This is a genomic window from Flavobacterium aquatile LMG 4008 = ATCC 11947 (genome assembly GCF_000757385.1).
GTDB lineage: Bacteria > Bacteroidota > Bacteroidia > Flavobacteriales > Flavobacteriaceae > Flavobacterium > Flavobacterium aquatile.
Window position 1 is genome coordinate 57,672 of sequence record NZ_JRHH01000001.1, and the last position, 115,343, is coordinate 173,014.

The 115,343-nt window shown below is 31.9% G+C and carries 99 protein-coding genes, 2 tRNA genes and 1 pseudogene (2 of these 102 cut by a window edge); 69 read left to right on the forward strand and 33 right to left on the reverse strand.

Annotated elements, in window-relative coordinates:
- From pruA to LG45_RS00300, 3 genes are all read right to left on the reverse strand, one after another.
- On the reverse strand, window positions 1–357 hold the 5' portion of the coding sequence (pruA, locus tag LG45_RS00290) for an L-glutamate gamma-semialdehyde dehydrogenase (RefSeq protein ID WP_035123296.1). Its footprint begins 1,272 nt before the window's first position; only the first 357 of its 1,629 coding nucleotides appear in the window; the start codon lies at window positions 355–357; the stop codon falls past the left edge of the window.
- A gap of 308 nt (window positions 358–665) precedes the next feature.
- Window positions 666–1,052 carry a Co2+/Mg2+ efflux protein ApaG gene (gene apaG, locus LG45_RS00295; RefSeq protein WP_035123297.1) on the reverse strand — a complete coding sequence of 129 codons (387 nt, stop codon included), beginning with the start codon at window positions 1,050–1,052 and terminating at the stop codon, window positions 666–668.
- Between the two features lie 68 nt (window positions 1,053–1,120).
- Complete coding sequence (locus tag LG45_RS00300; RefSeq protein ID WP_035123299.1) at window positions 1,121–2,368, reverse strand: type IX secretion system plug protein; 1,248 nt, start codon at window positions 2,366–2,368, stop codon at window positions 1,121–1,123.
- Between the two features lie 168 nt (window positions 2,369–2,536).
- Here LG45_RS00300 and LG45_RS00305 point away from each other — a divergent pair, with 168 nt between their 5' ends.
- The gene (locus tag LG45_RS00305) at window positions 2,537–5,350 is read left to right on the forward strand and encodes a M16 family metallopeptidase (protein WP_035123300.1); all 2,814 of its coding nucleotides are present in this window, start codon (window positions 2,537–2,539) and stop codon (window positions 5,348–5,350) included.
- A gap of 69 nt (window positions 5,351–5,419) precedes the next feature.
- Here LG45_RS00305 and LG45_RS00310 read toward each other — a convergent pair whose 3' ends face one another.
- The 3 genes from LG45_RS00310 to map all read right to left on the reverse strand — a co-directional run bounded on the left by LG45_RS00310 (window position 5,420) and on the right by map (window position 7,520).
- Window positions 5,420–6,190: a class I SAM-dependent methyltransferase gene (locus tag LG45_RS00310; RefSeq protein WP_035123302.1), complete on the reverse strand. Its 771-nt coding sequence runs from the start codon at window positions 6,188–6,190 to the stop codon at window positions 5,420–5,422.
- Window positions 6,191–6,229: 39 nt separating this feature from the next.
- Window positions 6,230–6,640 (reverse strand): GxxExxY protein, encoded by a 411-nt coding sequence (locus LG45_RS00315; protein WP_052087425.1) that lies wholly within the window; start codon window positions 6,638–6,640, stop codon window positions 6,230–6,232.
- Window positions 6,641–6,704: 64 nt separating this feature from the next.
- Complete coding sequence (map, locus tag LG45_RS00320) at window positions 6,705–7,520, reverse strand: type I methionyl aminopeptidase (protein ID WP_035123304.1); 816 nt, start codon at window positions 7,518–7,520, stop codon at window positions 6,705–6,707.
- Window positions 7,521–7,678: 158 nt separating this feature from the next.
- Here map and LG45_RS00325 point away from each other — a divergent pair, with 158 nt between their 5' ends.
- Window positions 7,679–8,953, forward strand: coding sequence for an acetyl-CoA hydrolase/transferase family protein (locus tag LG45_RS00325; RefSeq protein WP_035123306.1), 1,275 nt, complete (start codon window positions 7,679–7,681; stop codon window positions 8,951–8,953).
- 136 nt (window positions 8,954–9,089) lie between these two features.
- Here LG45_RS00325 and LG45_RS00330 read toward each other — a convergent pair whose 3' ends face one another.
- The 7 genes from LG45_RS00330 to LG45_RS00360 all read right to left on the reverse strand — a co-directional run bounded on the left by LG45_RS00330 (window position 9,090) and on the right by LG45_RS00360 (window position 19,201).
- Window positions 9,090–10,478, reverse strand: a complete 1,389-nt coding sequence (locus tag LG45_RS00330; protein ID WP_035123308.1) for a TolC family protein — start codon at window positions 10,476–10,478, stop codon at window positions 9,090–9,092.
- 113 nt (window positions 10,479–10,591) lie between these two features.
- Window positions 10,592–11,938 carry an HlyD family secretion protein gene (locus LG45_RS00335; protein WP_035123310.1) on the reverse strand — a complete coding sequence of 449 codons (1,347 nt, stop codon included), beginning with the start codon at window positions 11,936–11,938 and terminating at the stop codon, window positions 10,592–10,594.
- 5 nt (window positions 11,939–11,943) lie between these two features.
- The gene (locus LG45_RS00340; protein ID WP_035123311.1) at window positions 11,944–13,608 is read right to left on the reverse strand and encodes a peptidase domain-containing ABC transporter; all 1,665 of its coding nucleotides are present in this window, start codon (window positions 13,606–13,608) and stop codon (window positions 11,944–11,946) included.
- A gap of 2 nt (window positions 13,609–13,610) precedes the next feature.
- Window positions 13,611–14,282, reverse strand: coding sequence for a TetR/AcrR family transcriptional regulator (locus tag LG45_RS00345; RefSeq protein ID WP_035123312.1), 672 nt, complete (start codon window positions 14,280–14,282; stop codon window positions 13,611–13,613).
- Between the two features lie 10 nt (window positions 14,283–14,292).
- The gene (locus LG45_RS00350) at window positions 14,293–14,994 is read right to left on the reverse strand and encodes a TerC family protein (RefSeq protein WP_035123313.1); all 702 of its coding nucleotides are present in this window, start codon (window positions 14,992–14,994) and stop codon (window positions 14,293–14,295) included.
- Window positions 14,995–15,138: 144 nt separating this feature from the next.
- Window positions 15,139–16,656 (reverse strand): 2,3-bisphosphoglycerate-independent phosphoglycerate mutase, encoded by a 1,518-nt coding sequence (gene gpmI, locus LG45_RS00355; RefSeq protein ID WP_035123315.1) that lies wholly within the window; start codon window positions 16,654–16,656, stop codon window positions 15,139–15,141.
- Between the two features lie 103 nt (window positions 16,657–16,759).
- Window positions 16,760–19,201, reverse strand: coding sequence for a DUF5916 domain-containing protein (locus tag LG45_RS00360; RefSeq protein WP_035123316.1), 2,442 nt, complete (start codon window positions 19,199–19,201; stop codon window positions 16,760–16,762).
- 274 nt (window positions 19,202–19,475) lie between these two features.
- On the opposite strand from LG45_RS00360, the gene LG45_RS00365 reads away from it, so the two are divergent.
- Window positions 19,476–20,162 carry a murein L,D-transpeptidase catalytic domain family protein gene (locus tag LG45_RS00365; protein ID WP_035123318.1) on the forward strand — a complete coding sequence of 229 codons (687 nt, stop codon included), beginning with the start codon at window positions 19,476–19,478 and terminating at the stop codon, window positions 20,160–20,162.
- Here the strand turns inward: LG45_RS00365 and LG45_RS00370 are convergent.
- Both LG45_RS00370 and LG45_RS00375 read right to left on the reverse strand, forming a co-directional pair.
- Window positions 20,151–21,857: a L,D-transpeptidase family protein gene (locus LG45_RS00370; protein ID WP_081932008.1), complete on the reverse strand. Its 1,707-nt coding sequence runs from the start codon at window positions 21,855–21,857 to the stop codon at window positions 20,151–20,153. The two genes, LG45_RS00365 and LG45_RS00370, sit on opposite strands and share 12 nt — an antisense overlap.
- On the reverse strand, window positions 21,844–22,296 hold the full coding sequence (locus LG45_RS00375; protein WP_035123322.1) for a GNAT family N-acetyltransferase: 453 nt from the start codon (window positions 22,294–22,296) through the stop codon (window positions 21,844–21,846). Before LG45_RS00375 ends, LG45_RS00370 begins: the two co-directional genes overlap by 14 nt.
- A gap of 171 nt (window positions 22,297–22,467) precedes the next feature.
- Between LG45_RS00375 and LG45_RS00380 the strand changes: the two genes are divergently transcribed.
- A tRNA-Gly gene (locus LG45_RS00380) sits at window positions 22,468–22,540 on the forward strand.
- Window positions 22,541–22,674: 134 nt separating this feature from the next.
- On the opposite strand, the gene pepE is transcribed toward LG45_RS00380, so the two are convergent.
- Window positions 22,675–23,388, reverse strand: coding sequence for a dipeptidase PepE (gene pepE / locus LG45_RS00385; protein ID WP_081932021.1), 714 nt, complete (start codon window positions 23,386–23,388; stop codon window positions 22,675–22,677).
- Between the two features lie 127 nt (window positions 23,389–23,515).
- Here pepE and LG45_RS00390 point away from each other — a divergent pair, with 127 nt between their 5' ends.
- The 8 genes from LG45_RS00390 to LG45_RS00425 all read left to right on the forward strand — a co-directional run bounded on the left by LG45_RS00390 (window position 23,516) and on the right by LG45_RS00425 (window position 30,289).
- Window positions 23,516–24,247, forward strand: coding sequence for a hypothetical protein (locus tag LG45_RS00390; RefSeq protein ID WP_035123324.1), 732 nt, complete (start codon window positions 23,516–23,518; stop codon window positions 24,245–24,247).
- A gap of 7 nt (window positions 24,248–24,254) precedes the next feature.
- Window positions 24,255–25,052 carry a hypothetical protein gene (locus LG45_RS00395; protein WP_035123325.1) on the forward strand — a complete coding sequence of 266 codons (798 nt, stop codon included), beginning with the start codon at window positions 24,255–24,257 and terminating at the stop codon, window positions 25,050–25,052.
- 20 nt (window positions 25,053–25,072) lie between these two features.
- On the forward strand, window positions 25,073–25,573 hold the full coding sequence (locus LG45_RS00400; protein ID WP_035123326.1) for a DUF6702 family protein: 501 nt from the start codon (window positions 25,073–25,075) through the stop codon (window positions 25,571–25,573).
- A 62-nt stretch (window positions 25,574–25,635) separates the two neighbouring features.
- Complete coding sequence (locus LG45_RS00405; RefSeq protein ID WP_035123328.1) at window positions 25,636–27,873, forward strand: M1 family metallopeptidase; 2,238 nt, start codon at window positions 25,636–25,638, stop codon at window positions 27,871–27,873.
- 73 nt (window positions 27,874–27,946) lie between these two features.
- Entirely contained in the window at window positions 27,947–28,270 is a 324-nt protein-coding gene (locus tag LG45_RS00410; protein WP_035123329.1) for a Sec-independent protein translocase subunit TatA/TatB, read from the forward strand.
- Window positions 28,270–28,821: a phosphatase PAP2 family protein gene (locus LG45_RS00415; RefSeq protein WP_035123331.1), complete on the forward strand. Its 552-nt coding sequence runs from the start codon at window positions 28,270–28,272 to the stop codon at window positions 28,819–28,821. Before LG45_RS00410 ends, LG45_RS00415 begins: the two co-directional genes overlap by 1 nt.
- 97 nt (window positions 28,822–28,918) lie before the next feature.
- The gene (locus LG45_RS00420; protein ID WP_035123333.1) at window positions 28,919–29,353 is read left to right on the forward strand and encodes an META domain-containing protein; all 435 of its coding nucleotides are present in this window, start codon (window positions 28,919–28,921) and stop codon (window positions 29,351–29,353) included.
- A 30-nt stretch (window positions 29,354–29,383) separates the two neighbouring features.
- Window positions 29,384–30,289 carry a phospholipase A gene (locus tag LG45_RS00425; protein ID WP_081932009.1) on the forward strand — a complete coding sequence of 302 codons (906 nt, stop codon included), beginning with the start codon at window positions 29,384–29,386 and terminating at the stop codon, window positions 30,287–30,289.
- Between the two features lie 4 nt (window positions 30,290–30,293).
- On the opposite strand, the gene LG45_RS00430 is transcribed toward LG45_RS00425, so the two are convergent.
- Window positions 30,294–30,935 (reverse strand): O-methyltransferase, encoded by a 642-nt coding sequence (locus tag LG45_RS00430; protein ID WP_035123335.1) that lies wholly within the window; start codon window positions 30,933–30,935, stop codon window positions 30,294–30,296.
- Window positions 30,936–31,011: 76 nt separating this feature from the next.
- Between LG45_RS00430 and rlmN the strand changes: the two genes are divergently transcribed.
- The 7 genes from rlmN to dnaG all read left to right on the forward strand — a co-directional run bounded on the left by rlmN (window position 31,012) and on the right by dnaG (window position 38,590).
- Window positions 31,012–32,052, forward strand: coding sequence for a dual-specificity RNA methyltransferase RlmN (rlmN, locus tag LG45_RS00435; protein WP_035123337.1), 1,041 nt, complete (start codon window positions 31,012–31,014; stop codon window positions 32,050–32,052).
- Window positions 32,053–32,240: 188 nt separating this feature from the next.
- Window positions 32,241–33,218, forward strand: a complete 978-nt coding sequence (locus tag LG45_RS00440) for a polyprenyl synthetase family protein (RefSeq protein WP_035123339.1) — start codon at window positions 32,241–32,243, stop codon at window positions 33,216–33,218.
- Window positions 33,219–33,418: 200 nt separating this feature from the next.
- On the forward strand, window positions 33,419–33,973 hold the full coding sequence (locus tag LG45_RS00445; protein ID WP_035123341.1) for a hypothetical protein: 555 nt from the start codon (window positions 33,419–33,421) through the stop codon (window positions 33,971–33,973).
- A 132-nt stretch (window positions 33,974–34,105) separates the two neighbouring features.
- Complete coding sequence (locus LG45_RS00450) at window positions 34,106–34,666, forward strand: RNA polymerase sigma factor (protein ID WP_035123343.1); 561 nt, start codon at window positions 34,106–34,108, stop codon at window positions 34,664–34,666.
- The gene (locus tag LG45_RS00455) at window positions 34,653–35,399 is read left to right on the forward strand and encodes a hypothetical protein (RefSeq protein ID WP_035123345.1); all 747 of its coding nucleotides are present in this window, start codon (window positions 34,653–34,655) and stop codon (window positions 35,397–35,399) included. The genes LG45_RS00450 and LG45_RS00455 overlap by 14 nt, the downstream gene beginning before the upstream one ends.
- Window positions 35,400–35,427: 28 nt before the next feature.
- Complete coding sequence (locus LG45_RS00460) at window positions 35,428–36,486, forward strand: TolC family protein (protein ID WP_035123347.1); 1,059 nt, start codon at window positions 35,428–35,430, stop codon at window positions 36,484–36,486.
- A 124-nt stretch (window positions 36,487–36,610) separates the two neighbouring features.
- Complete coding sequence (gene dnaG / locus LG45_RS00465) at window positions 36,611–38,590, forward strand: DNA primase (protein WP_035123348.1); 1,980 nt, start codon at window positions 36,611–36,613, stop codon at window positions 38,588–38,590.
- Between the two features lie 63 nt (window positions 38,591–38,653).
- Here dnaG and LG45_RS00470 read toward each other — a convergent pair whose 3' ends face one another.
- Entirely contained in the window at window positions 38,654–39,283 is a 630-nt protein-coding gene (locus tag LG45_RS00470; protein ID WP_035123350.1) for a response regulator transcription factor, read from the reverse strand.
- Window positions 39,284–39,367: 84 nt separating this feature from the next.
- On the reverse strand, window positions 39,368–40,177 hold the full coding sequence (gene nadE / locus LG45_RS00475; protein WP_035123352.1) for an NAD(+) synthase: 810 nt from the start codon (window positions 40,175–40,177) through the stop codon (window positions 39,368–39,370).
- 226 nt (window positions 40,178–40,403) lie between these two features.
- Between nadE and gldB the strand changes: the two genes are divergently transcribed.
- Both gldB and gldC read left to right on the forward strand, forming a co-directional pair.
- Window positions 40,404–41,375, forward strand: coding sequence for a gliding motility lipoprotein GldB (gene gldB / locus LG45_RS00480; protein ID WP_035123354.1), 972 nt, complete (start codon window positions 40,404–40,406; stop codon window positions 41,373–41,375).
- Window positions 41,368–41,703: a gliding motility protein GldC gene (gene gldC / locus LG45_RS00485; protein WP_035123356.1), complete on the forward strand. Its 336-nt coding sequence runs from the start codon at window positions 41,368–41,370 to the stop codon at window positions 41,701–41,703. Before gldB ends, gldC begins: the two co-directional genes overlap by 8 nt.
- Before the next feature lie 37 nt (window positions 41,704–41,740).
- Here the strand turns inward: gldC and yihA are convergent, their stop codons facing one another.
- Together yihA and LG45_RS00495 are read right to left on the reverse strand one after the other, a co-directional pair.
- Window positions 41,741–42,361, reverse strand: coding sequence for a ribosome biogenesis GTP-binding protein YihA/YsxC (gene yihA / locus LG45_RS00490; protein ID WP_035123358.1), 621 nt, complete (start codon window positions 42,359–42,361; stop codon window positions 41,741–41,743).
- A gap of 65 nt (window positions 42,362–42,426) precedes the next feature.
- Window positions 42,427–43,191 (reverse strand): alpha/beta fold hydrolase, encoded by a 765-nt coding sequence (locus LG45_RS00495; RefSeq protein ID WP_035123360.1) that lies wholly within the window; start codon window positions 43,189–43,191, stop codon window positions 42,427–42,429.
- Between the two features lie 406 nt (window positions 43,192–43,597).
- Between LG45_RS00495 and mraZ the strand changes: the two genes are divergently transcribed.
- The 27 genes from mraZ to LG45_RS00630 all read left to right on the forward strand — a co-directional run bounded on the left by mraZ (window position 43,598) and on the right by LG45_RS00630 (window position 72,661).
- The gene (mraZ, locus tag LG45_RS00500) at window positions 43,598–44,071 is read left to right on the forward strand and encodes a division/cell wall cluster transcriptional repressor MraZ (protein WP_035124222.1); all 474 of its coding nucleotides are present in this window, start codon (window positions 43,598–43,600) and stop codon (window positions 44,069–44,071) included.
- Window positions 44,046–44,954 (forward strand): 16S rRNA (cytosine(1402)-N(4))-methyltransferase RsmH, encoded by a 909-nt coding sequence (rsmH, locus tag LG45_RS00505; protein WP_174799552.1) that lies wholly within the window; start codon window positions 44,046–44,048, stop codon window positions 44,952–44,954. Before mraZ ends, rsmH begins: the two co-directional genes overlap by 26 nt.
- A 108-nt stretch (window positions 44,955–45,062) precedes the next feature.
- Window positions 45,063–45,410, forward strand: coding sequence for an FtsL-like putative cell division protein (locus LG45_RS00510; RefSeq protein WP_035123372.1), 348 nt, complete (start codon window positions 45,063–45,065; stop codon window positions 45,408–45,410).
- On the forward strand, window positions 45,401–47,407 hold the full coding sequence (locus LG45_RS00515; protein WP_035123374.1) for a penicillin-binding protein: 2,007 nt from the start codon (window positions 45,401–45,403) through the stop codon (window positions 47,405–47,407). Before LG45_RS00510 ends, LG45_RS00515 begins: the two co-directional genes overlap by 10 nt.
- Entirely contained in the window at window positions 47,404–48,867 is a 1,464-nt protein-coding gene (locus LG45_RS00520; protein ID WP_035123376.1) for a UDP-N-acetylmuramoyl-L-alanyl-D-glutamate--2,6-diaminopimelate ligase, read from the forward strand. The genes LG45_RS00515 and LG45_RS00520 overlap by 4 nt, the downstream gene beginning before the upstream one ends.
- Before the next feature lie 98 nt (window positions 48,868–48,965).
- Entirely contained in the window at window positions 48,966–50,192 is a 1,227-nt protein-coding gene (gene mraY / locus LG45_RS00525) for a phospho-N-acetylmuramoyl-pentapeptide-transferase (RefSeq protein WP_035123378.1), read from the forward strand.
- On the forward strand, window positions 50,192–51,526 hold the full coding sequence (gene murD, locus LG45_RS00530; protein WP_035123380.1) for a UDP-N-acetylmuramoyl-L-alanine--D-glutamate ligase: 1,335 nt from the start codon (window positions 50,192–50,194) through the stop codon (window positions 51,524–51,526). The genes mraY and murD overlap by 1 nt, the downstream gene beginning before the upstream one ends.
- A gap of 164 nt (window positions 51,527–51,690) precedes the next feature.
- Complete coding sequence (locus tag LG45_RS00535; RefSeq protein WP_035123382.1) at window positions 51,691–53,046, forward strand: FtsW/RodA/SpoVE family cell cycle protein; 1,356 nt, start codon at window positions 51,691–51,693, stop codon at window positions 53,044–53,046.
- A gap of 33 nt (window positions 53,047–53,079) precedes the next feature.
- A complete protein-coding gene (murG, locus tag LG45_RS00540) occupies window positions 53,080–54,171 on the forward strand; it encodes an undecaprenyldiphospho-muramoylpentapeptide beta-N-acetylglucosaminyltransferase (protein ID WP_035123384.1) in 1,092 nt (363 codons plus the stop codon).
- An 85-nt stretch (window positions 54,172–54,256) separates the two neighbouring features.
- Complete coding sequence (gene murC, locus LG45_RS00545) at window positions 54,257–55,597, forward strand: UDP-N-acetylmuramate--L-alanine ligase (protein WP_035123386.1); 1,341 nt, start codon at window positions 54,257–54,259, stop codon at window positions 55,595–55,597.
- A complete protein-coding gene (locus LG45_RS00550; protein ID WP_035123388.1) occupies window positions 55,594–56,316 on the forward strand; it encodes a cell division protein FtsQ/DivIB in 723 nt (240 codons plus the stop codon). Before murC ends, LG45_RS00550 begins: the two co-directional genes overlap by 4 nt.
- 64 nt (window positions 56,317–56,380) lie before the next feature.
- The gene (gene ftsA / locus LG45_RS00555; protein ID WP_035123390.1) at window positions 56,381–57,760 is read left to right on the forward strand and encodes a cell division protein FtsA; all 1,380 of its coding nucleotides are present in this window, start codon (window positions 56,381–56,383) and stop codon (window positions 57,758–57,760) included.
- A gap of 142 nt (window positions 57,761–57,902) precedes the next feature.
- Entirely contained in the window at window positions 57,903–59,840 is a 1,938-nt protein-coding gene (gene ftsZ / locus LG45_RS00560) for a cell division protein FtsZ (protein WP_035123392.1), read from the forward strand.
- 280 nt (window positions 59,841–60,120) lie between these two features.
- Window positions 60,121–60,570, forward strand: a complete 450-nt coding sequence (locus LG45_RS00565) for a GatB/YqeY domain-containing protein (RefSeq protein ID WP_035123394.1) — start codon at window positions 60,121–60,123, stop codon at window positions 60,568–60,570.
- Between the two features lie 63 nt (window positions 60,571–60,633).
- A tRNA-Arg gene (locus tag LG45_RS00570) sits at window positions 60,634–60,707 on the forward strand.
- 150 nt (window positions 60,708–60,857) lie between these two features.
- On the forward strand, window positions 60,858–61,619 hold the full coding sequence (locus LG45_RS00575) for a hypothetical protein (RefSeq protein WP_035123396.1): 762 nt from the start codon (window positions 60,858–60,860) through the stop codon (window positions 61,617–61,619).
- Window positions 61,620–61,727: 108 nt separating this feature from the next.
- Window positions 61,728–61,934, forward strand: coding sequence for an excisionase family DNA-binding protein (locus LG45_RS16710; RefSeq protein WP_035123398.1), 207 nt, complete (start codon window positions 61,728–61,730; stop codon window positions 61,932–61,934).
- A 55-nt stretch (window positions 61,935–61,989) separates the two neighbouring features.
- Window positions 61,990–62,358, forward strand: coding sequence for a hypothetical protein (locus LG45_RS00585; protein ID WP_035123400.1), 369 nt, complete (start codon window positions 61,990–61,992; stop codon window positions 62,356–62,358).
- Window positions 62,355–62,549 carry a hypothetical protein gene (locus LG45_RS00590; protein ID WP_035123402.1) on the forward strand — a complete coding sequence of 65 codons (195 nt, stop codon included), beginning with the start codon at window positions 62,355–62,357 and terminating at the stop codon, window positions 62,547–62,549. The genes LG45_RS00585 and LG45_RS00590 overlap by 4 nt, the downstream gene beginning before the upstream one ends.
- A 4-nt stretch (window positions 62,550–62,553) precedes the next feature.
- On the forward strand, window positions 62,554–63,213 hold the full coding sequence (locus LG45_RS00595; protein WP_035123404.1) for a hypothetical protein: 660 nt from the start codon (window positions 62,554–62,556) through the stop codon (window positions 63,211–63,213).
- A 1-nt stretch (window position 63,214) separates the two neighbouring features.
- Entirely contained in the window at window positions 63,215–63,958 is a 744-nt protein-coding gene (locus tag LG45_RS00600; RefSeq protein ID WP_035123406.1) for a P-loop NTPase family protein, read from the forward strand.
- Window positions 63,959–65,020: 1,062 nt separating this feature from the next.
- Window positions 65,021–65,731, forward strand: coding sequence for a potassium channel family protein (locus tag LG45_RS00605; RefSeq protein ID WP_165570781.1), 711 nt, complete (start codon window positions 65,021–65,023; stop codon window positions 65,729–65,731).
- A 5-nt stretch (window positions 65,732–65,736) separates the two neighbouring features.
- Window positions 65,737–66,855 carry a hypothetical protein gene (locus LG45_RS00610; protein ID WP_035124224.1) on the forward strand — a complete coding sequence of 373 codons (1,119 nt, stop codon included), beginning with the start codon at window positions 65,737–65,739 and terminating at the stop codon, window positions 66,853–66,855.
- The gene (locus LG45_RS00615) at window positions 66,856–68,088 is read left to right on the forward strand and encodes an SIR2 family protein (RefSeq protein ID WP_052087426.1); all 1,233 of its coding nucleotides are present in this window, start codon (window positions 66,856–66,858) and stop codon (window positions 68,086–68,088) included.
- Complete coding sequence (locus LG45_RS00620; protein ID WP_035123410.1) at window positions 68,089–69,816, forward strand: ATP-binding protein; 1,728 nt, start codon at window positions 68,089–68,091, stop codon at window positions 69,814–69,816.
- 2 nt (window positions 69,817–69,818) lie between these two features.
- On the forward strand, window positions 69,819–70,973 hold the full coding sequence (locus LG45_RS00625) for a HEPN-associated N-terminal domain-containing protein (protein WP_035123412.1): 1,155 nt from the start codon (window positions 69,819–69,821) through the stop codon (window positions 70,971–70,973).
- Window positions 70,973–72,661: a hypothetical protein gene (locus LG45_RS00630; RefSeq protein ID WP_035123414.1), complete on the forward strand. Its 1,689-nt coding sequence runs from the start codon at window positions 70,973–70,975 to the stop codon at window positions 72,659–72,661. Before LG45_RS00625 ends, LG45_RS00630 begins: the two co-directional genes overlap by 1 nt.
- Before the next feature lie 20 nt (window positions 72,662–72,681).
- On the opposite strand, the gene LG45_RS00635 is transcribed toward LG45_RS00630, so the two are convergent.
- Genes LG45_RS00635 through dinB form a run of 3 tightly spaced genes read right to left on the reverse strand, consistent with a single transcriptional unit; the run spans window position 72,682 to window position 78,333 of the window.
- Window positions 72,682–74,082 carry an exonuclease domain-containing protein gene (locus tag LG45_RS00635; protein WP_035123416.1) on the reverse strand — a complete coding sequence of 467 codons (1,401 nt, stop codon included), beginning with the start codon at window positions 74,080–74,082 and terminating at the stop codon, window positions 72,682–72,684.
- 39 nt (window positions 74,083–74,121) lie between these two features.
- Window positions 74,122–77,181, reverse strand: a complete 3,060-nt coding sequence (locus tag LG45_RS00640) for a DNA polymerase III subunit alpha (protein WP_035123418.1) — start codon at window positions 77,179–77,181, stop codon at window positions 74,122–74,124.
- A complete protein-coding gene (gene dinB, locus LG45_RS00645; RefSeq protein WP_035123420.1) occupies window positions 77,182–78,333 on the reverse strand; it encodes a DNA polymerase IV in 1,152 nt (383 codons plus the stop codon).
- Window positions 78,334–78,430: 97 nt separating this feature from the next.
- Here dinB and LG45_RS00650 point away from each other — a divergent pair, with 97 nt between their 5' ends.
- A complete protein-coding gene (locus LG45_RS00650) occupies window positions 78,431–79,198 on the forward strand; it encodes an XRE family transcriptional regulator (protein WP_035123422.1) in 768 nt (255 codons plus the stop codon).
- On the opposite strand, the gene LG45_RS00655 is transcribed toward LG45_RS00650, so the two are convergent.
- Window positions 79,195–79,833: an SOS response-associated peptidase gene (locus tag LG45_RS00655; RefSeq protein ID WP_035123424.1), complete on the reverse strand. Its 639-nt coding sequence runs from the start codon at window positions 79,831–79,833 to the stop codon at window positions 79,195–79,197. The two genes, LG45_RS00650 and LG45_RS00655, sit on opposite strands and share 4 nt — an antisense overlap.
- Before the next feature lie 333 nt (window positions 79,834–80,166).
- Between LG45_RS00655 and LG45_RS00660 the strand changes: the two genes are divergently transcribed.
- The 5 genes from LG45_RS00660 (at window position 80,167) to LG45_RS00680 (ending at window position 90,992) form a co-directional block, all read left to right on the forward strand.
- Window positions 80,167–80,715: a hypothetical protein gene (locus tag LG45_RS00660; protein WP_035123426.1), complete on the forward strand. Its 549-nt coding sequence runs from the start codon at window positions 80,167–80,169 to the stop codon at window positions 80,713–80,715.
- Between the two features lie 346 nt (window positions 80,716–81,061).
- Entirely contained in the window at window positions 81,062–82,978 is a 1,917-nt protein-coding gene (locus tag LG45_RS00665; protein WP_052087427.1) for a T9SS type A sorting domain-containing protein, read from the forward strand.
- A 6-nt stretch (window positions 82,979–82,984) separates the two neighbouring features.
- The gene (locus tag LG45_RS00670) at window positions 82,985–86,002 is read left to right on the forward strand and encodes an RHS repeat domain-containing protein (RefSeq protein WP_035123428.1); all 3,018 of its coding nucleotides are present in this window, start codon (window positions 82,985–82,987) and stop codon (window positions 86,000–86,002) included.
- A 3-nt stretch (window positions 86,003–86,005) separates the two neighbouring features.
- Window positions 86,006–90,223 carry a DUF6443 domain-containing protein gene (locus LG45_RS00675; protein ID WP_052087428.1) on the forward strand — a complete coding sequence of 1,406 codons (4,218 nt, stop codon included), beginning with the start codon at window positions 86,006–86,008 and terminating at the stop codon, window positions 90,221–90,223.
- Entirely contained in the window at window positions 90,198–90,992 is a 795-nt protein-coding gene (locus LG45_RS00680; protein ID WP_035123429.1) for a toxin-antitoxin system YwqK family antitoxin, read from the forward strand. Before LG45_RS00675 ends, LG45_RS00680 begins: the two co-directional genes overlap by 26 nt.
- A gap of 414 nt (window positions 90,993–91,406) precedes the next feature.
- Here LG45_RS00680 and LG45_RS15940 read toward each other — a convergent pair whose 3' ends face one another.
- The 3 genes from LG45_RS15940 to LG45_RS00695 form a co-directional block, all read right to left on the reverse strand.
- Complete coding sequence (locus LG45_RS15940) at window positions 91,407–92,684, reverse strand: tyrosine-type recombinase/integrase (protein ID WP_052087429.1); 1,278 nt, start codon at window positions 92,682–92,684, stop codon at window positions 91,407–91,409.
- Window positions 92,685–92,872: 188 nt separating this feature from the next.
- Window positions 92,873–94,405: a recombinase family protein gene (locus LG45_RS00690; protein WP_035123431.1), complete on the reverse strand. Its 1,533-nt coding sequence runs from the start codon at window positions 94,403–94,405 to the stop codon at window positions 92,873–92,875.
- 204 nt (window positions 94,406–94,609) lie between these two features.
- Window positions 94,610–95,575 (reverse strand): hypothetical protein, encoded by a 966-nt coding sequence (locus LG45_RS00695; RefSeq protein ID WP_035123433.1) that lies wholly within the window; start codon window positions 95,573–95,575, stop codon window positions 94,610–94,612.
- A gap of 68 nt (window positions 95,576–95,643) precedes the next feature.
- Between LG45_RS00695 and LG45_RS00700 the strand changes: the two genes are divergently transcribed.
- The 5 genes from LG45_RS00700 to istB all read left to right on the forward strand — a co-directional run bounded on the left by LG45_RS00700 (window position 95,644) and on the right by istB (window position 99,126).
- Complete coding sequence (locus LG45_RS00700; protein WP_035123435.1) at window positions 95,644–96,021, forward strand: hypothetical protein; 378 nt, start codon at window positions 95,644–95,646, stop codon at window positions 96,019–96,021.
- 2 nt (window positions 96,022–96,023) lie between these two features.
- On the forward strand, window positions 96,024–96,233 hold the full coding sequence (locus LG45_RS00705) for a hypothetical protein (RefSeq protein WP_035123437.1): 210 nt from the start codon (window positions 96,024–96,026) through the stop codon (window positions 96,231–96,233).
- A gap of 610 nt (window positions 96,234–96,843) precedes the next feature.
- A complete protein-coding gene (locus tag LG45_RS16545) occupies window positions 96,844–97,437 on the forward strand; it encodes a transposase (protein WP_205620511.1) in 594 nt (197 codons plus the stop codon).
- Complete coding sequence (locus LG45_RS16550) at window positions 97,418–98,371, forward strand: Mu transposase domain-containing protein (RefSeq protein WP_205620512.1); 954 nt, start codon at window positions 97,418–97,420, stop codon at window positions 98,369–98,371. The genes LG45_RS16545 and LG45_RS16550 overlap by 20 nt, the downstream gene beginning before the upstream one ends.
- A gap of 17 nt (window positions 98,372–98,388) precedes the next feature.
- Window positions 98,389–99,126, forward strand: a complete 738-nt coding sequence (istB, locus tag LG45_RS00715) for an IS21-like element helper ATPase IstB (RefSeq protein ID WP_035123439.1) — start codon at window positions 98,389–98,391, stop codon at window positions 99,124–99,126.
- Between the two features lie 120 nt (window positions 99,127–99,246).
- Here istB and LG45_RS00720 read toward each other — a convergent pair whose 3' ends face one another.
- The 5 genes from LG45_RS00720 to LG45_RS00740 form a co-directional block, all read right to left on the reverse strand.
- A complete protein-coding gene (locus LG45_RS00720; protein ID WP_035123441.1) occupies window positions 99,247–99,825 on the reverse strand; it encodes a TOTE conflict system archaeo-eukaryotic primase domain-containing protein in 579 nt (192 codons plus the stop codon).
- A 4-nt stretch (window positions 99,826–99,829) separates the two neighbouring features.
- Entirely contained in the window at window positions 99,830–100,825 is a 996-nt protein-coding gene (locus LG45_RS00725) for a nucleotidyl transferase AbiEii/AbiGii toxin family protein (protein WP_035123443.1), read from the reverse strand.
- Window position 100,826: 1 nt separating this feature from the next.
- Window positions 100,827–101,435 (reverse strand): DUF6088 family protein, encoded by a 609-nt coding sequence (locus tag LG45_RS00730; protein ID WP_035123445.1) that lies wholly within the window; start codon window positions 101,433–101,435, stop codon window positions 100,827–100,829.
- Between the two features lie 138 nt (window positions 101,436–101,573).
- The gene (locus LG45_RS00735) at window positions 101,574–103,268 is read right to left on the reverse strand and encodes a hypothetical protein (RefSeq protein WP_035123447.1); all 1,695 of its coding nucleotides are present in this window, start codon (window positions 103,266–103,268) and stop codon (window positions 101,574–101,576) included.
- Window positions 103,255–105,270, reverse strand: a complete 2,016-nt coding sequence (locus tag LG45_RS00740) for a hypothetical protein (RefSeq protein ID WP_035123449.1) — start codon at window positions 105,268–105,270, stop codon at window positions 103,255–103,257. The genes LG45_RS00735 and LG45_RS00740 overlap by 14 nt, the downstream gene beginning before the upstream one ends.
- 1,026 nt (window positions 105,271–106,296) lie before the next feature.
- Between LG45_RS00740 and LG45_RS16390 the strand changes: the two genes are divergently transcribed.
- From LG45_RS16390 to LG45_RS16610, 10 genes and pseudogenes are all read left to right on the forward strand, one after another.
- The gene (locus LG45_RS16390) at window positions 106,297–106,674 is read left to right on the forward strand and encodes a hypothetical protein (protein WP_131494625.1); all 378 of its coding nucleotides are present in this window, start codon (window positions 106,297–106,299) and stop codon (window positions 106,672–106,674) included.
- Between the two features lie 183 nt (window positions 106,675–106,857).
- Entirely contained in the window at window positions 106,858–107,730 is an 873-nt protein-coding gene (locus LG45_RS00745; protein WP_035123451.1) for a DUF3347 domain-containing protein, read from the forward strand.
- Between the two features lie 16 nt (window positions 107,731–107,746).
- A complete protein-coding gene (locus tag LG45_RS00750; RefSeq protein ID WP_035123453.1) occupies window positions 107,747–108,802 on the forward strand; it encodes a YncE family protein in 1,056 nt (351 codons plus the stop codon).
- A 61-nt stretch (window positions 108,803–108,863) separates the two neighbouring features.
- Window positions 108,864–109,337 (forward strand): TlpA family protein disulfide reductase, encoded by a 474-nt coding sequence (locus LG45_RS00755; RefSeq protein WP_035124234.1) that lies wholly within the window; start codon window positions 108,864–108,866, stop codon window positions 109,335–109,337.
- Window positions 109,338–109,341: 4 nt separating this feature from the next.
- A complete protein-coding gene (locus tag LG45_RS00760) occupies window positions 109,342–109,830 on the forward strand; it encodes a heavy-metal-associated domain-containing protein (RefSeq protein WP_035123455.1) in 489 nt (162 codons plus the stop codon).
- Window positions 109,830–110,639 carry a hypothetical protein gene (locus tag LG45_RS00765; protein WP_035123457.1) on the forward strand — a complete coding sequence of 270 codons (810 nt, stop codon included), beginning with the start codon at window positions 109,830–109,832 and terminating at the stop codon, window positions 110,637–110,639. The genes LG45_RS00760 and LG45_RS00765 overlap by 1 nt, the downstream gene beginning before the upstream one ends.
- 7 nt (window positions 110,640–110,646) lie before the next feature.
- Window positions 110,647–111,294 (forward strand): class I SAM-dependent methyltransferase, encoded by a 648-nt coding sequence (locus LG45_RS00770; RefSeq protein WP_035123459.1) that lies wholly within the window; start codon window positions 110,647–110,649, stop codon window positions 111,292–111,294.
- A 23-nt stretch (window positions 111,295–111,317) separates the two neighbouring features.
- Entirely contained in the window at window positions 111,318–112,037 is a 720-nt protein-coding gene (locus LG45_RS00775) for a DUF3347 domain-containing protein (RefSeq protein ID WP_035123461.1), read from the forward strand.
- A 1-nt stretch (window position 112,038) separates the two neighbouring features.
- On the forward strand, window positions 112,039–112,512 hold the full coding sequence (locus tag LG45_RS00780; RefSeq protein WP_035123462.1) for a heme-binding domain-containing protein: 474 nt from the start codon (window positions 112,039–112,041) through the stop codon (window positions 112,510–112,512).
- A 2-nt stretch (window positions 112,513–112,514) separates the two neighbouring features.
- A pseudogene (locus LG45_RS16610) lies at window positions 112,515–115,343 on the forward strand (efflux RND transporter permease subunit); it runs 399 nt beyond the window's last position.

Consider the following 115,343-nt stretch of genomic DNA (forward strand, 5'->3'; position numbering starts at 1 on the left):
TCTGTATGGTCCAGCAATTAATTCGGCTGCTTTTAAAAAGATGGCTGCTCTGTGTTCCCACGGCATTTGTGACCATTTTTTTCTTGCTTCTAATGCTGATGCGATTGCTTTTTCAACATGTGCTTTTTCGGCAAGATGATAGGTTCCAACGATGTGCTTGTGATCGTGTGGCGCCGACATTGTTTTGGTATTTCCAGTTTTAATTTGTTCAGAACCGATGTACATTGGAACGTCAATTGTTTCGTCCCACATTTTTTTATAGGCCGCTAAAACTGCTGCTTTTTCTGGCGAATTTGGAGCATACGATTTTACCGGTTCGTTGACCGCTTTGGGTACGTTAAAGAAACCTTTTGGCATAATATGTTGTATTTGAATGTTAGAGTTTTAAATAATTGAAATTATAGTCATTACGAATTATTTAATAGAATACAAAAGTACAAAGGTTTTTTTAAATTTTTGATAACAAGAGTTACAAAATTTTCCCAAATCACTTATGATTATGATTGGTTTAGCCCTGATAGTAATGGAAAGCTTTGTGAAGGAAAAAACTATTTTTTCTTGACAAAAAACTGCGACCAAAGAAGCATGTTTTTTGGCTTAGAAAAAAAGTTTTTTACAAGCAAACTTGCAATGGATAGCAGGAAATAGCTTCTAAAAAATAACTATTAATTTAAAGCATAAGGTGCGCTCAAGCGAAATGTGGGCACAATTACTTTAAAGTTTTTAGTAGTAGTAAAATTAATCATGTTGAAAAATCCGCGCATAGCTCCGTGAGGAGATGAAAGAAGGCAACCCGAACTGTAAGTATGTGATTCTCCTGGTTTTAAAACTGGTTTTTTTCCAATTACACCTTCGCCATCAACTACTTCTATGTCGTTTAGTGAATCAAAAATTTCCCAGTGACGTGATGTTAATTGTACCGAATCTTTGCTGTGATTTTCAATAGTTATCTCGTAGGAAAAGGCAAAATGTATCTTGTAGTTTTTGAAGTAAGTGCCTTCAAAACTAGTATTTACAGATATTTTTATGCCTCTTGTGATTTGAGAAACCATAGTGAAACTTTTTGTAAAGTTACAAAAAATACTAAATAAACAAATGTGATTTTATTGTTAAAGATTTTTTAATTGATTATGTCTACGGAAGTTGCGATTCCTTTTCCGATAACACGATCGTATCTTTGGTTATTTTCACGGTAATAAATGATGGCGCTGTAGTTGTTTTCTGTTTGATAAAAATTACCATCGATTTCATTTTCTTCGTCTAATTCTCCTTTACTGTCGGCAATTACATATTTGTAGTTGGTGAATCCTTGTTTGATCATTATAGCTTTTTCGTAGACTTTTTTCTTTGGGTTGTATTCCATTTTGTTTTCGTCTATGAGCGCATAATTATTGAACATTCCAGAGATGTAAATACTTTTATTAGCGAAAAAAGCCGGTGCGGAAAGTGAGAAATAAACCCAAGCATAATCGGCTTCTATTTCGGGATTTTCTTTATTTAAAGAATTTACCAAGAAATTTCCATTGATGTCTGGCCAAAAAGTATATGGATTTTTGGCTCGAGATGCATTAGTATAAAGATAGGAATTGTATAATCCGCCAGTTGAATTTACATATTCAATGCTGTTGTTTGCACCTAGAATATTTTTGTTTTCGAAGAATAAATATTCGTTTCCAGCCCAAAACTGTGTTTCTTTATCGTATTTGTAAATTAAGTCGTTACCAATTGTGAACATCGGTTTTATGTTGGTAATAGCATTGTCAAATCGGCCGTTTTGCATCAACAACACTTTCACATTTTGAAGCGGACTTTGGAAATTAATTACAGTTGATTTCACTGAGAATTCGATGTTGTGTTTTTGTTCTACATCACGAACATCACGTGCGCGTTTTACTTGCATTGGAACGGAAACTAGGTCTTCATAAAGAATTATTTTGCGAGAAAAAACAACATCTCTGTTTTCATCTAAAATAGAAATTATGTAGTTTCCGCTTACTTTTAACTGAGTGAATCTATTTGGGAAACTTATTCTGTAATGCGAATATATTTGCAAGGCATTAACCGAATTTGTGTAATCTATAATTCGTTGGTCATCGAAACCTCCAAGATACTCATTTCTTGATAATTGTGATTTTTTCCAGTTGTAATCACAATGCGTAATGGCGTAGTAATAATTGTCTTCTGTTCCATGTAAATCATCAAATTGAAGTTGAAATGTATCACCAAATCTAAAAATAGGAATGGTGTTTTGTCCGCCTTGAACAAAGGAGATTGTTTTAATATGGTATGGTGGATTAATTTCTTTTTCTTGGGAGAAAATAATTGATGTAACTAAAAAAGAAAAAAAGAGAAATAATTTATGTTGCATTGGAGTCGTAAATTATAAGAATTGTAAATATAACAATTATTATTATCTAATATTGTGCCGAGCAGTAATTTCTAATTTATGATTTTGTAAATTTTTGTTAAATGTTTTATAATAAATGAGTTGGTTTTGAGTTATGTAATACATTTAGTACAAATAAATTTATACACCATGAAAAAAATTAAAAAAGCAGTGCTCTTTTTAATGGTATTTCCATTATCATTAGTTGCACAGGATTTTAAAGGAGATGAAAAAATCCCTTTTGATTCTAATGTAAAAACCGGTAAACTTAAAAACGGCTTAACGTATTACATTAGAAAGAATTCGAAACCCGAAAAGAAAGTAGATTTGCGATTGGTTATCAACGCAGGATCTATTCTTGAAACCGATGAGCAAAGAGGTTTGGCTCACTTTATGGAACATATGTGTTTTAATGGCACAAAACGTTTTCCTAAAAACGAATTGGTAGATTATTTGCAAAGTATTGGAGTAAAATTTGGGCAACACTTAAATGCTTACACAAGTTTTGATGAAACGGTTTACTTTTTACCAATTCCATCTGATAGTCCTGAAAAGTTAGAAAAAGGATTTCAAATTATTGAAGATTGGGCTTTTAATGCCAATTTAACTCCTGAGGAAATTGATAAAGAACGCGGTGTTGTTCTTGAAGAATACAGATTAGGTCTTGGTGCAGACAAACGAATGATGGATCGCTATTTGCCAAAAATGATGTACAACTCACAGTATGCAGAGCGACTTCCAATTGGAAAAAAAGAAATTTTAGAAAAGTTTACTTACGATAAATTAATCAGTTTTTATAAAGATTGGTATCGTCCCGATTTAATGTCGGTTATCGTAGTTGGCGATATTGATGTTGCCGAAATGGAGAAAAAAGTAATTGCTCATTTTGCAAATTATAAAAATCCTAAAAACGCTAAACCACGAAAAGTTTACGAAGTTCCAAATCACAAAGAAACATTCGTTAGTATAGAAACCGATAAAGAATCGTCTGACGCACAAGTGCAACTTCTTTACAATGATATGGAGAAACCAAAACCTACTGTAACAGTAAATGATTATAGAAATGACTTGGTTAAAGGATTGTTTACTACTATGTTAAATAACAGATTGCAAGAGTTAACCAATGCTCCAAATCCACCATTTGTTTACGGATATTCGTATCACGGTGGAACTTATGCTAGAACAAAAGAAGCATACCAATCATTTGCAATGATGTCTGAAGATAAACAATTGGATGCCTTAAAAGTTTTAGTAACTGAAAATAACAGAGCAAAGAAATTCGGATTTACACAGAGCGAATTAGATAGAGCGAAAGCTGAAACTATTTCAAATTACGAAAGATCATTTAAAGAAAAAGATAAAACCAATTCTGTGAATTTTGTATCAGAATACCAATCTTATTTTCTAGAAAGTGTTCCTGCTCCTGGAATTGAATGGGAATTTGACGCTGTAAAAAAGATGCTTCCTACAATTACTTTATCTGAAACTAATGGATTAATCAAAAATTTCATTAAAGATGAAAATAGATTCGTTTTGTTAACTGGTCCAGAAAAAGAAGGTTTGAAAAAAGTTACCGAAGCTGAAGTTTTAGCTGTTTTAAATGCAAATGATTCTGATATTACTGCTTACAAAGAAACAGCTCTTGCTTCAAGTTTGATTAGAAAAGAGATAAAAACTGGTTCGGTTGTAAAAAAAGAAACTAATGCTAAACTTGGAACTACAACTTTAGTTTTATCAAATGGAGCGAAAGTGACGTATAAAAAAACCGATTTTAAAAACGATGAGGTTTTAATGGAAGGTATAAGTTTTGGTGGTTCAAATTTATATAGTAATGAAGAAATTAAGAAAGTTCAGTTTGCCAATGGTGGTTTGACCGAAGCAGGTTTTTCTGGATTAAAGAAAAATGATATTGACAAATTTATGTCGGGTAAAATTGCTAATGTATCTCCTTACATCAGCGGTGTGACTGAAGGTTTAAGAGGAAGCACAACGCCAAAAGATTTGGAATATTTATTTCAAATGACACATGCTTATATGACCGATTTGAATTATGATAATGAGGCTTTTGAAAGTTACAAACAAAAACAATCGGCTTTTTTCAAGAATTTATCGTCGCAACCTAATGTGTATTTTCAGCAAGAGTTTTATGGTTATTTGATGAAAGAAAACCCAAGATTTATCGGAATTTTCCCTGACGAAAAAACATGGTCAACTACAGATTATAAATTGGCTTATGATAAATATAGAGAGCGTTTTGCAAATGCTGCAGATTTCGAATTTTTCTTCGTTGGAAATGTTGATGATAAACAAATTGAAGAATATTCTGCAAAATATATTGCGTCGTTGCCTTCCAATACAACTAAAGAAAAAGCAGTTGATTTAGGAATCAGAATGTTGAAAGGCGACTTGAAAAAAGTAGTTAATAAAGGTTCAGATCCTAAAAGTAATGTGACAATTATGTACTATGGTGACACAACTTATTCACCAAAAGAAGCAATGGCAATTCAAGCTTTGGGTGAAGTTTTGACTATAAAATTAATTGAAGAATTAAGAGAAAATGAAAGTGGCGTTTATGGAGTTTCTGCTAGAGGAAGCTTAAATAAAGTGCCAAACGGATCATATAATTTTAATATAGGTTTTCCATGCGGACCAGAAAATGCTGAGAAATTGACAGCTTCTGCTTTAAATGAATTACAAAAAATTATCGATAATGGTCCAGATGAAAAAGACGTAGCTAAATTTAAAGAAGGTGAAATTGCCGACTTTAAAAAAGACAGTAAAGAAAACAGATTTTGGTTGAGTAATTTTACAAAAGCCTACACGTTTTCATCGTCTGCTGAGGAAGTTCTATCAATGGAAGAAAGAATCAACAGTGTTACAGCTAAAGAAATTCAGGATGTAGCTAAAAAATATCTAACGAAAGATAAAGTTGTTGGGATTCTCATGCCAGAAACGAAACAATAGGTTTTATTTTAAAACTAAAAAAACCCTGTTAATGTAAAAGTTAACAGGGTTTTGTTTTTTATATCAGAATTATTTAAAACAAACTGGAATAATTTCTCCTTTTGCTAAACAATATTTTTCGACTAATTCTGGTGAAAGTTTAGATGTATAATCTTCTTCAATAACTCTAAAACCAATGCTTCTTAATTTGTCAAAATAATCTCTTCCGTAAACACGAACGTGATCGTATTGTCCGAAAATTTTGGCTCGTTCTTTTTGGTCAACAATGGTGTCGTCAGAGAAAGTTGTTGCACGAGATAAATCTTGTGGAATTTGAAAGATTCCCATTCCGCCTGGTTTTAAAACTCTGTACAATTCTTGCATCGCTTTAGTATCGTCTGGAATGTGTTCTAAAACGTGGTTGCAAAAAATAATATCGTATTGATTATCTTCAAATGGCAAATTGCAAATATCTGCTTTTACATCTGCCAAAGGTGAAAGTAAATCGGTTGTAGTATAATCGATATTTTCTTGCTTCTTGAAACGCTTGTAAAATTCTTGTTCTGGTGCAAAATGAAGAACCTTTTTCTTTTCTTTTGAAGTAAAAAAATCGGTTTCATTTTGTAAATACAGCCACAATAAACGATGTCTTTCTAATGATAATGTGCTCGGAGAAAGAACGTTATTTCTCTGATTTCCGTATCCATAAGGCAAAAACATTCTAAAGCTTTTTCCGTCAATAGGATCAGTAAAACGATTTCCTTTTAGCAAAAATGCCAAAACAGGCCGCACGACAATACTCATTCGAATCAATATCGGACGAGGAATAGTATTTAATATGAACTTGAATAGTTTCTTCATTTTTTGTTTCGCAAAGATTCACAAAGGAGACACAAAGTCTCACGAAGGAGTATTTATAAATCGTTTTATGTTGTTTCGTAAAATTTTAGAATTAAAGTTAAAAAGTAATCCTAATGGATACTTTCCAAGTTTTAAATACGTTAAAATTTGAGCGTAATGAACTGTTGTGAAATTTTCAACTGTCTTCAATTCTATAACCAATTTATCTTCAATTAAAAGATCGATTTTATAGCCGTGATTAAGTTCAATGTCTTTATATTTAATAGGTAAAAGTTTTTCTTTCTCAACTTTTAAACCTGCATTTGTAATCTCAAATAATAAACATTCTTGATATGCTGATTCTAATAGTCCTGGACCAAGAGTTCGATGAACTTCAATAGCAAGACCAATAACTTTATAGGCTATAGCTTCTAAATCAGAATCGATCTTATTTATATTTTCGTCTATCATTTTTTCGCGAATCTTTGTGTCGCTTTTGTGAATCTTAGTGAATTAAATAAAATTCATGTAAAATCTACAGTGTATAATGATTTCTAAACTCCTTTTCCTCATCACTCACAATTCCCAATGCATCATAAATGTATTTGAAAGTCGATAAAATTTCTGGTTTTCCGTCAATTAAGGCAACGTCATGCTCAAAATGAGCACTTGGTTTTCCATCGGCAGTTAGAATTGTCCAACCGTCTTTTAATTGTTTGATGTTTTTTGTTCCCATGTTAATCATTGGTTCAATCGCAACGACCATACCTTCAACAAACATTTTTCCACGACCGCGTTTTCCATAATTTGGCATTTCTGGATCTTCGTGCATTTTCTTTCCTAATCCGTGACCAACAAGCTCACGAACCACGCCATAACCATGATCTTCACAATATTTTTGAATAGCATTTCCAACGTCTTCCACACGGTTTCCAGCGCGAAATTCTCTAATTCCAACATACAAGCTTTCTTTAGTTACCTGAAGCAATTTTTTCACATCCGGAGCTACTTCGCCAATTTCAAAACTATACGCATGGTCACCATAAAATTCGTTTTTCAAAACACCACAATCTACCGAAATAACATCGCCTTCTTGCAATGGAGTAGTATTTGGAATTCCGTGAACTACTTGCGCATTCGGACTCATACACAACGAATTTGGGAAACCATACATTCCTAAAAATCCTGGAACTCCGCCATTGTCTCTTATATATTCTTCGGCTAATTTATCTAATTGTAAAGTAGTTACACCTGGCTTAATCACTTTTGCAATTTCGCCCAATGTTTTAGAAACCAACAACGCACTTTCGCGCATCAACTCAATTTCTTCTCTTGTTTTTGGAATAATCATTTTTCAAATTTTGTGATTGCAAAAGTAGTGAAAAGTGTTTAGTAATTATAATTCAAATTTTCTAATTTGGATTTTGTATATTGGAATTTGTTTATACATGAGTTTTATCATGTTTTTTCAAAATTTCCGATTTTAACTTTGCGTAAAATTTATTAGGTATGAGTAAATATGTAACAGCCCACGAAGCTGTAAAAGTCGTAAAATCTGGAGATAGAGTTTATCTTCAAGCCGCAGCTGCAGCACCAACAATATTAGCCAACGCATTAACAGAAAGAGCATCAGAATTAAGAAATGTAGAAATTTGCCATCTTCACACCGAAGGCGAAGCGCGTTATGCCAACCCAGAATTGAGAGAAAGTTTTCACGTGAATTCGTTTTTTATTGGAGCCAATGTGCGTCACACTTTAAGAGCAGGAAATGGCTCGTACACGCCAGTTTTTTTGAGTGAATTACCCCATTTATTTCGTAAAAATGTTTTGCCACTTGATGTTGCTTTCATCCACGTTTCACCACCAGACAGACACGGTTATTGTTCGCTTGGAGTTTCTGTAGAAGCTTCGGTTGCTGCAGTTGAGAACGCTAAAATTGTAATCGCGCAAGTCAATCCGCAGATGCCGAGAACTTTTGGTGACGGAATTCTTCACGTTTCCGAAATTGATTATTTAGTTGAGGTTGATGTTCCTATTTATGGACATGCGCCGGTTCCGTTTACCGATGATGAAGAGAAAATTGGTATGCATATTGCCTCTTTAATTGATAACAAAAGTACGCTTCAAATGGGAATTGGTTCGATACCAAATGCAGCTTTGAGCAAATTAAAAAACCATAAAGATTTAGGTTTGCATACAGAGATGTTTTCTGATGGCGTTATCGATTTAATAGAAAATGACGTTATCAATTGCAATTATAAAGGTACTTTACGAGGTCGAGCTTTGGCAACTTTTCTTATCGGTTCCAAACGATTATATGATTTTGTAAACGACAATCCGTTCATCGAAATGAAAGAATCTTCCATGGTAAATGACACGGCTCGAATTAGAAAAAACCCAAATATGATTGCTATAAATTCGGCTATCGAAGTAGATTTAACGGGTCAAGTTTGTGCCGATTCTATTGGTCCACAAATGTATTCTGGCGTTGGCGGACAAATGGATTTTATTCGTGGCGCATCATTAAGTCCGGGCGGAAAAGCCATTATTGCATTGCCGTCAACTACCAAAAATGGGGTTAGTAGAATTGTTCCTTTCTTGAAACAAGGCGCAGGAGTTGTTACCACAAGAGCGCACATTCACTACGTAATTACCGAAAACGGAATCGCCGATTTATACGGAAAAACACTAAAACAACGTGCCGCAGAGTTGATTCGAATTGCGCATCCAAATCACCAAGAAAGCATCGAACGAGAATACTACGAATTATTTAATAAAATGTAGGAGCGAATGGCTCGGGAATTCTTGGTTTCCATTTTCCTGCTTTTCGTTACAATAAAAAAATGCTTCCATACAATGGAAGCATTTTTTTATTTTCTCTACAATCAGGGCTAGATTGTAATTGTCTTTTGTAAAATCATCAGTCTGGATTAGCCATTATTTTAAACAATTCGGCATTCGAAATTAAATAACGATTTTCCAAACTCAACTCTGATAATTGGGAACTGACCAAGTTATTTTCTCTGGAATTAATTAAGAAAATAGAACTTTCACCAAAAGAAAATAATCGCTCTTCAGAACTCAACATCGTATTGTAATCTTTCACTAAATCGGATATTAATTTTCGTTGCCTTTCTAACGAATTGATTTCGGTTTGTTGTGTGGTGATTTTGTTTTTAAGTTGTACGCGTTCCAAATCTAAATCGTATTGTGTGTCTTGAATTTTGAATTTAGCCAATTGCAATCCACCGCGTTCTTTTCTTAAAAACAACGGAAAGCTAAAATTCACACCTACTTTATAATTATCAAAATTAGTGTCGTCCCAATAATTTGGTTCCGATAAATAACTGTAACCTACATCTATTTTTGGCAGTAAACTGTTGGCTTTTAATTGACGTTCTACTTCTAGAATTCCCAATTTACTTTGTAAAGAATTAATCTTTGGATGGTTTTCAATTGAAATTGTTTCTACCAAAAGTTCGTTCGTTTTTAAAGTTTCTTTTATTGTATTTTCAAGATTTTCTTCAGGAATTATGGTGTCTTGTAATTCTAACGGAACATTATTTTCTAACCATAAAAAGTTGGATAATTCTAGCTTGGATTTCATTAATTTCAACTGCGAATCTTCTAAATTTAGTTTTCGATTTCTTACAATAATTCCGGCTTCTACGCTGTCTATTGCAGGTTTGTCGCCGTTTATTATTAAACTTGAAACACCTTTGAAACGTATTTCTGCATTTTGCAGATATTCGGTATAAAGTTGTACTTCGCTGTAATTTCGTTTCCAATTGAAATAAGCAACTGATGCGTTGTACAAAACTTCAATGGCTTGTAATTTTCGTTCGGCTTGACTTAATTGAATTTGGATTTTGGCTTTTCGCAAATCAGCCATTCGTTGGTTTATCAATAATCCTTGACCTAATGGAACTGAAATTCCAAGTGAAGTCAATCCTTGATTAGGAAGTGTGTTTTGCGGATTTACATAAACGCCTTCGCTATTGTCAAAACCTGCTTTTACTTCAATTCCATACCAAGTTGGAATTTTGAAACTGCTGTTTAAAAGCGAATAATATTCGGTGTCTTTAAATTGTTTTTTGTCGAAATCTACTTCAATTTTTGGGTCAAATCCACCGCGCGCCATCATTAAATTAGCTTGTGCACTTGTAACTTCAAGATTGGCACTTTTTACCATTGGATGGTATTTTTTTACAAACCCTAAATACTCATTGTAGGTGAGTTCCTGAAGGTTTTTTTCTTGTGCTGAAACCCAAGTAGTGAATAGTAAAAATACTAGTGTTTTGAAATTCATATTTAGTAACCTTTAGCTTATTATCTAACCCTGATGGTAGGAAATGCCGTGCATGACGGACAGCAGGAACATGGATTGCAAAAATGCGCAAGCCATTCGTTCCCTAAAAAAAATTATTTTTTCTCTGTGTTTGTTTCATTAGTTGGTTTGTAATAGTTTGGCGGAAAGCCGTTCAGCGTTCTCCAAAGTTCGAACCAAATAGGCACATTGTCTAGCAAAGCCAATGTTTGCGCACCCGAACCAATACTGATTTGCTTTGGCCAAGCGTCTTCTTTTTCGTCTGGCGCGATTAATACTCGGAATTTTCCGTTGGGAGAAATGAAGTTTTCTATGGCTACAATTTTTCCACCGAAAGTACCGTAACTCATATTTGGCCAACCAGAAAAGACTATTGTAGGCCAACCGTCGAACCAAATTCTGACTTTTTCGCCTTTGTGAATTAAGGGCAAATCGGTTGGTGAAACGTAGGTTTCTACTGCGATATCGTATTTTGCTGGCATGATGCTTACAATTTGCGTTCCTTCTTTAATAGTTTCGCCAAGACCAGACTGAATGGCACGGTTGACGTAACCGTCTTGCGGCGCTTTTATGTAGTACATGCCATTTCGAATTTGATAATTTACATATTGATTTTGTAGTTTATTAACTTGAGCTTCGGTGTCGTACTGGCTGCTTAAAGCTGTAAATTGATCGCTTTTAGCTTTCGAACTTTTTTCGGCATATTCGGCACTGATTCGGTTAATTTCTACTTTGGCGTTTATTAATTCGTTTTTGCTGGCTAGAAGTTTGTTTTCTTGCGTGATGATTTTGGCTTCAACTTCTTGCAATTTCAATCTTTTTTCTTCGACATCGGTTAAAGGTTTTAAACCTTCTTTGTTAAGAGTTACCGAACGATTGAATTGTGTATTCGCTATTTTAATTTGAGTTTTTACGGCTTCCAAATCCATACTATCGCTTTGCACTTTTAAAACCGATTGTCGGATTTTGTTTTGTGCTTGTTGTAATTTGAGAACACGCTCGTTTTCGATAGCGTTAATTTGTGCCGAAAGAGAAGTTACTTTTCCGCCGTAGGATTCACCAGCCAATCGTTTTGCATCGACTTGACTTTTGGTGTTTTGAACTAAATTCGGGTCAAAATAATCTTCCTTTATTTCGGAAATAAACAAAATAGTATCACCTTTTTTTACAAAATCACCTTCTTGAACGTACCATTTTTCTATTCGACCAGCTATTGCCGATTGAATGGTTTGTGGTCGTTGATTGGGTTTTAAAGTCGTAACTGCGCCTGAACCAGAGATGTTTTGTGTCCAAGGAAGAAATAAAATTACAACTCCAATTAGGGATACATACAAAATAATTTTATTCAATATTTTGTAATGTGGTCGGTTGACCAAATTTTTAACTGTACTGTATTGCTCAATGTTTTCGGTAATTGGATTTTTCTTTGAAATATTTAGCATGGCAATTAAATTTTTGAATCAGCAATTATTTTTCCGTGTTGCATTTTAATTTTCCGACTGCATTTTTGTTTCCAATAGTCATTTCTTGAAGCTACAATTAGCGTCCATTTATTTTTAGGATCGGTTATAAAATCGATTATTTCTGTTGTTGCATCTTCATCCATTTTATCTAATGGATCTTCGTAAAAGAGAATTTTAGGTTTATTGATAATACTTCTTGCTAACAGAATTTTTTGTGCATTCGAAGATGATAATTGTCTTCCGTCAGGGAAAATTTTAGTATCTAATCCTTCTGGAAGTGATTTTATAAATGTTCCTAGTTTTACACTTTCAATTGCCCATTTTATGTCTTCGTGAGAAACTAAAGGGTTGTTGAATGTGATATTTTCTAGAATCGTTCCTTCAAAAGGCGTTTCACCTTGTAAAATGGTTCCAATTTGAGAGCGGTATTGTGCTAAGTCAATTTTTCGATACGTATCATCATTGATGAAAAACGAACCAAAAGTTGGTTGAATAAATCCTGATAGAATTCGCATTAGCGTTGATTTACCCGAACCATTATCGCCATCCAAGTGAATTTTTTCTGATGGATCAATTTTTATGTTTATTTTTTCCAATACATTATCTGCTGAATCTGGAAATTTAAAAGTCAGATTTTCTGTTTCGATAGTAATATTTGTAAAACAATAATCTTGATTTTTAGATTGCGGTTCTTCGATATTTAAATCAACAATTTGTCCAATTTTTTCTACTGATGTTAAAACATCATATAGGCTTTCTAAACCAATGATTATTTTTTCTACAGAGTTGATTACCAATAAAATGATGATTTCTGCTGCAACGAATTGACCGATATTCATCTTTTGATTTAGAACTAGATAACCACCAATTAATAGTAAACCTGCCGTAATTATTACTTTAAAAATAATTAGTTGGGTAAATTGCCTTTTCATTATTCGGAAATGCTTTTCCCTGTATTCTGTGTATTGTTCTACTAAACTATTGTTTCTGTTTAAACCATATTCGAAATTTTCTTGTTTTCTAAAACTGAAATTATTTCGGGCAATCTCTTGAAGCCAACCAGCAACTTTGTATTTGTATTTGGATTCTTTTAAGCTTGATGCCAATCCGGAATTGTAGGAAAATTTAAAAATAGCATACAAAAGAATTAATAAAAGCACTCCAAAAAATATGAAAAACGGATGGTATAGCGATAGTAAAATGATACCAAAAAGAATTTGTAAAAAAGCCGTTGAAAAATCTATGAGCAATTTTGAGGTTCCTTTTTGTATTGAAATGGTGTCGAAAAAACGATTGGCTAATTCGGGTGGATATTGGTTGTATAGTTCTTCAAATTTTATTTTAGGTAATCGATAAGCAAATTCGAATGAAGATCGAACAAATATTTTTTGCTGTAAATTTTCGGTTATTCGCAGTTGCATTAAAGATAGAATACCAACTAATGCCACACCAATTACAACTATTATTACTAAAACAATCCAAGAAATACTTACTCTTCCTGCTTGAATTAAGTTGATGATGGCTTGAATTCCTAATGGTAATGAAAGACTGACTAATCCTGCAAATATCGCATAAAAGAAAATTTGCGAGACATCTCTTCGGTCTAATTTTAAAAGATTGTAAAAGCGTTTAAGAGGTGTTTGATTCATAATTATCGTAATGTATTTTCAATTAGATTAATATAAAAATCGGTTGGCGAATTGTTTTCGTTGCAATTAGTAATCGTTTTTAAGTGATCTTTCAAAAAGTGCTGATGCAATGCACCTTCAACAACCGACGAAGCCAAACTTTTCGCGAATTTATAGTCGGGATTTACTTCGTTGATCATTTCAATGATTCTGTTAATGACTCTTTTGTACACTAGAAAAAAGCCTTCTTTATTTTCTTCATCAACTTCTTTGGTAAGTAAGGTTTTAGTGAATTCCTGAATGATAATTCTGTTTAAAATAGACTCGTTTATGTGCAAAGTTGTGCTATCATCTTCTACTTTTTCTGTTACAATGGTAATTCCTTTTTTCAATCGTTCCAATGGATTGGAAACATTGGTTGTTGCAAATGCTAATTTGTACTCAATCCAACCCCAATACCATGAAGATAAGTACAGCATCAATTTGTGTTTGCTTTCAAAATAACGATAGATAGAGCTTTCATTGGAACTAATTTTTTCGCCCAATTTTTTGAATGTGAAATTTTCGAAACCTATTTCATCAATTAAAATAATACTTTGTTCGATAATTTTCTTGCCTAATTCTGATGTTTCAGGGTTTTTGACATACAATTTATCATTTACCGAAATGATGATATTTGAAAGTATATTTTGCATGGTTGTACTATTATTTGGTTGTATTTTTAGGAACCGTTTTCATCTGAATTATATCGACTAAGAATGCAAACGCCATTGAAAAATAAATGTATCCTTTTGGTATTTCAAAATGAAAACCTTCTGCAATTAATGACACACCAATCATCATTAAGAAACATAAAGCAAGTACTTTAAATGAAGGATGTTTTGATATAAATTCGCTGATTGGCTTGGATGCTATCAACATAATTACAACTGTAACAATTACTGCTGTGTACATTACCCAAAGCTCGTTTACCATTCCGACAGCTGTGATAATTGAATCTATAGAAAAAACTAAATCTAATATGATTACTTCACCAAGAAGTTTTCCGAAGCTACCCACTTTTGGAAGTGTAGATTGGTCGTTTTGTAGCGATTCTGTTTTGTGATAAATTTCTTTGGTGCTTTTGTAAATTAAAAATAATCCTCCGAGAATTAAGATTATTCCTTTTCCAGTGAAGTCAATTTCAAATAGTGAAAATAACGTTTTATCTAATTTTAAAATCCATGAAATGAATGCCAATAACGCCAAACGCATTACCATTGCGAGTCCTATACCATAGAAGCGTAATTTATTTCTCTGACTTTCGGGCAATTTATCAGCAAGGATTGATATGAAAATTATATTGTCTATTCCAAGTATTACTTCTAAGGCAATTAAGGATAGTAAAGGTATTAACGCATCTATCATAATTTGAATATTTAATTAAATTAATTGCAAATATAATAGTATTACTATTGAAAAAGAAATTTTAACTTTTAATTATAAAGTGTTAAACAAAAAAAAGAGATTCAAATTAATGAATCTCTTTAGTGAAATTTTATTTAGGATATATTATAACAAAGAATGTTGTGTCATTACATTAGGTTTTTCAATTCCCATTAATTCTAAAATGGTAGGAGCGATGTCTCCAAGAACTCCGTCATGTATTGTTTTTAAATCTTTATCAATTAAGATAATTGGCACTGGATTCGTAGTATGTGCTGTATTCGGAGAACCATCAGGATTTATCATTGTTTCACAATTTCCGTGATCGGCGATGATTATTGTGGTGTAATTATTTTCTAAAGCTGCTTCAACAACTTCTTTCACACAAGCATCAACAGCTTCGCAAGCTTTTATTGCTGCCGACATTACGCCTGTATGTCCAACCATATCGCCATTGGCAAAATTCAAGCAAACAAAATCTACTTCACCTTTGTACAATTCGGGAACCAAGGCGTCTTTCAGTTCGAAGGCGCTCATCTCTGGTTGTAAATCATAGGTTGCGACTTTTGGTGAATTTCTTAAAATTCGAGTTTCACCTTCAAATGGAACTTCTCTTCCGCCAGAAAAGAAGAACGTCACATGAGGATATTTCTCGGTTTCGGCAATTCTAATTTGTTTTTTACCAGCTTTTTCAAGAACTTCTCCAAGTGTTTCGGTGATGTTGTCTTTGTCGTAAATTACATGAACATTTTTGTAAGTGTCATCATAATTGGTCATCGTTACATAATACAAATTGAGCTTGTGCATATTGAATTCGTGACAATCACTTTGCGAAAGCACTTCGGTTAATTCACGACCTCTATCAGTTCTAAAATTGAAGAAAATTACGACATCATCGTTTTCAATTTTAGCCAATGGTTCATTGTTTTCATCGACCATAACCAATGGTTGGATGAACTCATCGGTTACATTTTCGTCGTAACTTTGCTGAATACTTTCCACCGGATTTGTAGTATGTTTTCCAACAGAATTTACTAATAAATCGTAAGCTAGCTTCACGCGTTCCCAACGTCTATCTCTATCCATTGAGTAATATCTGCCAATTACTGTGGCAATTTTTGCATGAGAATTCTTTACATATTCTTGTAAATTGGCAATATCTAAAACTGCCGATTTTGGATCTACATCACGTCCATCAGTAAAAGCGTGAACGAACACTTTTTCTAATCCGTATTGTTCTGCAGCTTCTAATAGTCCGTATAAATGAGATGTGTGTGAATGAACGCCGCCATTGGAAACCAATCCTAAAAAATGTACTTTTTTATTGTTTTCTAATGCATATTGAAACGCATCAAGTAGTGGTTTTTCTTGATTTACAGTTTTGTGTTCTACGGCAAGATTTATTCGTGCCAAATCTTGGTAGACAATTCGTCCTGCACCAAGATTCATGTGGCCAACTTCTGAGTTGCCCATTTGACCTTCTGGTAAACCAACATTTAAACCATCAGTTCGTAACTGTGCACTTGGATATTTGGTATATAAACTGTTTATAAAAGGAACGTTGGCATTGTCTATGGCTGAAACTCTTGGATCTGGAGATTTTCCCCAACCGTCAAGAATCATCAGAATTACTTTTTTGTTCATCGTGATTTTATTTTACACAAAGATAAGCATTTGCAAAAAATTCAAATGAAATGTTATTGGTTATTTCTTTTAAAATTGCGAAATCGTTTTAGTGTTTTTCGGATTATTTTTTCTTAGAAAACCAGTTTTTTGTGGTATTATAATCAATAAAATAGCGAACGCTTATTGAGAAGGTATGGTCTAGAATTTGATGATTTAAGGTGTTTTTAAAATTCATACCAAAATCCTTATCAACATCGCGTTGAAAAGTTGACGAATTGTTTCTGTAAAGCACAGACATTTGACTTCCTGGAGCAAACCACCACGAGTAGGAAAGGTCTAGATTCCACAAGTTTAAATTGGAGTTTTTATTTTCAATGTAGTCGAAATTATCCGCTACAGTTCCGTCTTCTTTTAAGTTTAATATTTGGTGATTTACAGCATAACTTAAATAATATCGAACAGATAAATTAAAGGTCATTACATTATTTATCGAGTATTTACTTGAAATAGAGTTTATAAAAGTATTTCTATTTCTTCTAGCGAAAATTGTGTTGTCAGTCTCCTCAATATAATCAATATAACCTACATCATTCATTTGTCTTATAAATTGGAAACTATAAATCATAGATAATTTATCTGAAAAACGATATCTCGGGCTGAATAAGAAGCTTAAGTCAACTCTGTTATTTTCATTGATAAAAACTACTGACGGATTCATATCAAGAGCAAACTTTCGGTTATAATTAGAAGAGAAAAAATAGTACATTCCTAAATTTCTTGGAACAATAATGTATTTTTCTTCATTGATTGATTGTGGACTGTAAAAATCATGAACATCTGTAATTCTTCCGTTAATTCCGTATCCGTGATAATCGTTCTTTTTTGTAGTAGTATTTACATCAAATCCTACTCTGCTTTCTTGAATTTTACCAGTTCTATTATCAAATTCGAAGTAATTATTTTCAAAAATACTAAAATTATTAAAAGTCTTATTCGGGTTTAAAATTCTATAACTCGAATTGGTGTAAAGTGCGTGATAGTGCGTTTGAAAATTAATACCTAAATCGTTGTTATCCCAATCATCAGATACATATTGACCACCAAAACTATTTCTAAACTTACCACTAGTTTCTCCAAAATTTAAAGAAGTATTGTATCCTTTTCTATTGGTAAGGCTTTGGTTTTCATTGATATAACTGTACTTGTAATCACCAGATAAATTGAAAGTATTTTTCTTAGTATTTAAGTCAAATACCAAAGCAGAAACGTTGGCGTCTCTAAAATCACCATTTCTAGTAACATTTGTATTAATAAAAGAAACCGATGAGTTTTTTCTGAAACGTTGATCTAAAACTAGAACATTATAGTTTGCTAATGGTTCAATAAGTTCTCTTCTTGTTTCTCCTGTAACCGTGTTTCGAATTTCGGCATTTGTTTTTGCTGTAACGGCATTTAAAACTCCAATTCCCAAACCGCTTTTTGTTCTTCCAGAGATTTTTAAAGCATTTACTAAGTTAACTTTTGATGGATAATCGGTAAAGATTTCGTCATCATTCAGTGTTGCTTCAATGCTTGGTTCGCCACCAATCCTTCTTGAATACACTAAATTTCCCTTGCTAAATAATTCGGTTCCTTCTGTAAAGAATGGTCGGTTTTCGGCAAATTGTTGTTCGAATGGACCTAAATTCAATTCCACTTTATCGAAAGCAGTTTGTCCAAAATCGGGAACTAGAATTGCATCTAGTGTAAATGCATCGTTTATCCCATATTTAATATCTAAACCACCTTTAAATTCGGCTTTTGTTTTTTGATAATCATTGGCATTTACATACAAAGAAGAATACGGAATTAAGAATAATCGGGTAGGAGTTTTAATGTCTTCTATTCCAGTTAATATTCCGGCTTGATTGGCTTCTGATCCAATTTTGTTATCAATTAAATTCCAGGTAAATTGTTGTCGATCGCGCATTATTTCTCTATAGAAATTGATTCCCCAAGTTTGTGTTTTATCTCCTGGAAAACGCAAGGCAGCATAAGGGATTTTCATTTCTACAGTCCAGCCATAATCGGTTATTGTGGTTTGGCTATCCCAGATGGCATTCCACGAACCGTCTTCACCATTGGCATCAGTGAAAAGGATATCCATTTGAACTCCAGCAGCACTTACAAAAAAGCGAAATTCTTGCTGACCATCATTGTATCCATTTAGAAAAACACCAAAATGATCGGCTGTTGCAAAATTATCTCTCGTAGTTAATTCTTTTCTAATTTTAGTTGGTTCGTTATCAAATAGTGTAGCTCCAATATAGATAGCGTCGTTATTATAAACAACTTTAACTTCCGATTTTCTCTCTGCCAATTCAGGTTTTCCATTGTCTGGTGCTACCATAAGAAAATTGGTCGCTATGTCAGAAGTTTTCCAAATTTCTTCATCAAATTTTCCGTCAATAACCATTTTCTCGTCACTAAAATTGGTTTTCAGTGATTTTTTTAACGTTTGCGAATAACTATTTAAGGTGAAAATAATTAGAATAGAAAACAGTAAAAATAATTTGTTAGACATTTATGCGTTTGTTTATTAGGCAAATATAAATTTATCTACCAAATTATACAACAGAAATTGTAATAGTATTCCTAAATCTTTAATTTTTTTTTAAATTATTTATGTTAATTTGAAAGAAAATACACATTAAAAATTATCAATATTCAATTTTAACGTTAAAAAATGCATTTTATCGATTATTTATGTAGAATTAATTTGATAAGCTGAAGATGCTTTTATAGATTTGTCATCCCAGATTTAAAATTATACCTATAAACAAGAATACCAATAGATTATGATTATATTAAAATTTTTGATTGCATTATTGTCCTTTTCTCCAAATCTACCTAAAGAAACTAAGCCAAATATTATCGCCATCGCGCCAGTTGTAAAAAAGGTTGTAATGGTTTACAATTCATTAGATGCTAATAATTTGAAACTTCCTAATATTGAAAGTTTTTCATCGGCATTTGAAGGTTACAACTTATTAAAAGAGCAAGGAAAAATCCAAAATGATTTTTTAACAATTGTCGATTTTAGTATGAGTTCTCAATCTAAAAGATTATGGGTTATTGATATGAAAAACTTAAAGGTAGTTTACAATACATTAGTTGCTCACGGAAAAAACTCGGGTTTAGATTATGCAACAAATTTTTCTAATGTAAATTCATCCAATAAAAGTAGCTTAGGGTTTTTTATGACCGGTGAAACCTATATGGGTAAACATGGGTTGTCTTTAAAATTGGACGGATTGGAAAAAGGCGTAAATGATAAAGCTAGAGAAAGAGGAATTGTAGTTCACGGTGCCGATTATGTGTCTTCTAATTTTGCAAGAAATCACAATAGATTAGGAAGAAGTCAAGGTTGTCCTGCTTTACCGGTTGAATTGAGTAAAAGCATTATTCAAATTATAAAAAACAAATCTTGTTTGTATATCTATCATCCTTCAAGAGACGTTAATTCTTCAAGATTAATATCTTAATTTAGAATATAAATTGGCGTCCAAACAGTAAATATCTTCTCTAAATTGTAGAATTCCTTTGCTTTCCCATGCAGTCCAATACAACTGATGCACAAATATATCGTTGGGAACTTTAACAACAATTGTTTTTAATTGTGGTTTTGGAAGTACTTTCTTTTCAATAATTAAAGTTGGATTTTTGGCTATAAGTTTGGCGTATTTCTTATCAATTTCAAGCTGCTTTTTTACACGTAATTTGTTATAATGATTGATGTCTGTTGTGTCTATTATCGTTTTCAAAGACCATTTTGTAGTGTCATTTAAAATATGAGCTGCCATTTCCAATGGTTTTTCCAATCGCACGCAACCCGAACTTAGTGATCTATAATTCAATGAGAAAAAGTCTCTATGATTGGTGTCGTGAAGATACACGGAATACTTGTTGGGAAAATTAATCTTCATCAATCCTAAGGAATTATTTCTTCCTGGATTTTGGACATACTTATATTTATAGGCATCTGATTTTTTCCAGGAATACGGACTAACTTCTTGGTTTTTATTGTTGAAAATTTGCAATCCTTTTTTTCTAAATACGCCTCTATCTTTTTCGGCTTCTGGATAAATGTCTTCTTTTAAAATAGTTGGTGGGACAGTCCAATTTGGATTCAAATTAATATTTGAAATTTTGGATTCTAGAATAGGAGTTGGTCTAGTGTCTTTTCCAACTACAACTTTTTGAGATAGAATTGTGTCGCCATCTTTAACGGCAACTATTGTATAATTTGGAATGTTGATTAATAAATAGTGATTTCCAAAATCATGAGCATACCAACGCCATCTTTCTAAATTTGCTACAACTTGCTGAATTCGCATTTCTTTTGTGAAATTTAAAGCGTCAATGGTGCTTTTGCCAATTACTCCATCGGGTTTTAAACCATGTCTTGCTTGAAAAATTTTGACAGCTTCTTGCGTTTTTAGATCATAAACTGTGGATAAAACGGTGTCTTTTTCTACCATATCACCCCAATAAAGAAGTCGTTTTTTTACTGTAGGAATGTAATTATTCTTTTTATTTGGTAGAATTTTTTGTTTTAAATCGATAGTTCCAATTTGGTCTTCGGGCATTTTTTTTAGAATTTCAAGACAAGATTTTAATGCATTATAAACGCTATGCTGAGGTTTACTTTTTTTAAATACTTCTTCAAATTTATCATTGTCAATACAATCAAAAAGTAATTTGTTTATTTCAATATTTTTATCTTCAAGATCCCAATCATTATACAATTCTTTTGGATTTAATTTTCCAAATGTGATGTGTTTAACGTACAACTGAACGCTTAAAGTTAAGAGTAAATCATACTCTATGTGCAATGAATCGGGTAAATTATCGAATTTTTCCTCGAATGATTTTATGTTATTCAAATTATAATCTTTCGATTCTAAACCTTCATATTCAGCTAAACTAATTTCAGAAATTAAAAAATCCCTATATTTTTTAGATTCCCAAACGGTTTCATTATTATAATTTTTATAAAAAGATTTTAGTTCTTCATTCTTGAATTCATTGATATAAGTAGAATCAATTTTTATTTTTTCTTTTTTGAAAATAGAAAAGTCAATAAAAGAGGCATTCGCAGAAGAAATAGAAGTATTATTTCTCTTGCAACTTGAAACAGCAATAATAAGAAGTAGTAGGTAAAGTTTATTCATAGGCATAATGCAACTTCTTTTTCATTATATAGTGAACTCCGATATCTGAAATAGTAAAAGGACTTCCAATTATTTCGTAACCAATTTTTTTATAAAAATTTACAGCATTTTCTCTTGCATTGAACCAAATAATGGAGCCTTCTTTATTTGAAACATATTCTTCAGAGTACTTTACTAATAGTTCTCCGTAACCTTTCTTTTGAAATTCAGGTAAAATTGCCATTCCTCTAATCTGGAATTGATTTTCATTATTAAAATTACTACTATTATTTTGAAAAACCGAAACAACTCCTATTAATTTTTCGTCAAGAAATAATCCAAAATGTACTGTTGAAGGTAAATCATCACCATCAAAATGACAACTTTCAATGGGTTTTCCATTTCTTAAAACAGGATGACGCACGGCAATTGCCTCAGTTGATGTTATGTTTTGAATTTTTATCATAATTTTTCGGACTGCAAAGAAACAGATAACAATTTAATAATAAATATTTTACGACGATTTATTTTTGTAGAATTTGTTTTACAGAAATTTTTTTTAAAAAAAACTTGCATCCAATAAAACAATTGCTTTATATTTGCACTCACAAAACAAGGACATGTGTCTTAGTTTAATGCGGAAGTAGCTCAGTTGGTAGAGCTCCAGCCTTCCAAGCTGGTTGTCGCGAGTTCGAGCCTCGTCTTCCGCTCTTTAAAAAACCGATAAGTAATTATCGGTTTTTTTTATGTAAAAAGTTTTGGCGAGAAGTTTATCCCGATACTTCGGGAAGCCTCGTCTTCCGCTCTTTAAAAAACCGATAAGAAATTATCGGTTTTTTTATTTTCAAATTTTCCCTAGATAATTCAAGTCGGTTTCTGGATTTAACTCTTCTGGATTTTGATTTTGTAAAAACAATCTCGCTGTTAAAGCTCCTTTTAAAATTATTGCATCACCTTTTACATCAAGCCAACTTCCTTCGCGAAGTCCAAGAACTGGTGTCGAATTGAATGCATGAAATTCTTTAATTCTAGTTTCACGAGTTTCACCCATGTGTTTGCTTTGCAAATCAGCATCTAGATAGTGCGGATTCAAATTAAACGGAATTGCACCTAATGTTTTAAAACTTGGCGGATAAATAATCGGCATATCGTTGGTCGTTTGCATAGAAATTCCTGTAATATTACTTCCAGCGCTCGATCCTAAATATGGTGTTCCGTTTTCAATAGCGTTCGACAAAACTTCCATCACATTGTTTTGATATAATTGTGTTACTAACAAAAAGGTGTTTCCGCCACCAGTAAAAATACCTTCTGCTTTTTCAATTGCTTCTGTCGGATTTTCAAATTCGTGTAATCCAATAACTTTTTTATTTATTTTGGCAAATGCTTCTTGCACGCGTGAGGTGTATTCGTCATGCGTCATTCCACCAGGTCGAGCGTACGGAATAAAAAGTATTGTATTGCAGTTTTCAAAATGATTTTCTAAAGTAGGCAATAAGTACTCTAAATAACCGCTTCCATGAATAGTTGAAGTACTAGCTATAATCAGGTTTTTCATATGATTTATCTGTTTGAAATAATTTTTCATCAAATTTACAAATTAATAATTAACATAATTTTACAATTGCGTTGGCTAATTTTTTTGAAGATTATAAAATACATTTACAGAATAAATTACAAATTAGGTGTTAAAATATTACAAGACTTTTTTCCTATTTTTATTTTTAGCAAATTCGATTTCGGCTCAACAAAGAGACTTGAAATTGTTGAGAGGTAAAGTGGTGTCAAATACGTACGATTTAGGAGGAATAAATGTTGTTAATACTAGAGATGATAGTTTTGTTCTTACATTACAAAATGGTTTTTTTCAAATAAAAGCTGCCGTTGGTGACACGTTGGTTTTTTCGGCTGTTCAGTTTAAAGGAATTAAAGTAAAACTCAAGCAATCCGATTTTGATCGAGATGTTTTCGAGGTAAAACTGCAGGTTCAAGTAACAGAATTAGACGAAGTGGTTATCGATGAAAATAAAATATCAGCTGTTTCTTTAGGAATTGTATCTAAAAATCAGAAAAAATATACTCCAGCAGAACGAAAATTATATACAGCTACAACTGGTTCAGGATTAGTTTCATTTGATGCTATTTTAAATGCAATTTCTGGGAGAACAACTATGCTAAAAAAGGAGTTAGTTTTAGAGAAAAATGGAATTGTAATGCAAAAAATCACCAACTGGTTCGAAGATTCCTATTTTATTGAAAAGCTAAAAATTCCTGCCGATTATGTAAACGGATTTAAGTATTTCATAGTTGATGATAAAAGTTTGGTTGATGCTGTAAATGCCAGAAATAAAACGCTGACTACATTCGTTATGGGCAATTTGGCCGAAAAATATATAAAATTATTAAACGAAAAATAGTTAGTTTATGAAGCTAAAACTACTTTTATTTTTTTTACTCATAACCACTTTTGGTTTTGCTCAAGGAGGAAAGCTTAAAGTGTTGAAAGGGATTATTGTGTCAGATTCTGTAAGAGTTGAACGTGTTACTGTAACTAATTTAACTCAAGGAACATTTTCTGTTTCTGATGATTTGGGACAGTTTTCCATTTTTGCAATTGAAGGCGATAATTTGGTTTTTTCAAGTGTAGTTTTCGAATCGGTTTCAGTAATTTTAAAAGCTACCGATTTTCAAAAATTGCTTTTTACAGTCGAATTGGATGTTAATGTCAATCAACTTGATGAGGTAAAAATTGGTGCGTTTAAACTTTCAGGAGATTTAACTTATGATGCAAAACGAATTAAAGTGAAACCAGTTTATAAAATTGATTTGCCAAAAATTGATTTTTCACAACTTGAAATTACTGGAGTTAAAGACAGAGTTTTGTCGCCTATTCCAGGCTTTAATCAGCAACCGCTTGGTGGTTTAAATTTTGTAAATATTGCAAAAGCAGTATTCAACTCGGGTTCTTCAAAGAAAGAGCGCTTTACTGTAAAGACTCAGATTTACTCATCAGAAGCATTTGTAACTACAATAAAAAAATCCTTCAATGAAAGTTTTTTTACAAACACATTAAAAATAAAAGAGGACGAAGTCGGACGATTTTTAAATTTCTGCACTACAGATGAACGAAAAGAAAAATGGCTTTTAAAACCAGAAAATCAGTTGGCTTTGGTAGATTATTTGACAAAAAAAGGAGAAGAATTTAATAAAATTAATGACTAATAATTTAGTAGTTTTGAAGTATGAAAAAACTTTTTAGAAATAGCATTTTACTTTTACTTTTTGTGATGTTTTCTTCCATGACAGTTCATAAGTTTTATGTTGCTATTTATAAAGTTGAATTCGCTCCACAAAAGAAAATGGTGCAAATTACAACCCGAATATTTGTCGACGATTTAAACATTGCTTTAGGGAAAAAATACAGTAAAAAAACATTTCTTGGAGAAGATAAAGAATCTGAAAATGATATTATTTTACTGAAAAAATACCTTGCAGAAAAATTCATAATTAAAGTCAATGGTGAACAAAAACCTATGAACTTTTTAAGCAAAGAACTTGAAAACAATGTGCTAATTTGTTATCTAAACAGCAAAGAAATTTCAAAAATTAAAACTTTAGAAATTCAGAATTCGGTGCTAACTGAAATCTACGACGAACAACAAAATATCATTCAAGCAAATTTTAATGGAGAAAAACACAGTTTACTTCTCACTTCCGAAAAAATTAACGGAATGTTAAAATAATTTCAAAAACTTTGTTCTGAACTAAAAAATAGTACATTTATAGCTTCAAACATTCTACTATTATGAAGCAGTTTTTTAGTTTACTACTTGTTTTACCATGTGTTCTTTTTTCTCAAGAAGCTCCAAAACCAAAAACTCAAAGCGAAAAAAACCCTGATAAATTTAAGCAAATGTACGATTTGTTGGCAACACCAAATATGTACAGAACGGCATCTGGCGCACCTGGACCAGAATATTATCAGCAAAAAGCCGATTATAAAATAGATATCGAATTAGACGATAAAAACACAAAGCTATACGGTCAAGAAACGGTAACTTATACCAATAACGCCAAAGAATCGTTAGATTATATGTGGATGCAATTAGATCAAAACCAGCAGTCTAGAAAGTCACTTTCGCCATTAGTAGAAAGTAATGTGACCGATCCAGCTGCAAGTCCGAAAGGATTTTCAAGAAAGTATCTTGAAGAAGATTTTGATGGCGGTTTGAATATAGAATATGTAAAAGATGCTTCTGGGAAACCGATGAAATATACCATTAATCAAACAATGATGCGTATTGAATTGGACAAACCATTAAAATATAATGAGAAAATTTCGTTTTCAATAAAATGGTGGTATAACATCAATAATTACCGTCTTGATGGCGGTCGTTCTGGATATGAACATTTTGATAAAGATGGAAATAATTTGTATGTTATTGCTCAATTCTACCCAAGAATGGCGGTTTATAATGATGTTGAAGGTTGGCAGAATCAGCAATTTTGGGGTTCAGGCGAATTTGCATTACCATTTGGAGATTTTGAAGTAAACATTACCGTTCCAGCTGATCATATTCTTGAAGCAACTGGCGATTTGTTGAACAGAAGTGAAGTATTTACCAAAGCACAATTAGAACGTTATCAATTAGCCGAAAAAACATTCGATAAACCTGTAGTTGTTGTTACTCAAGCCGAAGCCGAAGCTGCTGAAAAAGGATTTTCTGACAAGAAAAAAACTTGGAAATTTAAAGCTACAAATGTTCGTGATTTCGGAATTTCAACATCAAGAAAATTTATGTATGATGCCATGGCTGTGAAGTTGGAAACAAGAAATACAATGGCAATTTCACTTTATCCAAAAGAAGGAAATCCGCTTTGGGGTGAATATTCAACTCGTGCTGTTGCACATACTTTAAAAAGTTATTCAAGCCACACCTTTGACTATCCTTATCCAAAAGCAATTTCGATAAATGCCGAAGATCAAGGTATGGAATATCCAATGATTTGTTGGAATTTTGGTCGTCCTGGACCAGATGGAGTAACGCCAGAAAGAACCAGAACCGGAATGATAAGTGTTATTGTTCACGAGGTTGGACACAACTTTTTTCCGATGATTGTAAATTCTGATGAGCGTCAATGGACTTGGATGGATGAAGGTTTAAATTCGTTTATGGAATATATGGCATTGATGGAATGGGATCCAAATTTCCCAGCAGATCGTGGTCCAGCAAAAAATATTGTACCTTACATGAGCGGCGATCAAAAAGGTTTAGAGCCAATTATGTCAAATTCAGAAAGTATTCGTCAGTTTGGAAATAACGCTTATGGAAAACCTGCAGCGGCTTTAAATATTCTTCGTGAAACTGTAATGGGTAGAGAATTATTTGATTACGCATTCAAAACCTATGCTAATAGATGGAAATTTAAACATCCTACACCAGAAGATTTCTTTAGAACTATGGAAGATGCATCTGCATTCGATTTAGATTGGTATTGGAGAGGTTGGTTTTATACAACAGATACAAATGATATCGGAATTAAAGAAGTTAAAAAATATTTTGTAAGCAACGAGCCATCTAAAGAAACAGAAGAATTCTTAAAAACTAGAAGAAGAAGAAATAGAATTGAAGGTCCGATGGTATTTATGATTGCCGATGGAAGTGAAAGTTACAAACCAGCGCTTAATAAACCATTTGAGATAAAAGACAGTAAAGCATTAGACGAATATATTAATCAAACTTTTTCTAAAGAAGAGCAAGCCAAATTAAAATCGCCTAAGTATTTCTATCAAGTAACTTTTGAAAAACCAGGCGAATTAGTGATGCCAATTTTGGTGGAGCTTACATTTGAAGATGGAACTACAGAGAATCACCATTTCCCAGCGCAAATTTGGAGAATGAACGACAAAATTGCAAACAGAACTTTTGCTACAAGTAAAGCGGTTACAAAAATTGTTGTTGATTCAAAACTTGAAACTGCAGATGTTGATGTTTCTAACAACACTTGGCCAAAACAAGAGGTAAAATCTAAATTTGATTAAATTAACGAATAATTTTCATTTATAACTTTGCGAGTTTGTAACTTTGCAATCTTATAATAAATACATTTAGATTATGTTTGGAATAGGTGGCGGCGAAATGATTTTCATAATTTTTATTGCCCTAATGCTTTTTGGTTCAGATAAAATTCCGGTTATTGCTCGTAACTTGGGTAAAGGAATGGCGCAGTTAAAAAATGCTACAAATGAAATTAAAAGCGAAATCAATAAAAGTGCTCAAGCCAACGGATTAGATACTTCAATGAAGGATTTAACTAACGTTTTTAACTCAGAAGTTGATAGTGTGAAAGGAAGTTTAGATACCAATTTGACTAATCCTTTAGATAAAATCAAAGAAGATATTGACGATTTAACTGGTCCAATAAAACGCCAAATGTAATGCTCGAAAAAGTAATTGCACTCGATAAAGAATTATTGATTTTCCTTAACGGATTGGGTTCGTCAACTTTCGACGGATTTTGGTTAATTATCACCAAACAGCTGCATTGGCTACCGCTTTTTTTATTGGTTTTTTATCTTTTGTATAAAAAATTAGACACTAAAAGTTTATTGATAGCACTTGTTTTTATTGCTATTTTGATATTGGTTTGTGATCAAACGGCAAATCTTTTCAAGAACACGTTTCAACGATTACGACCTTGTAATGATCCCGAAATTAAAGATATTATCAGAGTCGTAAAATCAAGTAGCTCCTTTAGTTATTTTTCGGGTCATGCTGTTAATTCTATGGCAACAGCGGTTTTCGTATTTATGATTATGAAACGCTATTATAAATATGCTTTTTTGGTATTTTCATTTCCTTTAATATTTGCTTACAGTAGAATTTATCTAGGCTTACACTTTCCATTAGATATTCTCACCGGATATATTTTCGGAAGTATTTTCGGATTTCTTTTCTATAAAGCATACAACTATTATTTAAACAAATAAGTTGCAGTTCATCGATTTTCGTAGTTGATTTTAAACCAGGTATAATTTTCATTACTTTTTTTACTAATTTTATAAAACCAAAAAAAAAATAAATAGTATGAAAAAAAGTATTCTATTTCTCGCTTTTGTATCAATGTTAGTTCTTGCATCTTGTAATTGTGCAAAAAATCAAAAATCATCCAATGCATTATTCAGTTCTACTTGGGAATTGGATTATATTTCTGGACCAAGAATAGCTTTCGATGGTTTGTTTCCCGATAATAAACCACAAATAACTTTTGAAACCAACGGAAAAGCAAGCGGAACTTCTAGTTGTAACGGATTTTCAACTACATTTACACGTACAGAGAACACCATTAAAATTGAAGAACCTGGAGCAATGACAATGCGTTATTGCGAAGGTGGAGGCGAACAAGTGTTTCTTCAAACAATGAAAAAAGTAAATAAATATGCTATTAGTAGCGACGGCAAACTTAATTTAATGATTGATGATGTTCCGTTTATGCGATTTAAGCCTGTAACCAAAAAATAAATTCTAGTTCTAAATTATTAAAACCAATAAATGAAAATCAAATTTGAGAAGTTAATTTTAAGTTCTATTGTGTCTTTTATTTTTTTTCAAATGAGTTTTTCACAAAATCAGCCTAAAGCTAATCAGCATCGCATTATTAGAAAAAGCTTCTCACAACAATGGGAATTGGATAGCATTTATAAAAAAGGAACTTTTAGATTGGTTTCCTACAAACCTATTTACATTACTGCTGGAAGATGGACAAGTAAAACCAATAAATTTCCGGTAAGTGAAAATCCAGATTATACATCAGAAGAACGTCAAGATTACAACAATTTTGAAGCCAAGTTTCAGTTGAGTTTTAAATCCAAAGTCATGCAATCTATCTTTTGGGGTTGTGGCGATTTATGGATTGCTTACACGCAAAAGGCACATTGGCAAGTGTACAATAAAAAATTGTCAAGATCATTTAGAGAGCTTAATTACGAACCCGAAATAATTCTGAATTTTCCTTTAAACAAGCCGCTTTTTGGAGGAAAACTTAGAACAACAAGTATAGCTTTTAATCATCAATCTAATGGTAAGGATTTACCTCTGTCAAGAAGTTGGAACCGAATTGTCTTTAGTCTTGGTTACGAAATTGGAAATTGGGATGTGATTTTTAAACCTTGGATAAGACTTAGTGATGAAGAAGATGAAAATCCATTAATAACAAAATACATTGGAAATGGTGAACTAGATTTATCCTATACTTATCATAACCATGAATTTAATACCATTATCACACATCCGTTTAATTCATTAAAGTATGGCGGAATGCAATTAAATTATGTGTTTCCAATAGAAGGACATCTTCGCGGTCACGTGCAAGCTTTTCATGGCTATGGCGAAACTTTAGTCGATTACAATCACAGCCAAACTTCTTTAGGGATTGGAATTTCTTTTGCAAATTGGTAAAAAATTACAATACACGACTAACCGTTAATCCGTCACGAATTGGAAGCAAAACCGTTTCTACTCGTTTATCTTCATTCACCAATTTGTTGAATTCTAATAAAACTTTGGTTGAAACATCATTAGGATGAACCTCTTCCAGCACTTTTCCGCTCCAAAGAACGTTGTCCGAAAGAATGATTCCGCCTTTATTCATCATCGGAACTATTAGATTAAAATAGTTGATGTAATTTTCTTTATCGGCATCAATAAAAACCAAATCAAATTTTAAATTAAGCGTTGGAATGATGTTTACAGCTTCGCCAAGATGTTGCACAATTTGGTTTCCCCAAGGTGATTTATCAAAATATTTACGCTGAAAATCTACCAATTCTTCCTTGATGTCAATCGTATGAAGCAAACCGTTTTCTTGCATTCCTTCGCATAAACACAAAGCCGAGTAACCTGTGTAAGTTCCAATTTCAAGAATGTTTACTGGTCGAATTAATTTAGAAAGCATACTCAAAACTCTACCTTGAAAATGCCCACTCAACATTCGCGGAAGCAATATTTTTTGGTACGTTTCTTTGTTTAATTGTGCTAATAATTCGGGTTCATTCTGTGAATGTTGCTCGATATAAAGTTCTAATTCTTCGGATAGGAAATGCATAGGTTATATTTTGAGACAAAAATACAAATAACAAAACACAAATAATCATATCAACAAATTGTTTTACCTTTGCACCATGATTGAGAAAAAAGACATCAGAGCCATTTCTAAAGAACTACTTAGAGAATTTTTTGTAACCCATGGTGACAAAGCTTTTCGTGGAAATCAAGTTTACGAATGGTTGTGGAGCAAAGGCGCACATAGTTTTGACGACATGACTAATCTTTCCAAAGAAACGCGTGCCATGCTCGAAGCCAATTTTGTAATCAATCACATCAAGGTAGATCAAATGCAACGCAGCGAAGACGGAACAGTAAAAAACGCCGTTCGACTTCACGATGGATTGGTTGTAGAAAGTGTACTGATTCCAACGAATACGAGAACTACAGCGTGTGTTTCATCACAAGTAGGTTGCAGTTTAGACTGTAATTTTTGTGCTACTGCTCGATTAAAAAGAATGCGAAATCTAGAACCAGGCGAAATTTACGACCAAGTTCTTGCCATTGATAACGAAAGCAAATTATACCACAACCGACCACTTTCCAATATTGTTTTCATGGGAATGGGCGAACCGTTAATGAACTACAACAACGTAATCAAAGCCATCGACATGATAACATCCGACGAAGGTTTAGGTATGTCACCCAAAAGAATCATGGTTTCTACATCTGGAATTCCAAAAATGATTAAAAAAATGGCCGACGACGATGTGAAATTCAAACTAGCAGTATCACTTCACTCAGCAATAGATGAGGTTCGCGCCAAGATAATGCCTTTCAGTTCCAATTTTCCACTAAAAGATTTGCGAGAAAGTCTTGAATATTGGTACAGAAAAACGAAGTCCAAAGTTTCCTACGAATATGTCGTTTGGAAAGGAATCAACGATAATAAACAAGCCGTAGATGCTTTGGTGAAATTCTGCAAATACGTTCCATGCAAAGTCAATTTAATCGAATACAACCCAATCGATGATGGCGAATTCCAACAAGCATCAGAAGAATCAGTTAATTTGTACATTAAGGAACTCGAAAAAGCTGGAATCGTTGTAAAAGTACGTCGCAGTCGTGGTAAAGATATTGACGCTGCTTGTGGTCAATTGGCTAATAAAGAAGCATAGTTTTTTTTGGAGCGAATCGTTAGGGCATTTTTTGCAATCCGTATTCCTGCTTTCCATTGCAATTCCCGATAAAAAATCGGGAGATTTCCATTTCAATCAGGGCTAATTAGATTTTGTATTGAATTAAGTTAAGATTATAGCAACAACTTTTTTTCTAAATACAAAAAACGTTATTTTTGTATTCAACAATGAACATCACTTCACAAATAAAACAGCCCATTCTGGCAGAGATGGAACTTTTCGAAAAGAAGTTCTACGAATCAATGTCTTCTAAAGTCGCGCTGCTAAACAGAATTACCTATTACATAGTAAACCGTAAAGGAAAACAAATGCGTCCAATGTTTGTTTTCTTAACAGCCAAAATGCTTTCGGGCGGAACTGTAAATGAACGAACCTATCGCGGCGCATGCGTAATCGAATTAATTCATACCGCAACTTTAGTTCACGATGACGTTGTCGACGATAGTAACAGAAGAAGAGGTTTTTTCTCGATAAACGCACTCTGGAAAAATAAAATAGCCGTTCTCGTTGGTGATTATTTACTTTCCAAAGGTTTATTGCTATCTATAGATCACGGCGATTTCGATTTACTCCGAATAATTTCTGTTGCAGTTCGCGAAATGAGTGAAGGCGAATTACTTCAAATAGAAAAAGCTAGAAGACTCGACATTACCGAAGATATTTATTACGAGATTATTCGTCAAAAAACGGCTACACTTATTGCTGCTTGTTGTGCACTCGGAGCCAAATCAGTTTCAGAAGATGAAGTTCAAGTAGAAACCATGAGAAAATTTGGCGAACTAATCGGAATGGCATTTCAAATAAAAGACGACTTATTCGATTACACCGATGAAGCGATTGGAAAACCAACTGGAATTGATATTAAAGAGCAAAAAATGACGTTGCCACTAATCTATGCTTTGAATAATTGTTCGAATAAAGAAAAAAGTTGGTGCATCAATTCGATAAAAAATCACAATAAAGATAAAAAACGAGTGAAAGAAGTAATCCAATTTGTAAAAGACAAAAACGGACTAACTTATGCCGAACAAAAAATGGCCCAATTCCAGCAAGAAGCACTCGCTTTAATTCAAAATTTCCCAAGTTCTGCATACAAAGACAGCTTAATATTGATGGTAAATTACGTTATTGAAAGAAAAAAGTAATTCCCGATTTGTCATGCTGAACTTGTTTCAGCATCTTAAGTATTATAACATTTACATTTTATCCACACAGTTTGTCATTCCGCAGGAATCGCACAAGAAATATTTTTTTTGAGTAAATTATAACTTAATATTTTTTTTAATAATCAAATACAACCATTTTGTTGTTAAATTCGTCTATCAAAATAGAAACCAATTGTATCATGAAAAAATTCACAATCCTATTTTTCTTTGTTTTTGCTTCTGTAACTGCGCAAAAAACTGACAGAACTAATTTTGGGTCATTACAAAATATAAAGGCATCCGACTATGCTGTGACATTTACCTCAAATTTTTCTAAAACTAGAGAAAGCAATGAACCTTTCAAGATGGTTTTTATTAATACCATTACAGGAAAAACAAATGAGGTTCTACTTGCAGAAAAGACAAACATCAGAAAAGTACACACCGATATTGAGGCCAACTTTCTTGGTTCAAAATTTGTCGTAGTAGAATGTTATTCTGAAGTTGAAAAAAGACTGCCAAAAGCATCAGGTTTTGTATCTAAATTATACTTGATTTCGCTTAATGATTTTAAAGTTACTCCAATTTCAACTGAGGATTTTAGTTTGAAAAATTGGCAGATTAATACTAAAACTAATAAAATTGTTTTCATAGAACAAGAAAATGGTATGAAAGATTTATCTGGTGAAGTACAGAAAATAATGGTATTCGATCTAGATAACGGAACTAAAAAAGAAGTTTTTTCAAATAATTAAAAACATCATGCAACCATTTTGCAACCATAATCGTCTATGTAAATAGAAGTCTTAATCAACATCAAAAAACAAAGACAATTACAATGTCAAATTTTGAAATTGATTTTTGAAATTGAATTTTGCCATTTAAACATGAAAGTAATCAACTTACATCAAGAAGAAAGAGAATTAATCGAACTGGCTGTCGAGAACAATCGTCATGCGCAACACAAGATTTATTCTAAATTTTCTCCTAAAATGCTAAGTGTTTGCAGGCAATACATTAAAGATTTGCACGAAGCCGAAGATATCATGATTACCGCTTTTATGAAAGTCTTCACCAATCTGAAAAATTTTAAACACGAAGGAAGTTTTGAAGGTTGGATAAGACGAATAATGATAAACGAATGCATTTCCTTTATTAGAGTTCAAAAGAAAGTAAAGTTCATTGAAGACGAGAATTATTTTGAAGAAAGTTTTAACAATATTGAAAGTCAGTTTTCAGTTGACGATATTCAATTTCTAATTGATAATTTGCCCGACGGATATAAAATGGTTTTCAACTTATACGCGATAGAAGGTTATAAACATCAAGAAATTGCAACAATGTTAGGGATAAATGAAGGAACATCAAAATCGCAGTTGTCTCACGCCAGAAAAGTTTTACAAGAGAACATCAGCAAATTAAAAAATTACGAAAATGGCACAGAATAATATAGAAAATCAAATAAAAGAGAAATTAAATTCTCGCGAAATCCAACCAACCGAAATGGCTTGGGATAGATTGGACGCCATGTTATCAGTTTCCGAAGAAAAAAAAACAAAGCGTTTTCCGTTTCTAACATCCAAATTTATTGGAATTGCTGCCAGCGTTTTGGTTTTTCTATCTGTTGGTTTGTACTTTATAAATCAAGAAAATACAGATATTGAAGTTGAAGAATCAGTAGTTGTAAAAGAAGAAATTAAAATAAATACTTCAGAGGAAAATAGTAATTTATCAAAAGAAATTAATTCAATTCCTGTTCAATCAAAAGAACAAGTTGCAGTAACAATCAAAAATCAAAAATCAAAAGTCGGCAATCAACAATCATCTCAGAGTTTCAATCAAAACAATCAAAAAACAGTTGTTAATCCAATCATCAACAGAAATAAAGAAATTGAATATTTAGGAAACGGAGATGTCGCACAAAAAGACCTTCCAAAAATTGAAACTAGAAAACAAATAGTGGTTTCAAAACCCAACTATGTTGATGTTGACGATTTATTAGCATCGGTAGAAAACGAATCTAAAAACACAAAAAAACCTTCTGTTAAAGTAAATGCCAACACTTTGTTATCTCAAGTCGACGGAGAATTAGAACAAAGTTTTAGACAAAAAGCCATCAACAGAATTAGCAAAAATTACCAAGAAGTAAAAGTGGCACTTGCCAATAGAAATCAGGAATAAAAATCATTAATCATTAAATTCATTCATCATGAGAAATTTTACAATTTACTTAGCACTATTACTATGCCTTTTTGCAAGCAAAATGGTAGCACAAGAAACTTTTGAAAGCAAAGCAAGAGCTATTGCCAACAAGATCGAAAAAATCACTAAAGAAGAAAAAGAAGCTTTAAAAGTCGAGGTTGAAGAAGTAAACGTTCAATTTGAAAAAGGAACAATTACCAAAGCGCAAGCCGATCAAAAAAAGCAAGATTTAGCGCAAGCAAGAGCAACAATTATCGAAAATAAAGTGGCAGTTGCTCAAGAAGAATTAAAAGATTTAGTACAGCAAAAAGTAAACGGAAAAATCAAAGAAGGAACTTCTCCAGATTCTACTACAATACGATTTGGAAAACGTCTTATTTTAAAGTTCGAAAACGACACTGCTAGAACTAAAAACTATGTTTACAAAGAAAAAAGAACTACATCGCAATTCGTTTTTGCACTAGGTTTAAACAATGTGGTTACCGATGGTTCGGTAGAAAATTCTGATTTTAAATTTATTGGTTCTCGTTTTTACGAATGGGGTTTGACTTATAATACTCGTATCGCTAAAAACAACAATTTGTTACATTTAAAATATGGAGCGTCGGTAATGTATAACGATTTACGACCAACTCAAAACAAAGTATTTGTAGTAAATGGTGATCAAACCAATCTTGAAACAAGTCCGATTAACTTAAAAAGTTCTCGTTTTAGAAATGTGTATTTAGTAGCACCATTACATTTAGAATTTGACTTCACAGAGAAAAAAGAAAAAGATGGGAAAACCTATTTTAGAACACACGAAAGTTTCCGTTTTGGAATTGGTGGTTACGCAGGAGTACGAATCAAATCAAAACAAAAAACAGAGTACAAAATAGACGATATCGATTATGATGTAAAAGCAAAAGGCGATTTTAACGCAAGTAATTTCATCTACGGATTAAGTACTTACATTGGTTACAAAGAAACAAGTTTATATCTAAAATACGATTTAAATCCGTTGTTTCAAGACAATGCAATCAAACAAAATAATGTTTCATTAGGATTGCGTTTCGATTTCAATTAATTAAATTTGTTAGGTTAATTATATTTTCTGTAGAGACGCGATTTATCGCGTCTCTTTTTTATATTAACATTATTTAAAATTCCGTATTTTTACCATCTTTCAAATATAAAATATTCCATAACAATTGATTACCAAAGAAACCATAGATAAAGTTTACGAAGCATCTCGAGTAGAGGAAGTTATTGGCGATTTTGTGCAATTAAAGCGCGCCGGAAGTAACTACAAAGGATTATCACCATTTTCTGATGAGCGTTCGCCTTCGTTCATGGTTTCGCCTGTAAAACAAATTTGGAAAGATTTTTCATCTGGAAAAGGAGGAAATGCTATCGCTTTCATCATGGAGCACGAACATTTTTCCTATCCAGAAGCCATTCGATACTTAGCCAAAAAATACAATATCGAAATTGAAGAAACAGAATTGTCAGATGAGCAAAAAGAAGTCGCTAATGAAAAGGAAAGTCTTTTTTTAGTTTCCGAATTTGCATCGAAATATTTTCAAGACGTACTTTTGAATACCGAGGAAGGAAAAGCAATTGCGTACACGTATTTCAAGGAACGCGGATTCACAAACGATACCATCAAGAAATTTAATTTAGGATATTCACCAAATCAATGGGATGCTTTTACAAAAGAAGCGCTTGGTAAAGGTTATAAATTAGAGTTTCTAGAAAAAACCGGACTCACAATTGTTGGTGAAGACAAACAATTTGACCGATTCAAAGGTCGTGTGATGTTTCCGATTCAGTCTATGTCGGGTCGAGTTCTGGGTTTTGGAGGTCGAATTCTAACCAACGATAAAAAAGCAGCCAAATATCTCAATTCGCCTGAAAGTGATTTGTACCATAAAAGCAAAGTCTTATACGGAATTTTTCATGCCAAACAAGCCATTGCCAAGCAAGATAATTGCTATTTAGTTGAAGGTTATACCGATGTTATTCAAATGCATCAAACCGGAATTGAAAATGTTGTAGCTTCTTCTGGAACGGCTTTAACACCAGATCAAATTCGATTAATCAACCGATTGACCAAAAACATTACTGTTCTTTTTGATGGTGATGCGGCTGGTTTACGTGCTTCCATTCGAGGAATCGATTTAATTTTGGAAGAAGGCATGAACGTAAAAGTCTGCACTTTTCCAGATGGCGATGATCCAGATAGTTTTGCTAAGAAAACACCGTTGCAAGATTTGACGGCTTATCTCGAAGAAAACGCCATGGATTTCATCCAATTCAAAGCATCACTTTTAATGAAAGATGCCAAGAATGATCCAATCAAGAAAGCCGATTTGATTCGAGATATGGTTGCAAGTATTTCTAAAATCCCAGACAGAATTAAACGAGAAGTATACATTCAAGAAGTTTCCAGAATTATGGAAATTTCCGAAGAAGTGCTTTTTAATACTTTGGCGCAACTTGTTAAAAAGGATAATTCTGAGTTAGGCAAAAAGCAAAAAGAAGAACAACAGACCTCATTTGAAGTTCATAAAAACGAAAATGTTGTCGCTGCTGCAAATGTCGATATCCAATTTGAACTCGAACATAAAATAATAGAAATCCTATTAATCTACGGAAACGTAGAAGATGATTTCGAAGACATTCACTTAAAAGCCAACGAAAGAGGCGAGATGGAAGAAGTGAAAGAAATGAATAAATACAAAGTATATCAACGTATTTTTTTGAGTTTACAAGAAGACGAAATCGAACTTGCAAATCCTTTGTTTAGAAGTATTTATAATGATATCATTAATTATTACAATCTAAACGAATCGTTCGAATTAGATCAATATTTATCCCAATTACCATCAGAATTGGCTCAAGAAGTTACTACAATTTTGATGAACGACGAGCGCGAAGCATTACACAATTGGGAAGCTAAAAACATTTTTGTAAAAGCCAAAGACAAAACCATAAGCCAATACGTTTCCGAAACTATCTTAACTTTAAGATGGTTTTTAGTCAATAAAATTATAGACGAATTAAAAACATCAGTCACAAAAGACACCGAAACAGACAATTCAGAAACCTTATCGATGGTAGTAGATTACTTAGGATTAACCAACGTGTTCTCCAAAAAACTGGGAAGAGTTATATCTAGGCATAATTAAAAAAAGCTCAAATTTCCATAAAAGAAATCTGAGCTCTATATCTGATATTTAAAATCTATTATTTTAAACTATATCTAAAGTCTTAGCTTTATTCACTAAATCCACTAGATTGGTAACATTCAGTTTTTGCAATAATCGTAGTTTATAAGTACTAATTGTTTTTTCATTCAAGTCAAGAACTTTCGAAATTTCGTTGTTTTTCTTTCCGTCACACAAGTAACGTAAAACCTCAATTTCTCTGTTAGATAACTTTCTGTAGAGACGTTCACTTTTATTTTGTTTTGCAATAAGCGCCAAACTTTTCTTGATACTATCACTCAAAATTACAATTCCTTGATGAACCCTAATAATTGTAGTTCCAAGAGTTTCAAGCTTTGATGACTTATGAACAAAACCAGAAACACCAGCTTTAATTGCATTCGGAGCGTAAATTTGCTCGTTCAAGCTAGTAAAAATCAACACTTTGGTATTTGGGAAATTTTTGATAATGGCTTTCAACTCATAGATACTTTTTAATCCGTCAAGTTCAAGGTCAATTACCAAGACATTTATCTCTTTATTTCGAAGCGCATCAGGCACCATATAGAAACTTCCCACATTAGAAACCACACTAATTTCTGGGTGATCTTTAAAATATGACTTTACGCCGTAATGTACCACAGGATAATTATCGGCTAGGCAAACGTTGATCATAATTTTAATTTTTTAAGAAATTAATACTCATAACTAATTGTAAAGTTAGTAAAAAAATACTAATTATGGTAATTTACTGAATATTTAATATTTAAATGACGTTGGAACCAAACAAACTGGAATCGGATCCATCTTATGTTTATTTACGAAATTAAGGCGTTTATAGATGTCAAAAACCTCTTTTTGTCGTCCAGAAAACTGTTCTGTAGCGCATCCTTTTTCATCTTCTAGCATTGCCCATTCCAATTCGTCATAACTTGCACCAAGTTGATCTTCATCACTTCTATTATCACCAAACAATCCATCAGTCGGAGCTGCTTTTTGAATCGATTCTGGAATTTCCAAAAATTGTCCAAGCGCATAGACATCACTTTTCATTAAATCGGCAATCGGACTCAAATCAACGCCACCATCGCCATATTTTGTGTAAAATCCAACACCAAAATCCTCCACCTTGTTTCCAGTTCCAGCAACCAACAATCCGTTAATTCCAGCAAAATAATACAAAGTCGTCATTCGCAAACGCGCTCTCGTGTTCGCTAACGACAAATTATATTTCACATTATTCTCCGTTTTCGGCATTTCACCTTTAAAAGTTTCATAAATCGGAGTCAAATTTGCTTCAGCGCGACTCACATTACTAAACTTTTTCATCAATTGCTCAATATGTTCTCTACCGCGACTCACCTGGTTTTCTGCCTGATGAATCGGCATTTCAACACACAACGTTGGTAAACCCGTTTGCGCACAAAGCGTAGAAGTCACCGCCGAATCTACTCCGCCAGAAATTCCCACAACAAAACCATTCACTTTTGCGTTATCCGCATAAGTCTTCAACCAATTTACAATATGCGCGTTTACTTTTTCTACTTGAATCGTACTCGTTTTTGACATTTTATTTAGAAGATTTAAAAATCCGTAATGTATATTTGCAAAAATAATGAATTAATTTTAAATATTTTTAAAAGCTATTTCCAGCTATTCACTGCAATCTTTCACAATTTTAGGTTGTTTTTCTAAATAAAAAAAGAACTTCCGTTGGTCGTTTTTTTTCATCAAGAAAAACTAACCTAAAATTATAAAAGGATTTCTGTTATTATCTGGGCTAAACCTTAGAATAATGAAGAACACTTTTTTTATAATCCTATTTTCAGTCTTGTTGTTTTCGTGCGACAAAAAATCAAAAGTAGAAAAAGCCGTAGAAGAAATTCCTGTAGAAATGAAACTCATTCGTTTCGAACAAGCTTTCTTCGAAGCAAAACCATCTGATTTACAATCTGTAAAAGCACAATATCCAGAATTTTTCCCAGCAGAAACACCAGATCAAGTGTGGTTAGAAAAAATGCAAAATCCACAATGGCGCGAGTTGTATGGCGAAGTAGAAAAAAAATACAAGAACTTTAATTCAAAACAAACCGAAATTGAAGAACTTTTCAAACACATAAAATATTATTTTCCAACTATAAAAACACCAAATATTTACACCGTTATTGGTGAAATGGATTATAACAACAAAGTGATTTATGCCAACGATAAATTACTAATTGCATTAGAATTATACCTTGGTGGAAAACACCGTTTTTACGCCGAATTTCCAGAATATATTGCACAAAATTTCGAAGAAAGACAAATGTTGCCAGACATTGCCAACAGTTTTTCAACAGGAATTCTTCCTGCGCCAACAGACAAAACATTACTTTCTCAAATGATGTATTTTGGTAAAGAATTGTATCTAAAAGATTTATTATTATCAGACGATTACACCGATGCTGAGAAAATTGGTTATACTCCAAAACAAATTTCTTGGAGTAAAGAAAACGAATATTTCATCTGGATGAACTTTGTAGAAAATAAATATTTGTACAGTTCCAACTCTAAGTTGGCAACGCAATTCATCAATTTAGCTCCGTTTTCAAAATTCTATTTAGAGATTGATAACGAATCACCAGGTAGAATTGGGCAATGGATTGGATGGCAAATAGTACGATCTTTTATGGAAAACAATCCAAAAGTAACCGTGCAACAATTAATAAAAATGGATGCCAACAGCATCTTCGAACAATCAAAATACAAACCTAAAAAGAATGAGTAACACAATAACTTCCGAAATAAAATTCGTAGTAGAATTAGACGAACACAGAGTTCCCGAAAAATTAACATGGACAGCACAAGATGGCGGCGTTGATCTTGAAGAAGCCAAAGCCATGTTGCTTTCAATTTGGGATAACAAAACTAAAGAAACATTACGAATTGATTTATGGACAAAAGACATGCCGGTAGATGAAATGAAAATCTTCTTTCATCAAACATTAGTTGCAATGGCAGACACATTTGAACGTGCCACTCAAGATGAGAAAATGGCAGCAACAATGCGAGATTTCACCGATTATTTCGCCGAGAAACTAGAATTAAAAGGATAAAAAAAATGGTTCGCAATTGCGAACCATTTTTTTGTTTTTAAAACTCATTCAAATCTTTATAAACTTCAACGTTAATTTCTTCAATATAATTAAGAAGTGTGTCTTTTCCGGTTCCTTCTGTTGCTGAGGTTACAAAGTAAGGAGGCATTTCTTCCCAATTGTGAGCAATCAGTTGTTTCTTGTAGGCAGCTACGTGCGAATCAATTTTGGTCTTACTAATTTTATCTGCTTTAGTAAAAACAATACAAAACGGAATTTCACTTTCACCAAGATATTCTATAAATTCAATATCAATTTTTTGCGCTTCAAGACGAATATCTATCAATACAAAAGCGCAAACCAGTTGTTCTCTTGTTTCAAAATAATCGGTAATAAATTCTTGAAAAACTTCTTTGGTTTTCTTAGAAACTCTAGCATATCCATAACCTGGTAAATCAACTAAAAACCAATTGGAATTAATTTTAAAGTGATTAATAAGTTGCGTTTTTCCTGGTTTTCCAGAAGTTTTAGCCAAGTTTTTATGGTTGGTAATCATGTTAATTAACGATGATTTTCCAACATTTGATCTGCCAATAAAAGCATATTCTGGCAAACGTTCCGTTGGACATTTACTTACATCAGAATTACTAATTATAAATTCGGCGGTTGTAATTTTCATTTTATTGTCATTGCGAGGCACGAAGCAATCTCGTTTAAGTATAGAATATTATTTGTAATTAACTTTTACAAATGTTCTTTTTGCAACCAAACATCAAGAATTTCATTGAACTTGTCTGGATGTTCCATCATTGCTGCATGTCCGCATTTGTCAATCCAATATAAATCGGAGTTTGGCATTAAGCGGTGAAATTCTTCAGCAACATCTGGCGGAGTTACAGCATCATTTTTACCCCAAATCAAACACGTTTTTACATGCATTTTTGGTAAATCTTTAGCCATATTATGACGAATCGCACTCTTAGCAATAGTAAGCGTTTTTATAACTTTAATTCTGTCATTTACCACGCCAAAAACTTCATCAACAATCTCTTTTGTCGCTACTTTTGGATCGTAAAAAACGTCTTCGGCCTTCTTTTTTATGTATTCATAATCACCTCTTTTAGGATAACTATCGCCCATTGCGCTTTCGTAAAGGCCTGAACTTCCTGTGATTACTAATCCTGCAACTTTTTCCGGGTACATTTTAGTATGATACAAAGCGATATGTCCACCAAGTGAATTTCCAAGTAAAATCACTCTATCAAAACCTTTGTATGTTATAAAATCTTTCACATATCTAGCGAAAGCCTTTACATTGGTTTTTAAGATATTTTGTGTATAAAGTGGTAACTCAGGAATAACAATTTTGTATCCTTTTTGAGAAAAGTGTTTTGCTACGCCTTCAAAATTACTCAATCCGCCCATCAAACCGTGTAAAATCACGATTGGCGTACCTTCACCAATTTCTATATAGCTGTATTTACCGTCTTTTGTAGAATTCAAATCCATAAATTGTTTCCTAATTTTCAATTGTTACAAATATAAGTTTTTATCGATAAAATCATAGTATAAAATGAATTATTTAGACAAAAATCACATTAACCTAACATCATATTCTGTAAGACTTTTAGGTGGTAATTATCAACATTTTAACTCGATTTTTTTTAAAATAAAGTAAACTCAAAATTTGAAATTTCTTTAAATTTTTCGCAACAAATTCTTTTTTATTCTCAATTTATAATTAAAAACACAACAATTCTTAATGCTTTGTTAATTATTGTGCAATTGCTTTAACAATTTTTGCCGCTTTTAAATTTGATTAAAGTGGTAAAACTTATTAACAAAGTGGTATTTTGTGGTAAAATGTGGTAAAATATTTTATATTTTTGCTCATATCATTTAAAAAAATTAGTTGTTGAATTCAATAATCGGAACATACGAGTGTAAAGTTGATGCCAAAGGAAGGTTGCTTTTGCCTGCGCCTTTCAAAAAGCAATTGGCTGCTTCTCTTCAAGACGGATTTGTCTTGAAGCGCTCTGTTTTTCAGCCGTGTCTTGAATTGTATCCAATGAGTGAATGGAATTTAATGATGCAAAAAATCAATAAACTCAACCGATTTGTGAAGAAAAATAACGATTTCATTCGTCGTTTTACTGCAGGTGTAAAAGTGGTTGAAATTGATACTCTTGGGCGATTACTTGTTCCAAAAGACCTAACAACTTTTGCTCAAATTTCTAAAGATATTGTATTGTCATCGGCAGTAAATATTATTGAAATCTGGGATAAAGAATTATACGAAAAATCAATTGATGATTCTGTTGTTGACTTTGCCGATTTGGCAGAAGATGTAATGGGAAATGTAAATGACGACGACAATGGAATATCATAATCCAGTTTTATTAAAGGAAACAGTTGACGGTTTGAATATCAAGCCAGATGGTGTTTATGTAGATGTCACTTTTGGTGGTGGCGGACACTCGAAAGAAATTTTGAGTCGATTAAATGCCAACGGAAAATTATTTGGATTTGATCAAGATGAAGATGCTTGGGGAAATGCTTTGCCAGACGAACGATTTACGTTAATTCAAGAAAATTTTAGATACATAAAACGTTTTTTAAGATTTCACGGAATTAAAGAAGTTGACGGAATTCTGGCAGATTTAGGAGTTTCATCGCATCAATTTGATGTCCCAGAAAGAGGTTTTTCTACCCGATTTGATGCCGATTTAGACATGAGAATGAGTAAAAAAAATGAATTGGATGCTCATAAAATTATAAATGAATACGATGATGCCAACTTAAAAAGAGTTTTTCTTGATTACGGCGAATTAAAAATTGCACCAGCTCTTGCAAGAACAATTATTGAAGCAAGAGAAATAAAATCGATTGATACAACAGACGAATTGAAACTGATTTTACAACGATTTCTTCCGGAGCAATTTAAGAATAAAGTTTTGGCTCAAATCTATCAAGCAATTAGAATTGAAGTAAATCAAGAAATGGATGTTTTGAAAGAATTTCTAGAGCAATCATTAGATATTTTAAAACCAGAAGGACGATTAAGTGTGATTTCCTATCATTCATTAGAAGATAGATTGGTAAAAAGATTCATGAAAAACGGAATGTTCGAAGGCGAACCCGAAAAAGATTTCTTCGGAAATTTCTCGGTTCCATTCAAGTTAATAGGAAAACTAATTGTTCCAACAGAAGAAGAAATAAAAATTAACAACAGAGCAAGAAGCGCGAAGTTAAGAATTGCAGAGAAAAAATAGATTGCAGATTTCAGATATCAGAAAATTGATTTCAGAAACAGAATATGAAGAAAAAAACTTTGCGACTTAGTGTCTTTGTGGCAAAAAAATACTTTGAGACTTAAATAAATGAAAGGCGGAATTTATAACATATTAAAAGCTCGATTTCTTGTCAATGAAGACGCCACCAAAAACTGGCGATTCATTGTTTTTTTGATTGTTCTTGCCATTATTATGATTGCAAATACGCATCGATTTGAACAAAAAGTTTTTAGAATTTCCGATTTGACTAATGAAGTTAAAGAATTACGTTCAGAATTTGTTGACAGACGATCAGAGTTAATGAAGCTTAAAATGGAATCGACGATTTCTAAAAAAATGGAAGCTAGAAGTATTTTCCCATCACAAGTTCCACCGCAAAAAATAAAAGTTAAAAAACAAGAAGAAAAAAGTTTCTTTAAAAAAATATGGCAGTAGAAGATAAAAATATCTCTTACAGAATCTATCTGGTAGCATTCTTCATCTTTTTGATGGCGATTGCAATTACTGTGAAACTAACTAATATACAGTGGGTTGAAGGTGATTATTACAGAAAATTAGCCAAAGAAAGAACAGTAAGAACTTTTGTAATTCCGGCAAATAAAGGAAATATTTATTCGGCAGACGGAAGTTTATTGGCAACATCAATTCCAAATTATACCATTCGTTTTGATGCAGTCGCGCCAAAAGAAGAAGATTTTGAAAAAAATGTCAAACCATTAGCCGATGAATTGTCAAAATTATTAGGTAAATCAAGTTCGTCATACCAATCTTTATTGAGAAAAGCACGAGCCAATAAAAACAGATATACCTTTTTAGCCGAAGATTTAAGTTATACCGAATATGCCAAAATAAAATCATTTCCGCTATTCAATAAAGGTGCAAATAAAGGCGGAATTATCGTAGAACAGCAAACCGTTCGCGAACATCCAATTGGTAAAATTGCCGAGAGAACCATTGGTTACGAAAGAATTGATGATAAAGGTCAACTAAAAAGAGTTGGAATCGAAGGTGCATTCGGAAAATATTTAAACGGAAAAGACGGTAAAGTTTTAAAACAAAAAATTGCTAAAGGTCAGTGGAAACCTATTCGTGATGTTAACGAAGTTGATCCGCAAGATGGTTACGATGTAATTTCTACTATTGATGTTTACATTCAAGATATTGCACATCATGCTTTGTTGAAGCAACTTGAAGAATATAAAGCAGAACACGGTTGTGTTGTAGTTATGGAAACCAAAACTGGTAAAGTAAAAGCCATTTCTAATCTTGGAAGAGATAAAAAATCAGGTAATTATTACGAAACTATAAATTATGCCGTTGCCGAATCGCACGAACCAGGTTCTACTTTTAAATTAGTAGATATGATCGCGCTTCTTGATGATAACAAAGTTGATACATCTAAGGTTTACGACAGTCGCGGTGGTGTAATTACTTATAGAGGTGACAAAGTAAGAGATTCTCACGAAGGTGGTTATGGTAAAATTTCGCTTGGAAAAGGTTTCGAAGTTTCATCAAATACGATTTTGGTTCAAGCAGTTTACGAAAATTATAAAAATAATCCGCAAGAATTTATTGATAGGATCAGCAAATTGGGGTTAGATAAACCTCTTGGATTACCATTTCAAGGAGAAGGGAAACCTACAGTCCATAAACCTGGTGATAAGAGTTGGAATGGTAACACATTGCCTTGGATGGCGTACGGATATAGTGTTGCAATGACGCCTTTACAAACGTTGACATTGTATAATGCTGTCGCAAATAATGGAGAAATGGTAAAACCGCAATTTGTATCAGAAATTAAAGAGTGGAATAAAACCATTAAAAAATACGATAAACAAGTCATCAATCCAAAGATATGTTCCGATGAAACTATCAAAAAATTGAAATCTCTTTTAACAAATGTTGTAAAAAGAGGAACAGGCGCGAAGCTTTATTCTAAAGATTTTTCTATGGCAGGAAAAACAGGAACTGCTGAAGCAAATTATGGTAAAAATGGAGGAAATGATCATCATTATATTTCTTCGTTCGTCGGATTCTTTCCTGCTGAAAACCCTAAATATTCTTGTATTGTTGTGGTTCACGAACCAAATACATCCTTGAATAATTATTATGGTGCCGATGTTGCTGGACCAGTTTTTAAACGTATTGCGCAAAAGATTTTTACAGATGCGCCATCAACAAATGAAATTAAAAATTTGGACAAAAAAATTGCCAAGCAAGAAAATAAATACCAAGAATATTATACTAAAGCACAAAATGTAAAAAGTAAAATTCCTAATTTAAAAGGAATGTCTGGTATGGATGCAGTTGCTTTATTAGGAAATTTAGGTATCAAAGTTACGGTTAAAGGTGTTGGAAAGGTTAAAAAACAATCCATTCAAGCCGGTCAACCAATTATAAAAAATTCAACTATAATATTAGAATTATCGTGATTGTTTTAAAAGAAATAGTGTACAAAGTTGCGATTGAAGCTGTAAAAGGTTCAACGGAAATTGCTGTGAACAAAATTGAATTCGATTCTAGAAAAATTGAAGCCAATGATGTTTTTGTAGCCATTCGCGGAACGGTTTCTAATGGTCATGATTTTATTGAAAAAGCAATTTCACTTGGAGCAACCGCGATTGTTTGTGATACTTTGCCTGAAGTTACCGTTACAGGAATCACCTATATTCAGGTTAAAGACACCAATTCGGCTTTGGCTTTTATGGCTTCTAATTATTACGATAATCCATCGTCAAAATTGCGCTTGGTTGGAATTACTGGTACAAATGGCAAAACAACCATTGCATCATTATTATACCAATTATTTAAAAAAGCAGGCTATAAAGTCGGTTTACTTTCTACCGTGAAAATCATGGTTGATACTATCGAATACAAAGCAACTCACACAACTCCAGATTCATTAACCATCAATCACTATTTAAATGAGATGATTGAAATGGGTTGTGAATATTGTTTTATGGAAGTTAGCTCGCATGGTGTACATCAAAAACGCACCGAAGGTTTGCAGTTTGAAGGCGGTGTTTTCACAAATTTATCGCACGATCATTTAGATTATCATCCAACATTTGCAGAATATAGAGATGTTAAAAAATCGTTTTTTGATCATTTGCCAAAATCGGCTTTTGCATTAACCAATGTAGATGACAAAAATGGTTCAGTTATGCTTCAAAATACTAATGCTAGAAAACTGACTTACGCCTTAAAATCATATGCTAATTATAAAGCACAAATTCTAGAAAATCAACTTTCAGGATTGTTACTTAAAATTAATGAAAATGAAGTTTGGGTAAAATTAATAGGAACTTTTAATGCCTATAATTTATTAGCAATTTATGGAACTGCAGTTGAATTAGGATTAGAAAATCTAGAGGTTTTACGATTATTATCTGAGTTAGAAAGTGTTTCTGGCCGATTCCAATTTATAGTTTCAGATGAAAAAATTACAGCAATTGTAGATTATGCGCATACGCCTGATGCTTTAGAAAATGTATTAAAAACCATAAACGACATCCGAACTAAAAACGAACAATTAATTACTGTTGTTGGTTGTGGCGGCGATAGAGATAAAGCAAAAAGACCAATAATGGCAAACATTGCAACGCAAATGAGCGATAAAGTCATCATTACTTCAGACAATCCAAGAACCGAAAATCCTTCAACGATTATCGCCGAAATGGAAGCTGGAGTAGAACCACAAAATTTCAAAAAATCACTTTCTATTGAAGATAGAAAACAAGCTATAAAAACCGCGTGTCAATTGGCAAATGCAAATGATATTATTCTAATCGCTGGAAAAGGACACGAAACATACCAAGAAATTCAAGGCATTCGCTACGATTTTGACGACATGAAAACGGTTAAAGAATTTTTACAACAGATGAACAAATAGTAAAACTCCAAATAGTCAAAATCCAAATTCCAAATTAGTGGAGTTTTTAAAAATTTTGGGATTTGGGATTTTAAAATTGGATTTTAAAAAATAAAAATATGTTATACTACTTATTTGAATATTTAGACAAAACATTAGACGTTCCAGGAACTGGAGTGTTTCAATATATCACATTTCGTTCGGCTTTAGCATTAATTCTATCGCTAATGATTTCAACTATTTATGGTAAAAAAATCATCAACTTTTTAAGAAATCAACAAGTAGGTGAAACAGTTCGTGAATTGGGTTTAGCGGGTCAAACACAAAAAGCCGGTACGCCAACAATGGGTGGATTAATCATCATTGTGGCAACATTAATTCCGGTTATTTTATTGACTAAACTGAATAATATTTACATCATCCTATTAATTGTAACCACACTTTGGATGGGAACTATCGGTTTTATTGATGATTACATCAAAATCTTCAAAAAAGACAAGCAAGGTTTAAAAGGAATTTTTAAAGTAATCGGTCAAGTTGGTTTAGGAATAATTGTGGGTTCGGTGTTGTATTTTAGTCCTGCTGTTACCGTAAGAGAAAAGTCATCAACGCCAATTACATTTAACCAAATAGGAAATACAATCTCGCAACCGGCCAATGAAATTAAAGCAACTACAACTACAATTCCGTTTACAAAAAATAACGAATTAGACTATGCTCAAATCTTAAAACCATTTACAGATGATTATCAAAATTGGGCTTGGTTGATATTTATTCCAATTGTAATTTTTATCATAACAGCAGTTTCAAATGGAGCAAATCTAACAGACGGAATTGACGGTTTAGCTGCAGGAACATCAGCAATATCGGTACTTGCACTCGGGATTTTTACCTTCATTTCGGGTAATATTATTTTATCCAATTACTTGAACGTAATGTACATTCCCAATTCGGGTGAAATGACGGTTTTTATTGCTGCATTTGTAGGTTCGTTGATTGGGTTTTTATGGTACAATTCCTATCCAGCATCTGTATTTATGGGTGACACAGGAAGTTTAACTATTGGTGGAATTATAGCAGTTTTAGCAATTTCGGTTAGAAAAGAAATGTTACTTCCAGTGTTATGCGCCATTTTCTTTGCCGAAAGTGCCTCAGTAATTATTCAAGTTACTTATTTCAAATATACCAAAAAGCGTTTTGGCGAAGGACGAAGAGTTTTCTTGATGTCGCCATTACACCATCATTATCAGAAAAAAGGATACCACGAAAGTAAAATTGTAACGCGTTTCTGGATTGTAACAATTCTATTAGCGATCGTTGCAATTGTAACACTAAAATTAAGATAATGAAGCGTTTGGTGGTTTTAGGCGGAGGCGAAAGCGGAGTTGGAACAGCAATTCTAGGAAAGAAAGAAGGATACGATGTTTTTGTGTCTGATTTCGGAAAAATAAAAGACAATTACAGAGACGTTCTAAATAATTATGAAATAAAATGGGAAGACGAAAAGCACACAGAAGAATTAATTCTGAATGCTTCAGTTGTAATGAAAAGCCCAGGAATTCCAGATAAAGCGCCAATTGTAAAAAAGCTAATCGAAAAAGGAATTCCAGTGATTTCCGAAATTGAATTTGCTAACGATTTTACAAAAGCAATGACCATCGGAATCACAGGAAGTAATGGTAAAACAACAACAACTATGTTGACTTATCATTTACTAAAAGAAGCTGGATTGAATGTAGGATTAGGAGGAAACATCGGAAAAAGTTTTGCATGGCAAGTAGCCGAAGAAAATTACGATTCGTATGTCCTAGAATTAAGCAGTTTTCAGTTGGACGGAATCATAAATTATAAGCCACATATTGCTATAATTACCAATATAAGTCCAGATCATTTAGATCGATACGATTACAAATATGAAAATTACATCGCATCTAAATTCAGAATAACAATGAATCAAACCGAAAAAGATTACCTCATTTATGATGCAGATGACGAGGCAATATCCAATTGGTTACAAAACAACAAAGTAAAAGCACAACTAATACCTTTTTCAATTTCAAAATCTATTGAATACGGAGCATTTTTAAACAACAATATTATGGAAATCAACATCAACCAAGAGGAGTTTTTAATGGAAACAGCTCAAATCGCGTTAGAAGGAAAGCACAACATGAAAAACGCAATGGCAGCAACGTCTGTAGCCAATATTTTGCGTATCAGAAAGCAGACTATTCGCGAGAGTTTGTCTAATTTCCAAGGTGTTGAACATCGTTTAGAAAAAGTGCTTAAAATTCATAACGTGCAATACATCAACGATAGTAAAGCAACCAATGTTAACGCAAGTTTCTTCGCGCTAGACAGCATGACAACACCAACCGTTTGGATTCTTGGTGGCGTAGATAAAGGAAACGATTACAGCGAATTGATGGCATTAGTGCACGAAAAAGTAAAAGCAATCATCTGCCTTGGTGTCGACAATAAAAAAATAATCGATGCCTTCGGAAACATTGTAGACATGATGGTCGAAGTAGATAACATGCGCGATGCCGTGAACACAGCGCGCCACATTGCCGAAAAAGGAGACACCGTTTTATTGTCACCAGCATGCGCAAGTTTCGATTTATTCGAAAACTATGAAGACAGAGGAAATCAGTTTAAAAGAGAAGTTAGAAATTTATAATTAGGAGCGAATGGCTCGGGCATTTTAGCAATCCATGTTCCTGCTTTCCGTTCCTGCCGATAAAAATCGGCATCCACTTCAATCAGGGCTATTTTAGCCAACCATTTGAAGAGAATTAAAAGTAAAAACAAAATCAATTTAAATAAGAACTTTTAAAATAAATAATGAAAGAACTAATAAACAGTTTAAAAGGCGACAAAGTTATCTGGGCATTTATTGCTCTTTTGGCGTTGTTTTCCTTTATGCCTGTTTTTAGTGCGAGTAGCAATTTGGCTTACATGCGTCACGGCTCTGGAAACGCGTTAACGTATTTGCTAAAACACGCTGTTCACATTTTTATTGGGTTTTTTATCATCTATCAAGTACATAAAATTCCGTACCATTATTTCCGTGGAATCTCTATGTTTGCCTTGCCAATTGTATGGGTTTTATTAATTTATACTTTAGTAAAAGGAACTGTAATCGATGGTGCAAATGCCAGTCGATGGATTCAAATTCCGTTCATCGGAATATCATTTCAAACATCAACATTGGCAGCAATTGTATTATACGTTTTTGTTGCCAGATATTTATCCAAATCAAGAGAAGTAGAGCCAACTTTAAAGCAATCATTCATCGATTTATGGATTCCAGTTTTTGTAACTCTAGCTTTAATCTTTCCTGCCAATTTCTCAACAGCAGCATTGATTTTTGCCATGGTTACCATGTTAGCATTCATCGGTAAATATCCATTGCGATACATCGGATTAATTCTCGGCGTCGGATTGGTTTCTGCATTATTTTTTGTACTTATTGCTAAAAAATTCCCAGAAGCTTTCCCAAATCGGGTCGACACTTGGATAAGCCGTATCGATAATTTTATGGGCGACAAACCCGACGAAGATATTTATCAAATCGAAAAAGCAAAAATAGCCATCGCAACCGGCGGAGTTTACGGATTAGGACCAGGAAAAAGCGTTCAAAAGAATTTCTTGCCTCAATCCTCATCCGATTTTATTTTTGCCATCATCGTAGAAGAATACGGACTTTTTGGTGCTATGGGAATTCTATCAATCTACTTATTATTATTATTCCGATTCATTATCGCAGCTCATAAATCCAACTCACTTTTTGGGAAATTAGTCGTCGTCGGTCTCGGGTTTCCAATTGTTTTCCAAGCGTTAATAAATATGGCTGTTGCTGTAGAATTATTACCAGTAACTGGACAAACATTACCATTAATTAGTTCGGGAGGAAGTTCCGTTTGGATGACGTGCATCGCCATCGGAATTATTCTAAGTGTAACCAAAAAAGAAGAGGAAATTGCTGCCGAATTAGAGGAAAAACAAAAACGTGAAGAAGCATTACAACGTTTGATAGATAAACAATTGCAAGAAGACGAAGATGAAATTGAAGAAGTAGATGAAAATCAAGAAAAAGTAAATCAAATGAAATCATCCATAAAAGATAAAATTATGGAAGAAGATTATTCAATAGAAGAAAATCCAATGCTTGCCATTAAAGGAATGCGAAAAAAATAATAAAATAAACTCCAACGGAGTTAAATGTTTGTAATGAGAAAGTTAAAATTCATATTAAGCGGTGGCGGAACAGGCGGACATATCTATCCTGCAATTGCTATTGCGAACGAATTAAAATCGCGTTTTCCAGATGCCGAATTCCTTTTTGTAGGTGCGCAAGACAAAATGGAAATGCAAAAAGTGCCGCAATCAGGATATGCAATTGAAGGTCTTTGGATTGCTGGTTTACAACGAAAACTAACATTACAAAACGCAATGTTTCCATTAAAATTAGTAAGTAGTTTATTAAAGTCAAGACAGATAATTAAAAAGTTCAAACCCGATGTAGTAATTGGAACAGGCGGTTTTGCAAGTGGCCCATTATTACAAACTGCAAATACATTAAATATTCCAACAGTTATCCAAGAACAAAATTCATATCCTGGAATAACTAATAAATTGTTGAGCAAAAAAGCCAATGCGATTTGTGTAGCGTATGAAAATTTAGAGCAGTTTTTTCCAAAAAATAAAATTGTTTTCACTGGAAATCCAGTACGTCAAGATATTTTAGATGTTGATTCTAAAAGAAGTGAAGCATTATCGTATTTTAATTTAGACGAAAACAAAAAGACATTATTAGTAATTGGCGGAAGTTTAGGCGCAAGAAGAATCAACCAATTAATCGCAAAAGAAATTGATTTTTTACGCAACAATAATTTGCAGATAATTTGGCAATGTGGCAATTTGTACATGGCCGATTACAAGCAGTTTTCAGATGTTGAAAATGTGCAAGTAGTTTCGTTTATTGATAGAATGGATTTAATTTATGCTTCTGCAGATTTCGTGATTTCGCGTGCTGGTGCATCATCTGTTTCTGAATTATGTTTGGTAGGAAAACCAACAATATTTATTCCATCTCCAAATGTTGCCGAAGATCATCAAACAAAAAACGCAAAAGCAATTGTAGATAAAAACGGAGCATTACTAATAAAAGAAAGTGATTTAGACGAAAAATTCGAATCGGTTTTCAATAAACTAATTCACGACGAGAATTTGCAAAAAGGCCTAAGCGAAAACATGAAGAAATTAGCAAAGCCCAACGCAACAAAAGATATTGTAGAGCAAATAGTAAAATTGATAAAATAAAAATCTTGTCATTCTGAACTTGTTTCAGAATCTAAAATAAAAGTAGAATCTGAAACAAGTTCAGATTGACAAAAAAATAAAGACAATGAATCTAAACCAAATACATAACGTCTATTTCATAGGAATTGGAGGTATCGGAATGAGTGCTTTGGCTCGCTATTTCCAAAACATTGGTAAAAATGTTTCGGGTTACGATAAAACACCAACCATGCTAACCGACGAATTAATTGCAGGCGGAATGAACATTCATTTTGAAGATTCAATTGCTGCAATTCCTTTAGATTATTATGTAGAAAACACGTTAGTAATTGTTACACCAGCCGTTCCAGTTTCACATTCGGAGTGGAATTATTTTATCGAAAGAGAATTCACTATAAAAAAACGTGCCGAAGTTCTAGGTTTAATTACCAAAGATACATTCTGCTTTGCAGTTGCAGGTACGCACGGAAAAACTACTACATCAAGTATTCTCGGACATATTTTATACGAAAGTGGAGCCGATGTTACTGCTTTTCTTGGTGGAATTGTAGAAAATTACCATTCTAATTTAATTGGAAGTGGAAAAACAATAACCGTTGTTGAAGCCGATGAATTCGATCGTTCTTTCCTTCATTTACATCCAAATATTGCTTGCGTAACCTCAATGGATGCCGATCATTTGGATATTTACGGAGATGCAAATGCTATTGAAGAATCGTTTAGAGAATTCGCCAATAAAGTGGAGGATAAAACTAAAATGTTCGTCCCAAAAGGATTGGATTTAGAAGGTTTGACTATTGCAATTAACGAGAATGCAACTTTCAAAGCATTTAATATCAGAATTGAAAACAGCAGTTATGTTTTTGACGTGCAAACGCCATCAGAAATTATTGAAAACATTTTATTTTCACTGCCAGGACATCATAATTTAATGAATGCGCTAATGGCTTTAGCAATGGCTAAAACTTTCGGAACCCCAACCGAGTCCATTGCTAACGCTTTAGCATCATTTAAAGGAGTGCAACGCCGATTTTCGTATCAAATAAAATCAGATAAATTAGTTTACATTGATGATTATGCACATCATCCAACTGAAATAAATGCGGTGCATCAAGCTGTGAGAGAATTATATCCAAATCAAAAAGTTTTGGCGATTTTTCAACCACATTTATTCAGCAGAACTAAAGATTTTGCAGATGATTTTGCTAAAAGTTTATCGCAATTCGATGATATCCTTTTACTTGACATTTATCCAGCAAGAGAATTGCCAATGGAAGGAATTACAAGTTCTTGGTTACTATCGAAAATGACAAATGAAAATAAAAAATTAGTTTCGAAAGATGCGTTAATTGGTACGATTTTAGCAAGCGATGCAACCGTTATCGTTACTATTGGCGCTGGTGATATTGGAGAATTGGTTCCTAAAATTAAAAAAGCTTTGTTATGAGATTTCTAAAATGGCATACTATCAGATTAGTACTAATGTTTGCATTGGTGATTTTCTTGTATTCCTTTACATCAAGTAGAAATTCGCATCGCAAATTGAAGAAATCGGAAGTAATTTTTGTAGGGCAAAACAACAATTTTGTCAAACAAGAATCGGTTAATAAATTGTTAATAGAAAATAGTTCAGATGTAAAAACTATAGCAAAAGACGAACTAAATTTGAACAAATTGGAAAATTCCATCAACGCACATCCTATGATTCAAAAATCAGAAGTTTTTGTGAGTGTTGATGGTGTTCTAAAAGCGGTGGTTCAACAAAAAACACCTGTGGCTAGAGTAGTTGATGAGCAAGGTTCTTTTTATATTGATTATGAAGGTAATACAATGCCTTTATCAGATAATTATACTGCAAGAGTGCCGCTTATTTCGGGGGAAAATAATGTAAAAAACAAGAAGAAATTATCTGAAGTTTTAAAGATGATTTATGACGATGAGTTTTTGAAAAAAAACATCATTGGCATCCAAGTTTTGTCTGATGAGAGCCTTTTGATGTCAAATAGAAATTTCGATTATCAAATAGATTTCGGAAGAATGTTGAATGAAGATCAAAAATTTAAAAATTATAAAGCCTTTTTTCAAAAAGCAGTTTTAGACAGCACGCTTTACAAGTATAAAAAAATAAGTTTGAGATTTACGCATCAAGTTGTTTGCACAAAATAGCAACTGTAGTTTTAAACAAAGATGAAATAGAGTAGATATTGTATCTGGAAAATATGTTGACAATATGGAGAATAGAGAGAACATTGCGGTTGGTTTAGACATTGGAACTACGAAAATCGTAGCAATGATTGGCAAGAAAAATGAATATGGAAAACTTGAAATTTTAGGTCTTGGAAAAGCCAAAAGTTTAGGTGTGGCAAGAGGCGTTGTTAATAATATCACTCAAACCATTCAATCTATTCAGCAAGCCGTTATGGAAGCCGAAGAAAATTCGGGATACAAGATTAATGATGTAGTTGTTGGAATTGCAGGTCAACACATTCGCAGTATTCAACACACTGATTACATTAGCAGAAGCAATCCAGAGGAAGTTATTAGCGGAAAAGACATTCAGCTTTTAATTGATCAAGTAAATAAATTGGCCATGTTGCCAGGTGAGGAAATTATTCACGTGTTGCCACAAGAATTTAAAATCGACGGACAATCCGAAATCAAAGAACCAATTGGTATGTACGGCGGACGATTGGAAGCAAGTTTTCACGTTGTTGTTGGTCAGGCATCATCGATCAGAAATGTTGGAAGATGTATTCAAAGTTCGGGTATTGAATTATCCGGATTAACATTAGAACCATTAGCTTCGGCAGATGCTGTTTTAAGTCAAGAAGAAAAAGAAGCTGGAGTAGCATTAATCGATATTGGTGGTGGTACAACCGACTTAGCCATTTTTAAAGACGGAATTATTCGCCACACGGCAGTAGTTCCTTTTGGAGGAAATGTAATTACAGAAGACATCAAAGAAGGTTGTTCTATTATCGAAAAACAAGCAGAATTATTAAAAGTAAAATTTGGTTCGGCTTGGCCAGGAGAAAATAAAGACAACGAAATTGTTTCAATTCCAGGTTTACGCGGACGTGAGCCAAAAGAGATTTCGCTTAAAAACTTATCTAAAATCATTCACGCTCGTGTGGTTGAAATTATCGAACAAGTTTTTACAGAAATCAAAGCTTACGGTCATGAAGATCCAAGAAAGAAATTAATTGCCGGAATTGTATTAACTGGTGGTGGCGCGCAATTGCAACACATCAAACAATTAGTAGAATATATCACTGGTATGGATACTCGAATTGGTTATCCAAACGAGCATTTAGCAGGAAATTCAAGCGAAGATATCTCAAGTCCATTGTACGCAACAGCTGTCGGACTTGTAATGAACAGTATTGCAAATAATACACAAAGTGCTTACAGATTAGAAGTTTCTCAAGCAATTCCTCAACAACGACAAGTGGTTGCGCCAGTTGTAGAAACGCAATCAGAAGTTGTAAATGAAGAAGTTATAGAAGAAAAAGTTGCTAAAGAACCTGAAACGACGGAAGGAAAAATAAGGAAATCTTTTTTTGATAAGTATGTTGATAAGATAAAAGATTTTTTAGATAACGCTGAATAATTTGACATAATTTTAGATATCAAATAATCAAATTTCCGAGTCCGATTTGGATTCAACCAATAGAAGAAAATAATAAGTAATACCGAATCCAACGGATTCAAAACGTTTACAGATTTCAAACGTTTATAAAAACCAAAATAGTATGATGAGCAACTCAGAATTTGGAAGCATCTCATTTGATTTACCCAAAAATCAATCAAATGTAATTAAAGTTATCGGTGTTGGTGGCGGCGGAAGCAATGCAATCAACCACATGTTCAAGCAAGGAATCAAAGGTGTCGATTTCATCGTTTGTAATACTGATTCTCAGGCATTACAAAACAGTCCTGTGCCCAATAAAATTCAGTTAGGTGTAAACTTAACCGAAGGTCTTGGTGCTGGAGCAAATCCAGATGTAGGACAACAATCGGCAATTGAAAGCGTTGCAGATATCGAAAAAATGTTAGACAGCAATACCAAAATGGTTTTCATCACTGCAGGAATGGGTGGAGGAACTGGAACTGGTGCTGCGCCAGTAATTGCTCAATTGGCTAAAGAAAGAGATATTCTTACGGTAGGAATTGTAACGATTCCATTTCAATTTGAAGGTAAAGTGCGTCAAGAACAAGCACTAGCTGGAGTTGAAAGACTAAGAAAACAAGTAGATTCATTAATTGTTATCAATAATAATAAATTAAGAGAAGTATACGGAAACCTAGGTTTTAAAGCTGGTTTCTCTAAAGCTGACGAAGTTTTGGCAACTGCATCTCGCGGAATAGCGGAAGTAATTACGCATCACTATACACAAAATATCGATTTAAAAGATGCTAAAACGGTATTGTCTAATAGTGGAACAGCAATAATGGGTTCTGCCATTGCAAGTGGCGAAAACAGAGCAAAAGAAGCTATTATTTCTGCTTTGGATTCTCCATTATTAAATGATAATAAAATTACAGGTGCCAAAAACGTATTGTTGCTTATCGTTTCTGGAACTAGCGAAATCACTATTGACGAAATCGGAGAAATCAATGATCATATCCAAGCCGAAGCGGGTCACAATGCCAATATTATCATGGGTGTTGGTGAAGACGAATCACATGGAGATGCTATCGCTGTAACAATTATCGCTACAGGTTTTAATGTAGAACAACAAAACGAAATCGTAAATACCGAACCTAAAAAAATCATCCACTCACTAGAAGATGAACAAAAATTGGTTCGCGATTTAACGCAAAATGTAGTAGCGAGTTTTAACGCTGTTACTGATGCGCCAATTGAAAAAAAAGAAGATAAAATCGTTTTCGAATTGATGGAAGACGAAGTAAAAACCGAAACTGTTTTTGCAAAAGTTAACGACAATGAGTTAATTGCAATGAACGAATTCATTCGTAACTTAGATGTAACTTTCGAAATCGTTTCTCCTATTAAAGATATCGATTTCCAATTTACAACTCCGGTTGTTAATGAAATTAAAGTTGTAGAACCACAAATCATCGCTAAAGAAGAAGAACAAATCACTTTTTCATTCGATTTGCCAGTTGCAACTCCAGAGGTTAAAGTTGAAGAAAACAGAATTTTATTTGATTTATCAGACGAAACTCGCGATATTAAAGTAAACGAACACGTAGAATTTGTTCCTATAACAGAAATCAATCAAAACGGTGTTGTTCGCTATTCACTAGAAGAATACATGGAAATTGAGAACGATTTATTAAACTCAAAACCAGTAGAAGCTAAAAAAGTAGAAGAAATTGAGGAGTCTCTAAACTTCACAATGAAAGTTTCTGAGCCGACAAAACCAACTTACGCGACACATACTAATAGCGACGATTTTTCTCCAATGGAAATGACCATCGAAGAAACATTAAAACTTCGTGCAGACGAAAGAAGACGTAAGTTAAAAGAGTTCAACTACAAGTTTCACAACAATCCGTCACGAGTAGATGAACTAGAAAAAGAACCAGCATACAAAAGGTTAGGAGTTGATTTATCCGAAAATCAAGGCATAAACAACAACTCTAGAATGTCATTAGGAACCGACAGCAACGACGATATTCAGTTGCGATCTAACAATTCCTTCTTGCACGATAACGTAGATTAATTTCAAAATAATCACAAAATCTAACCCGAAAGTTCAACGTAATTTTCGGGTTATTTTGTTTTTGCGAGGAACGAAGCAATCTCCAATTTATTAATAAAAATTGTCTAAATTTGCAAAGCTTTTTGGAGCGAATGGTTTGGGTATTTTAGCAATCCGTTTTCCTGCTTTCCGTTACAATACTTGCAGAAAAAGCAAGTATTTTCTCTTCAATCAGGGCTAATTGGTAATCCATTTACACAAAATCACGAATATAAATAACTAAGTTTTAAAAAATAACAATATGAGTTTACAAGCAAAATTAATGGACGTAATGAAAGACGCCATGCGATCTAAAGATACTGTTGCGTTAGAAGCATTACGAGCTATCAAATCGGAATTATTATTGGCACAAACCGCTACAGGTTCTAAAGAAGAAATTTCAGAAGCAGACGAAATAAAAATCCTTCAACGATTAGTAAAAATGCGTAAAGACAGCGCAGAGATTTTTACAACACAAAATCGTCCAGATTTAGCCGAACCAGAATTGGCTCAAATCGCTGTAATCGAAAAATTCCTCCCAGCACAACTTTCAGAAGCAGAAGTAGAAGCAATCGTTTCTAAAATCATTGCAGAAACTGGAGCATCTGGAATCGCGTCAATGGGAAAAGTTATGGGGTTAGCCTCAGCACAAATTGGCGGTCAAGCAGAAGGAAAAACTATTTCTGCAATCGTTAAAAAATTATTAGTTTAATTTATTAGTGATTAGTAAAAGTGACTAGTAATTAGCTATTCACTTTTTACTAATCACTAAAATGGCTTCGTAGTTCAACTGGATAGAATATCAGATTTCGGCTCTGATGGTTGCAGGTTCGAACCCTGCCGAGGTCACTCTTCAATCCCCAAACACTTATAAACAGTGACTTGGGGATTTTTTATTTTCAATTTGTGCCTTTTTTGTGCCCAAAACTAATATCTTTACTAAGATATAGCTTTCTTTTTACAATTTGCTCTTTGTTCCAAAAATAATTTTAAAGATAAATGATACTAGATAATTTATATAATTTAATGAATTTAGCACTTGAAATTACCAATTTAGATGAATGGAGTAATAAATTATTGCAGGGTCAAGAAATTGATATAGAATCTATTTTCGAAGGAATTGAAGTCGAAATACAATCAAATTTGTTAGGTCAAAATCTAATTTATAAGGAAGATGTGATTAGAACATATATTACGTCAATTTCCAAGATTAATGCAGAAATTTTGGAATTGGATTATACTGATGAATTTAAAAATCCTCATTTCGAAATTGCACTAAATAATATCAAAAAATTGTATCAAGATGTGGTTGACAGTATTTGTATGACATGTGTTTTAGAAACTATTGATTTAATAAAAATTGTTAACACAAACCATTATGCATATTCAAACATTGATATCTCTATTTATAACGATGAAGTTAGTAACTCAAAACTTAATCAAATTAAGATGGTAAAAACGGCTCAAACTTCACTAAAAGAATATTTTGATGAAAATGAGTACTTTCTTTTATTTGAATATTTACTTAAAAACTTTAGCACCAAATTTTCAGATTTTAATAAAATTAGTTGCATTTATAGATTAATGATAGAAGATAAATTAATGAATAAAGAGCTACGAGCTGAAAGACTAAAAAATTTATTATATAAGCAACCTTACAATGTCAAGGAAATAAAACACTCGCTAATGCAAAAGGTTGCGCTCAGCGATATTATTACAAAACATTACTACACTTTAAAGGATGAATTTTTAAGTAAATAATAAAAACCCATGTAGTAAAACTGAAAAGTCATTGAGTAAACTCAATGACTTTTTTTTTATCCAAAAATTAATCAATACTACATTTGTCCCAATCAAAAATTTATAAAAATGAGCAATACAAATGTACAACCGACCTATCTCAATCGCAATGAAGCAGCTTCTCATCTGAGAATTTCTACACGAAGTGTTGATAGATTAATTCGTAGTAATCGAATTCGCGCTTTTAAGCTCGGCAAAAGAGTCTTAATATATTACGATTCTTTAACTGAAGAAAATATCAATTCTGTTAAACCAAAATTTCTTAATAATAAGTAGTTTTCTTGAAAAGCAACTTAACATTTTTTAGTAACCAATTTAAAACTCTATAGTCATGAATAAAAACTTAGAAATCAGAAAGTGTTTACATTCTGGGGAAGAATTCCACCCCAAAAGAAACAATCAGGTATTTGCTTCTAAAAAAAACAGAATCAGCTATCATAACTCCATTAATAACAAATTAAGAAATGAGTTAAAATCAACTAATAACCAGTTGATTATTAACTATAAAATTTGCAAAGAGTTGCTTGACAAAAACAAATCAGCAACAGTTCATAGAGAATTTCTCAAAGGAAGAGGATTTGATTTTAAATATTTTACAAATCTAACTGCGAATAAAGCTAAAACAGGATACACGTATGCCTTGTACGATACATCCTTCGAAAAAATTGATGAAAACAACTATTTAATTTCAAAGCTATGATCGATCCAGATTTGCAAAACATCAATATTATACCAGAAAGTCAATTAACTCTTATTGAAATAGAAAATGTTTCAAAAATTAAATGGCAAAACTCATTTTTAAAGAATTCAATAATTACAATTGTAATTGTGGCTTTAGTAATTTCAATTAGAAATCATTACATAAATAGAAAAAGAAATTTAAATAGTTAGAATAATGGCTAGTGAAAATATTTATGAAAAAGGATTTATAAAATTATCTAAAAACATTTTAGATTGGCAATGGTATAATGATTCCAATGTTTGCAGATTATATATCCACATTCTACTTAAAGCGAATTTTAAACGAAATAATTGGCAAGGAATTGAAATAAATGTTGGTGAATTTGTGACATCGGTTGAAAAATTACACATAGAAATAGGTATTTCAATCCAATCTGTAAGAACTGCTTTGATTAAGTTGAAAGATACTGGCTATATAAGTTTGAAACCAACAAACCGATTTATTTTAATAAAAGTCAATAATTCTGAAGTTTTTACGCTTGAATTTAATTTTAGTAACAAACCAACTACTAAACTCAAAACAATCGACAAACCAGCAAATAACTATCAAATAACAACAACTAATAAAGAAAAAAAAGAAAAAAATAATATAGAAAAGAAAGATATATTTCAAGCTGAGCTTGATAAACATAAAAATATGATTTCTTCAGAAGCTTTAATTTCCTTTTTTAATTATTGGACAGAAGAAGATATTCACACTGGGCGGCTGCGATTTGAAGATGAGAAATTTTGGAATTTAAGTAGTAGACTTTCAAATTGGAAGTTCTACAATAACGCCAATAAAAAACAAGTATCATTTCTAAAAAACAGATAAAATGGAGCGTTTAAATAAAATTATAGAAGATATAAAAAACAGAAAAAACGAACTTGCATGCGCCAAAAAAAAACCATTACTTTTAAAAGAGTCCTGCGATATTCTTGATATGAAAGGATTTGATAAAATTTTTAGAGAAGAATTTAGTTTATTCAATAATACTGAACTAATAAAAACTAATGACTGGAAATATTACTATTACACACTTCTTTATTATTTTTATAGCAAAGATAATTTTTACAATTCCCCAATACTAAACAATAAGTACAACAACCCATCATTACACAAAGGACTATTTATTATGGGAAATACTGGCATCGGTAAAACATGTTTATTAAAAACTTTTTCACATATATTTTACAAGTATTGTAATCATAACAAAGATTATCATTTTAAAATTATTAGTTCAATAAAATTGAAAACAGAATTTGAAGGACTTCAAAATTCTTATCAAAAAAATGATTTTTACAATAAATATTCAAAAGGTTTTTTTTGTATTGACGATGTAAAAGCGGAAGATCTGGCAAATAATTATGGAAAAACAAATTTGATAAATGAACTTATCTATTTAAGGGATGAAAATAAGGTCAAAACTATAATATCTTCAAATCTTGATGAAAATTATCCCGATAGCACGGAAATGTCAATTCAACAATTAAAAGACAAATATGGTGAAAGAGCTTGTGACAGAATATTAGGTTTTTCAAATATCATCCATGTAAATGGAAAAAGTTTTAGAAGATAAAATCTAATTTTGAAAATAAATTTGTAAACATTTTATTATTGCATTGTTGTCCGCAAAATAAAATATTCTTAAGTTCTTTTTGGAATTGGCGATTTTCCACTACCAAAATTTATAATTCCGTTATTGACCAATCTATTTTAAAATAATTTCAATTTAACATTTTAAAGAGTTTCTAGATGCTTCAAAACGTTTCAAAAAATTTTAAAATGCAATAAAACCAATTTAATGTTTATGCTTTTGCTTTAAAAATTAAATAACGCTATTTTTAAAGAATAACTATTCTATCGAAAATTAACGTCTAGCAAATAAATCAAGATGAAGTACCAAAACGACTATTACTTATCCGGTAATTAAAAAGAGTAGTAATTAATAGAAAAAATAGTAACAATTCTATCAATAATTTTCAAAAAACTATCTATTAAATAATTCGTTTTCTTATTAAAGTAAATAAAAAGCAAACGGTATTAAATTTGTATTTCCTTTTCCTATTATTTTTTATTATTACCTATTATTTTTCTATTAAAGTATTAGTAAAGCAAACTAAAAATAGAATATTGTTTTGTTATGAAAATTAGTATCCCTTATCTATAAAAACGATACTAATTTTTCTAATATTGAAAAATTAATTTATCTATTAAAAATCACTTATTTGCTATTAAATCAATAGTAATTTTTTTTTCTAGCAATAATGCTTTCCTTTTTTGTATTTACTGTTTAATTGCATTAAATTTTTATTACCGAAGTTTATATTCTAATAGAAAAATAATTTTATTTTTTCAAAATATGGAAAACCGCAGATCAATACAAAATGTTTTTTTTACTTTTATAAAACAGGTATAAATACGTGGTAAATTCTCGTTAAATTATATTAATTTTGGTAAATTTGAGTTTTATTCAAGTAAAGCCATTCACTGTTGTCAAAGATAAAAAGGTTATTTAGTTTATAATAAAACGGTTTTTCTAAATAAATTAGAGATATTCTATTTTATTGTTATTAATGGATATAAAAGAAAATCGGTAAATTTTTCAATAATGAGTTTTAGAAGTTTCCTTAAAAAAATATTGATTTCAAATTTAAAAGAACAACCACTAGAGCATAAAGAAGGTGTTATTTGCCATCAATGGAATAATGCAAAGCGAATTTGGAATAATATTGAAAATGGAAAGTCTAATTCTATTGGAATTGAAAGATTTTTAAAATTAATTTTAATCATTTCACAATTTTTTTTCCCAGGCATTTATGTAAGAGCATTTTTTGGTAGAAAAGGGAAACTTCATAAACATTTGGGAGTAGAGTTACAGGTCGTATTAAAATTGATTATTGCAATTATTATTTTAATTTTTGGATTTTATAATTCTACAACAACAATTCTTGGCTTTAAAATCATAAACTTTTGGTCAATGTGGATGATTTTAGAAACTCTTTTTTATACCGGAAATTTAGTTTTTAGCGAGGAAGTGTTTTCAAAACCTCATTCCAACAAAAGAAATCTAATATTAATAATTATTGATTACATTACATTAAACTATGATTTTGCAATACTTTATTTAGCGAATAAAGCAATTCAACAATCTGTTGACGGAAAGCTTGAAATTATAACCAAAGCTTATGACGCTATTTACTTTAGCTTTATTAGTTCATTAACTATTGGCTATGGTGATATTGTCCCGACACATGAAGGAAGAGGGTTAGCTACTTTCCAAAGTTTCTCAATGTTAATTTTTGGAGTACTATTTTTAAATTTCTATTTATCAAGAGCTAATAATAAATAATGAATATGAAGCATAAAACGGTTTTTATATTAGGTGCAGGATTTTCTATTGATGCAGGAGCTCCTCTTCAAAGTAATATTGTTGAGGAAATTTTTAAATTAAATAGTTCAAAATCCTATTTATTCGATCAAAATAAAATTGAGCAGTTTAAATTATTTTTAAATGAAACAATGTATATCCAAGAAGATTTACACTCTAGTATTCCTTTAGAAGATATTTTTACTCCATTAGACAGATGTATTGCTGATAATATAAGTTTCAGAAATTTAGATGTAGTAAAAGTTAAAGAAATTAGAGAAATTGTATACTACTTAATTGGATTGACTTTGAAAGAGTTACTTACCCATAATGTAGAAAAAGAGTATATAAATAAATTTGCAAAGCATTTATTTGATAATTGTATTGATAGAAAAGATTTAGGTTATAAAAATCCAGATACAGATAAAGTTGCAGTAATAAGTACAAATTGGGATATTTTACTGGATAATTCTTTAAATCAATTAATTAACAATTATATCCAACAAACACAAAAAAAAGCTGTAGTTGATTATTGTTGTCATATAAGTTCACATGATGAGCATAATCATAACATTAAACCAGGATTAGAAATATTAGGGCAAGGTGGTTTTAATATAAAATTATTAAAATTGCACGGCTCATATAACTGGCTACAATGCCCGAGATGTTTAAGAGTATATATCAACTTTAATGAAAAACTTGTTGTTAGTCAATTCAAACAAAAGGTAAAGTGTAGACATTGTCACTCAAATTTTGGTACTCATGACTCACATATTCTTATTTCAAATTTAATAATGCCGACATTTTTAAAAGACTTTTCAAACCCACAATATAAATTAATTTGGCAAAATGCAGGTGTAGAATTGTCTGAGGCAACCAAAATTGTTTTTATAGGTTACTCACTACCCCAAGCGGATTTTGAAATGCGTCAACTTCTTTCTAGAATGATTAGAGAAGACGCTGAAATTGAAGTTGTAACAAGAGGTCCAAGTAATAAAAAATCTACGAAGGAATTAAAAGAAAGGTATGAAGTATTTTTTGGTAAAAGAAAACCAAAATTCTTTTACAGTGGAGTTAAGCATTACATTAACAATAAATTAAAGTAAATGACTACAATATTAAAAAACATTAAAAAAACAATTGAAGTTGAAGGTGATTATTCAACCAAAAAAATAACTTCTTGTAAAATTAATGGAGAAACAATTAAAGATGGTGATCCTAAATTAGAAATTACTGGAAACAAATTGTCTTTAATTGAATATGTTGAAAAAGAAAAAAGAGATTTTTATGTTAATCTTCTTCAAAATCAATATAGTGAGATAGAAAATATTGTTATTCTATCTGGTGCAGGCTCATCAGTTGAAATTGGAAAAACAAATAAAGGTTTAATTATGTCTGGTTTATGGGATGACTTTGAAAAAGAAGATTCAGCATCTTTATCAAAATTAATAACAAAAACAGGGCATAATAAAGCAGAAAAAGATTTAGAAGCTTTATTGTCAAAATCTGGAATTTATAATATTGTGAATAACGATTCCTTAAAAGGCGAAATTGAAAAAGTTAAAGCGTTTATTGTTAAAAAATGTTCTATTGATTTACCTGATAATTCACCACATGGAAAATTTTTAAACAAAGTGACTTTAAGACCTCAAAAATATCCTCGAGTAAAACTTTTTACGCTAAATTATGATACATTATTTGAACAAGCTGCAAGCGAAGAAAAATTTACTGTAATTGATGGCTTTACATTTTCCAATCCTAGAGAATTTAATGGAAAGTATTTTGATTATGACATTATAGAAACCAGACACAACAGACAAGATAAAAAAGATAGCACTATCTCAAAACTTTTTTATTTATTTAAAATGCATGGATCATTGGATTGGATAAAAATAGATAATCAAATAATCCAAAGCGACAAAGTCCCAACTAAAACAGAAGATAGGGTTATGATTTTTCCACAAGATAGCAAATATGAGCATTCTTATGAGCAACCTTATTTTGAAATGATGGCACGTTTTCAACAATCTTTAAGAACTGAAAATACATTATTAATATCTATAGGTTTTAGTTTTGTTGATAAACATATATCATCTGTAATATTAGAGTCTTTGAAACAAAATCCTTCGTTAAATGTTTTAGCATTTAGTTATCCTTCAGTTATACCAAATGGTAATGAATATCAAAATGAGTTAAATACAATTGCTGAAAATTATAGCCACATTACTCTTGTAGCTGAAAAATTTGAAGATTTTGCAAAAGAATATCCTACAAACAAGGCTCATAAAAGAAATGATATCATTGAAGAAATTGCTAAAGCTTTAAAATCTAAAAAATAAATGAATCCATATTCAGAAAGTAGATTTATCGGTTTTGTTTCAATGGTTTCTCCATTACAAACAAGAGTTCATTTTCCTTCATCTGTATTATTAAAGAAATTTTTTAATGCAGACAAAGGCTATCATGCAATTACAGGTAAATACGTTATTATAGAAGGAACTGGTGTAGGATTTTTGGGAAAAATAACAGAAATTTCTCTGCCTGAAAAAGAAAGGTTAGAGTTAACAGAAGCTAAATTTGAAAAAGAAATTTTTCATCCAACTGGAAAAGTAGAAATACTTCTTTGTTTTGATAACTATAAACTAAAAGCAAAAAAAGGGTTAGATCAATTACCTCCTGTTAGTGCAAAAGTATATTTATGCTCTAATGAATTTTTAGGGTCATTACTTACTGAATTTGGTGTGAAAGATGGAGTTAAGCCAATAACTATTCCTTTAGCAAGTTTGCCTGATAATGAAAATCATAAAATTGATGTTTCATCACAAGCTTTATTTGGTAGACATTGTGCCGTAGTAGGAACTACTGGTGGTGGGAAAAGTTGGACAGTTGCTAAATTAATTGAACAAGTAGTTGCACAAAATGGGAAAGCAATATTAATTGATGCAACTGGCGAATATGAAACATTAAAATCTACTAAAGTTAGATATCATAAGTTTAATGAAATTTCAAATGATGGAATTTATTTTAATTATAAAAAACTAAGAGAAACAGATTTATTTGCTCTTTTCAGACCTTCTCAACAATCACAATTACCAAAGTTACAAGAGGCAATGAAAAGTTTAAGGTTAGTTGAAATTGTTAATTCTAAAACTTTGCCATTAGGCCCAACAGATGATTTAATTAAAAACGAAACTTTCAATATTAGTTCAGAACATGGGTATACAACGGTAAAAAAAAGGTCTACTACAGAAAACCTTAAATATATTGCAGCATGTAAAAATAATACAGATGTTTATTCTAATCATTGTAGTTTTGAAATGCCAGCATTATCTGCTCAGGTATTAAGCGAATGTGTTCTTGATGGTGGAGGAATTGATAATCCTGCAAGAAATAATTGCCAATCATTAATTTCAAGAATATTATTAACAACCAATGATAAATCCTTTTTAAATGTTTTTGATTTTAAGAATGAACTCCATTTGTCTTGTGATAATGAATTTGAAAAGGTATTTGACAAATTCATTGTAAGTAAAGATGAAAATGTTTTAATTCTATCTGTTTCAAATGTTTCAACAGAAAACAAATTAAGAGAAATTTTAGTTAATTCTATTGGTCGATTTTTATTAGAGAAAGCACTAGGTGAACAATTTAAAGCAGTAACCAAGAAAAGTCTTTTGCTATTTTTAGATGAAGCGCATTTGTTTTTAAACAAGAAAATTAAAGATGAATATTCTATTGAAGTTGAACTAGATGCTTTTGATAGAATTGCAAAAGAGTGTAGAAAGTTTGGGTTGTTTCTTGTTATTTCTACACAAATGCCTAGAGACATTCCAAGAGGTGTTTTAAGCCAAATGGGAACATTTGTTGTACATCGATTAATTAATCAGCAAGATAGAGAAGCAATTGAGTTTGCTTGTTCCGATGCTAACAAAAGTGCTTTATCATTTTTACCAATATTAAGTTCAGGAGAAGCAATGCTTACAGGTGTAGATTTTCCAATGCCAATGATTTTAAAAATAACAGAGCCTAATGTTAAACCAGATTCTAATACTCCAAGTGTTTTTTAATTATGGGACAGGCAAAACAAATGATGTTAGAGGATAATGATTATGATTTTGGTTATATAAAAGACACTTTTGTGTGTTCAGATCATATTGATGATTATGCAATAAGAGAGTTTATAAAAAAAAGTGATACAAAAGAGAAGTGTTATTATTGTAATAAGAAAAGAAAAGTAGTTTCTTTTAGAGATTTAATGGAAGAAATATTATTTGGTGTTAGATTTCAATATGAAGATGCAGCTAATTGGATGTCATATGATTCAAGAGAGGGTGGTTACTTGGGAAATACATACACTAATAATGAATTAATAGAACAGCTATTAGAAATAGATGATAATAATTTACAAGACGATATTTCAAATGGAATAGCGGATATTGTTTGGTCAACTAGATATGATTATTGGTCAACTGAAGGTGAACTATTAGAAGATAATTGGAGCCTATTTAAAAATGTTGTTAAGCATAAAAATAGATATTTATTCACAAAGTCAAATAAATACAAAACAGAAGAAGATAATCGTCATCCTTTTGATATTTTTCAAGATATCAGTGGTGCTGTAAAACCATTAAATTTATTGAATACCTTAACAATAAATGAAGAATTATATAGAGTTAGACAACATGAACTAGTTACTGATGTTAAATCATTTATTGATTTGGCATCCACACCAAAAGACAAAGCTATATATTCAAATAGAATGAGTCCCGCAGGTATTTCAATGTTTTATGGTTCATTCGACGAAGATACAGCAATAAAAGAAACAATTGATAGAAATAATAAGACTGCTAAATATATTTCAACTGGGATTTTTAAAACGAAAAAGGTAATTAATGTAATTGATTTTTCAAAACTTGAACATGTAAGTATTTTTGATAGAGATAAACAACAGTACTATTATATTTCTCAGTTTTTAAATTTATTTATAAATGATTTAGCAAAAAAAATTGAGAAAGATGGTAAAGAGCATATTGAATATGTCCCTACACAGATTGTAACTGAATATTTTAGGTATCCATTTTCAGAAGAATTGGATAATAAAATTGATGGAATCATTTATCCTTCTTCAAAAAATGTTGGCAAAAAAGCTTTTGTTTTATTTTTTGATTCAGATGAATGCTTTGAAAATCTTGATTTAATTAAAATTGAAACCAAAACAATATAATGCAAAAGAATTCAACAATAGAACAAAACGAATATGCCAAAGATAAATTTGGCAAACATGTTTATATTCTTGATGTTGCAAGTGGTCAAAAAGGCTATTGGTGTATTGGTTGTGGTCATGAAATGCAAGCCGTTCATGGAACTGTTGAACATAGAAAAAAATATTTCAGACACGTTGCTAAAGATGTCAATATTGAAAGAAAATGTACATTCAGTAATGAAGAATACAGGCATAAATTAGCCATTGAAATACTCCAATTTACTAAAAGAATAAAAGTACCTAGTCTTTATTCATATGCTCAAGATGGAAAAACTAAAGTATTAATTGAAGAATCCAAGTTTTTAGAGGCAGATCATGTTAGAGCGGAACTAACTTTCTATGAAGATGATGATGGCAAAGTTAGATGGGGTAAAAATCCAGATATTGAAGAACGGAATTTATTAATAAGACCAGACTTAACTTTTTTCAATGCAAAAGACGAACCAATTTTATTATTAGAGATAGTTGTTTCACATAAAATTAATGATGAAAAGAAAGTTAAACTAAAACGGTTAGGGATTGATACCATTCAAATTAAAATTCCAAAAGATTCAGAAGAGAATATTAAAAAAAGTTTAGATACATCAAATTACACCCAATGGGTTTACAACAATGAGCAAGAACGCACTAACTTCATACAGCTTTCCAAACGAGATAGAGCGCAGGTATTATCATCTGATGAACACGAAGCAAAGCTTTTCGGAGAATCTTTTGAATGCAGAAAAAGCGAAATTGGAAATCTTATACGAGCAATTGAAAAGTGTTTGGTCGGTCAACGATACAGAGACAATGTTTTCCAACTTGAACAAGAATTATCAAGAGTTAAGAGAAATACAACAGTCCATAGAGAACGACACGAAGAATTACGAAATGCAATACGAGAAAGAGTTAGAGCAAGACATAAAGATACGCTCGAAACGATTGAAAGAGAGCAAGAAGAATATGAAGCAATTCTTGGAGCAGAAAACAACAAATTACAACAACAGTTTGATGCAGCTAAAAGAATCCAAAATGAAAATTTTGGAAAATTGGAAGAAAGATACCGTAAAAAAAGTAGAGAGCTTGAATCAAATGAAAGAAATCTTAGAGCAGAAACAATTGGCATGGAGTCAACAATTGAATCTAATGAAAGCGTCGGAAAAAAGTTTGGAACAATTGAACAAACTACAGGAAACTTACAAAGAGAAATTGAAGGAATTGAAAGAAGAAGAACTTCAATCAGAAATAATTCTGAATCAAGTAGGAGAAGAATTGAGTCAGAATTTAAACAACTTAAAAGAGACGAACAATCAAAATATACAGCAAATTACCGAAGTATTAGAACAAGAATTGATTCCTTACCAGAAGAATTTAGAAAAAAAAATAAATCAATTGAAGAATATTTTCGAAAAGAAGAAAGAAGAGTTAGAAACAACTTTGAACTCAAAGAAAAATCTTTGGAGGGAGAATACAAAAACTTTGGAGATCGAATTATTCGATACATGGAAGGAGAAAATACTTTTAGAAGCGAACTGCCCGATAGAATTAAAAATTTACTTGAGGCAAAACGAATTCTCAGCAATTGGGAAGAAGAGTATAGCACTTATAAAAGATATAGACTCGCTATCGAGTGCATTCGAAAAGGAGATTATAAAAAGTGGAATAAATAAGAATTGGTTTTGGGAAAATTTTAAAAATTAACTTTAATCGATTGTTTTTTCAATGATTGAGAAATTGATAAAACTTTATAAGTATATTTATCTGCAAAAGCTGTTATCAACTGCATAATGTATTGGTTACTTGAATAACGCAACACATGTTCTTTTAATTCAGTGATTTCATTGATAATGATGTCGGAACTCAAATAGCCCATTCCATAAAAATGACCGTTTTCAACATAAACAACACTTTTTTCCTCTTGGGTTCTTCCTTTATCAATTATGGCAAAACTTTCTCTTTTGGAAACTAGATGGTTTAGCGCATTTTCTATTAGTTCATTATGAGAATCGACATCGGGTAGAATTTCTAATTCATTTTTAATGGCTTGAGGTAGTTCTGGAATTCCGAAGTTGCAAAATCGGTAGTCAATAGTAAATTGCTCTTTTAGTTGCATTAAGGCATTGATGGCGGTGTGCAAATTATTGAACGATTCAATACAAGATTGCCCTTTACTGAGCTTGCCAACAGCTAGATAGCGGTAACCACTTCTAGATTCATACTCATAGAGTCCATAATTGAACTCAAATCGCTTTAATGCTCTGTTATAAATGGGCCATAACTTTTTAATTTCAGTACATTCGAGGAGTAATGCGATTAATTCTGTGGCGCAAACCTCAAAAGAAATGCCGTAGACATCTCGCAAAAAATTTTGTCGCTGTGCAGTTGTTTTATGTCCACTGAAATGAGAAGCAACTCGCTTTTTAATGTTAACTGCCTTCCCAACGTAAATTACTTTTTTGAACTGGTCATAAAAATAATACACACCTATTTTTTCGGGTAAAGCATCAAAATCGTTGGGTGGTAAATGTGGTGGCAAACGCTGGTCGGTTGCCGTTTTTTTAATCATCGTTTCGATAACCTTGGCATCGTCCCATTCCAACAATCTACTGAATAAAATGGCTGTTGTATTGGCATCGCCACCAGCACGGTGTGCATTTTCTAACGGAATGTCTAAAGAATTACATAATCTACCCAAACTGTAAGACGGCAATCCAGGTTTGATTTTTCTGGCAGCACGAACGGTACATAACTTTCTTGCGGTCCATTTGAATCCAGCCAATTCAAGTTCGTTTCTGATAAAAGAGTAATCAAAATTCACGTTGTGAGCTACAAACACTCTGTCTTTTAGCAACTCCAAAACTTTATCGCAAATTAAATCGAAGATAGGAGCAGTGCCAACCATTTCGTTAGTGATTCCGGTAAGGGCAAAAATAGCAGGTGGAATTTCTTTTTGCGGATTAACCAAGGTTTCCCAACGTTCTACTATCTTTTTTCCGTCGTGAATGATGATGGCAATTTCTGTAATGCGACTGCCACTGGCATTTCCTCCGGTGGTTTCGATATCTACTATTGCGTATTCTTGTTTTTTCATTGCTTGTTTAACGTTACTCTCTTAATTATAGTATGATTTTTAGCTCGATCCCATCCTTTGTCTAGGCAAATTAATCTCATGTTCTTGCGGATAAGGTTGACGTTGTGTACTACTCACATCTTCTTTTAAATTTTGCTGTGTTTTAAATTCTCTATCTTTAGAATTGGAATACCTTGGATCGGCAATAAAAGGCATTTTGGCCATTTTGGTAATGGTTATTGTGGGAAAATGAAAATCAACTTCCACCTGACCCAATAACATATAACATCCGCCACCTTGAAACGGATATTTTTTTAGACAATCGGCAAAATGCGCTGTATCGAAAAAAGCACCTTCCGCATCAATCCAAGTACCAAAATACATTGTACCCATTTTGGTAGGCACTTGCTTTCTTGAAATCAAATAAGCCAGCATCCGAATGGTATTTTTGTGGTACTTCAATAAATCTTTAGCCAAAACATCACCTCTGAATTTGGTTTGAAGCAAATCAAAAGGAGAACATGACACTGGAAATCCGAGTAATTCAATTTCATCAAAAGCATCTTCATAATCGGAACGTTGCAAAATAGGTAAGGTGTATTCTTTGATCGGTTGTTGCAGTAACGTCCAACTTCTATCTTCTGGTTTGAAATTGACCATGATTAGTCGAGCCTTTACCAATAATTGATTTTTGGATTGTCCAGTAAATCGAAAAGCACCAATAAAAATAAGGGTTTGAATGCTTTCAATACCAATGGGAACCCGATTTATAAAATCTTCCAAAGACAAATAATTGCCATTGGTTTCACGTTCTTTTACAATAAATTGAGCAATTCTAGATTCTAATCCTTCCAAATGCATGAATCCCAAATAGATTTCGATACCGTACAAAGTAGTTTCATAATTACTATTGTTCACACATGGATTATTAATGATGCCACCAGACATTTTAGCTTCATGGATATAGACTTCGGTGCGATAAAATCCGCCTTGATTATTGATTACAGCTACCATAAATTCGACTGGATAATACACCTTCAAATACAAACTCTGATAACTCTCCACAGCATACGAAGCAGAGTGTGCTTTACAAAAAGAATAGCCTGCAAAAGATTCGATTTGTCTGTAAATTTCGGTGCTCAATTTCTCTGGATGACCTTGAGTTTTACAACATTCGAAAAAATGATCTTTTACTTTTTGCAATGCCGCTTTCGAACGACCTTTTCCACTCATGGCACGGCGTAAAATATCACCATCGGCAGCTGGCAAACCACCATAATGCAAGGCTATTTTTATCACATCTTCTTGATACACCATAATGCCATAGGTTTCGCCCAATTGCTCTTTAAAAACATCATGAAAATACTCAAACTTGTCGGGATTATTATGTCTGAAAATATATTCCTTCATCATGCCCGATTGCGCTACACCAGGACGAATAATGGATGAAGCAGCAACCAAAGTAATGTAATCATTGCATTTTAATCGTCTTAACAATCCGCGCATAGCAGGACTTTCGATGTAAAAGCAACCAATTGTTTTTCCGATGCTCAAATAACTATTGGCTAAGGCTTCATTTTTGGAAATGGAAGTATCTCGAATGTTGACTTTTATACCTCGATTTTTTTCAATGAGTTTCACGGTATCATCGATGTGTCCGATGCCACGCTGACTTAAAATATCAAATTTTTCAAATCCGATATCTTCTGCAACATGCATGTCAAATAGTACGATTGGAAATCCTTTAGGAGGCATTTCTAATACTGAAAAATTGGTAATGGGTTCTTCAGAAATTATGATGCCGCAAGAATGCATACTTCTTTGGTTTGGGTATTTTTCGAGTAGCATTCCGTATTCTTGCACCAGTTTTACAATTTTATTCCCATCGTGCAAACTCATCGGATTTTTTGCTAAAACATCCAATTCTTCTTTTGGTAATCCGAATACTTTTCCAACCTCGCGAAAAATCGATCGGTATTTAAATTCAACGTTTGTTCCGCAAAAAGCAACATGTTCCGCGCCATATCGGTTAAAAATATATTCTAGAATAGTATCGCGTTCTTTCCAAGACCAATCAATGTCGAAATCGGGTGGACTTTTTCGGTTGACATTTAAAAATCGTTCGAAATACAAATCCAATTCGATCGGACAAATATCAGTTATACCAAGGCAATAACTCACGATGCTATTGGCACCACTTCCACGACCGATGTGCAGAAATCCACAACTGTTGCTGTATCGGATGATATCCCAAGTCATCAAAAAATAGCCACTAAATTTTAATTCGTTAATGACTTTTAATTCCTTCTCAACACGTTGTTGTGCTTGACTATTGTAATCGCCATAACGCCATTTCAAACCTTGCTTCGCCAAATTGGTCAACAGCGCGATATCACTTTCTTGATTGTTGGTGTAGAATTTTTTATTTCTTGGAGTTTCAAATTCAAATTCGACATTGCATGTGTCAACAACCTTTAAAGTATTTTCAATTATTTCAGGATAATCACTAAAATTTTTTAGTAGTTCTTTTTCAGAAATCATTATTTCTGATGTACTGCAATAATCACTTTCGGTTAATTTAGAGAGAATGATGTTGTTGTCAATAGCACGTAGAATTTTATGCAAATTAAATTCCTTTTTAGTTCTAAAAGTCACTGGTTGTAGAATAACCATTTTAGAAATTTTAGCTAGTAATTGAGCATCATACAATTTAATTAATTGTTCCGAAGTTATGCCGATATATTCATTATCAGATAATGCTTCTGGAATGTTATCTATCGGATAAATGCAAATTACATTTTCAAAATGGGGTGCTTTTAGTGGAAGAAGCGTTTGCTCAAAATTGTGTTGGGTTCTAAAGCGATTCATTTCACCAACACCTTTAAAATGAGTAGCTATACCAATGTATTTAAGTTGGTTGTTATCCCTAAAATCAATGCCTACTAAAGGTTTAATGTTTACATTTTTGCACTCCTTTATAAACTCATAAATTCCTGTAACAGTATTAATATCAGTCAATGCCATAGCCGTAATATTCAATTCCACGGCTTGTGCAATTAAATCCTCTAACGGAATGGTACCGTAACGAAGGCTATGATAAGAATGGCAATTAAGGTACATTTATAAATTGTTTTTTAGGATGGTATCAGCTCTTCCAACAGCATCAAATCCAAAGCGTTTTTTCATTTTGTCTAAGGCTTCATACAACGAAAGCATTTCAACAGTATCTTCAAATAAATCAATTTGATACGTACCGCGAACAAGTCCTTTAAAGGATATCCCTATCATTCTCAGGCGCATTCTTCTATCGTATAATTTATCAAATAATTCCGTAACCGATTTTATCAAAACATGATCGGCTGAGGTGTAAGAAACTCCAACTTGTCTGGTTTGGGTATCGAAATTGGCATATTTAATTTTGACCACAACAGTTGAGGTTAGCCATTGCTCCGACCGCAATTGAAAAGCCAATTTTTCTACCATTCCAACAAGAATCGATTTCATAACCGGAATGTCAATGGTGTCTTGAATAAAGGTTCGTTCTGTTGAAAGTGATTTTCTTTCTTTGTAAGGTTCTACAGGATTGTTATCGATTCCGTTAGCTTTTTTCCATAATTCCACTCCGTTTTTGCCAATCATTTGTTGGAGAATTTCGGGTGGCATTTCCGATAAGGTTTGGATGTTTCTAATTCCAATTCGAGTAAGCAATTGAAAAGTGACTTCACCTACCATAGGTATTTTTTGAATCGACAAAGGATTTAAAAAGGAACGAACATTATTTTCGGTTATTTCTAAATTACCTCTTGGTTTTCCTTCGCCTGTTGCAATTTTGCAAACGGTTTTGTTTACTGAAAGTGCAAAACTAATAGGCAAACCAACCTCTTTCATAACTTTCTGAGCCAGTTCTTCAGTCCATTTATAGCAACCATAGAACTTATCCATACCAGTAATATCAAGATAATGTTCGTCGATGCTAGCTTTCTCTACAATAGGCGCTTTTTCTTCAATAACTTGGGTAACATTGGCTGATAATTTCGAATACAAATCCATATCGCCACGAATGATTTTGGCTTGGGGACATAATTTCATCGCCATTCGAATGGGCATAGCAGAACGAACTCCAAATTTCCTCGCTTCATACGAACACGAAGCTACAACACCACGGTCGCCACCGCCAATAATTAGTGGAATTCCGTTTAAAGAACTGTTGGTGAGTCGTTCACAAGACACAAAGAAAGTATCCATATCCATGTGCACAATTGCCCTTGCCATTTGATTTTTGTATTTAAATTAGAAATTATTTTACAAAATTAGGACGAATACGCACAATAATTTTTATATTTGTTGTGATAAATACGCACATTAACTTATGTCATTATATTCAGAAAACATCAAATACCTTCGCATCAAGAAAGATGTTTCGCAGCAAGTGGTTGCGGATTCTGTTGGTATTCCGCGTCCTAGATATGCTAAATATGAAGATGGAAAGAACTTTCCACCACCAGAAACACTGATGGCTTTATCAAGATATTTTGCAATGAGTATTGATTTGTTGCTTTCGGTAGACGTAAGAAAAATACCTGTAGGCGATTTATTGAAGTTGGAAAACAACAGAGTATTACTTCCCATTACTGTGGATTCATATGGTAATAATTTAATTGAAGTAGTAACACAAAAAGCCAAAGCAGGTTACTTGAGTGGTTATGCTGACCCTGAATATATAGAATCATTACAACAAATTTCACTTCCTTTTCTTGGACCAGGAAAGCACAGAGGTTTTCCAGTAGAAGGCGATTCAATGCCACCTCACGAAGATGGTTCTATAATTGTGGGTCGTTATATTGAAAAATTGGGCGATGTGCTTGATGGTAAGACGTATATAGTAATCACTAAAGATAATGGCATCATTTATAAACGTTTGAATAAGAACGGTAAAAATTCGTTGATGTTAAATTCCGATAATACTTTTTACGAACCTTATGAAGTAAAAGCATCCGATATTCTAGAGATTTGGGAGTATGAATGCAACATAGGTCGTACCGACCGCAAGTCTGATTTTTCAACAGACAACCTAACATCTTTAATGATGGAAATGCGTCAAGAGTTACGAGAGGTTAAAGCTAAAATCAATACCTAAACTTTTTGAAATCCAATAATACTCGGTTGATAATTGGGAAATGCAAAATCTAACGGTGGATTTTTGGAATCCAGCCACGCTTTTTCATCGGTGTTTTTTATTACAATAGGCATTCTTTGGTCATCATCAGCTTCTTTTCGATTGTGAATGTACTTCATCATTTGATTGGCTTCTGTAGTTACAATACTGTAGGTATTCCAAATCTGACCTGCTTTATCCTGCCAACTGTTATATATTCCTGCAAGAAAAAACACCTCGTCAATTTGAGAATTTATCTGATACTTTGTTTTTGATTTCCCAGATGGATCGTTCCAATGCCAATCATAATAAGCAGTGACTAAAACCAAACAACGGTTATTTATAGAAGGTGCAAAAGACGGTTTATCTTCAAGAGTTTCAACCCTTGCATTTAGTGTACTTTTCCTAAAATCTTTATCTCTATTTGTTGGAAGCAAACCCCAAGTGTAATTGGTGGTTATGATATCGGGTTTAGTATCTAATATGATTGGTAAATTCGGATGGCTAAAACCATTTATAAAATCCGATGTGAAAATATTTTCATGATCATCTACATTTCTACCTAAATAATCGGTTAATTCACCAGCAGTTTTTCCTTGTTGAGTATAGTAACACATGCTTTTTCTAGTAAAAATAATGAAAAACTGGAAAAAAACATTAAAGCGAACTTCAAGATTTTTAAATTCTTTTTCAGATTTGTAAACAATATGAAATAGATTTCTATATTTGTCTTAGAAAATATTTAGCGTTAGCTATTATCATGGTATTCGGAATCTGGACAATTTCAACTACGCCAAAAGATAATCAGACTATGCTCATGCTATGGCGTGGGTGTAACTTATCTTGGCGTAGGGTTTGTCCAGAACCTCGAATTCAGATATGGTTGCAAACCCACGCTTGTCATTTATAAACTTCACTTAGGGTTTGAGTGAAAAAAACTCAAACCTTTTATGAAAAAATTTATTTTTAAATCAGTTTTATTACTGATAGTTTCAACTTCATTACTTAGTTGCTCATCTGATGATTCAGAACCTACAGAGCCACTTGTATGTCCAACTGGATACAATGGAATAGATTGTACAACACAAATTACACCCACAAGAATTGTAATTAGTAAAATTAGGGTAAAGTTGTTTCCGAATACTAATGGAGGAAATAACTGGGACATTGGTTCTGCACCCGATATCTTTGTTAGACTTGGAATAGGTGATGGAAGTGCATCAACTGTTGTTTTATTTACCAGTGATTACATAGCCGATGCTGTAAGTGATGGAACAAATTTTTTTGATTTTACTCCAAACACACCAATTGAATTATTATTTCCAACACAACAGCATGCTATAATATTGGGCGATTATGATTCTACATCTTCAAATGAATTTATGGGAGGATTAGTATTTAATCCATACAATTCTACAGGTGGCTTTCCAACAACTATAACAGTAAATAACTCATCAATACCATTGAGATTTGAATTAACTGTATCTTATGTTTTTTAATTTTATGAGCATCTTTTTCAAAAATAAAGTCACTCTGAAAGTGGCTTTATTTTTGAATAATATTCAATTAAAAGCCATTAATCATTTTAAATAAATAAAAAACACGTATTTCTACGTGTTTTTTATTTAATCGAAGTATTTATTTTTGAAAAAAAAATAAAAAGTTCACAAAATGTACACTTTTTGCTTACCTAAATTTAAGATTCATACTTTATATTTGAAAAAATAAATAGGATTGATTGATTTTAAACTTGTAGTATTAATTCTACAAAAATTTATTAGTTTGGAAATCAATTTTTTATATTTTTATGAAAATAATTACAACCCAATTTTACACGTTTATTAAATGAAAAAAACTAATCTTAGACCACTGGTGTTAGCTGTCATTTTGTCAACTATTACTAGTTACTCCCAAGACATTCTCTGGGAAAAATCATTTGGAGGCAAACACGCCGATTACTTAATGGATGCCAAAGCAACCGCGGATTACGGATTTATTCTAGCTGGAAGTTCACTCTCAAAAAAATCGGGAAACAAAACCGAGGGCAACAATGGAGATCTAGACTATTGGATTTGGAAAATGGACGAAAAAGGCGATTTAGACTGGCAGAAAAATTTTGGTGGCACAGGAAGTGACTTTTTGCAAAGTATTGATTTAACTAATGATGGTGGTTTCATAATTGCCGGTGCATCAAATTCCAAAAAATCCTTTGATAAAAAAGAGGATTGTATTGGTCAGAATGATTTTTGGATTATTAAACTTAATGCAAAAGGTTCAGAGGAATGGCAAAAAACTATTGGCGGTTATGGTCAAGAAAAACTGCATAGTATTGAGCAAACTAGAGATGGTGGTTACATTTTAGGCGGAACGTCAAGTTCAGACAAATCAGGTGATAAAACTGAAGAATCGTTTGGTAATGAAGATTGTTGGATTGTAAAATTGGATGCCAAAGGTAAAATTGAATGGCAAAAATCGTACGGTGGTAAGTATGTAGATGAACTACGTAGTATTGAACAAACTATTGATGGTGGCTATATTGTTGGTGCCTACTCTAACTCACCCTTTTCAGGAAATAAAGAAGATGAAAATAAAGGAATTGGTGATTATTGGGTTTTAAAATTAGATAAAGATGGCACTGTTGAATGGCAAAAAACTATCGGTGGCAATAAAGATGACCATTTGTATGTAGCACATCAAACCTATGACAAAGGATATATTATCGGAGGAAATTCCAACTCCTCAAGCAGTAATGAAAAAAGTAAAAGTAACCGAGAAGGAACTGATATTTGGGTTTTGAAATTAGATGAAAAAGGAGAAATAGTTTGGCAAGAAACCTATGATTTTGGCAAAGTAGATGTAATTACATCATTATTAGAAAACGACGACCATTCTTTTTTAATTGGTAGTTATGCCAAAGGAAACATTGCTTTTAGAACCGACAAATCCAAAAAAATTCATGAAGGAATTGACGACTATATTGCTCTAAAAATTAATGAAAAAGGAGAAGAATTGTGGAGCAGAATTATAGGAAGTAATGGCGAAGATGTTCTAAAGAAAGTTATCGAAACTAGAGACGGAAGTTATTTGATGGCAGGCACATCCAATCCGTATCCTGTTACTTTGAATGTTAATAATGGTAGTGGCTTGGACAATTTAAGTCAATATACTGAACAAAATAAGAATGTTCAAAAAGCTACAAATGAAGTAAATAATGAAATTAGCAAAGTTTCTAACGATGTAAATAAAGAGATAAGCGATACTACAAACAATCTTATTCAAAAAGGAAAAGACGCTATTGGGATGAATGAAGATTCAAGATTCAAACTTGGAGCTGCTGACAACAACAACGGAATTAATTTACCCTCATTAGGAGATGACAATAATAGTTCTGGTAGTGGAGGAAACTCAAAACCATTTAAGAAACAACCTGCTTCGAGAGACAAAAAAGACAATCTAGGAAGCAATGACTTTTGGGTTGTTAAGCTTAAAGATGAGAATAAATTGAAAGAAAAGAAAGAAGCCATAGAAGCATTTCCAAATCCTACTGCACAATACACCAATGTAATAGTTGGTTATGAATTTGAAAAAGGAACAGCTACAGTAGTAGATTTAGCTGGTAGAGTTTTGCAAACTTTTGAAGTCAATAGTAGAACGATACCCATTGATTTAGGAGATTATCCAGCGGGTATTTACATTGTAAACATCAAAACCAAAAAGCAAAGTGATGGTGTGAAAATTATAAAAAGAATTAGTAAAAATTAAAACAAAATGAAGTACAATAAAAATAATATAGCATACCTAATTATTACTTATATGTTTTTCCTAAGTAATTTAGTAAATGCACAATTCGCAAAAAGGCCTGATGATCTTAAATCTCCAGACGCTGCTTCCTTAGGTAGATATGGTGAACAACCTGTTTCCTATGCTTATGGAACAGTAGCGGTAAATGTTCCAATATATACAATGACTAGTAATGGACCATCTTATAATATAGGTTTAAATTATGATACTTCTGGACTTGTAATTAATTCTCCTTCTGGAACAGTTGGTTCTAATTGGTCTTTATCTTCGAAAGGCGTTATCACTAGGGCAATTAAAGGAACTGCTGATGAGATAAAGAACGATGAAAACCCAGCTGCTGGGCATTTTTACACTTACAGTGTTTTAAATAGAACGGATATTGAAACAAATTCTGGATTACAGAGTTTTAATAATTCAATTGACGGCTTACTTCAAACAGGCACTACAGATTACGAACCAGATATTTTTACATTTAATTTTATGGGGATGTCTGGTAGATTTTTTCTTGGGCAAGACGGAACATGGAAGGTGCAATCAGACTCTAATTTATCAGTAACTATCAATGAGAGCGATTTTAGATATCCAATCAATGGTTATAGTCAAGGTAGTTTGTATTTTAAAAGTATTGGCAAAATTACTATTAAAGATGATCAAGGGAATATGTATGTTTTTGGAGCAACAGACAATTCTGTAGAATATACAACAGCTAATTTTTATAATCAACTTTCGCCTAGAACGACTCATGCTTCAGCTTGGTATCTTGATAGTGTTATTGATAGGCTTGGCAACAATTTATACAGCTTCAATTACTTTAGAGCAGAGCCAATTTCACAAATTTTCACATATACAAACGATATGCAACATCTAGATAAGGTCAGTGGAAATCTTATCTCTCCGGTTTATCTTAGTTCGGCAATATCAACAAACGAATCTTTAAGCTTTTCATATTCAAATAGTAATGCTTTAAACTATAGTAATGAAACTGTTCTTCAAAGTAAATTCGCTGAATTACAAAGCACTGGTAATTTAGGTGTTTTTGAACTATTATACACCAACTTTTATCAAAATAATCCATATACTTTTAGTAATTGGAATCAGTTGTGTAACTTGATGAAATGGAAAAAATTAAACTCAATAACAGTTTACAAAAATAATGGTGTTTTAGACAAGATTATTAGTTTTGAATTTGAAGACAAACCGTCCGAACGTCTGTTTTTAAAAAAAGTAAAGTTCGAAGGGAAATCATTAGGAATTACTGATGGTGAATACGAATATAAATTTACCTATAATGCAGGAAACGACTCAGACTATAATTTCACAGGAGATTTACCAAATTTATTGTTTAGAGGTGTTGATCATTGGGGTTATTATAACAGATTAATTGAAGGAGGTTCAGTAACTTACCCAGCGGATTATTTAGCATATCGAGAAACAAATTCCAATCCATATTTTGGTAAAATTGGAGTTTTAAGAAAGATAATATATCCTACTGGAGGCATTTCTTGTTTTGAGTTTGAAAAGAATACTTATTCAAAATATATGGCTATGGGTGATTTTGATCAAATATATCCAGCAGAAGCAGGAACATCATTTTATACAGGAGGATTGCGAATAAAAAGTATTTTAAATCAAGCTGACCAAAATACTTCAAATGTTGAGATTACTAATTATAAATATACTAATGACTATTTTAGTTCAATTAGTAGCGGAATTTTGGAAATGCGCCCATTTTATTTTGGAAGTTTAGTAGGAGATGTTTGGACTGGCACAGGTAACTATACTTTTTCAAGTATAGATAACTTTCGTCTAATTAATTATTCTGGTCCCCACATAATATATAGTAAAGTTTTCGAAACAAAAACTACTAGTGAAGGAACTTTTTACACCGAATATAATTTTACAGACAACACAAATTTTCCAGACACTCCGTTTTTGAGTACAGTTTATCCAAATTTCATGTATAATATATATGCCCAAAGAAATAGCAGGATTTTTATGCGTGGAAAAATGTTGTCTAAATTTGAATACAATAAAGATCATTTGCTAACAAGGAGTACACTATATATTTACAGAAATGACAACGCTACTCTTGAATCCCAATATGTAAAGGGATTTCAGCTTATGCAACCTCCACACAATTTGTACAAAATTTATTATGGCGATTATGATGTGGTAAAAGAAATTGTTAGAGAATTTAATTTAAATGGTACTAATTCGTTAATGACAGAAGTAAATTATAACATTTCAGACTTTCCATATAAAAATACTTCAATACCCGTTTATACAGGCTTTCGAAGAAACTATGGATCATCCAGAGTAAATTCTGAAGGTCAGATAATAACTAATAACATTGCTTATGAGTTTGATTGTCCATTAGGTACGAATTGTTATCAGAACCCTTTTGGTTTAATTAAATCGTCTACAAATTTTAAAAACTCATCCCAGATATCTAAAGAAACGTTAAGCTACAATACAATAAACAGTATTCCAACTGCATATGTAGTTAATGAAGTAAATAAGTATAGAGATACTGATATTTCTATATCTAAAATGTCCATTACGAAGTTAAATTCGAAAGGATTGCCAACTGAAGTAAAATCGAATGATGGAATTTTCACTTCATATATATATGGTTATAGTGATATTAAAATTGTTGCTAAAGTTGAAGGTATAACCAATTTAGAATTGGGAAGTAACATTAGTAATATTATGAATTTAGCAACTGGATATTATGGTAGTTTAGGAGAAACTGGAAATGTCCAAAAAGAACTTGATTTAAGAAACGCTTTAAACACATTACGTAATAGTTTTCCCAATGCTATGATAACTACATATACTTATGATTCCCATCTCAGACTGAAAACACTTACACTTCCAAATAGTTATGTTGAGTTTTATTTTTATGACGGACTTGATAGGTTAGTTAAAGTTACAGATAAAGATGGAAATATTTTAAAAGCACATGAATATCATTTTAAAAACTAGTATATGAAAAATATTATAGCCCTTTTTTCAGTTTTTATTTTTTATGGAGTTAATGCACAAGATTGTCATAACTATACACAGCAATGGATTGGAAATGATTTATTAGTGACTCCTGACGGATATGGTAGTGGTTCTACACAAAATATAGCCACTTTAACAATAAACAACGCTACACTAAGTGTTAACTTTAATAACACTATTCCATGGGTAATTAATCCTTCAACTTCAAGTACTAGTATGAAAATGGGAAGTGTTTTACCTGTAAATATCCCTTGTCAAATTCCATTTTTATATCTTGGATATCTTAAAAACTCATATGGACAAGTATCAACAATTAGTGCTTCAATACAAAATAACTGGATATATTTTAACTGTGACAGTGGTTCAACATGCACTTCTTTGTATGGTATGAATGTTTCATTTAGTGTTAGTATACCTCAAACCAGTTGGTATTTAGATAACGATAATGACACTTTTGGTCTTGCAGGTTCAACGCCAATAGTTGATTGGGTAAAACCTATGGGAAATTATGTTTCAAATAATTTAGATTGTAATGATAATGATGCTACGTTAAATCCTCAAACTAAATGGTATCAAGATGCTGATACTGATAATTTTGGAGACGAAAACAATGTCGTTTTAAATTGTAATCAGCCTGTTGGGTATATTAGAAACAGACCTTTTGATGAATGCCCAACGGTTGCTTTCAATTCAAATTTTGGATGTCCATTAGGCACTAATCCTACATTACATACTAGTACAGAAAACTATGTTTATACTGTTATACCCTCAGTAGGAGTTACAACAATTGATAACTCTACTGTAAAGAAACACATAAATCAATATTTTGATGGTCTAGGAAGACCTTTACAAACAGTCTTAATTAGAGCAGGTAGTTCTGGTAAAGATATTGTAACATCATATAGTTATGATGAACTTGGAAAACAGATTATAGATTTTCTTTCATTTCCAGCAGAACAAGCCACAGGAAAATATGCTACAACTGCTCTTAGTGATGTTTTAACTTTTTACAATTCACCTGCATATGAGGGCACAAACAATCCATATAGTAAAAAATTAATAGAAAATTCACCTCTTAACCGTGTATTAAAACAGGCTTCACCTGGCAATGATTGGGCATTAGATTCTGGTCATGAAATAAAGTTTGATTACCAATTTAATAGTAGTAATGAAGTTGTACTGTGCAAAGCCAATGCAACAACACCATCACTAGGATTATATAATATAGCTTTGACTCAAGATGGATTTTATTTGCCAAACCAACTTTACAAAACAATCACCAAAGATGAAAATTGGACTAGTGGCACCAATAATACAACAGAAGAGTTTAAGGACAAAGAAGGTAAAATAATATTAAAAAGAACATACAATAGCGGAGTTAAACATGATACATACTATATTTATGATCAGTATGGCAATTTGACTTTTGTTTTGCCTCCGTTGGTTAATACAACTACTACAATTACATCGGCTATATTAGATGGCTTATGCTACCAATACAAATACGATAACAGAAATAGACTTGTTGAAAAGAAACTACCTGGCAAGCAATGGGAATTTATAGTATATGACAAACTAGATCGAGTTGTAGCAACTGGACCTGCATTATCACCATTTACAGATGCCTCTGGCAATGGATGGTTGATTACAAAATACGATGTATTCAACAGAGTAGTTTATACTGGATGGTCACCATTAGCCACCATAAATAGTGACGCTAGAAAAAATTTACAAGTACAGTACAATGGAGCAACAGCTAATTTTAGTGAAACTAAAACAGCAACAACAGCAAATACCACAATAATCGGTGTTGCTTTAAGATATTCTAATCTTGCTATACCAACCTCGGGTTATCACGTACTAACGGTTAATTATTATGATGACTACAATTTTCCACATGCACCAACATCAATACCTACTTCGGTGGAAGGAGAACCTGTTTATTATAACACAACTATAAAACCCAAAGGACTTTTAACTGGTTCTTATGTAAGAGTTCCAGAAACGAGTTCTTTATACAATGCAGAAACTAGTTATACTTTGTATGATTCAAAAGCGAGACCAATACGCAACTTTTCATTAAACCATTTAGGCGGTTTTATACAAGTAGATACAAAATTAGATTTTATTGGAAAAGTACAATATACAATTACAACACACAGTAGGTCAACTTTAACTTCAGTTGTTACTGTAAAAGATGCTTTTACCTACACAACTCAAGACAGATTGCTTACCCATACTCACCAAATTAATGGAGGTACAATACAGCTTTTAGCTAACAATGAATATGACGAATTAGGTCAATTAATTTCAAAACGTATTGGAGGAACCGATGTAACCGGAACAACTTATTTACAAAAAGTAGATTATACATACAATATTAGAGGTTGGCTTAAAGGAATAAATGATACTGGTAATTTAAGTGTTCCAGGAGATCCACAAGATTTATTTGCATTTAAAATAAATTACAATACTGTAGAAAATGAAACAGATTATACAGGAACACAACTGTATAATGGTAATATATCTGAAACTTATTGGCGTACGGCAGGAGATAATAAACTAAGAAAATACGGTTATAAATACGATAATCTAAACAGGTTAAGTGATGCTATTTATCAAAAGCCTGAAGAAGCTGTTGTTGTAACCAACAGTTTTAATGAAAGTTTAGATTATGATAAAAACGGAAACATAACTAAACTACTAAGAAAAGGAGAGTATGACGATTATATTTATAATATTCAAATTGATAATTTAGAATATGTTTACCATGCAGACAAACCCAATCGGTTAATGAAAGTTGAAGATTTAGAGGGTGTTTCTAGCGGTTTTAATGATGGAAATATAATTGGCAATGACTATGATTATGATGATAATGGAAATATGATTCTTGATAATAATAAAAATATATCAAGTATAAGTTACAATCATTTAAATTTGCCAAAAACTATTTCGTTTGGAACTTTAGGATCAATTGAATATCTTTATAACGCAAATGGGCAAAAACTTAAAAAGGTAGTTACGGAAGGAAGTACAATAACGACAACAGATTATCTTTCAGGTTTTCAATATAAAAATGAAATATTACAGTTCTTTACAACTACCGAAGGTTATGTTAAAGCAACACCTGGAAAATATGGGTTGAGTTTGTTTAACTATGTTTATAATTATACAGACCATCTAGGAAATGTTAGATTAGGTTATAGTTGGGATAGTACAACTAGTACTGCAAAAATTTTAGAAGAAAACCATTATTATCCATTTGGATTAAGACATAGGGATTATAATGCTCTTGAATTAATGTGGAGTCGTGAAGGTGACGATGTAGAGGCAAGGATTAAACCAACAACACCATTTTTAACTTCTAGTTTTAAGTATAAGTACAACGGTAAAGAACTGCAGGATGAGTTGGGGCTTAATTTGTATGATTATGGAGCGAGGAATTATGACCCAGCAATTGGTAGATGGAAGAATATTGACCCGTTGGCTGAAAAAATGAGAAGATGTAGTCCTTATAATTATGCTTTCGATAACCCTGTGTATTTTATTGACCCTGATGGAATGAAACCGACGGATTGGTATATGAACTTATTTACAGGTAATATAACCTGGAAAGATGGTCAAGGTTCTCGATTAGGATATAAAAATTTAGGTCATACATATGGAAGTACGGACGTAAATGGTAATAGATTTTTAATGAATGGTGACACAAAGCAAATAAGTTATAACGGAAAAGTGCTTTATGATTACAATAAAAATAAAGGTGGTAGTTATGGTGGTTTTGCTTTTGCCGACGGTGGAAATAACCAAAATCCAAAGGAATTAAGAAAAGGAGGCAGAGACGCTCAATGGATAGACTTTAGAGGGATGTTAGCGCTAATAGATTTATTACTTGGAAGAGAACCAGGCAAAGTCACAAATACAAAAGGACTTATGGATAAAGGAACAAATGGAGGAGCCCCGACCATGTTAGATAAAGTAAATGATGGTGTTGATGCTGTAGGTGCAGGAACAGGTGCGGCTAATGAAATATATAACGCTACAAAAGAAGGAAATAAAAAAGAAGCCAAACCAACATCACAAAAACCTGACGATGTAATTTACTTATATTACATAAGTCGTGATAAAAAAACAGGGGACACAATTTATTTAAATAAAACTTATTACAATTCAGATGGCACACCTAAAAAAGTTGAATAACAAGCAAATAATTATTTTTATAGCTGCTATTGTAGGTATTATTTTATGTATAAAATTCTTCTATATAAAAAATGAAGTATATATTTTAAAACAATACAACCAAGCAGGGCAATTAATTGGGACAAATGAATATATTATTAGAAATGGTGATACTATTATGCAAGGGAAGTTTGTAAACTACAATGACAAAGGTGTGAAAATATCAGAGGGTCAATTTGTTGATAATGATGTATATGGTAATTGTAAATACTTTTATGGAAATGGTAAAATAGAAGAAATTCACTTTAGAAAAAACAAGGATATTACTTTAGAAAGTAAATGGAATTACCCTAATGGTCAACTTGAACGTTATGTGATGAATACACACTTTGGAGAACCAATTTTCATTATAAAATATGATAAAAGAAATATTGTTCATAGTTACAAAGGAAATCCTCAATTGGAAATTTATCAGCATAAGATTAATATCGAAAACCACGAAGTAAAACAAAATAATGTTTCTTTAAAAATAGGCGATACATTAAAATACAGTTATATTGTTGCTAATATTCCAAATGCGGAACGAAGTTTTACCATAGAAAATGTTGGTGTTCAAAATGCCAAAACAAAACGAATTTTAAAAAGTATTCCACCAACTCAAATTGATGTAAAAGAGGTTTTAATTAAAAAAGGTGTAAATACAATTCGCAGTATTGTTAAATATGAATTTAAAGACAAAGTTACACCAGTTTTTATTGACACACTTTCTTTCGATGTCAATGTTAATTAAGTATGGTAATGGTGGTAATGTATCAAAGTTAGTGATGAACAATTTTACATCATTTAACTATTTGAAAAACAATAAATAAAGTAAATTTAAAAGTAAAAGGCAAGCTGTATAGTTTGCCTTTTTTTAAAGAGGTAATGTATCAAAGTTAGTGATGAATAATTTTACATCATTTAACTACTTGAAAAACAATATATAAAGTAAATTTAAAAGTGAAAGGCAAGCTGTATAGTTTGCCTTTTTTACTTTTGAAAGTGTCTTAAAATGAACAAAATTTTAAAAATTATGCTCTCGTGTAGTAAAGTTAGTGATACAGGAATTTGCTTAAAATGCAAAGGAAAATTAATTGTTAAGAAAGGTTAATTAAAAATTAAAGCGAATATCATTTTTGTTTGTTATCTAAACTATTGAAAATCATCAATTGAAAAAGACGTACTTAGCTATTCTTTTAGCATTTTCAGCCTTTTCAACTTTTACATAATTTAGAAATACCCTTTCGGATTTATGCCCACTTATGGCCATAATATCTTGAATAGGCATTCCAGACTTATAAGCATTTGTACAAAATGATCTTCTTGCAGTATGCGAAGAGACTAACTTATATTTTGGTAAATTATATTCTATTTCCCTTCCTCCTTCTGTTCTTCGTAAAATATGGTTTTCTGTAATTTTGGCTCTTTTGCTAATAGATTTGATATGTTCATTCAACACGTTTTGGTGTAAATAATCTGGTAATTTACCTCCTCTTTTTTCTAGAATTTTATTAATAATCTTATTTAAAGGTATAATTACTGTGTTAGATGTTTTTATTTGTTTGATATGAAAGTATTTTATACCATCTTCAATAAAAATTGCCTGATTCGATTTTTTAAGTAAGCTCATAATATCGGAAATCCTTAAACCAGTATAACAACCAATAAGAAAAATATCTCTTATAGAATCTAAAAGAACATCTTTAAGTTCTAATTCCTCGATTCTTTTTAACTCTTCAACTGTTAGATATACATGATCAATCTGTTCTGTCATTTTAGAAAAATAATTCTTTCTAAATTCTGTGTTACTATGAATTCCCTCTTCAAAAGCAAAACCAATTATCGTTTTTAACTTTTGAATCATTGTGCCAACATAATTTAATGAGTAGTTTTTACTTGTTAAGAAACCAACATAATCATTATAAAATTCTCTGTTGCAATCGTCAAATGAAAATCTTTTTAATTTTCTATCATCAATGTAGTTTTTCAGTCGCGTTAAGGCGGACTTATAAGTTTTTAAAGTACCTTTCGTTAATATTTTTTTAGTGTAAGGGCTATTATTTACAGAATAATATTCCAAAAACCATTCATAATATTCAATAAGATTCTTTTTTGAACCTATTTGTATTTCCTTTTCTGTTTTCTTACCAAAGGCTTCATTCATTAAATTTTGAATCATCAATTCTGAAAAAAAATTGTCATCAAAATTAGAAATCGATTTATTGAACTTATAAATTGATTCGGATAATTTCAAATTTATATCAGATGCACCCAAAATAGATGAAGGTATTTTCAGGCGCTCTTTTTTGACATCCCATTGTTTAGAATTTTGAACAATAAATCCTGTTGAAGTTCTCAATCTGATATTTCCATTTGAACTTCTAAATTCAAAGTTAATTGAATAATTTTTGGTACTTTTGCGTAAGTAAAATCTAATTTTCATTTGCTTAATTTTTTTAAAATTATTAGTAATGTAATATTAGATTTTGATGATTTTTAATCAAAATATTGTGACCGTTTTTGTGTCCATTTAGAACCTTTTATGTCCATTTATGTCCACAATGAAAAAAAATCAAACCAAAAAAAGCTTTAAAAAACGTCGAGTTAAGTCGAAATTGCTATAAAAATATATCAAAAATGTACTTCTGCCGAGGTCACCCTGTGGGACAAATCTATTTTTTTAGATTTGTCCCATTTATTTTTACTCTGTGAACTCCCATTGATACTAGACATTTTAAAAATTATCGGGTTAATATCTGCGGTTCGAACTTTTTTATTTTCAAAACGGAAATTATTTTGAAATATCGAACCAATAATCCTTCTTTTATCCTCTATATCGGAGTTTTTATATTGAATATCAATGTTTTCTGTCTTGTTCGTTACTTCTTTTATTAACTTAAGAATTTCTTCTTTGCTGCTTTTTTCTTCCTCCTTAAGTTTAAGTTCGTCAAGTATTGAATGATATCTTAATTTGCCGCTATGATAATCTTCTTTTGAAATGTCACCTTCCAAAAACGCATCTTGAAGTTTTTCGAGCCTGCTTTCCATTTGTTTAATTTGTTCGTAATGTTTTGGTCCGAGTTGATTCTTTCCAAGTTGGAGATTTAACTCTTCTTTTATCATTTCTATAAAAAGTTTCTGAATTGGGCTTTTTAACGATATACTTTTTAAAAAGTCTAAAAACCAAACATCTGTATCCTCAATTGAATAACGTCCATTACATGGGCTTATACAATGATAATAGCTATAATGCTTCGATCTTCCTTGTGAGGTACTTGCAGTAAGTGGTTTTTGGCAGTTTGGACACATTAAAAATCCTTTAAGAGGAAAAAGAGGATTGAGTTTTTTATGTTTTGTATGAAACTGTTTTTTCCTTCCGCTTATCACATCTTGTACCTCGTCAAATAGTGCTTTAGTAATTATTGGTTCATGTAATCCATCGACAATAATTTCTTTTTCTTCTTTATAGGACTTTATGTATACTGATCCATAATAAAGATGATTTTTCAGTAAGCTTGAAAAAGCATTTTTACTCATGTTAAATCCTTTAATTTTCAATTTATTTAAAACTTCGATTTGATTATATAATCCTGTTGCCATTAATTCAAATCCCTCTTGAATAAATTTGGAGTTTTCATCGGGTATTAATAAAGGTTTTTTATTTGCATCTTGACCATTTGAATAGCCTTTGGGTGCGCTCCCAACATACCTTCCTTCTTTAAATGCTCTTCTCATTCCAGAGATAACATTAAGAGATCGTCTGTGGTTTTCAACTTGAGGAACTGCCAAATATACCGCTAGCATAAGTCCTTGTTCAGGAACTGATAAATCTAGTGGTTGCTCAATTGCATTTATACCAATATTTAAATCGTTAAAAATGCTTATCATTTGATAAGATTCAGAGGTGTTTCTTGAAAACCTATCCCATTTGATGAAAATTAATTCATCAATAGTTTTCTTGTTCTTTTTACAAAAATCTAATAGTTTTTTAAATTCCGGCCTTTTGAAGGTTTTGGCACTAAAATCTTCACGAAAAGTATGAACTATGTTATAATTGTTATGGGAACAGTAATTTATTAATTTTTGTTCTTGATCACGCAGACTATAACCTTTACTGGCTTGTTCATCTGTTGATACTCTTACATAAATGATTACGTTTTTCATTGTTCTTACTTTTAATTTGATTATTGATGAAAACTATTTTAAGGTTTTCTAAAACTTTTAAAATTTCTTTGATTTCTTTGTCTGTGTAGACTGCTTCTTTACTACTGTTTAATATTGTCTTTGCTTTATTGAAATCCATTTTCCATTACGGTTAACAAGAAGTTTTTCACTTGTTGGTAACTTTTGGACGTGAAGTGCTGATTCTTAGTCAGGACTGATTTTTGTTTTATTTGTTCTATTTATTACAAGGTGTTTGTCGTTTCTATATACAATTTCAGCTTTTTCATATTGTTTTAAGCCTAAAATCTTTCTTAACTCAATAGCTTGTTCATTTTTTACTTCAATTGATTTTGTTGTTGTAATGGTTAAATTTTCATTATTATCTTTAAAAATGTTTATCTCTTTAAAGTTATCTTCTCTAAAAATTTCTAAAATTTGTTTTTCATTTTCTGAAAATAACTCATAGTGATTACAATATTGTTCTAATTTTTTATCTTTAAACAACTTTATGAAAGGTTCTATCACTGGTACGTTTATGAAATATTCATTTGAAAGTCTTGTCATTAAAATGTTAAACAAATCATTTTCTCCAAACTGTCTAATGTGCCCTTCTTTATTTAATATATTGAAATAAACTTCATCTTCTTGTTTTGAAATTATTATTGAAGGCCTTTCCTCAAGTATCAGTACAGTAAAAAAAAGAGTAGCAATATTTGATGTGTATTTTTCAATCTCATTTGAATGATCATCGTAAAATTTTAGAACACTTTCTATATCTATCAAAGAGTAATCGTATTGAATATTTTCTTTGTTTGTGGCGGATTTTTCCATAAATGAAATGAATTCCTCATTGTTAAAGCTTGATATAAAATCTTTTACTGGATTTGTGCTGAATATGTATTCTTTTAACTTAATTATAGTATTTAAGTCAACTTTTAGTTTTCTTAAATCTTTTACAATTAACAACCATATCGCATCAAAAGCATTTAACAAAACCCACTTTCTTTTTTTAGTTTTTCCTGTAACACCAATATCGGTACTCTCAATTTCTTCGTAATAGTCTATTACTTTTTCTTCTTTCCAATTATGAAACACTCTTGGAGTTATTTCTAATGCAGATAGAGGTATTTTTTTCTCTAATAATTTTGGATAAAACTCTAATATATTCATTAAATCAATTTTTAATTACACAAATGTAACATAAAAAATACTATCTTTGACTATTATTTCAAACTATTATGAAAAAACCAACCAAGAAATGCAAAAATCCGGAATGTGAGGAAGCTATTGTAGACTATAAAAGTTCTAAGAAAACGTATTGTAATGATCGTTGTAGAAATAGAGCAGGTTATCTAAATCGTGCTGCCGAAAACTATGAATTCGAATTAGTAAAGAAACATACTAAATTGAACTATTTAGCTCTTAAAAAATGTTACGATAAAAATATACTTGAAATTGATATTAAAACTTTGAAAATCTTAGAATTCAATATAGATTATCTAGCTAATCCAAAGTTATATAAAATTAAAGATGAACTTATAAATGTCTTTTATGTAAAAGAAATAGAATTTTACTATTCAAAAAAAGAACAAAAAATAATAATTATAAAAAATTAATTATGAACGAAATACAATTAACATCGCATCAAAAGCTATTATCTCCTATGGACAGATGTATTGATTTAGGTCTTGTCGATACAAATCTTACAATTAAACAAAACCGAACCAATATTTTCGGATATGTACTAGTTGGTTCTGTTATCACTATAGTAGCAATTTATGTATTAAATTATATTGAAAGTAATAAGCAGAAAAAAGAATCATTATAAAATATCCATTGTTTAATACAAAAAATAGCTATTAGTCTAATAAGGCAAATAGCTTTTTTTGTATTAAAATTATAGATACAAGATTTTTTATAGAAAGCATTTTTTTGAAAATTATCAGTTTTGAAAAACCTATATTAACTGTAAATTTCGATGAATTAAAACCGCTAAAAATCAGTGAAAATTGGTTGTCACTGATTTCAATTGATATATTTTTATAATTTTAATTCTTGTATCATTTTTTCTAAGTTGAATGACTCTTCTTCAATCCACATTTGATTTTGTATTAAATCATTTATTAGAGTTAGTTCTTTTGTTGTGAATAAATTTTTAGATAATCCTGATGTATCTTTTGATAATTCCCAATGACTTTTATGATAATCGATATGTGTTTTAATCTTTTTATGTGGCTGGAAAAAACGGTCAAATTGACCACCACTTTCCAGTCTAAATTGACCACCGATTTCGGTGCAAACTGACCACCCAATTCCAGTCCAAATTGACCACCTAAATTTTAGGGTAAATTAGACATTAAAAACAGTTACTTTTTTTCATGTTGTTAGCCCATACATTCGTACAAAAAATACGGATTATGGCAAACAAAGTAACAGACATGAGTAAGATTAGAAAAGTAATTAAATTTCACTGTAGTGGCAAGAGTAAGCTGTTTATTAGCAGCTACTTATCACTTTCAAGAAATACGGTAAAGAAATATATTTCTTTATTTGAACTTCTAGGCTTAAGTTTTGAAGCTATTGATGCCAAAACAGATGCTGAACTTGAAGTTTTATTTTCACAAAATACGGTTGAAACCATAGATCCCAGACTACAAAAGCTTTATGATTTTTTTCCACAGATGGAACGCGAACTCAAGAAAGTTGGTGTTACCGTACAACACATGTGGGAGCGATATATTGCTTTACATCCTGATGGTTTTAAGAGTTCCCAATTTAGACATTACTTTAAAATATGGAGTAAACGCGTTAATCCAGTAATGCACATGAATCACAAAGCAGGTGATAAAATGTATGTGGATTATGCTGGAAAAACACTTTCTATAGTTGATAAAGATACGAGAGAGATTAAAGAAGTTCAGTTTTTTGTTGCCATACTAGGCGCAAGTCAACACACGTATGCAGAAGCTTCAATGAGCCAACAGAAAGAAGATTTTGTCACATCGGTAGAGAATGCTATGCGTTTTTTTTGAAGGCGTTCCAGCGGCAATTGTTCCAGATAATCTAAAGTCAGCCGTAATTAAAAGTAGTCGTTTTGAACCTACAATCAACGAAACCTTAGCTGATTTAGCAGAGCATTACGAAACTACCATATTACCTGCAAGAGCTTACAAACCAAGAGATAAATCATTGGCAGAAGGTGCTGTAAAAATTTTATATAGAAGAATTTATGTGCATCTAAAACAAAAACAATTCTATAGTCTAGAAGAATTAAACCAACAAATATGGGATTTATTAGATGCTCATAATCATAAAAAGCTCACAGGAAGACCCTATTCTCGTTATGAATTATTTATAGAAGATGAGAAGCAAAAACTACGTCCATTGCCTCAAGAACGCTTTGAAATCAAGTACCAATCCTTTGCTACGGTAATGCAAAACGGTCATGCATTACTGAGTCAAGACAAGAGTTATTACAGTGTTCCTTATCAATACATAAGAAAAAAGGTAAAACTTTTATACACCAAAACCTCGGTTGAAATCTTCTACAAATACAATCGAATCGCTATTCATCCGAGAAATTACAAACCTTATGATTACACGACTATTGCTGAACATTTAGCTAGCACACATCAGTTTGTGGCTGATTGGAGTGCTAGTCGGTTTATGGATTGGGCAAGTAGTATTGACCAAGCCGTAGCAGATTATATTATCCAAATTATCGAAAGTAGAAATCATCCCGAACAAGCTTATAAAAGTTGTTTAGGGATATTGAATTTTGAAAAGAAAGTTGGAAAACAACGATTAATCAACGCTTGTAAACGCGCACTCGATTTTAGAATTTACAGTTTTAAAGCCATCCAAAACATTTTAGAAAACAATTTAGACAACGCTGATAATGAGCAAGAAGAAGAATTTGAATTACCAAATCACAACAACATTAGAGGGAAAAACTATTATAAATAAATTAAAATCAAACACTTATGAATGAAATCACCACAACCAAAATGAAACAAATGAAGCTTTATGGAATGCATAACGCTTTTAAAACCGCTATCGAAAGTGGAAAAACAGACCATTACACACTAGACCAATTTATCGCCATGCTCATTGATGCCGAATGGGATGAGCGTCACAATCGTCGTATTGAAAGAAGCATTAAAAACGCTCGATTCCATTACAAATCTAATATCGAAAACATCAATTTTGATGCTTCACGAAATCTGGATAGAAACCAAGTTTTACGATTAGCTGCATGCGATTTTGTTGAGAAAAATCAGAATGTTTTAATCACAGGAAGTACGGGAGTAGGTAAAAGTTTTTTAGGAACCGCATTAGGTTATCAAGCTTGTATTCAGGGATATAAAGTTAGTTATTACAGCACATCTAAGTTGTTTGCTAAACTAAAAATGGCAAAAGCAGATGGTTCTTACTTAAGAGAATTAGCCAAAATAGAACGACAAGACGTCATTATATTAGACGATTTTGGTCTTCAAGCATTAGATAGTCAAAACCGAATTACGCTTTTAGAAATCATCGAAGACAGACACAATAATGGTTCTATAATCGTAACTTCACAAATACCAGTACAAGGTTGGTACGATATAATCGGAGAAAAAACAATAGCTGATGCTATTTTAGACCGACTAATACACCAATCTCATCGCATTGAATTACAAGGCGAATCCATGAGAAAGAAAAGAGGAATCAACAAAGAGTAATTTTAGTATATTTGAATCACAAATTAACACAAGAAAAAAAGTAGTTTTTAATGAAAATTGGAGGTGGTCATTTTGCTCCGAAATTAGGTGGTCAATTTGAATTGGAATCAGGTGGTCACTTTAAATTGGAATTGGGTGGTCAATATCACTGGAATTTGCACCATAACCTATACCTTTAGAATTTTTATTTACAAAAGGAGTCTTAGGAAATTTGTCTGCTACGATTATTTTTTCAAAACTATCTTTAACATTTGAATATATATAATTTACCAAATTATAACCATCCATTTTTGTTATAAGTCGATCAAATATTATCCAAATATGAAATCCTCTTCTACCAGAAAATTCTATTAAATATGGAATATTTTTTGAGTCTAGAAATTCACTTATAGCATCAGAAGTCTTTTTTACAGATTTTAAATTTTCTTCATTGACTTCATTGGTATCTATCTCAGATTTTACAATATCTAAATCTATACATATCCATTTTATTAGCGCAGTGTCTACAATATGTAATTCTTGATATGTTAATAAACTTTTTTGGTTTTTTAGCATATCATCAATAGTGACTGGAGTTATTCTTTCTTTAATAAGTTTATAACTACCATCTTTTTGTTGTCTCCCATATTTAAGGTCATCAACATAAAATGTTTCAAATAACTTATTTGATAATTCTTTATATAAATTTTCTCTATTCATAAAATTATTCTTTAATCTTATTTTGAAGTTCCTCTAATCTTTCAATCAATTCTTCGAACTCCAATGTCTTTCCATAAATCATAAATTCCTGCATGGCTTGGTAGTCTTTTTTCCAAAGTTCAGTTACTTCTGCTGGTGGAATGAAATTTATTGTTTGTGGTGTGTGTAAATCATACGAAATTCCTCTTACTGGTGTGTATTTACTTCGGTGTTGGGCTAGTGTTTCGAATAGCACTTTATTTTTTATTGCTTCTTTTCCATAATCGTGGTCCATTAGTTTTTCTACATCATAAAGATGTCTTGACATTCTGTAATGTCTGATTTTTTCGGTTGGCTTAAGAAATTCTTCATGCAGCAACATTATTTTTTCTAAAAAGGTTTTTGTTGGTACCACTACAATTACTTCAAATGGTTGAATTGTAAAAGCTTGTTCCGGATATATTTGGCCAATGATTGATTGAATTTCTTTTTGTTCGTTTGGCTCTAGCAAAGCTCTTGCTCCTAATTCAATGATAACTCTTTGCGGAATGTATTCTCCTGCTTCAACTATTGAGTTGTATTCTAATTCTATACGATGCGGATCACTGGTATCATCTATTTCATCATCAAAGATTAAATTATAAATTTCTTTATTTACTCCCAGCTTTTCTAGTTCTGAAATCAATTCCTCTTTAAATTCTCCGACTATAAAATTACCTGAAGCTTTACGAAGTTTTTTTATTTGTGTTTTTGATAACTCGCCTTCAAATCCTAACATCGTTCTATCAATTGATAAGTCAATATCTTCTGAGAAACGTTCTATTAAGTTATAGGCTTTGCTTAGTGATGTGCCGCCTTTAAAAACTAAATGTTGTGCAAATTTTGATGAAAATATTGCTTTTAACGTAATGGTTACCCACCAATCTTTTTCTATTGCATCGGTTGGAAGTCCTGTTTGACTATTGACTTGATTTAGTATTTCAAGCCGTCTCTTTTCGGATAGTTTAAGCCACTCGTTCATATTAGTCTTTGTTTATTAATTCAAGGATTGTATTTCTAATCCATGTTGGTGCTGCAACACTATCTTCTTTTATGCTTTCAATGGACATTTGGTGCAATACTTTTTTAATTTTTTGTTTAGCATTTTCATCTACATTGTCTTTACCTAACTCTTTTAATCCTTGAATTACAATGTTGAGTTTTTTATCTTTAATGGTCAGGTTTTTGGGAGTAGTTTTTTTGAATGTGATGGTTCTTTTACCTACTTTAATTTTTCTTGGTGCTCCATCAGTCAAATAGATTACATTCATAGGTACTTGTGTTGATAAGCCAAGTTGTTGTAGCGCTTGTACACCTGTAGAAATTATTCTTGCTTTATCTCTTTTTGCTATGGCTACTGCAATTTCTTCGGTTGAAGGAAATAGGATTCCAAGGATTTTATCCTTTTTGGGATATAGATAAATACCGTGTGCTAATCGGATTAAAACTTCTTTTTTTTCTAAACGCAAGAGTACCTTTTTTACATTTTCGGCAGTACCGAACTCTATAAAATCGGCTATAAATAGAATGCTTCCTTTTTTTAAAGATTTTATTTTTTCTTCTATTTGATTGTGAATAGATTGTGGTTTCATTTTAACGTTATGTTTGTCCCAAATTTAGTAAAAAAATGGGACAAAAAACATTTAGTATAACTTTTTTTAATTCTTCAATATTTCATATTGCGATATGCAATTATAGTTATGTTATCAGGATTAAGCTAAAGTTGAGAACTATTTTTCAAGGTGAATTCTCCATTCTTCAGGTAGTATTTCATTCTTGTAATAACTATGAGCTAAATAACGTAAAAACGATAATCCCGCTTTATCTGTTCTATAATCTCTTTTAATAATTACTTTCTTTGCTACTAGCTCTTTAAACTCTTCAAAATCGTTAAAGAATTTATCAATATAGTCTACATGATATTCCTGATGTAGATGTCTTTCAAATAATAATTGTTCAACATCATACTCATCAAAATCTATTGATGGTATTTGGAGACTTGATTTTTCATGCAAAAACTTGTGAACATCTTCATACACCTCTTTAGCATTGAAAATCACAAGTAATTCCAATAGTACAGGAAGAAGCATTGAAGAAGTATCATAATACTCTTCAGGTTTTTCACCAGTTGCAAAAGCTTCTGAAACTGCTGACACATTACTATATAACTCAGGTAGTAAATCATGTTTAATTTTTGAAATCAAAATATTATTTACAGTTTCAAAAATATATGAAGTTATAAAATTTACATCTTTCTGACGCAAGTACTTTTTATCTGAAAAAAAGACAAAAAGTTGCATGATAGGAATAGAATTATTGTCTAATATCGGTCGATAAAATCCATTATTATTTTGAATAAGCTCAATTATTAAGTCTTTTTGTTTATTTCTTAAATTACGGATATTTGTGTCATCTGTATTTCGCTTAGAAAAGTGTTCTCGTAATCGACAGTAATAGATTATATCATCTAAATAATCAAAGCATCTTAAAGGATAACCAATTCTTTCAAAAAACGCACTGTTTTCTGAGAAAAGTCCGTACTGAGATTTAGCAACATTAAATGTTTTACTGAAATAGGCATTGAAGATGTCATACTGAGTTTTTGTTAATTTATTGTACTCACGCAAAATTGGAATTTTCTTGTCAAGTTTGTTTTTGAGAATCCATGACCATGTGTAAAGTGTAAGATATTTTGAGCACTCTTTAGCTGCTATGAGATTATTGTTTTCAATACTATAATGAAAAATTATAGATTCTAATATATTTAATGTTGCAAACAGTTTCGTGAATGCGCGACCTTTTATTGTATCTATTTTAGCAAATTGCAAATTGACTAATTGTTTAAAATCAGTATAATTGTTATCAGGCGTATCTAAAAATGCCAGCGTTTTTTTAAACAATCGATTGCTATCACTGTCGGATAACAAATATTCACTGAATAAGTACTTTGAAAAAAGATCAGTGAGGTAGTATATGTCCCATCTTTCAAATTCACCATCTGTAAATTCTTTACTAATAAAGCCTTCAAAAGTTGGTCGAATATTTGTTTTTAGAATCCCATTATGAACCAAAACAATTTTTATAGGTAATTGATTGAATTCTGGAATAGATGTATCATTAAATGCAGTGTCTTTCGCTTCAATAATTGATTCTCTTATCCCATCCGTTGAAGAATAATTTTTATCAGTAATATCCTTATCTCCATATCCCTTTAATTCAAAATACCAGCGAAATTTTTCTCCATGTTTATTTTTTCCAATGGCAATTATGTCTTTGCCATATTGAGACTGCCCTTTGGATTCTTTTGCTGTTTGTACAATTCTGAATCCCATTGAATTGAGCAAAATTGGGAAAAGATAATCCAATTCCTTATCTTCCTTTAGTGAACCTAAATATTCCTGGACAATTATATTATTGCTGCTCATTACTGATAAATTCTTTAATTAAATCAAAATCTCCTTCTTGCCAATCTTCTCTCATTTCGACACCCATTTCCATATCATATTTGTCAGGAAAAATAAAATAGCTTCGTGGAAGTGCGAAACTTACACCAAAACTCCCGAGTTTGGATATTTCTTCACGCTCACCAATTCTCCAACCACCACCTTTTCCTAATTGGACCGTTGTTGCTAACTGGCTCAAAAAGCTATTTTCCTGCCCACCTTTATTAATTTTTTTTGAGAAGTCACGTCGATACATTGCGTTGAATTCAATAAAAAGCTTATTGTGCGTATAGTATGGATTTAATTCTAGTATTTTATTTTTTACATCAAGGTTAGTCGCATTAAAATTATCGGAATAGTTTTTAATTCTTTCAAAAATCTGCTGAGATACATAAATACCTATTTTTTCTTCTAACAATTGTGTTATATGACCACCATAATCTTCACTAAATTCTTCTAATTTGCAAATGAAACTTTCCTTTACTGTCTCTGAATTGGATTTTAATAATGGTAATAGACATGGAAGGAAATGTTTTGGTTCCTTTAAGTTTCGACAAACTGCTACCCATAATTTATATTGCTCTAATGGTTCAAGCTTGAGAATATTGTTCTTAAATAAATACCCAGAATCAGGAGAAAGTCTATCAAAAACTGATATTCCTAAATGACGGATATAAGCTTTGTTATCCAACAAGAATTCAATTATCATTTTATCGAGCTCGAGAGGATCAAAATGATGAAATGATGATGTAAAGTATTTGGCAGTATTTTTAAATGGGCGAAAGGCGGCAAGGGCTAACAACACTTTTTTGAGAGAATCTATTTCTTTTAGATGCCAAAATACCTGACAAATTCCATTAATATATTTGTCATTGGAAAAATGGTTTTGACTTATTAAATTTAGTAACAGATCTGTTTTTTCTGAATAATAATTATCAAGGAATGAAATTTCATTAAGTACATATCTAATAACTCCTTGATTATCTCTTTTAAATACCTCATTTAATCTGAAAAAAATTTGCTTTGTGGATTTTATTTTGTTTTTAAAGTTGCTTTTACTTTTAATTACCGCAAGCAACATTCTTACAAGTGGAATCAACAAATTTTCGTCGGAACTATGAAGGTCAAATAATTTTATATATAGACTTGCTTCCTTTTCACCAATATCTTTAATTATTGCTAAACCATTAAATATTCCAAACAAGGAAGATTTTGAATTTACAAAGTTTTCAATATCTTCAGTATAAAATTTTAAGCCTAATTTATCATATATACCTGCAATAAGTGCGGAAATTATGTCTACATTATCATCACTTTTTAAAAGAGAAAGGTTTAGTAATTCCTTCCCTCGAGAAGTATATTGAAAGGCCCAACTTCGTAAGCCAATTAACACTTCGCCACGAGGTATATTCCATTCGGCGTCACTTTTTGTAATATCAAGCAGAATCAGGGAGTTATCATAGATAGCCTGGTTGCTGATTTGTAGTACTGGTAATAATTGAGAATAGGCTTCTACAAGCAGAAAAGTTTTCTCGTGTTTGTTTTCTAATAATGTTTTAAGGAATTCGTGGAAGTCTGACTGATATTTGTTGTTGTTCTCGAATACTATAATTTTCCAAAGCTCCTTTTCCAGAGAATGGTAATGATGGATAAAATGTTCTTGAGTAAATTTCTTTTCGATTTGGTCTAAGAATTCTATGTCTTTTTGTAGATTTTTACTTTGCCTAAACTTTAGAATCTGTTTATAATTCTCATATAATTTTAGAGCTAGTAAAGTAAAGTTTTCAATTCTGTATGACGACGTATTATGAAGATATATAATTCTCTCTTTTAAAAGGTAGGAAGAATTAGGGTAGTCAGATGTTTCGAATTCTAGCTTATGGATACTGTTCAAAAAAAGTACGAAACTTTTTAGTTCCTTATCTAATTTTTTATCATTAGTAATTCTTGTTTTCTCTTTGATTAAGCTAGTCTCTATTTTCATTTCAAATACAAAATTATTTGTTCAAGCTTTCGATATAAATTACAAACTCTAAAAGTACTGAATTTAATCTACTTTTTTTTCTTTCAAGAAATGCATTTCTATTTTTGTGCAATTCAATTTGGTTTTCGTTACTTCCATTTAAGTTTCCAATCTTTTTAAGTGTAATATCACAGGCAAAATGCTTTTTCTCGGATTGACTGTAAATTCCAGATATTGACCATCTAATTCCAATTTAAAGTAATCACTAGGTTCCAATTCAAATTGATCACCTGATTTCGGATTCGGATATTGGAGGAAGAGGAAAAGAACTATGTACAGGTAATTATTTTGAAACTTCAACAGATAAATAATTTCTTTATAATTTTGGTGCAAATTCCAGTGATATTGACCATTTAATTCCAATTTAAAGTTACTACTTAATTCCGGAGCAAGGTTCGCGTTACATTTGAGGAAAAAAATCAGAAATCTTTTTGAGTATAGGATATATAGAATCTACTACTAATTTGTGAAAATAAAACTTCAAGTTCAGCATCCGTTTTGGCATCGATAGCTTCAAAACCTAAGCTTAGAAGTTCAAATAAAAAAATATATTCCTTTATTGTATTTCTGGAAAGCGATAAGTAAATTGCTAATAAAAAACTTACTCTTACCGCTACGGTGAAATTTAATTACTTTTCTAATTTTACTCATGTCTGTTACTTTGTTTGCCATAATCCGTTTTTTATACGAATGTATGGCCTAACAACATGAAAAAAAGTACCGTTTTTAATGTCTAATTTATCCAAAAATTTAGGTGGTCAATTTGACCGTTTTTTACAAAAAAAACCACCAGAATTTAGAAATTCTCTCAATAAATCGAAATAGTCAATTTCTTAAATGAATCGCATTTTTTTAGGATTTACAATGATGAAATCAACTATTTTATTCAACTGGACAAACGGTTCAAGAATGAAAGCATCTATTTTAACAACAATTTTAACATAAAGCAATAATTTTTAATTACTTTTGTACTGTTTTAATAGATATATGAAAAAATACCACTTTATACTATTAGTTTTTTTAGGCATGTTTCTTTTGCCTAATGATGCGATGGCTTGTGGTAAAGGTTCAGACAAGAGTTCTTGCAAAAAAGAAATTTCCTCTACTAAATCAGAAAAAAAGAGTTGTTGCGATAGCGATAATTCTAAAGAGAAAAATCACAAAGGTTGTAAAGGCAATTGCGGCCACTCAAAATGTGGTTGTTCTTCAACCTGTCTAACCTCTTCAGTAAGTTTTTTATCTGAAATCATTTTTAAAAATTACATGTTTAGCTATTCTTCAATCGAGAAAGTTAAATTTTCATACACAATACCATCAATCTCAGATGGTTTTTATTCTATTTGGCTCATTCCTAAAATAAGCTAAATCCATTTTTGACAGCCATAAGTGTGTCAAATTCATAGCATTTTGCTATTCAATATAACAGTTAAGTATTGTTTTTTATACCATTATTGGTATTGTAATAACATGCTTTCGCAACTGTTATTTATCCAAATTTATTTTATCAACTAATCAAGGTAGTTTGCTTTGATTACAATTTTATTCAAAATGAAAAATTCATTAATGAAAATAATGATAGCAATTTCTGTATTGTTATCAACTACAGGTAATGCACAAATAAAAAATGCCAAAACAGAAAGTGTAAAAATTTATGGCAATTGTGGTATGTGCGAAACCAAAATCGAAAAAGCAGGAAACATCAAAAAAATAGCCAATGTAGATTGGAACCAGGAAACCCAAATGGCAACACTAACCTATGATGCTAAAAAAACCAATCAAGAAGAAATCCTAAAAAGAATTGCATTAGTTGGTTACGATAGTGATAAGTTTCTTGCTCCAGATGATGTATACAATAATCTTCACGGATGTTGCCAATATGACCGTGTAGCAAAAGTTCCTGTAAAAGAAGAAACAACATCGATTGCTAGCAACGGAGACCATTCCAATCATAGTAATCATTCTGAAACAACTACTACAGTAATTAAGAGTGAAAATCAATTAAAAGCGGTTTTTGATAATTATTTTTTAGTAAAAGATGCATTAATCACTTCTGATGGGAATAGCACGGCATCAGCTTCAAAAGAATTGGTAATGGCCATCAATAATGTCAAAATGGACAGGCTTGATATGGATGTTCACATGGTTTGGATGAAAGTTGTAAATACGATAAAGAAAGATGCAGAAAACATCGCTAATACAAAAGATGTAAAAATCCAACGCGATCATTTTACATCATTATCTAAAGAAATTTATACATTAATCAAGATTTCTAAATATGAAAATCCGGTGTACTATCAATTCTGTCCAATGTTCAATGACGGCAAAGGTGCTAATTGGTTAAGTAAAGAAAATTCTGTAAAAAATCCTTATTATGGTTCAATGATGTTGAGCTGTGGTAAGACTGTAGAAACTATTAAATAATTTAAAATAAATATAAATGAAAAATTTATCAATACTAGCTTCATTCTTTGGAGCAATACTATTCACTTCTTGCAATAATAACGATGACAATATGGATATGACATTAAATGTTGATTATCCTGCGGCATACATTGTAAATGGCGAAGATGCCACAGTTACTGTCCTTAAATTGAGTACTAATGAAGTTTCTGCAACAATTCCTTTAATGACAACAGGTTCAGATATGATTATGTGGCCACATCATATTTCTTCACATCAAAATCATTTAGCAATTGGAGTTCCAGGCATGGATTTGAGTGCAGGACATTCAGGATTAAATACTGCCGGAATGAATGGTAAATTAGTAGTTATCGATGCTATAAATGGTTCAATCGTTAAAAATATAAACCTTCCATTGATGAACCATAATTCTATTTACTCACCAAGTGGTAATGAAATTTGGGTGCCACAAATGGATGAAATGAATAGCAAAGTTCTGGTATATGATGCTACTACAAATGCGTTATTAAATACAATTAATGTTGGGATGATGGCAGCTGAATTAACATTCTCTTCTGATGGTACCAAAGCTTATGTCGCAAATGGTGATGATGATAGTATTACAGTTATTAACGCCAGCACAAAAGCTATAATCACAACTATTACTGTTGGTGACAATCCAGTAGGTGCTTGGACAGGAAGTAATAATAAAATGTATGTAGACAACGAAGACGGACAAACTATTTCTGTGATTGATGTAGCAACGAACTCAGTAGATGAAACAATTACTTTAGGCTTCATGCCGGGAATAGCTTCATACAATGGTTCGAAAAATGAGCTATGGGTTTCAGATCCTATGGCTGGAAAAGTGCACTATTGGACATGGGATACAGGTATGAATATGTGGATGCATGGTAGTTCACTTAACACAGGCGCTGGTGCTCATGCAATTGCATTCACTAATGATGGAAACACAGCTTATGTAACCAATCAAACAGCAAATACAGTTTCTGTTGTTAATACTGTTAATCATACTGTAATCAAAACTATAAATGTTGGTAAAAAACCAAACGGAATAGTTATAAAAATGTAATCCTTACAAGACTAAGCCTAATGTTTAAATTGGGCTTAGTTTAATAAAAACTACTATGACAATGAAAAATCAATTAAAATACTTTGTGATATTATTCATCAGTTTTTCAATTACTTCTACTGCTCAAATAAAAATTGGAAACACGATGCCTTTAATTACACTAAAGAATAATACCAATAATGAGGTTGATATCACATCCTTTAAAGGTAAATATGTGCTTGTCGATTTTTGGGCCTCTTGGTGTGCGCCTTGCCGATTGGGAAACAAAAAGTTAGTAAAAATTCACAATGAAGCTAATACAAATAAAATTGAAATTATCGGAATATCAATTGACACCGATACAAATAAATGGTTGAAGGCAATTGAAAAAGATAAAATCAAATTCACTCAATTGATAGACCCTAATGGTTTTGATGCCAAGGCAGCTTTATTATTTGGGGTAGATGAATTACCATCAAAATACCTATTTAATCCCGAAGGAATATTGATAGCTAAAAATCCGTCAGCTGAAGAAATAATCAAATTAATAAAATAATAAAATGAAAAAAGTATATATAATAATAGCATCAATGGTTTTGATGTTATCAATAAAAAGTAATGCACAAATCGTAAAAGCCGAAATTAGAGCAACTGGTTTAACGTGTTCAATGTGCTCCAATGCTATTAATAAGCAACTTAAGTCATTACCAGAAGTAGTTAACGTAGAAATCGATTTAAATACCAATACATTTACAGTAATTCTGAAAGAAGGAAATGAATTAAGTCCTAAAGTATTTAAAGAAAAAGTCGAAAAAGCAGGTTTCTTCATTGGTTCATTAGTAGTTACAGCAAAATCAAATACCATAGCACAAAATACTTATATCATGGTTAATGATAAAAAAAGTAATGTTTCTGAAATACAGTTTCAAGTACTTGACAAAGGATATGTAACCGAGAAAGAATTTAAAAAACTATCAAAGTCCTATAAGAATATTGATACGTATGCTTCGAATAATGAAGATGATTTTCACATTAAAATGATAAACTAATGAGAAAGGTAATTTTATTTTTTGCAGCCATCAGTTGCCAAACTATTTTTAGTCAAGAATTATTTGTAGTAACAGATCCTGCAAGTAATGTTCCTGCTAATTCATTAGCCGTAAATGTGATGCAATCTGCTTTTAAAGAAAAATTTGAGCCAGGTTACAACTATCATTTAATGCCCGAGGTAACTTATGGTATAAATAAAAATTTAATGGTTCGTGGTTCCGCTTTTATCAGCACAAGAACTAATGCATTGTATGCAGAAGGTGGTGGTTTTATGGCTAAGTACAGGTTTTATTCTACAGATGATTTAAACAGTCACTTTCGCTTAGCAACTTATGGAAGATTTAGCTTCAATCGAGGCGATATCCATCAAGAACAAATAGAAATTGTTGGGCACAACACTGGGTTCGAAACAGGAATAATTGCTACAAAATTGGTCAAAAAGGTAGCCATAAGTTCTTCGGTTAGTTTTGAAAAAGCATTGGACAACAAACCAAACTATCCTTTTCCGGATAACATTGGTGATAATGCAACGAACTATACTTTGTCTTTTGGAAAATTGATGTACCCTAAAAAATACACGAGTTTCAAGCAAACCAATATCAACTTAATGGTTGAATTTGTAGGTCAAACTATCAATGAAAATGGTAAATCGTATTTAGATGTTGTTCCTGCCATACAATTTATTTTTAATAGTCAGGCACGACTAGACTTTGCCTACCGTCAAGAGTTAGTAAGTTCAATGATTCGCTCAGCACCAAATGGGTTTTACTTCAATTTGTATTATACTTTTTTTGATTTAAAAAAATAAAAACTTTATGACAACAGAAAAGTTTATTCCTGCATTAGGTTATGATTTTTTAACTGAGTACTATGATTTAGCCATAAAAATAACAATGCCTGAAAAAAAGTTCAGAAACAAATTAATAGATATTGTTAACCCAAAGGTCGATGAAAAAATTTTAGAGTTTGGTTTCGGAACGGCCCAAAACATTATCATACTCAAACAACGTTTTCCTAAGTGTGATGTTCTAGGTGTCGATATTGATCCTAAAGTTAAATCAATAGCTGAATACAAATTAAATAAGGCAGGAATTCAAGTGCCACTTTTTTTATATGATGGAAAGGAATTACCATTTGAAGATAATTCATTTGATAAAGTATATAGTTCTCTGGTGTTTCATCAGTTAGATAACTTAACAAAACTAAAGTGCTTATTAGAAATTAATAGAATTTTAAAACCAAATGGCGAAATAATAATTGGTGATTGGGGTAAAGCTAAAACAAAATGGATGCGATTTTCATTTTACCTCGTACAGCTATTAGATGGCTTTAAAACAACAAATGACAATGTAAATGGTTTAATGACAAAATATATTTCAGACGCAAAATTTAAAGAAGTAAACGAAATAGATTATATCAACACTTCAATAGGAACTTATTGTTATTACAAAGCAAAAAAATAATTATTAATTAAAAAACTTAAATTATGAAAACACTTATTCTAACAGCTATTATAGCTATCACTTTAGTTTCTTGTAATCAAAATAACAAAGAAACAGAAAACACCACCACAGAAACTTCAACAAGTTCAAATGAACAATTCTCTTGCTCTATGCACCCAGAAATTACAGGCAAAAAAGGCGAAAAATGTTCTAAATGTGGTATGGAATTAACTGAACCTGTATTAACCAAAAAACAAGAAGATGTTAACGATACTATTACAAAATCTGAAACAATAGCTACAGAAGAAACTAAAACAGATAATCTTGTACCATCAGATTATACAGAAGATATTTTGATTAGTTATATTAATCTTAAAAACAAATTAGTTCAAGATAATTCGGATGCTGCAGCTGAGAAAGCAAAAACGTTATTAGCATCCTTAAATAGATTCAACACAAAAACATTAAACCCAATACAGGAAAAAGAATATTTAGAGATCGCTGATGATGCAAAAGAACACGCAGAACATATTGGGAAAAATGCAGGGAAAATTGATCACCAAAGAGAACATTTTGCTACACTTAGTAAAGACATCAATGATTTAATTAAAATGTTTGGAACGAAACAAAAATTATATCAAGATTACTGCCCAATGTACAACGATGGTAAAGGTGCTATTTGGATTAGTGAAACCAAAGAAATTAAAAATCCATTTTATGGTTCTCAAATGTTGACTTGTGGTAGTTTGAAAAAAACTCTTTAAGATGAAAAGGATAAAAAAGATTGCAATAACATTTTTTTTAGTCTTTATAGCTATTCAATTCTACCAACCAAAACAAAATGTAAGTAGTTCATTCGACATTGGAAAAAACTTTGCAAACAATTACAAAGTGCCTCCAACAGTACTTAGTTCATTGCAAAAGGCTTGTTATGATTGCCATAGCAATAATACCAAGTATTTGTGGTACGATTATGTTCAACCAGCCAGAATGTTTGTAGAAGCACATATTAGTGACGGTAAAAAAGAGTTAAATTTCAATGAATTTGGTAGCTATTCCAATCGAAAACAGCAAAGTAAGTTAGAAGCAATAAGTAAACAAATTAAATCGGGAGAGATGCCTTTAAGTTCTTATACTTTGTTACATCATGATGCAGTACTTACTGAAACGCAAAAACAAGCTATAATCCAATGGATTGAGTCAATCAATGAAGAAGATAATACTTCAGAAAATTATTAATTATGGTAGAAAAACTAATTACATTCTCTCTTAGAAACCGATATGTTGTCTTGCTTGTGGCAGCCGTTTTGTTTGGTTGGGGAATATACAGTGTTCAGCAAAATCCTATTGATGCAATCCCAGATTTATCAGAAAATCAAGTTATTGTTTTTACGGAATGGATGGGAAGAAGTCCACAGGTAATCGAAGCACAAGTAACCTATCCTTTAGTTTCCAACCTACAGGGAATTCCAAAAGTAAAAAACATTCGTGGAGCATCTATGTTTGGGATGAGTTTTGTCTACATAATTTTTGAAGATGATGTTGATGTCTATTGGGCAAGAACTCGGGTTTTAGAAAGACTTAACTATGCCCAACGATTATTACCTCAAAATGTAGTGCCTTCCTTAGGACCAGATGGCACTGGTGTTGGTCATATTTTTTGGTACCATTTGGAAGCTAACGGTATGGACTTAGGCGAACAAAGAGCGTTACAGGATTGGTATGTGAAATTTGCACTACAAACTGTACCTGGTGTAGCAGAAGTGGCTTCATTTGGTGGTTTTGAAAAACAATACCAATTGGTTTTAGATCCATTAAAAATGCAATATTATAATGTAAGCATGATGGAAGTAATGAATGCTGTCAAAGCTAATAACAATGATGTTGGTGGGCGAAAGTTTGAAATGAGCAATATGTCATATATCATCAGAGGTTTAGGTTACTTAAAGAACACTAAAGATATAGAGGATATTTCAATTAAAAATTACAATTCTATTCCGGTTAAGGTAAAAGACATAGGTTCAGTGCAAATGGGTGGTGATTTACGTCTCGGGATTTTTGACCAAAACGGAAACGGAGAAGTAGTGGGTGGTATAGTAGTAATGCGTTACGGCGAAAATGCAGATGAAGTCATCAAAGCTGTCAAAACAAAGATGAAAGAAGTTGAAAAAGGATTGCCCGAAGGGGTGAAATTCAAAACTTCGTACGATAGAAGTGAGTTAATCGAAAAAGCTATTGAATCTGTCAAAGGAACACTTATAGAAGAAATGATAGCTGTTTCATTAGTCATTTTAATCTTTTTATTCCATTGGAGAAGTGCGCTTATAATCTTGATTCAACTTCCTATATCGGTAGCAATTGGCTTCATATTGCTTGAAGCATTTGGAATTTCTTCTAATATTATGTCACTAACCGGTATTGCACTCGCTATTGGTGTTGTAGTCGATGATGGTATTGTAATGGTAGAAAACGCTTACAGGACAATCTCGGAGAAGCAGGAAGAAATGGATGATAACAAATAAGCTGGTATTATGATAGAAAAAATTAAAAATTTATTTAAAAAGGAGCATGACCCTTTATCCTCTGACGAGAAACTACAACTAATTGAGAATTCATCAAAATTAGTGGGTCCAGGTGTTTTTTACTCAACACTAATCGTAATTGCTTCTTTTCTGCCTGTTTTTTTACTTACAGGTATGGAAGGAAAGTTATTTAGCCCATTGGCTTGGACAAAATCATTCATTCTAATTGTTGATGCTTTTTTAGCCATCACCCTTACGCCGGTCCTTATAAGCTTTTTATTAAAAGGTAAACTTCGTCCAGAGTATAAAAACCCAATCAATAAAAAACTGGAAAGTGTATACACTCCTATTTTGGTTTTTTGCTTGAAATGGAGAAAAACAGTGTTAGGATTTAACATAGTCGCTTTAATAATTGGCATTGTAATGTTTACTCGCTTAGGCTCTGAATTTATGCCTCCTTTAGATGAAGGTTCAGTACTTTTCATGCCGGTTACTTTACCTGATGTTTCTAACTCTGAGGTAAAAAGAATATTGCAGGTTCAGGACAAACTAATAAAATCAATTCCCGAAGTTGATCATGTTTTAGGAAAAGCCGGTAGAGCCAATACTGCTACTGATAATAGCCCTATTAGTATGATTGAAACCATCATTTTATTAAAACCTCAAAAGGAATGGAGAGAGGATAAAACAAAGAATGACATCATTACCGAAATAAATAACAAACTACAAATCCCGGGAGTGACCAACGGTTTTACACAGCCTATAATTAATAGAATAAACATGCTTTCAACCGGTATTCGAACTGATGTTGGAATTAAAGTTTATGGCGAAAGTTTGGATACCATTAATGCTTTATCTCAAAAAATTAAAAAAGCACTCGAAGGTACTTCGGGTGTAAAAGATTTGTATGCAGAGCCAATAACCGGTGGGAGATACATTGATATTGAGGCAAAAAGGGAAATGTTGGGAAGATATGGTCTTTCAATTGATGATATTAATGCAGTAGTAGAAGCCGCTATCGGAGGAATGAAACTAACAACTACTATTGAAGGACGACAACGCTTTTCAGTAAATGCCAGATATGCCCAAGAGTATCGAAACAGTATTGAGGCACTCAAAAAATTGCAAGTCCAAACGATGCAATATGGTCCAATTCCTCTAGAAACAGTTGCAGAGGTAAAAATAAGTGATGGACCTCCCATGATAAATAGTGAAAACGCTATGCTAAGAGGAAGTGTGCTGTTTAATGTTCGTGACCGAGACTTGGGAAGTACCGTAAAAGAGGCCCAGCAAAAATTAAATTCAATGATGTCTAAAATGCCTAAAGGATATTACATTGAATGGAGTGGTCAGTGGGAAAATCAGTTAAGAGCAAATAAAACGCTAAGTATGATACTACCAATAGTGGTAATAATTATCTTCCTCATATTGTATTTTACCTATCACTCAATGAAGGAAGCGCTGATAACAATGATAACAGTACCTTTTGCTTTAATAGGAGGTGTTTTTATGGTCTATTTTTATGGTATAAATCTATCTGTCGCTGTT

What these genes read in the sequence shown, in the direction of transcription:
- apaG (WP_035123297.1), bottom strand. Translation starts at nt 1,052, where the DNA reads ATGGTTTCTCAAATCACAAGAGGCATAAAAATATCTGTAAATACTAGT.
- LG45_RS00300 (WP_035123299.1), bottom strand. Translation starts at nt 2,368, where the DNA reads ATGCAACATAAATTATTTCTCTTTTTTTCTTTTTTAGTTACATCAATT.
- LG45_RS00305 (WP_035123300.1), top strand. Translation starts at nt 2,537, where the DNA reads ATGAAAAAAATTAAAAAAGCAGTGCTCTTTTTAATGGTATTTCCATTA.
- LG45_RS00310 (WP_035123302.1), bottom strand. Translation starts at nt 6,190, where the DNA reads ATGAAGAAACTATTCAAGTTCATATTAAATACTATTCCTCGTCCGATA.
- LG45_RS00315 (WP_052087425.1), bottom strand. Translation starts at nt 6,640, where the DNA reads ATGATAGACGAAAATATAAATAAGATCGATTCTGATTTAGAAGCTATA.
- map (WP_035123304.1), bottom strand. Translation starts at nt 7,520, where the DNA reads ATGATTATTCCAAAAACAAGAGAAGAAATTGAGTTGATGCGCGAAAGT.
- LG45_RS00325 (WP_035123306.1), top strand. Translation starts at nt 7,679, where the DNA reads ATGAGTAAATATGTAACAGCCCACGAAGCTGTAAAAGTCGTAAAATCT.
- LG45_RS00330 (WP_035123308.1), bottom strand. Translation starts at nt 10,478, where the DNA reads ATGAATTTCAAAACACTAGTATTTTTACTATTCACTACTTGGGTTTCA.
- LG45_RS00335 (WP_035123310.1), bottom strand. Translation starts at nt 11,938, where the DNA reads ATGCTAAATATTTCAAAGAAAAATCCAATTACCGAAAACATTGAGCAA.
- LG45_RS00340 (WP_035123311.1), bottom strand. Translation starts at nt 13,608, where the DNA reads ATGAATCAAACACCTCTTAAACGCTTTTACAATCTTTTAAAATTAGAC.
- LG45_RS00345 (WP_035123312.1), bottom strand. Translation starts at nt 14,282, where the DNA reads ATGCAAAATATACTTTCAAATATCATCATTTCGGTAAATGATAAATTG.
- LG45_RS00350 (WP_035123313.1), bottom strand. Translation starts at nt 14,994, where the DNA reads ATGATAGATGCGTTAATACCTTTACTATCCTTAATTGCCTTAGAAGTA.
- gpmI (WP_035123315.1), bottom strand. Translation starts at nt 16,656, where the DNA reads ATGAACAAAAAAGTAATTCTGATGATTCTTGACGGTTGGGGAAAATCT.
- LG45_RS00360 (WP_035123316.1), bottom strand. Translation starts at nt 19,201, where the DNA reads ATGTCTAACAAATTATTTTTACTGTTTTCTATTCTAATTATTTTCACC.
- LG45_RS00365 (WP_035123318.1), top strand. Translation starts at nt 19,476, where the DNA reads ATGATTATATTAAAATTTTTGATTGCATTATTGTCCTTTTCTCCAAAT.
- LG45_RS00370 (WP_081932008.1), bottom strand. Translation starts at nt 21,857, where the DNA reads ATGCCTATGAATAAACTTTACCTACTACTTCTTATTATTGCTGTTTCA.
- LG45_RS00375 (WP_035123322.1), bottom strand. Translation starts at nt 22,296, where the DNA reads ATGATAAAAATTCAAAACATAACATCAACTGAGGCAATTGCCGTGCGT.
- pepE (WP_081932021.1), bottom strand. Translation starts at nt 23,388, where the DNA reads ATGAAAAACCTGATTATAGCTAGTACTTCAACTATTCATGGAAGCGGT.
- LG45_RS00395 (WP_035123325.1), top strand. Translation starts at nt 24,255, where the DNA reads ATGAAGCTAAAACTACTTTTATTTTTTTTACTCATAACCACTTTTGGT.
- LG45_RS00400 (WP_035123326.1), top strand. Translation starts at nt 25,073, where the DNA reads ATGAAAAAACTTTTTAGAAATAGCATTTTACTTTTACTTTTTGTGATG.
- LG45_RS00405 (WP_035123328.1), top strand. Translation starts at nt 25,636, where the DNA reads ATGAAGCAGTTTTTTAGTTTACTACTTGTTTTACCATGTGTTCTTTTT.
- LG45_RS00410 (WP_035123329.1), top strand. Translation starts at nt 27,947, where the DNA reads ATGTTTGGAATAGGTGGCGGCGAAATGATTTTCATAATTTTTATTGCC.
- LG45_RS00415 (WP_035123331.1), top strand. Translation starts at nt 28,270, where the DNA reads ATGCTCGAAAAAGTAATTGCACTCGATAAAGAATTATTGATTTTCCTT.
- LG45_RS00420 (WP_035123333.1), top strand. Translation starts at nt 28,919, where the DNA reads ATGAAAAAAAGTATTCTATTTCTCGCTTTTGTATCAATGTTAGTTCTT.
- LG45_RS00425 (WP_081932009.1), top strand. Translation starts at nt 29,384, where the DNA reads ATGAAAATCAAATTTGAGAAGTTAATTTTAAGTTCTATTGTGTCTTTT.
- LG45_RS00430 (WP_035123335.1), bottom strand. Translation starts at nt 30,935, where the DNA reads ATGCATTTCCTATCCGAAGAATTAGAACTTTATATCGAGCAACATTCA.
- rlmN (WP_035123337.1), top strand. Translation starts at nt 31,012, where the DNA reads ATGATTGAGAAAAAAGACATCAGAGCCATTTCTAAAGAACTACTTAGA.
- LG45_RS00440 (WP_035123339.1), top strand. Translation starts at nt 32,241, where the DNA reads ATGAACATCACTTCACAAATAAAACAGCCCATTCTGGCAGAGATGGAA.
- LG45_RS00445 (WP_035123341.1), top strand. Translation starts at nt 33,419, where the DNA reads ATGAAAAAATTCACAATCCTATTTTTCTTTGTTTTTGCTTCTGTAACT.
- LG45_RS00450 (WP_035123343.1), top strand. Translation starts at nt 34,106, where the DNA reads ATGAAAGTAATCAACTTACATCAAGAAGAAAGAGAATTAATCGAACTG.
- LG45_RS00455 (WP_035123345.1), top strand. Translation starts at nt 34,653, where the DNA reads ATGGCACAGAATAATATAGAAAATCAAATAAAAGAGAAATTAAATTCT.
- LG45_RS00460 (WP_035123347.1), top strand. Translation starts at nt 35,428, where the DNA reads ATGAGAAATTTTACAATTTACTTAGCACTATTACTATGCCTTTTTGCA.
- LG45_RS00470 (WP_035123350.1), bottom strand. Translation starts at nt 39,283, where the DNA reads ATGATCAACGTTTGCCTAGCCGATAATTATCCTGTGGTACATTACGGC.
- nadE (WP_035123352.1), bottom strand. Translation starts at nt 40,177, where the DNA reads ATGTCAAAAACGAGTACGATTCAAGTAGAAAAAGTAAACGCGCATATT.
- gldB (WP_035123354.1), top strand. Translation starts at nt 40,404, where the DNA reads ATGAAGAACACTTTTTTTATAATCCTATTTTCAGTCTTGTTGTTTTCG.
- gldC (WP_035123356.1), top strand. Translation starts at nt 41,368, where the DNA reads ATGAGTAACACAATAACTTCCGAAATAAAATTCGTAGTAGAATTAGAC.
- yihA (WP_035123358.1), bottom strand. Translation starts at nt 42,361, where the DNA reads ATGAAAATTACAACCGCCGAATTTATAATTAGTAATTCTGATGTAAGT.
- LG45_RS00495 (WP_035123360.1), bottom strand. Translation starts at nt 43,191, where the DNA reads ATGGATTTGAATTCTACAAAAGACGGTAAATACAGCTATATAGAAATT.
- rsmH (WP_174799552.1), top strand. Translation starts at nt 44,046, where the DNA reads ATGACGACGACAATGGAATATCATAATCCAGTTTTATTAAAGGAAACA.
- LG45_RS00510 (WP_035123372.1), top strand. Translation starts at nt 45,063, where the DNA reads ATGAAAGGCGGAATTTATAACATATTAAAAGCTCGATTTCTTGTCAAT.
- LG45_RS00515 (WP_035123374.1), top strand. Translation starts at nt 45,401, where the DNA reads ATGGCAGTAGAAGATAAAAATATCTCTTACAGAATCTATCTGGTAGCA.
- mraY (WP_035123378.1), top strand. Translation starts at nt 48,966, where the DNA reads ATGTTATACTACTTATTTGAATATTTAGACAAAACATTAGACGTTCCA.
- murD (WP_035123380.1), top strand. Translation starts at nt 50,192, where the DNA reads ATGAAGCGTTTGGTGGTTTTAGGCGGAGGCGAAAGCGGAGTTGGAACA.
- LG45_RS00535 (WP_035123382.1), top strand. Translation starts at nt 51,691, where the DNA reads ATGAAAGAACTAATAAACAGTTTAAAAGGCGACAAAGTTATCTGGGCA.
- murG (WP_035123384.1), top strand. Translation starts at nt 53,080, where the DNA reads ATGAGAAAGTTAAAATTCATATTAAGCGGTGGCGGAACAGGCGGACAT.
- murC (WP_035123386.1), top strand. Translation starts at nt 54,257, where the DNA reads ATGAATCTAAACCAAATACATAACGTCTATTTCATAGGAATTGGAGGT.
- LG45_RS00550 (WP_035123388.1), top strand. Translation starts at nt 55,594, where the DNA reads ATGAGATTTCTAAAATGGCATACTATCAGATTAGTACTAATGTTTGCA.
- ftsA (WP_035123390.1), top strand. Translation starts at nt 56,381, where the DNA reads ATGGAGAATAGAGAGAACATTGCGGTTGGTTTAGACATTGGAACTACG.
- ftsZ (WP_035123392.1), top strand. Translation starts at nt 57,903, where the DNA reads ATGATGAGCAACTCAGAATTTGGAAGCATCTCATTTGATTTACCCAAA.
- LG45_RS00565 (WP_035123394.1), top strand. Translation starts at nt 60,121, where the DNA reads ATGAGTTTACAAGCAAAATTAATGGACGTAATGAAAGACGCCATGCGA.
- LG45_RS00575 (WP_035123396.1), top strand. Translation starts at nt 60,858, where the DNA reads ATGATACTAGATAATTTATATAATTTAATGAATTTAGCACTTGAAATT.
- LG45_RS16710 (WP_035123398.1), top strand. Translation starts at nt 61,728, where the DNA reads ATGAGCAATACAAATGTACAACCGACCTATCTCAATCGCAATGAAGCA.
- LG45_RS00585 (WP_035123400.1), top strand. Translation starts at nt 61,990, where the DNA reads ATGAATAAAAACTTAGAAATCAGAAAGTGTTTACATTCTGGGGAAGAA.
- LG45_RS00590 (WP_035123402.1), top strand. Translation starts at nt 62,355, where the DNA reads ATGATCGATCCAGATTTGCAAAACATCAATATTATACCAGAAAGTCAA.
- LG45_RS00595 (WP_035123404.1), top strand. Translation starts at nt 62,554, where the DNA reads ATGGCTAGTGAAAATATTTATGAAAAAGGATTTATAAAATTATCTAAA.
- LG45_RS00600 (WP_035123406.1), top strand. Translation starts at nt 63,215, where the DNA reads ATGGAGCGTTTAAATAAAATTATAGAAGATATAAAAAACAGAAAAAAC.
- LG45_RS00610 (WP_035124224.1), top strand. Translation starts at nt 65,737, where the DNA reads ATGAAGCATAAAACGGTTTTTATATTAGGTGCAGGATTTTCTATTGAT.
- LG45_RS00615 (WP_052087426.1), top strand. Translation starts at nt 66,856, where the DNA reads ATGACTACAATATTAAAAAACATTAAAAAAACAATTGAAGTTGAAGGT.
- LG45_RS00620 (WP_035123410.1), top strand. Translation starts at nt 68,089, where the DNA reads ATGAATCCATATTCAGAAAGTAGATTTATCGGTTTTGTTTCAATGGTT.
- LG45_RS00625 (WP_035123412.1), top strand. Translation starts at nt 69,819, where the DNA reads ATGGGACAGGCAAAACAAATGATGTTAGAGGATAATGATTATGATTTT.
- LG45_RS00630 (WP_035123414.1), top strand. Translation starts at nt 70,973, where the DNA reads ATGCAAAAGAATTCAACAATAGAACAAAACGAATATGCCAAAGATAAA.
- LG45_RS00635 (WP_035123416.1), bottom strand. Translation starts at nt 74,082, where the DNA reads ATGAAAAAACAAGAATACGCAATAGTAGATATCGAAACCACCGGAGGA.
- LG45_RS00640 (WP_035123418.1), bottom strand. Translation starts at nt 77,181, where the DNA reads ATGTACCTTAATTGCCATTCTTATCATAGCCTTCGTTACGGTACCATT.
- dinB (WP_035123420.1), bottom strand. Translation starts at nt 78,333, where the DNA reads ATGGCAAGGGCAATTGTGCACATGGATATGGATACTTTCTTTGTGTCT.
- LG45_RS00650 (WP_035123422.1), top strand. Translation starts at nt 78,431, where the DNA reads ATGTCATTATATTCAGAAAACATCAAATACCTTCGCATCAAGAAAGAT.
- LG45_RS00655 (WP_035123424.1), bottom strand. Translation starts at nt 79,833, where the DNA reads ATGTGTTACTATACTCAACAAGGAAAAACTGCTGGTGAATTAACCGAT.
- LG45_RS00660 (WP_035123426.1), top strand. Translation starts at nt 80,167, where the DNA reads ATGAAAAAATTTATTTTTAAATCAGTTTTATTACTGATAGTTTCAACT.
- LG45_RS00665 (WP_052087427.1), top strand. Translation starts at nt 81,062, where the DNA reads ATGAAAAAAACTAATCTTAGACCACTGGTGTTAGCTGTCATTTTGTCA.
- LG45_RS00670 (WP_035123428.1), top strand. Translation starts at nt 82,985, where the DNA reads ATGAAGTACAATAAAAATAATATAGCATACCTAATTATTACTTATATG.
- LG45_RS00675 (WP_052087428.1), top strand. Translation starts at nt 86,006, where the DNA reads ATGAAAAATATTATAGCCCTTTTTTCAGTTTTTATTTTTTATGGAGTT.
- LG45_RS00680 (WP_035123429.1), top strand. Translation starts at nt 90,198, where the DNA reads ATGGCACACCTAAAAAAGTTGAATAACAAGCAAATAATTATTTTTATA.
- LG45_RS15940 (WP_052087429.1), bottom strand. Translation starts at nt 92,684, where the DNA reads ATGAAAATTAGATTTTACTTACGCAAAAGTACCAAAAATTATTCAATT.
- LG45_RS00690 (WP_035123431.1), bottom strand. Translation starts at nt 94,405, where the DNA reads ATGAAAAACGTAATCATTTATGTAAGAGTATCAACAGATGAACAAGCC.
- LG45_RS00695 (WP_035123433.1), bottom strand. Translation starts at nt 95,575, where the DNA reads ATGAATATATTAGAGTTTTATCCAAAATTATTAGAGAAAAAAATACCT.
- LG45_RS00700 (WP_035123435.1), top strand. Translation starts at nt 95,644, where the DNA reads ATGAAAAAACCAACCAAGAAATGCAAAAATCCGGAATGTGAGGAAGCT.
- LG45_RS00705 (WP_035123437.1), top strand. Translation starts at nt 96,024, where the DNA reads ATGAACGAAATACAATTAACATCGCATCAAAAGCTATTATCTCCTATG.
- LG45_RS16545 (WP_205620511.1), top strand. Translation starts at nt 96,844, where the DNA reads ATGAGTAAGATTAGAAAAGTAATTAAATTTCACTGTAGTGGCAAGAGT.
- LG45_RS16550 (WP_205620512.1), top strand. Translation starts at nt 97,418, where the DNA reads ATGCTATGCGTTTTTTTTGAAGGCGTTCCAGCGGCAATTGTTCCAGAT.
- istB (WP_035123439.1), top strand. Translation starts at nt 98,389, where the DNA reads ATGAATGAAATCACCACAACCAAAATGAAACAAATGAAGCTTTATGGA.
- LG45_RS00720 (WP_035123441.1), bottom strand. Translation starts at nt 99,825, where the DNA reads ATGAATAGAGAAAATTTATATAAAGAATTATCAAATAAGTTATTTGAA.
- LG45_RS00725 (WP_035123443.1), bottom strand. Translation starts at nt 100,825, where the DNA reads ATGAACGAGTGGCTTAAACTATCCGAAAAGAGACGGCTTGAAATACTA.
- LG45_RS00730 (WP_035123445.1), bottom strand. Translation starts at nt 101,435, where the DNA reads ATGAAACCACAATCTATTCACAATCAAATAGAAGAAAAAATAAAATCT.
- LG45_RS00735 (WP_035123447.1), bottom strand. Translation starts at nt 103,268, where the DNA reads ATGAGCAGCAATAATATAATTGTCCAGGAATATTTAGGTTCACTAAAG.
- LG45_RS00740 (WP_035123449.1), bottom strand. Translation starts at nt 105,270, where the DNA reads ATGAAAATAGAGACTAGCTTAATCAAAGAGAAAACAAGAATTACTAAT.
- LG45_RS16390 (WP_131494625.1), top strand. Translation starts at nt 106,297, where the DNA reads ATGAAAAAATACCACTTTATACTATTAGTTTTTTTAGGCATGTTTCTT.
- LG45_RS00745 (WP_035123451.1), top strand. Translation starts at nt 106,858, where the DNA reads ATGAAAAATTCATTAATGAAAATAATGATAGCAATTTCTGTATTGTTA.
- LG45_RS00750 (WP_035123453.1), top strand. Translation starts at nt 107,747, where the DNA reads ATGAAAAATTTATCAATACTAGCTTCATTCTTTGGAGCAATACTATTC.
- LG45_RS00755 (WP_035124234.1), top strand. Translation starts at nt 108,864, where the DNA reads ATGAAAAATCAATTAAAATACTTTGTGATATTATTCATCAGTTTTTCA.
- LG45_RS00760 (WP_035123455.1), top strand. Translation starts at nt 109,342, where the DNA reads ATGAAAAAAGTATATATAATAATAGCATCAATGGTTTTGATGTTATCA.
- LG45_RS00765 (WP_035123457.1), top strand. Translation starts at nt 109,830, where the DNA reads ATGAGAAAGGTAATTTTATTTTTTGCAGCCATCAGTTGCCAAACTATT.
- LG45_RS00770 (WP_035123459.1), top strand. Translation starts at nt 110,647, where the DNA reads ATGACAACAGAAAAGTTTATTCCTGCATTAGGTTATGATTTTTTAACT.
- LG45_RS00775 (WP_035123461.1), top strand. Translation starts at nt 111,318, where the DNA reads ATGAAAACACTTATTCTAACAGCTATTATAGCTATCACTTTAGTTTCT.
- LG45_RS00780 (WP_035123462.1), top strand. Translation starts at nt 112,039, where the DNA reads ATGAAAAGGATAAAAAAGATTGCAATAACATTTTTTTTAGTCTTTATA.